This is a genomic window from Flavobacterium defluvii (assembly GCF_900129555.1).
Lineage (GTDB): Bacteria > Bacteroidota > Bacteroidia > Flavobacteriales > Flavobacteriaceae > Flavobacterium > Flavobacterium defluvii.
Window position 1 is genome coordinate 576,715 of sequence record NZ_FQWC01000001.1, and the last position, 115,343, is coordinate 692,057.

Consider the following 115,343-nt stretch of genomic DNA (forward strand, 5'->3'; position numbering starts at 1 on the left):
TTTGGTCATACCCGCTTGCATTTTCCTGCGGAGTCTGCATGTATCTTTCTGTGTAAACACTGTCATAAAATCTCCAGTTCGTAACCGGCGCAACAGCAATTGCCATTTTAAATACATCGTTCCCCTGGAAGATACAGTTAGATGCCATAAAACCTCCATAACTCCATCCGAAAATTCCAATTCTTGAAGCATCAACATACGGATAAGATCCAATTACTTTTGCCGCATCGATCTGATCTTCAACTTCATATTTTCCTAATTCTTTCTGAGTTACTTTTTTGAAATCGGCACCTTTAAAGCCAGTTCCTCTTCCGTCAACACAAGCTACAATATAACCTTGCTGAGTAAGAGATAAAAACCAGTAATCGTCGCTGTTATTCCAGTCGTTGTTTACTTGTTGAGATCCAGGACCTGAATATTGGTACATGAAAACAGGATACTTTTTAGAAGGATCAAAATCTTTTGGCTTTAAAATCCAAGCATTCAATTCGTTTCCTTTAGGAGTTTTTAAAACAAAGAATTCTTTTGCAGGAAGGTTATACGCTTTTAATTTATCAGCAAGAGCCTGATTATTTTCGATAACCTGAATTTCTTTTCCTGTTTTAGCCTCATTTAAAGTATAAGTCGTAGGTACTAAATTACTTGAGAAAGTAGTGATAAAATATTGGAAATTCGGGCTGAAAGTAGCCGCACTAGTTCCAACTTTTGTTGTTAAACGAGTTTTGTTTTTTCCGTCTAAACCAATTCTGTAAACATCTCTGTTGATAGAACCATTTTCTGTAGACTGGTAGAAAATAGTTTTTGTTTTTTCGTCGAAACCGTAGTAAGAAACCACTTCCCAGTTTCCTTTTGTAACCTGATTTTTAAGTTTTCCGGTTTTATCATATACATAAATATGATTGAAACCGTCTTTTTCGCTTGTCCAGATAAAACTGTTATCTTTTAAGAAAGTTAAATTATCTGTAACATCAACGTAAGCTTTATCTTTTTCATTCAAAACCACTTTTGCAGCAGCAGTTGTTCCGTCAATAAACAACAAATCAAGATTATCCTGGTGACGGTTTAAAACCTGTGCAGATAATGTATTGTTGTCATTTGTCCATTGCATTCTTGCAATATAGAAATCATTATAATTTCCTAAATCAACTTTTTTAGAAGTATTTCCGGCTGCATCATATATGTGTAATGAAACTTCTGAATTTTTTTCTCCGGCTTTAGGATATTTAAACGTTTCGATTGTTGGATACAAATCCTTTTTGAAGATTGACATCGAAAACTCAGGAACCTGGCTTTCATCAAAACGAATATAAGCTAATTTTTTACTGTCTTTACTCCAGTCAAACGCGCGTACAAAAGCAAATTCTTCTTCGTAAACCCAGTCTGTAATACCGTTAATAACAGCATTTTTCTTTCCGTCTGTAGTAACCGGAGTTGATTTTTTTGAAGCTACGTCGTAAACATATAAATTGTTTTCTTTAGCGTAAGCGATTTTAGTACCGTCAGGAGAAAAAGTTGGCTCCTGAATTTGAAAATCAACAAGTTTAGTTAAAGATTTAGAAGCAATATCGTATAAAAAATAATCTGCTGTAAAAGAGTGACGGAAAATTTGATTTGAATTACAAGCAATTAAGATCTTTTTTTCTGCAGCATCAAAGGTATAGCTGTCAATTCCGTCTGAAAGTTCTTTGTGGTTTTTAGTATCAATAAGGTTCGATACTTTTTTTAGGGTTGCAAAATCATATAAATCGATCTGCATCGTCCGGCTGGCCTGATCAACATTTAAAACAGTATATTGATTTGTGTTTTTCAAGGATTGCAATTCGTCCATTCCTTTTGCCCGAAATGCTCCACCATAAATATTTTCGACCGTTATTTTTTGCTGCCCAAAAACCGATGCAACTATAAATAAAAGTACTACAGTAATTTTACTTGTATTCATTATAATTATTTTAAATATAAAAAGAGCCCAATTTTAGTAAAAAAAATAAACATAATACACATTTTAAGTGTTAAATGTTAAAAAAAATAACGATTGCGTATTTTCAAATTTGAAATACATAGTAAACAAAACTCTTAAAATAGTATCTTTGCCGCAACATTATTATTTAATATATTGAGAATGAACAACGCTGTTGCCGGATTTTCTAAATTATCCAAAAAAGAAAAAATTAACTGGATCGCCAACGAATATTTTTCGACTCCCGAAGAGGCTTTAAATATTATAAGAAATTACTGGAATTCAGACGAAAAGCTTCAACAGCTTCATGATGAATTTATTGAGAATACGATTACCAATTTATATATTCCGCTTGGAGTTGCGCCTAATTTTTTAATTAATGGAAAGTACAAAACGATTCCAATGGCAATTGAAGAAAGTTCAGTTGTTGCTGCAGCTTCAAAAGCAGCAAAATTCTGGGCTACTCGCGGAGGCTTTAAAACTACAATAATTGATACCGAAAAAATTGGTCAGGTACATTTTAATTTTAATGGCGATGCCGAAAAACTACACTCCTTTTTTGAGCAGATAAAACCAAAATTTTTCTCTGATACGCAAAGCATTACTAAAAACATGCAGGAACGAGGCGGCGGTTTTTTGGATATTCATTTAAAAGATAAACGAAATTTACTTGAAAATTACTTCCAGCTTCATGCTACTTTTGAAACCAAAGACAGTATGGGCGCTAATTTTATCAATTCGTGTTTAGAGCAGTTTGCATCAACTTTAAAAGAGGAATTCCAAAATTCTGATTTGTTTTCTGAAAAAGATACGCTGACAGTAATTATGAGCATTTTATCTAATTATGTCCCAAATTGCCTGGTAAGAGCCGAAGTTTCTTGTCCAATTGAAGATCTAGCCGAAAAACATATTCCAAATCCGCAGGAATTTGCCGAACGTTTTGTTCAGGCTGTTCAAATTGCCGAAATTGAACCTTTTAGAGCTGTAACTCATAATAAGGGAATCATGAATGGTGTTGATGCCGTGGTATTAGCAACAGGAAATGATTTTAGAGCAATCGAAGCCGGAGTTCACGCTTATGCATCTAAAAACGGACAATATGCAAGTTTATCTCATGCTAAAATAGAAAACGGAATTTTTACATTCTGGCTTGAAATACCTCTAGCATTAGGAACCGTTGGCGGATTAACTTCTTTGCATCCGTTAGTGAAATTATGTTTGGAAATGCTCGAAAAACCTTCTGCCAAAGAGTTGATGGAAATTACGGCCGTTGCTGGTTTGGCACAAAATTTTGCCGCACTACGTTCTTTAACTACAACCGGAATCCAGGAAGGACACATGAAAATGCACTTAAACAATATCATCAATCAATTTGAAGCAACTGATGAAGAACGTCATTTGATTAAATCTCATTTTAAGAAAAACACAGTTTCACACAGTGCTGTAGTTGAATTCATAGAAAATTTAAGAAAATAATTAGAAGCTAATCCCGCTATCCGTTGCAATCTTTTCCTTTTTAAAGAAAAAAGTAAAAGGATTTCCACTACTATCGGGGCTAAAAAAGTACGTATGTCAACAACCTTTTACAGTAACGGAAAACTATTCATCTCTGGAGAATATTTAGTTTTAGATGGCGCAGATGCCTTTGCATTACCAACAAAATTTGGTCAAAATTTAGTTGTTGAAGATGGCGAAAACCAGATAATTGAATGGAAGAGTTTTGACTATGATAACAAACTTTGGTTTGAAAATACTATTTCATTTGATGAGATAATAGATTTTAAAGATTCTCAAATCGAATCTGTAAAAACAACTTTAATCAAGATACTTCACGAAGCTTATATTTTAAATCCGGATTTTATTGAAAAATCTAATGGATATAAAATCACAACAAACCTTACTTTTCCGAGAAATTGGGGATTAGGAACTTCATCGACTTTGATTAATAATATCGCACAATGGACGAAGATTAATGCTTTTACGCTTCTTAAAAACAGTTTTGGCGGAAGCGGTTACGATATTGCCTGTGCGCAAAACAACACTCCTATTATATATCGAATAGAAAATAATTTTGTTGAGCCTGTTATTTTCAATCCTGATTTTACAAAAAATATTTTCTTTGTTTATCTCAATAAAAAGCAAAATAGCAAAGCCGCTATACATGCTTATAATAGGCACAAAGATCAAAATTTAGCTAAAAGCGTTGACGAAAACAATACAATTACCAAAGCAATTTTAAATGCTAAAACTTTAAACGATTTTGCACGTGCAGTTGAAAAACACGAAATTCATTTAAGCAATATACTGGAAATACAAACCATCAAAGAAATTGCTTTTCCTGATTTTAATGGTACAGTTAAGAGTTTAGGTGCTTGGGGAGGAGATTTTGTAATGGTCATTTCAAAAGAAAATCCGAAGGATTATTTTGTATCAAGGGGCTACGATACAATTCTTTCTTATGATGAAATGATATTACAAGAGTAGTAGGTTTTCTTCAAAAATAAATTAAAAATTTACTTTTTGTTCGCTAAGGTGTTCTGCTTCCAGACGCCGTACCTTTTCGTTTTCCTGTTCGTTAGATTCGATAAGTGTGTTGTGCAGACGCTCGGCCATTTTTTCTATACTGTTTGTAATAGAGTCATAAACGAGTTCCATTCTGCGATGTTTTTCTTCTTTTACAGCTTTCAAAACATCTTCTACGAAAAACTTATCGTATTTTTCAGCAACTGAATCTCGGGTGTTAGTAAGCCTGATAACATAATCGTTACTTAATATGGTAACCTTAAAATGCTGCTCTTCGTTACTTAAATAATATTTACCACCCAATTCATCTACATTGATATCAGTACTGCTAACTTTTAAAAGTTCCGTAATAATTCCAAAAATATGATTTTCAATTTTAGAATATACTCTGGGCTTTCTTCTTAAAAAATTAAACATATTAAACATCAAATGCCGGATTATTAAAGTATTTGTCTATCATTTTCTTACCTCTTTTATTTAACATTTGTTTGTTAAAAACTCTTTTTAATTAAAACAAAAACACCAACAAATTAACTGCAATAATTTTAAAATCACAAATTTTTTAAGTTATATTTCCATTATTCCCACATAGTTAAGAAAAATACATACAATATTTACTACAAAAAATTTTCACACACAATTAAACAAAGAAAACCCGAAACATTCAATTGAACGTTTCGGGTTTCAGTATAATTTATTTTACTAAAAACTAGTAATTGAATTGTAATCTGTTGTCTTCAATTTTAGCATTGTTTTTCAACGCTGGTAAAATTCTGCTTGCATCAGATGCACTTTGAGCTTTTACTTTAGCAACATATTCAGCGTGATTTGCAATTGCAGGCGCTTTTATAGTGCTAACATTTTTTACTACGTAAACTCCCGTATTTCCTTCAATTGGAGCAGAAATTTTGTTTGCAGCTAAAGCAAATGCATTACCCACAACTTTTGGCTCTTGTCCAACTCCACCTGGTAAAACAGGATTGTCAAGTGTTACGTTTGTTGCCTGCTGTACAGTTACACCAGCACTTTTTGCAATAGCTTCAAGGCTAGAACCTGTCATTTTAGCTTTTAAGATTTCCGCTTTTTTCTTGTTTTTCAAGATTGGCTCAACGTAAGGTCTTGCCATTGTTACAGAAACTAAACCAGATTTGTTTTCACTTTTGTATTGTGCAATTACGTGACCAATATTAGCCAATTCAAAACGTTTTACGTCTCCAATACTTGTTTCTTTATCAAATGCCCATCTGATGATATTTCTTTGGTTTCCTAATGGACCAAATTGCTCATCCATAGCTTTTGCAGAAATTGGAGCCGCAACCTTTAAACCTAATTCTTTTGCAGCAGCAGCAAAATCTTTATCCGCAGCAGCCTGTTCAAATTTAGTTGCTAATGTAAATACTTTATCAGAAGTAGCTTCAGAAGGCTCAATTTTTTGAGCAATTGTAGCTAAACGGATTCCGTCTTGTTTGTCAGTAATTTTGATAATGTGAAATCCGAAAGGAGTTTCTACTAAACCAACTTTACCAATACCATTATTGAATACAAAATCATTGAATGGTTTTACCATTTGGCCTTGACCAAAATACCCTAAATCACCACCTTGTTGTGCAGATGAATCATCAGAAGCTGTAAAAGCCAACATCATGAAACTATCAGGATTAGCCTGAACCTGAGCTAAAATTTCTTCAGCTTTAGCTTTAGCTTCTTCTTTGGTTCTTTTTTCTTTTGGTGATGGAGTTTGAGATCCTTCATAAGCAATAAGGATATGACTTGCTTTTGCATTAACCCCAGCTTTAAATCCTAAAGATTTAGAAATTGCATAATATTTTCCGTAAACGTAAGGTCCGTAAATTGCTCCGGCTGGCAGACTGAATAATTTATCAGCATCTACAGCTGGTAAAGCATTTTTAGGAACATAAGTTGAGTCATAAGGAACATCAGAATTTGCATTTACAAATTCAGCAATGTTTGCAGCATTTTTAAATCCTGGCAATGTATCGTTTTTACCAGTTTTTGCATTGTATTCTACTCTACCATTTAATAGAGAAGTAATTTTAGCTTTAATATCAGCTTCATCTTCTTTAGAAGCTTTATCTTCTACTAAAACGTATTGAATTTCACGAGTTTCATCCGCTTTGAATTTTTTCTCGTTTTTCTTCATATAATCTACGATATCTGAATCAGAAATTTTTACTTCACTGTCTTTGATAGAAGAATATAAAGCTCCAGCATAAGCAAAGTTTACTTTGTTAGCTTCCATTTCATACTTCAACTTTCCTTCACTAGCAGTTGTATAAAGTCCAGATTTTACTAAAGTATTATAGATTTGAAATTTTGCGTTTAATTCAGCATCTTTTTCTTTTGCTGTAATATATTGAGCTGCTTCTGGATTTGCTTTCACATAATCTTTAAATTTTGCTACGTCAAACATTCCAGCTGCGTTTTTAAATGCAGGGTTGTTACCAATATTAGGATCTGATTTTAAAACTTCAATTAAGTGTTTTTCACCAACTCTCAATCCTAATTTATCAAACTGAGTTGATAATAATGCGATTGAAACTTCTTGATCCCAAACTCTGTTTGCAGCTTCAGTGGAAGTAATTCCTTGACCACTTTTTTCAAGATTACTAACTTTAACTCTAAAGTCTTCAAATGAAATATCTTTTCCATCGATGCTTCCTACATCTTTTGAACTTTGACCAAATGTTCCTCTATTAAATAGATCTTGTATTATAAATGCAAATAATGCAAGTGCAATAACTCCTATCAATAAAGCGGAACGCTGTCTAATTTTTGCTAAAACTGCCATTTTATTATCGTTAATTTTATATTCAGTTTGCGAAAATACAATTATCTAGTTAATAACAATACAACTAGCGTTTTATTTTACACAATTTTTTTTAATTCTTTAAAATTTTACTCTTTTATAGTCAGTTTGACTAACTCAATTTTGTTGTTTGACGCCTGTTCTATAACGAAATGATACTTGTCAATTACAATTTTTTCGCCTTTTTGTGGAATTTCTTTCGTAGAATTAACTATAAAACCCCCCAATGTTCCGTATGAATCGTCTTCCGGAATCATCAATTTATATTCTTCGTTTAAATATTCAACTTCTAACCTTGTAGAAAACAAATACTTTCCTTCTCCCAGCTCCTGTTCGATCAGCTCTTCGTCTAAATCGTGTTCGTCTTCAATTTCGCCAAAAAGTTCTTCAACTATATCTTCAATAGTTATTATTCCTGATGTTCCTCCATATTCATCTAAAACTACGGCTACATTTTTTCTCTTTTTAATTAAGATATTTAAAGCGTCTTTTATCAATATTGTTTCCGGAACGAATTCTACAGTCATTAAGACCGATTTTATAGTCTGCGGTTTTTTAAACAAATCAAATGAATGCACATACCCTACAATATCATCAAGAGAGTTTTGACTTACAACGATTTTAGAATATCCTGTTTCTATAAAAAGCTCTTTAAGATCTGAAACTGTATCGAATAAATCTATTGATACAAGCTCTATACGCGGCGTCATTATGTCGCGGGCTTTAACGCCTGAGAACTCTAACGCATTTTGAAAAATCTGAATTTCGGAATCGACTTCTTCGTCATCTTCAACCGAATTCATTTGCTCTGTAATATAATTTCCGAGTTCGATTTTACTGAAATAAAGCTGTACATGATCTCCTTCTGTTTTAAAGAATTTCTTTAGAACAAGATCTGAAATCCAGATAAAAAATGTAGAGATATAATAAAATAACCGATAGAAAAGATATGCCGGAACTGCAAAAACTTTGATTAATGAATTGGCATAAATTTGAAAAAATACTTTTGGGAAAAATTCAGCTGTAATTAAAACTATAAATGTTGAAATTAAGGTTTGAACCAAAACAGTTGTTAAATCTGAGAATTGAAATCCAAAATCAATTATCCATTTCAAAACAACCTCTCCCATATAAAACCCATAAATTACCAGTGCTACATTGTTGCCAATAAGCATTGAAGCAATAAATTTTGAAGGATTTTCGGTAAGTTTAGTTAATATTTGAGACAAAAAATTATCTTGTTTTTTCTCAATTCCAAGATAAATTTTGTTTGAGGAAATAAATGCTATTTCCATTCCCGAGAAAAAGGCAGATAGTATTAAACACAATATTATAATACTAATCTCCATTTTTATTGTTTTTTATTTCGGTCGTCGAATTTCTTGACAAATCTTCTTCTAAAGAAAAACATAAATATTGCCATTCCTGCAATTACAAAACTCAACGGATAAGCTTCATTGTTTTCACTTAGTTTTATTGCTCCGTCATAAATAAAGTAAACAGCAAATAATATGTAAACGTATTGTGTATATTTTAAGTAACCCATAATTTATATTTTATCGTCATCTGATTCAATTTCACCGCTTATTCGCTGCGAATTAATCACTTTGAAATCTTTGCTAAAATCAATTCCCTGTCCAAAAGAAACTCCTTTAGCATCTGTAAGTTTAAATTTTCTTTCTGTATAAAACCATTCATTTTTCTGGTCAAAATACAATTGTTCTGTTTCCAGAACCTGACCTGCTTCTGATGTAATTCTAACTTTTCCCTGCAGATCAATTATACCTGTTGTTTTATACGAAACAGCATAATTTGCTTTTATAAAAGTACGCTTTTGTTTTTTATCGTAAAGCGTAACATCTATTCCTTTAGGAAATTCTGTAAAAGGGAAATCAAGATTCGAATAATCGAGCATTTTCGGACTTATTAAAACGCCTGTTATTCTGCCTGAGTCTGTGTATTTTATATTTACGGTATCGGCATCACTACCCGGAACGAATTCTGAGAAGTTAATTTTTTGAACTTCTTTAAAATTACTTTCGCACCCAAAAAACAGTGTCACAGCAAAAACTGTGACAACGTTTATAATATATCTTTTTGGTAAATTCATTTGCCAAAAGTAGTAAATTGTGATGAGCTTAAAAAACCTTGCAAATGTATGCTTAGTTAAATTTACTTTTCACAAACCATCTGTCGTTAAATGAGAAGCTTAAACTAAAGTTCGTGTAGTTTTCTTTAACCAAACCTGCAGAAGTTGTTCCTCTTTTTCCAAACTCAATTCCAAAATTTACATTTGAAAAAGTTCCCGTAATTGGAAGTCCGGCTCCTAATGACATTCCAACATCATTAATATCCTGATTATTAACCACCAAACCAAGTTTTTCATATTTTAAACCTGCTCTATAAGTAATTCTGCTAAAGTAACTTGCAAACGAACTATAATTTGGAATATAGTAACCTCCAATAGCGTATTTGTTGTATTTTTCGTATTTAACATTTGGGCTTGAATTATAGTAATTAGCAAGTTCGCCTGCTCCCTGAAATGCAAGAGTTGTACCAACCAGCCATTTTCTGGCTTCTCCAATACCAACACCAAAAGTTACTTTATTTGGAAGTTTTAAATCTGTATCTACAGGATCTGCATTAACAGGATCTGGATCGCCATCTACTTCTATCGTTCTTTTACTAACTGAATTTAAAGTACTTCCAAAAGTGTAGCTTAAACTAGTGTACATGTTTAATTTTTTAGAAACTTTAGTTTGATACATGGTCCCAATATTAAAATTAACTCCTGATAATTCTGATGAGTTTATTTCTCTACTGGCATTTTGAACACCTGTTACACCTTCAATTGTAGTAGTTGTGATTTTTCCAAAGTTATATTGTAAATCTGCTCCAATATTCCACTTTGGTGTAATTTTATATCCTAAACCAAAAAATACTTTGTTAACGCCGCCTTTTCCTTCAAGCTGGCTGCTAATAGCACCTTGGTCAGTATTTATATCTGAAATTTTATATCCTACAGAAGAAAGCGGTACTAAACCAAATCCAACTCCAAATTTTCCCATTGGAATTCCCAATGCTAAATAATCAAAAGTAGATCTTTGTGCTTTTGAAGATTCTGAACTGCTCTTTATATTATTAACTGCAAAAGTTCCTCCAACTGAAAATGTCGTTTGACCAAGACTGGCATAACTTGCCGGATTTTCAATATTCAGGTGAATACTATCCTGTTCAACTGCAACTCCTGCCATAGAACGGTTTTCAAGAGTTCCTTTAAATCTTGTATCTCCAATTCCGTAAAAAGAATATGGCGAAGAAGTACCTTGCTGAGCAAATGAAACGAACGAGATAAGCAAACAAGCACTTATTATAATTTTTTTAATCATTGTCGATTTTATATTGAAATGTTTGGTTCAAACTTTCCAGAAGGAAATTTGAATTGGCAAATATGGTATTTTTTAATCGTTTAGCCAAAAATTCTGCATCACCTCCCGTTAAAATTATTATAAAATTTGAAAAGTTTGCCCGATATTCATCGATAAAACCGTCAATCTCATAGATGAATCCGTTAACAACTCCAGAATGAATGGCCTGTGCTGTTGAGTTTCCTATATAAGAATTAGGAGCTTCTAAATTCAGCAAAGGCAGTCTGGCTGTGAAATTATGCAGCGATTCATACCTCAAACGAAGTCCCGGAGAAATTGCTCCGCCCAGATAATTGTCATTTTCGTCGATGAAATCGTAGGTTATGCAAGTTCCGGCATCAATAACTAATCTGTTTTGTTTCGGAAATTTGAGTGTCGCACCTGCCGCCAAAATCATACGGTCGATTCCTAACGTTTTTGGCGTTGCGTATTTATTATGGAAAGGAAAAATATCTTCGTGAGAAAAAAAATGAACGTTCAGCTGATTTTCAAAATTCATGAAAGATTGTTTTTCGACAGATCCAACCGAAGAAACGATCAAATCTGAGCAATTTTGAAACTTTTCTAAAATTTTTTTAATTTTTTCTTCAAGTTCTTTTTTCTCAAAAATAAAATTTTCAAGAACATTACTTCCCTCAAAGACAGCTGCTTTAATTCGAGTATTACCAACATCAACTGTTAAAACCATTTTTATTTTTTTACCATTGCGAAGATACGAATTGATTTTTTTAAAAAAATGTTTTGCATAAACGGAAAATGATTCTATCTTTGCACCCGCAATACGCACAAGACGGTACCTTAGCTCAGATGGTAGAGCAATGGACTGAAAATCCATGTGTCCCTGGTTCGATCCCTGGAGGTACCACCAAAACCCGAATAGAAATATTCGGGTTTTTTGTTTTTTATGCTTTCCTTTTTCTACAGCTAACAGTGCTAAAAATTTACACAAATGTTCGCAAAGTTATAATTTAAGCTTTGCGTTTTTATGTTTTTCTTTGTTGCTAAAACCTTCTCTTCTTCTCTCTTTGTAAACTTTTGATTACCAAAAAACAAAAAGTTAATAACTAACATGATTTTGTTAAAAAAGTATCAACTGAATAAAAAAATATCTATTATATTCGTAAAATCGTATTTAAAATTTTTATTTACTAACAAAAACACGGAGCGTTTTTATGGGTAAAACTTCTACTAAAGGTATTTGGAAAGTAATTTCTGCCTCTTCTATGGGAACTATGATTGAATGGTACGATTTCTATATTTTTGGAAGTTTGGCCGTGGTAATTTCAACTAAATTTTTTCCCAGTGACAATCCTACAGCAGCATTTTTATCTACTTTGGCCACTTTTGCAGCCGGTTTTGTTGTAAGGCCTTTTGGCGCTTTGTTCTTCGGAAGACTTGGAGATATTATTGGCCGAAAATATACTTTTATGGCCACTCTGTTATTAATGGGCGGCTCTACCTTTTTAATAGGATGCATTCCGAGTTACGAAACCATTGGATTTCTTGCTCCTTTATTAGTTTTAATTTTACGTTTGCTGCAAGGTTTAGCACTTGGAGGAGAATACGGCGGCGCAGCTACTTATGTCGCTGAGCATGCTCCTGTTGGCCAAAAAGGATATTGGACGTCATGGATTCAAACTACTGCAACTGTTGGTTTATTTATTTCTTTGATGGTTATTCTGGCTACTAAAAGTGTTCTTTCTAGTGAATCTTTTGATTCCTGGGGATGGCGTGTCCCTTTTTGGGTTTCTATTGTTATGGTTGGTATTTCATACTTGATTAGAAAAAACATGGACGAATCGCCTGTTTTTGCAAAAGCCAAAAAAGAAGGAACAACAAGTACAAACCCGTTAAAGGAAAGTTTTGGAAACCGATATAATCTAAAATTTGTTTTGCTGGCTTTATTTGGTGCTACGATGGGACAAGGTGTTGTTTGGTATACAGGGCAATTCTACGCCATGAGCTTTATGAAAACGGTTATGAATATTGATTCTTCGCAGGTTGACAGTTTACTTGGAATTGCGCTTTTGTTAGGAACTCCATTTTTTATTGTTTTTGGATGGCTGAGCGATAAAGTCGGAAGAAAATACATTATGATGCTTGGAATGCTGCTTGCTATTTTATTCTACAGACCTATATATAAGATGATGTACAACACGACCGATGTTAATTACAAAACCGAAATTGTAGATGCAACAACACAAAGCGTTGAAAAATTAAAGAATAATGACATAATTACCTCAATTTCAAAAACCTATACCGACGGAACTACGTATGTAGAAAAGAAGACAGATTTTGCTAATAAGAAGAAATCTCAAAGTAGTGTTATTATAAATATCAATTCTGGCGACGAATGGACACTTATTTTTTTAGTTTTCATTCAGGTACTATTTGTTACAATGGTTTATGGGCCAATTGCAGCATTTTTAGTGGAGATGTTTCCAACTAAAATAAGATATACTTCGATGTCACTTCCTTATCATGTAGGAAATGGAATTTTTGGAGGTTTGCTGCCAGCAATTTCAACTTATTTTGTAACACATGCAAAAGCAGCCGGAAAAAGTGATTTTTATCTTGACGGACTTTGGTATCCTATTATAATTGCTTCAATCTGTTTTGTGATTGGAATGGTATACGTAGATAATAAAAACAAAATTAATCATCTTTAAAATTTAAAAACATGAACAAAATCAAACAAGCTCTAGGCGTTTTATGGGTTATTTTAGCAATTGCAGCCACTTACTTTTGTGTTTTTGAATTTGGATTGCCTAAATTATTATCAGATCAGCAAGATGATTTAGTGTTTGGTATTATTATTCTTTTTATTCTTACGCCTCTAATTGTTTTGGGATTAGGAACTTTTGGCTATTTTGCCGTAATTGGAGAGTATAACAACAAAAAGAAATAAACAAAAACAATAAACAACTAAACCGAAAAGGGCTGTCTATTTTTCAATAGAACAGCCCTTTTTCATTACTAACCAAACCAAATTTTAATGTTCGAGAAATATTTTCACATTTATTTTTTGATAAATTTCATTACCTGAGTTTTATTGTTTTCATCAGAAGCTTTTACGATATACAAACCAGTTTGTAATTCACTTACGCCAAATTGAAAATCAGTATTTCCGTTAGAATTAAAGCTTTTTACCAATTGCCCTGAAATTGAATAAACCTGAACTTTTGTAAAAGCATTATTTAAAGTAAAATAATTTGAAACCGGATTTGGGTACAAACTCACTGAACTTCCTTTTTCAAAATCATCGATAGCAAGATTTGCCGTTTTGTTACCATAAATTCTATATTCTCCAGCTGGTAAATTTATTGCTGCATTTACATCAGTAACATTTATTGTTGTGTTGTCCATTAAATTGTACCAAGTTCCTGTGTATGGAAAACCAGTTGCTACATTTTGTGCCGAAGTATCAAAATTGGCTAAAATTACAACGTCTTTTAACTGAGTTGAAGACAAACTCGCATTTGTAATTTTTATATTTACTGTCAATGAGTTTGCATTTGTCATTGTTGCAGTTCCCAAAAATACCGGCTCTACAGTTTTAAGTGTAATCATTTTTGCCCAATCGTTGTAGATTTTATTTCTATTTGAATCTCCTAACCAATTGTTAACCCATTGCGGCTGTGGTTTTGTATCTAATTTACAATCTCCAGAAATTGTTGCAGAAGCATCATTTACCGTTCCGTCGTTACAAGTATAAATAGATTTTTCCCAACCTAATTCGCCAAAATGCCAAATCATTTTTGGCCCCGGAACCAGTAAAGAAACGGCTCCAATTGCAGACATTCTTGACAAAGCTGTGTTTAATGTTTTTACATTATATGCTCCGTTTGAAGCTCCGTATTGAATATTTTTATACATCAATCTTTCTTCATCATGACTTTCTGCATAACCCATTAAACGATTTGCTGTAAAACCACGATTTGAACTCAACATTCTTGAAATGTTACTGCTTGAAGCATATCCCATTGACAATTGATTGTATTGGTCTGTCATTTTTCCCCACATCATGATACCTTTGCTTGGTGTTTCGGCAATCCTGTAATTTGCCCATTGTTGTTCTTCAGTATCAGTTCCTAAATGCTCGAAAATTGTATAATGAGTTGGATCTAAACTCCAGGAATAATCCGCATATTTCTTTAAAATATCAACTCTGTCTTGCTGATATCCATTTGTACAAGATTCATCAGATGCAGTACAAGCCTGTGTAAATCCTTTGGTTAAATCCCAACGGAAACCATCAATTTTATACTCCTGAATCCATTGCTTAATTACTCTTTCTACATAGTATTGTGTTTTTAGAGATTGATGATTAAAATCTTCTCCAACACTATAAGTATGTTTTGCAACGGTATTAAAATAAGGATTTTCGGCCGTTGGAGATCCAAAACCATCTCCATCAGGATCGTTCATCCACATTCTAACCATTGGATTTCTTCCAAAAGCGTGATTTAACGCAACATCAAGAATAACCGCAATTCCGTTTTGGTGAAAAACATCGATTAATTCTTTTAACTTGTCTGACGACCCATAAAACTTATCCAAAGCCATATGAAACGAAGTATTGTAGCCCCAGCTTTCATTGCCTTCAAATTCCATTACTGGCATTAATTCGATCGCATTTATTTTAAGATTTTTAAAATAATCGATCTTATCTATCAAACTTTGATAGTTACGAGCAGCGTCAAAATCGCGAACTAAAACTTCGTAAACTACCAGTTTTTCTTTTGCTGGTTTTACAAAGTTTGTTACCTGCCAATTATAAGGAGTTTGTCCGGTTTTTAAAACTGTAACTTCAAATTGTTGTCCTGCAGGATACGCAGGAATATTTGGATAAGAAGCCGCAGGAATTCCAGAATCATCATAAGGAGATAAAACCAAAGTCGAATATGGATCGGCAGTTTTTACCAATGAAGGAGAATTAGCAAGAGGAGTTGTATCTACAACCCAATATTGATAGGTATTGTTTACACCAGAAACCAAGCCTGTTATTTCTAACCAAAACTTACCAGATGTCGGATCTTTTTTCATGGCATACGCCGAAGTTGGCTGCCAGTTATTGAAGCTTCCCGCAACGTAAACGAAGTCTTTTAAAGGTGCATCTAAAACCAAAGTTGCTTTTGTAGCATCTGCTGAATTGTAATTAATTCCATCAACCAAACCTGTTGGCATAGCTTCTGATACTGTATTCGGGTTTACTACAACTGAGAATTTTTTTGAAATCGTCGTTGCTCCCTGAACTGCAATTAATTCATAACTCTGATTGCTAGTTACACCAGAAGCTGTAAAAGAATAGCTTGATGTACTTGAATTTGTATTAATAACAACTCCATTTGCTTTTAAAGAATAACTTGCGGCTCCGTTTGTATTTGTTGCCGTAATATTAAAGTTAGATCCTGATGAAATAATTGTTGCGCTATTTTCAACAGGAGAAGTTAATGTTACCTGAAAAGATCCTACTTCAACTAAAATATCCTGAGATTTTTTATCGCCAGTTCCGTTTTTAGCTTTAATTAAAAATCCAATTCTTCCAATTCCTGTTGTATTGTAATAAGTTGTTGGAACAATTGTTTTTGTATAAGTATCTGTAGCAGAATTATAGGTAAACTTGCTCGCTTCTGTTGAGTTTTCCCAAGAACCATTATCAGGAGTACCTTTTTGTGTTGTGTCATTAGTGTCAAAAGCCCACGCCCACATATAAAGAGAATGATCTGTAACTCCCCATGTAGCTTCATTAATACTGCTTCCATTAATTGTAATAGTTATAGAAGTAGTCTCTTCAAAAGATCCAGGGCTAACAGAATAAGTAACCGTTTGCTGCTGTGCAAATGAAAACACAGACAACAAAAGGAAAAATAAGAGTAAAGTTTTTTTCATAATAATTCGGTTAGTTAATTATTAAAAAAGGGCTATCTTAAGATAGCCCCTCTTCTGATTATCGAAATACTAGTTTTTCGTAATAGTATAAGTTTTAGCTGTAAAGTCGATAACGATTGTATAGTTTCCTGCTGTTGGAATCGGAATGTTAGCACCTCCAGCATCTAAAGTTAAATCATTACCATCATCTCCATAATTAGTTGTCCATGAATCATCTAATCTAAATTTAATTTCACCCGCTACTAATGGCCCAACATAAGAGTATTTTTTAGTAGTCAAATCATAATCTAAATTAGTATCTGCATCCCAACCTCCAGGAGTTGCAGAACCAATAATACCCCAATTTGGCCAAGCTGGGTAAGGCGTTACATTGATAGTATAAGAATTTGAAACCTGGCTTAAAGAAGTTCCAGATCCTACAGATGATTTAATACGTACATCAATACTAGAAGCTACAAAAGGAGCAAAACCAGCATTTAAACAAGCTGAATTTAAATCTGCAACTGTAAAAGTTTTGAATTTATCAGTTGTTGTTGCAACTACTACAGGATTGGCAAAACTAGTTCCTGCCTTTGCCATTTCTATACTATAATTTACAATAGTCTGCGTTCCGTTATATTGTGCATAATCCCAAACAAAAGTTGTTGCTTCATTTGAAGCATTAGTATTTTGAAGTACAATACTAAAATCAGACTTTGGAGTTAATAAAACTGGGGCCGTTGCTGGTTCGATTACTGGTCTGTCTTCTACATCGTCAGCATTACATGATACCGCTAGTACACCAACGAATGCGATTAAAATTTTATATATATTTTTCATTTTTATTATTTTTATAAGGTTAGTTAGTATCCTGGATTTTGTTTTAGAGTTGGGTTAGCCTGAATTGTTTTTGTTGGGATTGGCATCAAATCTTTGTAAGAATCAGTAGCCGATCCTCCTTGAGTACCGCCTTTCCATTGCCAGATTTTAGATCCTCCAGTAAATTTTCCAAAACGAATCAAATCTGTTCTTCTGTGGCATTCCCAAAACAATTCTCTTCCTCTTTCATTTAGAATAAAATCAAGTGTCAAATCTGAAGCTGTGATGGTTGTCGCTCCTGCTCTAGTTCTAATTTGGTTAATATACCCTACTGAAGCTGGGATGTTTCCGGCTGCCGCTCCTCTAACTGTAGCTTCAGCATACATTAAATATACATCAGATAATCTGTACATAGGAAAATCTGTGTCAGGAATATCATTTCTTTGAGCTGCAGTTCCATCAGAGTTTACGTTAGTGTATTTAGTAGATGCATAACCATCTGTAAAAATGTCAACTCTTGCAATATCTAAATTTTGACCATTTGTGTAAAAAGTACCTCTTTTATCTCCTGTTGCTGTAACATCTGGGAAAAGAGCCACAAACTCTTTACGTACTCTAATTCCTGCCCAGCCACCATTCATTCCCTGAGCAGAAGCATCCATACTTCCACCAATAGAAGCGTGAAGAATAAAACTCATTCCTCCTCCAGTAGCTCTAATAGCATTTCCATCACTTACAACTGGAAAAATAAATTCATTTTGAGCACCATTTCTATTATTATCTGCAGAAAATAAATTTTTATATGGAATATTAGCAAAAGTATATCCAGAATTATCAATGATATCTTTACATACAGTTGCTGCTTCATTATTTCTATCAGTTCCTGTGTATACTTTTGAGTTTAAGTAAATTTGTGCTAATAAAAATTTAGCCGCTGTTTTATCTACTCTTCCATATTCATTTGTTTTAGAAGCTGCCAGACTACTATCTAAATCTTTTAATTCTGATTCTATAAAAGCAAAAACTTCAGCTCTTGATCTTTGTTCCGGATAAAAGAATCCAACTGGGTCATTTTCAGTAGTAATTGGCACATTTCCGAACAAATCCATCAAATTATAGTATGAAAAAGCTCTTAAAAAACGAGCCTCAGCTCTGAAAGTAGCTATTTGAGCTTTTAAATTAGCATCAACACCTCTTGCAGTTAACTTCTCATCTGTAGTTTGTCTTAAAAACTCATTTGCAACACTGATTTCATAAAATGCTCTTGAAAATGTTCCATACAAAAATTCATTATTTGGTGACCATCCTTGAGTATTTAATGAGGGTAAATTTCCATCAGCCCATGCAATAATCGCTTCATCAGTTGGGAATTCCTGAGTTACAAAAAGCAAACGCAAATAACTGCTAAAATCTCCTCCAATACCTGAAATATCTGCAGAACCATCTCCATCATTTCCTCCTACATACAATCCTGCATATAATTTTGCTAATACTTGTTTATATGATGCCGGATCTTTGTAAAAAGTCTCAGAAAGAAATTCATCATCGTCTTTTGGCGTCACGTTTAAATCGTCAGTACACGAAGTAAGCGTCATATTTAATCCTAAAACAAATAGGAAGAAATAAGATATATATTTAAATGATATTTTCATTTTGTTTATTTTTTAAATTTTATCTATCAGTTACTTTTAAAAATTAGCATTTACACCAAATATAAAAGTTCGAGCTCGTGGATAAACATTATTGTCGATTCCGTTAAATTTCTCCGGATCTAGACCATCATATTTTGTTAGTACAAAAACATTTTGTACTCCAGCTGTAAATCTTAAAGAAGCAGCTTTTAATAAAGTTTTGTCAAAAGTATATCCAAGGGTAACATTATCTAATTTTATAAAAGAAGCATCTTTTACAAAATAGTTTGATAAATAATTGTTGTTAGTTACAAATCCTGTATTGTTATAATCAGAACTAATGTTTCCTAAGTCTGTTTGTCTTCTCAATCCAGCTAATAAATATCCTTTGTCTGAACTTACGTTATCATAGATATAATTTCCTAAACTTGCTCTCCAGTTCATTGCAAAATCAAATTTTTTGTAATTCAACGTAGAGAATAATCCAAAAGTATAATCTGGTGCTGGTTTATGAAATTTGTAACGATCTCCATCATCAATTTTTCCATCTCCATTTCTATCAGCATAAGCTCCTTCAATAGGTTTTTTGTTTGCATCATATAATTGCTCATAAACAAAGAATGAATTAGGAGCATATCCTACTGAATTAATTAAAATTTTATTACCAGAACCTCCAGCAATATTATCTCCTACAATATATCCCGTAAAACCTGGTACCGTAGTTCCTAAGTTAGATATTTCCTGGTGAATATAAGTTGTATTAAAAGCAACATTCCAAGTCAGGTTGTCATTTTTAACAATATCTGATTGAATACTAAATTCAACTCCTTTTGTTTCAAGACTACCAATATTACTAAATCCTTGGTTTCTTAAATTTGCTCCATCAGGAACCAAAACATCCGCTAATAAATCGCTTGATTTTTTATCAAAATAGTTTACTGTACCTGTTATTCTATCATTAAAAAAACCGAAATCAAGACCTACGTTGGTTTCTGCTAATTCTTCCCACTTGATATTTTTATTATATCCTTCTGGTCTAGCAGTTGCATAGACTGTGTTTCCAAAAATATATTGAGAATTGATAGTTCCTAAAGTTACTCTTGGTAAAAAGTCATATGCAGAAGAAATGTCTTGTTGTCCAGTAGTACCGTATCCTACTCTTAATTTTAAGCTAGAAAGAGTTGAATTACCTTTTAAGAATTCTTCCTGAGCAATATTCCATGCAAAAGCTGCTCCTCCAAAATTACCCCATCTGTTATCTTCAGAAAAACGAGAAGTTCCATCTCGTCTATAATTTAAAGTCAATAAATAACGGCTATCATAGTTTAAAGTTAAACGTCCAAAGTATGATTGTAAGTTAACATCTGCATCTGTAATAACATCTTCTTTTGGATTTGGCTGTCTAACTTCTCCAGACTCATACTTTTCCTTTTGAAACAACTGATAGTTATAACCTGCTGTAGCATCAATCTTAAATTTCCCTAAATCTTTAGTATAATTAAAGTAAGTATTTAAGTTTTTGTTTTGAAGATCATCTGTGTATGAATTGTAGTTTCCTAAATTCACCCAGTTTCCAGAGTTAAAAGCATTTGGTTGGTATCCTAAAATACTTTGTGTACTTTGCTCATTATAACCGTTGCTATTAAATTTATCAATACCAGCTTCAGCAATAATTCTTAAATCTTCGAAGAAATGAAATTTATAATCTAATCTAATGTTACCCCACTTTCTTGTAGAAGTAGCTCTTTTATCTTCTTGATTCAATCTTGCTACAGGGTTTCTTGCCGGCAATAATGGTACATTTCCATTCGCTTCCAACCATTCAAAATATCCTCCATAACGAGAACCAGATTGATAAACAGGTTGTGTAGGATCAAAAGCAAGTGCGCTTCCAATTACAGCTCCCTCATCCTGAAATTGATTTTTTGCGAATGCTAAATTCCCACTAATATCAATTTTTAAGTGATTGTCAAACAAAACTGGGTTTAACGATATCGATGTCGTTGTTCTTTCAAAAGAAGTATTCCTTAAGATTCCAGGATTATCAACATTTCCAACAGATAATCTAACCGGTAATTTATCAAATAAAGCCCCGCTTACAGAAATATTATTATTTGTTGTTAGTGCTGTATGAAAGATTTCATCTTGCCAATCTGTATTTGCTGTTCCTAATATTGCTTTTTGTTGTGCAGTACCATTTGCATTTACGACAGCACGAAATTGATCTGCATTTAAAACATCTACTTTATTGGCAACTGTATTGATACCAACTTGTGAGCTAAAATTAACTTTCACTCCACCTTTTGCTCCTTTTTTAGTAGTAATTACAATCACTCCATTTGCAGCTCTTGATCCATAAATTGCAGCTGCAGATGCATCTTTAAGAACTGTAAAAGACTCAATATCATTAGGATCGATCGTTGATAAAATACTTGTAGCCCCACTTGGCACGGCATTGCTTAAAGGTAAACCATCCAAAATGATTAAAGGATCATTAGAAGCACTTAAAGAAGATCCTCCACGAATTCTAATATCAGCTTTTGCTCCAGGAGCCCCTCCACCAACTACGTTTACACCAGAGATACGACCGCTGATTAAACTTTCAGGAGTTACGTTGATACCTTTATTAAATTCTTTAGCAGAAATTTGAGATACAGATCCTGTTGCGTCTTTTTTCTTAACAGTTCCGTAACCTACCTGAACAACAACTTCCTTAAGCTGGTTAGTATCTTCTTCTAAAGAAACGTTTAGAGTTTTTTGTCCAGTGTACTCAATCGTTTGCGTTTTGTAACCAATAAAAGAAACTACAATTTTGTTTCCGCTTTTAACATTTGACAGCTGATAATTTCCATCAAATCCCGTAGATGCACCATTTGGAGCTCCTTGTACATTTACATTTACTCCCGGTATTGGCTGACCTGTTGCTTTATCTACAACAGTCCCGCTTAGCGTGTTTTGAGCTAACACAGTAAACGGCAACAATAGGAATAAAAATAACAACTTTTTGTAAATTGTTTTCATACTTTTTGTTTAAATTAGTTTGAGTTTGTGATTGTTAGTTAAGTTTTTAATTTTACTTCGAATTTCAAAATTATGAATTTATTAACATGCTCGACCAGACACAATTTTTATTGCTTTACGAAAACGTGGTAGTGTTGAAAACTTTCTATATTTTGTAATCTTTTAGCGTTAAAATTGTCAATTATAAAAATTTCAGATACCTTTATTATTAATTAGATTTTTTTCAATCCTCGCCATGAAACGCAAAATAACCTTAAAACAGATTGCAAAGGAACTTGACGTATCTATTTCAACTGTCTCAAAATCATTAAGAAACAGCCTTGAAATTGGAGAAGAAACACGTTTAAAAGTTCAGGCTTTTGCAAAGTTTTACAACTATAAACCCAACAACATTGCCCTTAGTTTAAAAAACCGAAAAACCAAAAGTATCGGCATTATCATTCCGGAAATTGTACATTATTTTTTCTCTACTGTAATCAACGGAATTGAGCAGGTTGCCAACGAACATGGCTATAGCGTAGTGATCTGTTTATCTGATGATTCCTTTGATAAAGAAGTCCTAAATATGGAAATGTTAGCCAACGGAAGCATCGATGGTTTTATCATGTCTCTCTCCAAAGAAACTCAGTTTAAAGGCGATTTTCACCACATTACGGAAGTTATTAATCAGGGAATGCCCGTTGTTATGTTTGATCGTGTTACCAATGATATATTATGTGATAAAGTTATTATTGATGATAAAGCTGCTGCCTATGAAGCTGTTCAGAGTTTAATTGACAGCGGACGAAAAAAAATCGCCCTCGTAACAACTGTCGATTATGTAAGTGTTGGTAAACTAAGAACCGATGGTTATGAAAAAGCACTTTTAGATAACGGAATTCCGTTCAACGAAGATTTAATAATAAAAATTGAAGACGTAGATACCTGCGAAATTACGATAAGTCAGCTTTTGCATGATCGAGCTTTCGATGCTGTTTTTGCTGTAAATGAGCTTTTTGCAGTAACAATTATCAAAACGGCATCAAAAATGGGATTAAAAGTTCCTGAAGATTTAGCCGTAATTGCTTTTACAGACGGAATTATCTCAAAATACTCCACACCAAGCATTACAACAGTAAGTCAGAGTGGTGAAAAAATGGGAAATAAAGCGGCTAAAATGCTTATTGAAAGACTTGAAGCCGAACACGATGATGACGAAGAAGAAAATGAAAACTACACAACAGAAGTCATCGAAACTCATCTTATAAAAAGAGAATCCACTGACTAAAATTCTTAAAATCAACACCTTCTAAAGCCATAAAAAACATTTATGGCTTTTTTATTAGCATAAATAAAAAAATAATTAATACTTTTACGCCCGTCAAGGCTTTTAGTTTTACTTCGAAAAGAACAAAGTTTTGATAAGCAAAGCGCTTATCGTATAATTTTCAAATTACGATAATGGAAAAGCGTAAATTAAGTTTCTGGGAAATCTGGAATATGAGTTTCGGTTTCTTAGGAATACAATTTGGTTTTGCACTGCAAAACGCAAATACCTCTAGAATTTTTGAAACCCTTGGTGCAGAAATTGACAAAATTCCAATTTTATGGATTGCAGCGCCTGTTTCAGGTTTAATAATTCAACCCGTTATTGGTTATTTTAGTGACAGAACCTGGACTCGTTTAGGAAGACGACGCCCGTATTTTTTAATTGGAGCGATTTTGTCTTCAATTGCATTATTTATTATGCCCAACTCTCCTACTTTATGGATTGCAGCCGGAACATTGTGGATAATGGATGCGTCAATAAATGTTTCTATGGAACCGTTTCGAGCTTTTGTTGGTGATAATTTACCAGACGAACAGCGTGCATTAGGTTTTGTTATGCAGAGTTTCTTCATTGGTACAGGTGCTGTTGTAGGTTCTGTTTTGCCATATCTCTTTACAAATGTTTTCGATGTTAGTAATGTTGCTCCAAAAGGAATTATTCCCGATGCAGTAAAATGGTCTTTTTATATTGGCGGAATTGTTTTCCTGCTTTCTGTTTTATGGACCGTTTTTAAAACTACAGAATATACTCCCGAAGAACTTCATGCATTTGAAGCCAACAGCAAAAAAGATTTAGAACAAAATTCTCCAAATTCTGAAACAGAAACAGGTGTTACTACCAAAAAACAATTGACTTTAGGGATTGTATTTGCAGCAATTGGCGGATTAATTTCTTTTTTAATTTTCGAAAATAACCTTGCAAAAGAACTTTATATTCTATTTGTAGGATTGATTTTCATGGGTGTTTTATTTATGATCGCTTCGCAGCTGAGAAATAAAAAAGTTCAAAATGGTTTTACTATAATTATGACCGATTTGCTGAACATGCCCAAAACAATGCAAAAATTAGCCTGGGTTCAGTTTTTCTCTTGGTTTGCGCTTTTCTCAATGTGGATTTATACAACACAAGCCGTTACACAGCACATTTTTGGTACAACAGATACCACTTCAAAAGTATATAATGATGCTGCCGACTGGGTTTCAGTATTATTTACAGTTTATAACGGAATTGCAGCTGCAGTTGCTTTTTTACTACCAATTATTGCAAAAAAAGTAGGCGTTAGAGCAACACACTTACTTGCATTATGTGCCGGAGGTGTTGGTTTAATTTCAATTTATTTTATTGGTGATAAACAAATGCTGATTCTTCCAATGTTAGGAGTTGGTATCGCTTGGGCAAGTATTTTATCTATGCCGTATGCTATGCTTTCTGGTGCTTTGCCAGCTGCAAAAATGGGCTATTATATGGGAGTTTTCAACTTTTTCGTAGTAATACCACAGATCGTAGCCGCTACAATATTAGGATTTGTAATTAAACAATTCTGTAATAATGAACCTATTTACGCTTTAATCATTGGGGGTGTGTCGATGATATTTGCAGGATTACTAACACTTAGAGTAAATAGCAGAACTAAAATTGAAATTCATGAATAATAAAAAAGCATTCATATTTGACCTTGACGGAGTAATCGTCGATACCGCTAAATACCACTTTTTGGCTTGGCAAAAAATCGCCAAATCATTAAATATAAATTTTACACATGAAGACAACGAACTTTTAAAAGGCGTTAGTCGCGTTCGTTCTCTGGATATTATACTTGGATTAGGAAATGTTGAGGCTTCACAAGAAGACAAAGACAAATGGTTAATTCAAAAAAATGAAGATTACCTATCTTATTTAGTTGACATGGATGAAAGTGAGGTTCTTCCTGGGGTTTTAAAAGTCCTAAAACTATTAAAAGATAAAAAACAAGGAATTGCATTAGGCTCAGCCAGTAAAAATGCAAGACCAATTTTAGAAAAAACAGGCGTTCTGTCTTACTTCGATGTTATTGTTGACGGAAATGATGTCAGTAATGCAAAACCAGACCCTGAAGTATTCTTAAAAGCGGCTCAATTATTAAATATTGATCCAAAAAATTCAATCGTATTTGAAGATTCTGTTGCCGGAATTCAGGCAGCAAATATTGCAGAAATGGTAAGTGTGGGAATTGGTGAGGAAACAATTTTACATGAAGCTGATTACATTTTTAAAGATTTCACTTTTATAGATGAAGACTTTATCGAATCATTAATCAAAAAATAAAATCAATCAATCATAATCAATCAACCACCAAGAACACAAAAGCAATATTGCATTTAGGTTCTTAAAACTTAAACAAATGAATCAAGATTATATTAAACCAGACAATTGGTCTATCATTGAAGAAGGATTTGATGCCGAAAGAGTCAAATCGTCTGAAAGTCTTTTTAGTATCGGTAACGGTGCTATGGGACAACGCGCCAATTTTGAAGAAACATATTCAGCAGAAACTTTTCAGGGAAGTTACATTGCTGGAATTTATTATCCGGACAAAACAAAAGTGGGCTGGTGGAAAAACGGTTATCCGAAATATTTTGCCAAAGTACTTAACGCTCCAAACTGGATTGGAATTGACATTGAAATCAACGAAGAAAATCTGGATCTAAATACGTGTACCGAAGTTAGAAACTTTCGTAGAGAATTGAATATGAAAGAAGGTTGGTACAACCGTTCTTTTGAAGCGGTTCTAAAAAACGGAACTGAAATCGCTGTAAACGTTCGTCGTTTTCTTTCGTTAGATTTGGACGAAGCCGGAATCATTAAATACGATATTACGCCTTTAAACAAAGATGCAAAAATCGTTTACAAACCTTACGTTGATGCTGGTGTAACCAATGAAGATGCTAACTGGGAAGAAAAATTCTGGGAACCGCTTGAAGTTAAAAAAGGTACAAACGAAGCTTTTGTAACCGCTCAAACTTTCAAAACGCATTTTAAAGTTACGACTTTCATGCACAATACGATTTTGGCAAACGGAGAAAATATCAATGTTTCACCATCAACAATCGATTCAACTATAGATAAAGTTCAATACACTTACGGAACTATTATTGCAAAAGGACAAACCTCATCAATTCAAAAAATTGGAGGTTATACTGTTTCTTTAAACCACGAAAATACTTTGGCTGGAGCCGAAAAAGTAATTAGATCTGCTGTAAATTTAGGATATGATGCTTTGCTTCAAAGCCAAATTGACGCCTGGGCAAAAATCTGGGAAATGTCAGATATTACAATTGAAGGCGATGTAAAAGCACAACAAGGAATTCGTTTCAACATTTTCCAATTAAATCAAACCTATTCTGGAAAAGATTCTCGTTTAAACATTGGGCCAAAAGGTTTCACCGGAGAAAAATACGGCGGATCAACTTATTGGGACACTGAGGCTTATTGCATTCCATTTTACATGGCAACGAAAGATCAGCAGGTGGCGAGAAACTTGTTGACATATCGTTACAATCAATTAGACAAAGCGATTGAAAATGCTAAAGACAATTTAGGTTTCAAAAACGGTGCTGCTTTGTATCCGATGGTGACCATGAATGGTGAAGAATGCCACAACGAATGGGAAATCACACACGAAGAAATTCATAGAAACGGAGCGATTGCTTTTGCGATTTATAACTATAACCGTTATACGGGAGATTACTCTTATATTCCCGAAAAAGGTTTAGAGGTTTTAATCGGAATTGCGCGTTTCTGGCATCAAAGAGCTTCTTTTTCAAAAGATAAAAATCAGTATGTAATTCTTGGAGTTACAGGGCCAAACGAATACGAAAACAACATCAACAATAATTTCTACACTAATTATATTGCAAAATGGTGTATTGATTTTGCCGCAGATCAAATCAATAAAGTGGCGTTGGAATATCCGGCAGATCACAAACGTGTTTTAGAAAAAGTAAGCCTTTCGGCGAATGAAATTCAGGAATGGAAAAAAGTTGCCGATAATATGTATTTCCCAGTTTCTGAGGAACTTGGGATTTATTTACAACAAGATGGTTTCTTAGATAAAGAATTAGTTCCTGTAAAAGATTTAGATAAATCACAGCGTCCAATCAACCAAAAATGGTCTTGGGATCGCGTGTTGCGTTCGCCATACATTAAACAAGCCGACGTATTACAAGGTTTTTATTTCTTCGAAGATCATTTTTCAAAAGAAGAATTGAAACGCAATTTCGAGTTTTACGAATCGTTTACAGTTCACGAAAGTTCGCTTTCGCCTTGCGTTCACTCGATTCAAGCTGCTGCCTTAGATAAAATGGACATGGCATATACCTTTTACTTAAGAACTTCTCGTTTGGATTTAGACGATTATAATAAAGAAGTTGAAGAAGGTTGTCATATCACGTCAATGGCGGGCACTTGGATGAGTATTGTAGAAGGTTTTGGAGGAATGCGTGTTAAAAATGATCAGCTTCATTTTTCACCAAAAATTCCGAAAGAATGGAAAGGTTATACATTCAAAATCAATTTCAGAAATCAAATTTTGAAAGTATCTGTAAATCATGACGAAACAACTTTTACTGTAGATGGTGACCAAGATTTAACAATTATCGTTAACGGAAATCCTGTAATTGCAAGTAAATTTGTACAAATAAATTAAATTACAATAAACTCGGGGCTAATTAATAAAAAAAACATAAACACATAGAAACATAGATTTAGAGTGCTCAAAAAGGCGTTTCACTTATTTAAAATAAACATAGTTAGCTATGTGAAAGAAACAAGTTTCTCTTTATCTTCTTTTTTATAAATAAAATCTATGTTTCTATGTGTTAAAAAATAATTACGCCCATCAATACATTACTACAAACTAAAAATCTAAAAAACATGAAAAACTTATTTTTCGCAAGTTTAATTTTGTTTGCGTTCAGCACCGTTGCAAAAGCGCAGCAATTAAAATCACCCGAAGGAAAGTTCGTAATGGAATTTTCTCTTCAAAACGATGGAACTCCAACTTACAATTTAAAATACAAAAACAAAGAAGTTGTAAAAACCAGTAAATTAGGTCTTGAACTTAAAGATGATAAAAAATCTTTATTGAACGACTTTACGGTTGTTGACACTAAAACTTCAACTTTTGACGAAACTTGGAAACCAGTTTGGGGAGAAGTAGATCACATTAGAAATCATTATAATGAATTGGCAGTTACTTTAAACCAAAAAAGTACCGACAGACAAATCGTAATCCGTTTCCGTTTATTCGACGACGGTTTAGGTTTTAGATATGAATTCCCAGCACAAAAGAATCTTACTTATTTCGTAATTAAAGAAGAAAGATCTCAATTTGCCATGACTGGAGATCATACAGCTTTCTGGATTCCTGGAGATTATGATACTCAGGAATACGATTATACAAAATCAAAATTATCTGAAATTAGAGGTTTATCTCAAAAAGCATATACAGCAAACGTTTCTCAAAAATCTTTTTCACCAACAGGAGTTCAGACTTCCTTGATGTTAAAAACAGCTGACGGAATCTACATCAACTTGCACGAAGCGGCTTTGATTGATTATTCTTGTATGCACTTGAATTTAGATGATAAAAATTTAGTTTTCGAATCTTGGTTAACTCCAGATGCAAAAGGAGACAAAGGTCATATGCAGGCGCCAAATCACTCTCCTTGGAGAACGATTATGGTAAGCGATGATGCTAGAGAAATCCTAGCTTCAAAAATGACGTATAACTTAAACGATCCATCAAAAATTGACGATACTTCTTGGATTAAACCAGTAAAATATGTTGGTGTTTGGTGGGAAATGATTACAGGAAAAAGCTCTTGGTCATATACTAACGATTTCCCAACAGTTCAATTGGGAGTTTCTGACTTTTCAAAAGCAAAACCAAACGGAACTCACGGAGCAAACAATGCTAACGTAAAAAAATACATTGATTTTGCTGCTGCAAATGGTTTCGATGCTGTTTTGGTTGAAGGATGGAACGAAGGCTGGGAAGACTGGTTTGGCCACTCAAAAGATTATGTTTTTGATTTCTTGACGCCTTACCCGGATTTTGATGTAAAAGGGCTGCACGAATATGCAAAATCTAAAGGTGTAAAAATCATCATGCACCACGAAACTTCTGGTTCTGTTCGCAACTACGAGCGTCACATGGATGCAGCTTACAAATTCATGAAAGACAACGGATACGATGCTGTAAAAAGCGGTTACGTAGGTGATATTTTGCCAAGAGGCGAAAATCATTACAGCCAATGGATTGTAAACCACTATCAATACGCTATCGAAAAAGCAGCTGATTACAAAATTATGGTGAACGCTCACGAAGCGGTTCGTCCAACAGGAATCGCAAGAACATACCCGAACTTAATTGGAAACGAAGCGGCAAGAGGAACTGAATACCAAGCTTTTGGAGGTTCTAAACCAAATCACGTAACGGTTTTACCATTTACACGTTTAATCGGTGGCCCAATGGATTACACCCCGGGAATTTTCGAAATGGATATCAGCAAAATGAATCCTGATAACAAATCGCATGTAAACAGTACAATTGCAAACCAATTGGCATTATACGTTACAATGTACAGTCCGTTACAAATGGCTGCAGATACTCCGGAGAATTATAACCGTTTTCCAGATGCGTTTCAATTTATCAAAGATGTGGCTGTTGACTGGTCAGAAAGTAAATATATCGAGGCTGAACCTGGAGATTTTATCACAGTTGCCCGTAAAGCAAAAGGTACAAATAACTGGTTCATCGGAAATGTAAACGGAGAAACACCACGTACATCAAACATCGATTTCAGTTTCCTTGAAAAAGGTAAAAAATACACAGCAACAATTTATGCTGATGCAAAAGATGCACATTACAAAACAAATCCGCAAGCTTACACCATCAAGAAAATTGCTGTAACAAGCAAATCAAAATTATCGCAGCTTTCTGCTCCAGGCGGAGGATATGCAATAAGCGTTATTGAAACCAAATAACACCCTAAAAAGACAAGTAATCGTCCCCAGGATTGCTTGTCTTTTTTTTAATCAACATCTTTTTGTCACATCGAGCGGAGTCGAGATGCCGCAAAGGTTCTCGACTCCACTCGAACTGACAATGAAGAATAATTTCTTATTACTATGAAAAACCAAAAAACATCATTTATCTATAAATTAGCCTTAATAATTTTATTATTTTCCGCTTCCGCGAAAGCGCAAATCCAAAAAACAGAACCGCCATTTTGGTATGCAGGAATGAAAAATTCAGAACTGCAGATTATGTTCTACGGAAAAAACATTTCACAATACGAAGCTTCAGTTTCAAACAATGTTGTGATTAAAAATGTAGAAAAAACAGAAAATCCTAACTACCTTTTCGTAACAATCGATACAAAAGACGTAAAAGCTTCTGAATTAGTTTTCTCTTTCAAAAACAAAAATAAAGTGGCTTTTACTCAGAAATATGCTCTTAAAGAAAGAAGAGCCAATTCTGCCGAAAGAAAAAGTTACGATGCATCGGATTTGATTTACTTAATCATGCCGGATCGTTTTGCTAACGGAAATCCTAAAAACGACAGCGACCCCGTTTTAACTGAAAAAGTAAACCGTGCAGAACCAGGCGGACGTCACGGCGGTGATATCGAAGGAATCATCAAAAATCTAGATTATATTTCGTCTCTTGGTGCAACGACAATTTGGAGTACGCCTTTATGCGAAGACAACGACAAACAGCATTCGTATCATACGTACGGACAATCTGATGTTTACAAAATCGATCCTCGTTACGGAACAAATGACGATTACGCTCGTCTTTCTGCAGAAATGCACAAAAAAAACATGAAACTGGTTATGGATTATGTTACCAATCATTGGGGAATTACGCATTGGATGGTGAAAGATTTGCCAACAAAATCATGGCTTAATCAATTTGAAAACTACACACAAACGCACCACAGACGTGAAGTAATAACCGATATTCATGCTTCAAAAATTGATCAGGAAGTTTGTATTGATGGATGGTTCGTTCCTTCAATGCCGGATTTAAATCTTAGAAATCCGTTAGTAGCAAAATACTTAACGCAAAACGCTATTTGGTGGATTGAGTTTGCAAATCTTGATGGATTCCGAGTAGACACTTATAATTACTCTGATAAAACTGCGATGGCAAATTGGGCAAAAGCAATTACAGATGAATATCCAAACTTTAATATTGTGGGTGAAATCTGGATGCACAATCAGGCGAATTTAGCTTTTTGGCAGAAAGACAGTAAAATTGGTGCAATTGAAAACTACAATTCGAACCTTCCAAGTGTAATGGATTTTACACTTCAAAGTCAGATTACTTCTGCTTTCAGTGAAGATGAGCCAAACTGGGACAGCGGATTGATTAAATTCTACAACAATTTTGCAATGGATTTTCTATATCCAAACACGAATAACATTTTGGTCTTCGCCGAAAATCACGATACAGATCGTATGAACGAAAAGTTCAAATATGATTTACCAAAATATAAACTGGCCATGACTTTATTGGCAACTGTTCGTGGAATTCCGCAGATTTATTACGGTTCAGAAATCGGAATGGGCGGTGATAAAGGTAAAGGCGGAGATGCCGATATTCGTCAGGATTTCCCAGGCGGATGGGCTGGAGATAAAAACAACGCTTTTACAAAAGAAGGAAGAACTGCTCAACAAGCAGCTTTCTTTGATTTCTCTTCAAAATTATTCAACTGGAGAAAAACAAACGAAGCGGTTCATTTCGGAAAAATGACACATTATATTCCGGAGAATAATACATATGTATATTTCAGATACACAGATGCTAAAACCGTTATGATAGTTTTCAATAACAATGCAAAAGAGCAAGTTGTAAAAACAAATCGTTTCAAAGAAAACATCAAAAACTTTAAAACAGGTAAAGATGTTATCACAGGTAAAACATTTGATTTAGCTACTGAAATCACATTAGAACCAAAATCGGCCTTGGTTTTAGAATTGGAATAATATCAAACACAAAGTTTTTCCGCCACGAATTCACGAATTATTTTTTGACAATCTTTAAGAATAAAATCCGTGAATTCGTGGCTATTTTTTAGCACAAAGTATTTCACGAATTATTTTTGACAATCTTTGAGAATAAAATCCGTGAATTCGTGGCTATTTTTTAGCACAAAGTATTTCACGAATTATTTTTTTAACAATCTTTAAGAATAAAATTCGTGAATTCGTGGCTATTTTTTTTCAACACAATCCATCCTAAAATATTCTAAAATAATGAAAAAATACACTTTCCTTTTTTTATCTTTAGTATTCATAATTACGGGTTGTTCTGGCTCAAAATCAGTTACAATGAATAATACTTCAAAAACACCTTTCGTTTGGGAAGGAGCAAATGTTTATTTTTTACTTACAGATCGTTTTTATAACGGAGACACTTCCAACGACGTCAACTTTAACCGAACCAAAACTCCCGGAAAACTACGCGGATTTGAAGGCGGAGACATCATCGGAATCACTAAAAAAATCGAATCAGGTTATTTTGAAAAATTAGGAATCAATGCCATTTGGCTTACGCCGATTGTCGAACAAATTCACGATGGGGTTGATGAAGGAACCGGATTGAGTTACGGTTTTCACGGTTATTGGGCAAAAGACTGGACGGCTTTAGATCCAAACTTCGGAACCAAAGAAGACTTAGCAAATCTCGTTAAAAAAGCACACGAAAAAGGTATCAGAATAATTCTTGACGGAGTTATCAATCATACAGGACCTGTAACACCAGAAGATCCTGTTTGGCCTGCAGATTGGGTTAGAACTGGTGTTGTCTGCGATTACAAATCTTTCGAAAATACAACCATGTGTACGTTGGTTGACAATCTTCCAGATGTTAGAACAGAAAGTACACAAGAAGTCCAACTTCCTCCTTTCTTAATCGAAAAATGGAAAAAAGAAGGTCGTTATGAAAAAGAAATAGCGTCATTGGATGAATTTTTTAAAAGAACAAATTACCCAAGAACGCCTAAATATTACATCATAAAATGGCTTACCGATTATATTCTGGAATTCGGAATTGACGGTTACCGCGCCGATACCGTAAAACATACCGAAGAAAGCGTTTGGGCCGATTTCAAAAAAGAATGTGAGTACGCTTTTGAAACTTGGAAAAAGCATCATCCCTTGCAGGTTTTAGACCAAAATCCGTTTTACACGATTGCCGAAGTCTACGGTTACGGAATCAGCGGTGGGCAGGATTATGATTTTGGAGATCGAAAAGTCAATTATTTCCAGAATGGTTTCAACAGCATGATCAATTTTGAGTTTAAATGGAATGCAGCACAAAATGATTATGAAGGTTTATTTTCGAAATATTCAAATGCTTTAAACAATGATCTAAAAGGATATTCTGTCCTTAATTATATGTCTTCGCATGATGATGGGCAGCCTTTTGATGCCAATCGAACCAAAAGCATTGAAACAGCCAATAAACTATTGCTTTCTCCAGGAATGTCTCAGGTTTATTATGGAGATGAATCTGCTCGTTCCTTGGTTGTTGAAGGCACTCAGGGCGATGCGACCTTACGTTCAAACATGAATTGGGGCGATATTCAGAACAATCCTGAAACACAGAAAATACTTTTACACTGGCAGAAATTAGGTCAGTTTAGACGAAATCATCCTGCTGTTGGAGCTGGTGTTCATAAACTGATTAATCCGTATCCTTATACTTTTTCCAGAATTTTTACAAAAGGCTCTTTTACAGATAAAGTAGTTATGGGAGTAGATTTACCAAAAGGCAGAAAGGAACTTCCTGTTGGCGATATCTTCCCAAACGGAACAAAACTAAAAGATGCTTACTCCAATCAAGAAGTTGAAGTTATCGATGGAAAAGTGATTATAGACAATGATTTTGATATTGTTTTACTCGAACTGATCTAAAGGTTTAACCGCAAAGGTCGCAAGGGAAAATCGCAAGGTTCGCAAAGATTATAAAAAACTTTGCGAACCTTGCGTAAAACTTTGCGACCTTTGCGGTTAAGAAAAAAACTGTAGAATGCTAAAAATAGCTCACAGAGGCGCCAAAGCCTACGAACCTGAAAATACTTTACAAGCTTTCCAAAAAGCATTAGATTTAAATTCAGACGGAATTGAACTCGATGTTCATTTGAGCGCCGACGGACATGTTATCGTAATTCATGATGAAACAATCGACAAAATGACAAACGGAAAAGGCGCTGTTAATTCTTTTAATTTGTCTGCATTAAAGTCATTTTTGATTGAAGGAAAACATCAAATTCCAACTTTACGGGAAGTTTTTGATTTAGTTGACAAAAAGTGTTTCATCAATATTGAATTAAAAAGTAGAGACACATTGCAGTACGTTTATGAATTGATCAAAGAATATATCTCACAAAAAAACTGGAATTACGAACATTTCATTGTTTCAAGTTTTGACTGGACTGCGCTGCAGGAAATTCACAATCAAAATCCAAAAATCCTAATTGGCGTTTTAACCGAAACCGATCTTCATTTAGCTTTGGCTTTCGCCGAAACCATACAAGCAAAAGCAATTCACCCCTATTATCATTTATTAAATCCTGAAAATGTTCAGGAAATACAAAAAAAAGGATTTCTGGTTCTGCCATGGACAGTAAACATGGAAGAAGACATTCAAAAAATAAAAAGTTATAAAGTAGACGGAATTATCTCTGATTTTCCAGATAAAATATAAAACTAAAATAGCCACAAATTCACGAATTTTTACTCTTAAAGATTATCAAAAAAATAATTCGTGTAATTCGTGGCAACCAAAAAAAATATGATCAAAAATTTCGACATAATCATTGTTGGCGGAGGTGCTGCAGGTTTCTTTACCGCAATTAATATTGCAGAGAAAAACCCAAAGCTGAAAATTGTTATTTTAGAAAGAGGAAAAGAAGTTCTTTCTAAAGTCCGCGTTTCCGGAGGCGGACGATGCAACGTTACACACGCCTGTTTTGAACCCAACGAATTGGTAAAATTTTATCCTCGCGGCGAAAAAGAACTTCGCGGCCCATTTCATCAGTTTTGTTCCGGCGATACAATTGAATGGTTTGAGAAACATGGCGTAGAATTGAAAATCGAAGAAGACGGGAGAATGTTTCCAGTTTCCAATTCTTCACAAACTATTATCGACTGTTTCTTAAAAGCAACCGAAAAATTAGGCATAAAAGTGCTAACTGGTCAAAGTGTGCAATCTATTTTTAAAAAAGAAAATCATTGGAAAATTGATACACAAACTGACAATTATGCTGCCGAAAAATTAGTAATGGCAACAGGAAGCAATCCAAAAATCTGGGAAATGCTACAAGAACAGGGACATGCAATTGTAAGTCCTGTCCCTTCCCTATTTACTTTCAATATCAAAGATTCCCGAATTAAAGAATTACCAGGAGTTGCAGCACAAGTTACCGTAAATGTAAAAGATACAAAACTGGAGTCTACAGGACCTTTATTAATCACACATTGGGGAATGAGCGGCCCGGCAATCCTGAAACTTTCGGCTTGGGGCGCACGCATTTTGCATGACAAAAATTATCAGTTTACGATTTTTGTGAATTGGTTAAATGATGTAGATTTTGAAGATGCCGAAAAAATACTGAAAGATTTAAAACAAGAACACGCAAAAAAAGCAGTTTCTAAAAAATCGCCTTTTGACTTCCCAAACCGTTTATGGGAAAGCTTGGTTTTAGCTTCAGGAATTGATGCGGAAACCAAATGGGCAGATTTATCTAAGAATCAATTGCAAAACCTGACTTCACAATTAACAAAAGCTGAATTTAAAGTAAACGGAAAAAGCACTTTTAAAGAAGAATTTGTAACGGCTGGCGGAATCGATTTAAAAGAAATCAATTTCAAAACCATGGAAAGCAAAATTCACGAAAACCTTTATTTTGCTGGCGAAATTGTAAACATAGACGCTATTACCGGTGGCTTTAATTTTCAGAATGCCTGGACAAGCGGGTTTATTTTGGCTAATTTTATTTAAAAAATCCATGAATTCTTCATTAAAAAAACAAATTCTTGCCATCGCATCGTTTTCAGAAAAAGAAATCAAAATAATTGATACCTTTTTTGAATATGAAAAGTTTACAGCAAAAGAATTTCTTTCTTCAATGGGAAGAATAAGCAGTAAAATCTTTTTTATTGTTGAAGGTTTGGCTCGTGTTTATTATTTAAAAGACGGAAAAGAAATCACGACTTATCTAAGCTGTGATGAAGGTTTTATTGCTTCGTATTCCAGTTTTATAAACCAATCTGTTTCTTTTGAAAATATTCAGTGTATTGAAGACTGCGAAGTCCTTTCTATCTCTTTTGAAAAAATGCAGTTTTTGTATAACGAAATTCCAAATTGGGAACGTGTTGGAAGAATTTTAGCAGAGCAAAATTACCTTTGTATGGCCGATCGTGTTTTAAAATTACAAATGATTCCTGCAAAAGAAAAATACGAGACTTTTTTAGCATCGGCTCCAGCCAAAATAATTCAGCGAACACCTTTAATTTATATCGCTTCATTTCTCGGAATTACGGCAGAATCCTTAAGCAGAATTCGTCAAAACATTTCTTAACATTTATCAAGTGTATTGAAAAACCGAATTCGAATCTTTGTCAAAATAAAATTCAAGAAATGAAAAATATTGCCAAAGACGTTTACCAAATTCCCTTATTTCCAAGAAATGCCATTAATTGTTATGTAATTGAAGATGTTTTAATTGATGCCGGAATTCGAAGTTCAGCAAATACAATTTTAAAAGCAATTAAAGACAAAACCGTCAACAAACACGCCTTAACTCACGCTCACGCTGATCATCAAGGAAGCAGTAAAATAATCTGTGAAAGACTGAATATTCCGCTTTTATGCAGTGAACATGAAAAAGAATTTGCTGAAAATGGAAACGTAATCACAGAATACCCAAATCCGAATCATATCATTTCGAAATTTCAGAAAAACTTTTGGGCAGGAAAAGGACACCCTGTTACTGAAACTTTAAAAGAAGGCCATCAAATTGGCGGTTTTACAGTTATTGAAACGCCGGGTCATTCAAGCGGACATTTATCTTTTTTCAGAGAAAAAGACGGTGTATTAATTGTTGGCGATGTCATGACCAATATGAATTTATTGACTACAAAAGTTGGGCTTCATGAACCACCCAGTCTATTTACTGCTGACAAACAAACCAATAAAAAATCAATTCTAAAACTGGCTTCATTAAAACCAAAAATTCTTTGTTTTGGTCATGGTCCGGTTTTATTGGATAATGGCGAATTGGAAGAGTTCATTGGGAAGTTTTAATTAAACCTAAAATTATTTAATTCAGCCACCAAATACTAGCATTCAGAATCGCTGCAAAACCAACCCAAATTAAATACGGAACCAGTAAATAACCTGAGATTTTATTAATTCTGATAAATTTTAAATACGTTTCGTAAATCATCAGCCATAAAAGAATGATTTCTATTAACGCCAAAAGCGGATTTTTTAATCCGAAGAATAAATAAGACCAAATAGCATTTAGCGTTAATTGAATTAAAAAGAAAAGAAGTGCTGTTTTTACTTTTTCGGTTTGTTCTTTTATTTTATCCCAAACTAATGCTGCAGCAATTGCCATAAAAATATAAAGCATAGTCCAAACCGGCATAAAAACCCAATTTGGGGGATTAAAAAATGGTTTTACAATTGTTGGATACCAGCTTTCTACACTTGGTCTGGTTACAGTACTTGCAGAATATCCTACTGCTAAACAAATAATTAATGCTATAGTGATTTTTACGAACTTGTTCATTTTGTCAAATTTTGTATTCAAAAATAGTCAAAAGAAAAGTTTAAACCATATAAGTAATGTAAGTTCATTTTAGAACCTGCTTATAATTTCTTATATAACTTATATGGTGGAAAAATGAAAAAGTTATCTTTGCCAAAATTTATAATTCATGTTTACAGCAGCTGATTTTATTCCAAATAAATATACTTCAACAATCGAGAACGGAAACTTTGAGTGGAGCGCTCCCAGCAATATTGCATTAGTAAAGTATTGGGGGAAAAAAGACAATCAAATTCCGGCAAATCCTTCTGTAAGTTTCACTTTAAACAATTGTAAAACGATTACAAAGTTGGGGTTTGAAAAAAGAGCAGACCAAAATTCTTTTTCTTTTGATTTACTTTTTGAAGGAAAACCAAAAGAAGATTTCAAACCAAAAATTCAGAAGTTTTTAGAAAGAGTTGAAATTTATCTGCCATTTTTAAAAGAGTATCATTTTACGATTGATACGCAGAATACATTTCCGCATAGTTCCGGAATTGCTTCTTCGGCTTCTGGAATGGCAGCACTGGCGATGAATTTCATGAGTTTAGAACGAAAACTAAACCCGGAAATGACTAACGAATATTTCTATCAAAAAGCTTCTTTTCTTGCTCGTTTAGGTTCAGGAAGTGCATGCCGAAGTGTAAAAGGAAATGTTGTTGTTTGGGGAAATCAAGTCAATATTGAAGGAAGTTCGGATTTATTCGGGGTTGAATATCCGTATGGAATTCATGAAAATTTCAAGAATTATCAGGATACTATTTTATTGGTTGATAAAGGCGAAAAACAAGTTTCGAGTACAGTTGGACATGATTTAATGCATAATCATCCGTATGCTGAAAGACGTTTTGCGCAAGCCCATGAAAATTTAGATAATTTAATTTCCATTTTTGAAAGCGGGAATTTGGAAGAATTCATCAAAGTTGTAGAAAGTGAAGCATTGACATTACATGCGATGATGATGACATCAATGCCGTATTTTATTTTGATGAAACCAAATACGCTGCAAATCATAAATGCGATCTGGAAATTTAGAAATGAAACTCAAATTCCGGTATGTTTTACGCTTGATGCCGGTGCAAATGTGCATGTGCTTTATCCCGAAAACGTTAGCGAAAAAGTATTACAATTTATTCAGGACGAATTAGTTGTATTTTGTCAGAATCGTCAGTACATTTGCGACAAAATTGGAAGTGGCGCGATAGCATTATAATTTTGCGTATCTTTATATTTTCAATACATATTTTAAAGTCCGAACATGAATATTGCAACTAAAGATTTTGTAAAAAAAGAAATTGTAGATGCTAAAAATGATATGATTAAATGGTTTGTTGGTGTATTCTTTGCCTTGGCCATGATGATTATCGGATTATACATTAAAGGTTAAGAATCAACAGATAAGACCCAAATAAAAAAAAATAAAATAAATCATGAAAGGACCTTTATTTTACTCAAAAATATTACTCTTTGGAGAATACGGAATTATCCGCGACTCTAAAGGACTTTCTATTCCTTATAATTTTTACAACGGTGCATTAAAGAAATCTGAAGAACCTTCGGCTGAAGCTATTGCATCAAACAAAAGTTTACAAAGTTTTGCAGCTTATCTTGAAGTTTTGCAGACTCAACAGCCTGATTTGGTTACTTTCGATTTAACATCTCTAAAAAACGATGTTGAAACCGGAATGTATTTCGATTCTAGTATTCCGCAGGGGTACGGTGTTGGAAGCAGCGGTGCGCTTGTTGCGGCGATTTATGATAAATATGCTACAAACAAAATCACGGTTTTAGAGAATTTAACCCGCGAAAAACTTTTACAATTAAAAAATATATTTTCTCATATGGAGAGTTTTTTCCACGGAAAAAGTTCTGGTTTAGATCCGCTGAACAGCTATTTGAGTATCCCGATTTTAATTAATTCTAAAGATAATATTGAAGCAACAGGAATTCCTACTCAGAGTTTTGACGGAAAAGGTGCTGTTTTCTTATTAGATTCTGGAATTGTTGGCGAAACTGCACCAATGGTTAGCATTTTTATGGAAAACTTAAAAGACAAAGGTTTTCGCGCGATGCTTAAAAACCAATTTGTTAAATATACTGATGCCTGTGTAGAAAACTTTTTGCATGGCGACATGAAATCTTTATTTACCAACACTAAAAAGCTTTCAAAAGTAGTTTTAAATCATTTTAAACCTATGATTCCGGAGCAATTTCACGGAATCTGGCAGCACGGAATTGACACAAACGATTATTATTTAAAACTTTGCGGTTCTGGCGGAGGCGGCTATATTCTTGGTTTTACTGAAGATTTAGAACGTGCCAAAGTTTCTTTAAAAGACTACAAACTGGAAGTTGTTTATCAGTTTTAAAAATCTTAAAAGCCTAAATTATTTGAGTAGATTTTCATAAGTTTCATCCTAAAAAGTTAATTATTATGAAAAGTATTTTGAAAATAATTAAAGCAACTTTTTTAGGAGGAATTCTGTTTTTAGCACCTTTGGCGGTATTGCTCATTATTCTGGAAAAGGGATACAGAATAATTCAAAAAGTCACTCTTCCGCTTGTAAATAATCTGCCAAGAGTTCATGTCTTGGGAATTGCGCTTCAGGAACTTGTTGGAACCATCATTTTAATTCTTATTTGTTTTACAGCAGGTTTACTGGCAAGAACAGATAAGGCAAAAAAACTGATTCAGAAATTAGAAGACGGCATTTTAAGTTTTGTTCCAGGATATTCATTTATGAAAAACATGAATGAAAACATTATGGGACTTGAATCTAAGCAAGATTTAAAAGTAATTTTGGTTCCTACTGATGCCGGCTGGCAATTTGCATTTTTAATAGAACAAATCGACGAAAACAATTTTACAGTTTTTGTTCCAGATGCGCCAAATCCCTGGAGTGGTTCTGTTTGTTTTGTTGAAAAGAAAGACATCAAAGAAATTGAAATCTCTCAAAAAGAAGCTTTGGCCTGCATTAGAAAATTAGGTTTTGGTTCTAAAGAATTGTTAAAAAACAAACTCTAAATTTCAGATTTAAAAAATAACTTTTACCTTCAAATCTAATTTAATCTACAACCTATAATTTATGTTAAGCAGACAGCAGAAACTTTTAGTAATGAAAATTGTTAGTTTGTTTTCTGTGGTCCGCGGTTACAATATTCCGATTATTGTTCTGGCGCAGTATTTATCGGCAATTTTTATTCTGGCACCAGAAAAAAGAGCTTTGGATATTCTTTTGGACTTTTATTTGTTTTTGATTGTTTCTGCATCGGCAATTACAATTGCATCGGGTTATATTATCAATAATTTTTACGATAGTCAGAAAGACTTAATAAATCGTCCGAACAAATCTATGCTGGATCGTTTGGTAAGCCAAAAAACAAAATTGACGGTTTATTTCAGTTTAAATTTTCTGGCGGTTTTAATGGCTTCGATTGTTTCCTGGAGAGCATTTTTGTTTTTTTCGGGTTATATTTTCCTGATTTGGTTTTATTCTCATAAAATAAAGAAATATCCAATTGTTGGAAATTTGACTGCGGCATTCATGGCTGTAATTCCTTTTTTTGCGATTTTATTATATTTCTATAATTCGATTTCGTTTGAAGAAATTGAGAATCACAGAAGTCATTTTGCAGTGATTTCGGCACATGCCGTGTTTTTGTTTTTACTGCTTTTAATTCGTGAAATGATAAAAGATCTGGAGAATTTAAAGGGTGATCTGGCCAATGATTATCACACTATTCCCATTACGTACAACGAAAGGGTTTCTAAGCAAATCATTACGGCCTTGACTTTTTTAACTGTAATTCCGGTTTATATTTTGGTAAATATTTATGACGTTGGTTATATGGATATTTACTTTTATGTATGTTTTATTGTTTTACTTTTTTTCCTGCTTTATTTATGGAAATCAAACTCAAAAGAACAGTTTTTGTTACTGCATAATGTTTTGAAGTTTCTGATAGTTTCGGGTGTTTTTTGCATTGTTTTGATTAATCCGAGTGTTTTGTGGCACGGGAGACAATTGATTTCCAATTATTAGATTTGAACCACTTATTTTGCTGGTTAAACGGTTTTTTTCTGGTTTTGATTTTTCGCAAAAATAATATCCTAATATTTAAAAGAGGCCAATTGTTTGAATTTTAGCCCCGATTGCAGTGGAAATCCTTTTATTTTTTTCTTTAAGAAAATAAAAGATTGAAACGGAAAGCGGGAACCATGCCCGAAAAAATGCTAATTGCGATGCTTCAAATAATATTAAAACCGAAAGCTATTAATCTAAGAACATTGAACTTAAGATTTATTAGCAGGAAAAAACTATCTTTGCACAAATTACAGAATTTATGAACAATAAGGAAGGCAATAATAAAAGAGGCGGATCGAGACCAAATAGTTCAAGATCAAACTCAAGCAAGCCAAAACCTCCTATGCCTAAGCGTGCGCAAGGGCCAAAAAAAGTGAAACCTGAAGTGAAGGCAGCGCAGGAAGCAGCGGCGGAAAAATTTAGAAAACAAAATCAGCCGGCAAAGAGACAAAAGGCTTCTGACGAAATTCGTTTGAACAAATATATCTCAAATTCCGGAGTTTGTTCGCGCCGTGATGCCGATATATATATTCAGTCTGGAAACGTGAAAGTAAATGGAGTTCCGGTTACTGAAATGGGGTATTTAGTAAAATTAAATGATGTTGTTAATTTTGACGGCGTTGTTTTGACTCCCGAAAAGAAAGAATACATTTTATTAAACAAACCTAAAAACTTTACAACTGCTCTTGACGAAGGTCAGGAATATCGTAACGTTCTGGAACTTGTACGTGGCGCTACAAATGCAAAACTTGCTCCGGTTGGAAGAATGGATAAAAATACAACTGGCTTACTATTGTTTACAAACGATACTGATATGGTACGTAAGTTTAGTTTACCGAATCAGAAATCGTCTAAAATATATCAGGTTTCTTTAGATAAAAACTTAAAATTTGAGGATTTAGAAAAAATCAGCAAAGGCTTAATTCTTGACGGACACCGTGTGTTTGTTGAAGAAGTAAGCTATATTGAAAAAGAAGCAAAAAGTGAAGTTGGACTTAAATTAAAAACATCTAACGTAAAGGTGGTTCGTTCTATTTTTGAACACTTTGATTATGATGTTCTTCGTATTGACCGCGTTTCTTTTGCTGGTTTAACTAAGAAGAATCTTCCTAGAGGAAACTGGCGCTTTTTGACAGATCAGGAAATTATCAATTTGAAAAATTCTTAGAAAATTTTTCAAATTAATCAAATACATTAAAATCCTGTTTTCTTTTGTAAAATGGGATTTTTTTTATTCAGAAACTGAAAAAGTTGTGTCCGAAAAGTGTAAAGATTGATCTTCCGATGTTTTGATTTTTATCTTCAACGGTTTCGTAAGATGAAAATCCTAAGATGATTTTAATTCCGGGCTGAATGCTGTTTAAAATATCTCTTTTTTGTTCTTCCAGCAGTAATTTTAAACTGTCAAGTAACTGGATATTATTTTTAAGATAAGAGATTACGAGTAATGCAGAGAAGTTAAGTATTTCGCGAGCAGTTTCGCTTTTGATGCCGACTTCGTTTGAAATCATTTCAGAAATTCTTCCTTTTTTATTGGTAAAGATTTCCTTTAACAGTACGTTTCCTTCTAAGCGATAACAGTCGTCGACTGATAAAATTCTGCCGGAAGTAAAATCGACTTCCTGATAAAAATTAGAATTATCTTCAATTAGAGAGACTATTTCCTTATAAAAGCCTGACTCTTCGGCCTTATTATAGAGACCCATTAAAACTGTACCGATCGAAACATCAATTCCTTTGATTAGGAGTGCATCATTTTCAAAATAAAATTTGTTTAGTTTTGAAACAACGTTTGAAGAAATAAAACGTCTAAGCTCAATTTGTAGGTTTGGGGTCATACTCATAACTTATTAGATAATAATTTATACTTATTCAAAATAATCGATAAAGTGGGGCTTTTTATCGTTAATCAGGATAAAAATATAAAATATTTTAACATATCCAAAAAATAAGTTAAGAATTTACACTTAATATTATAACCACTTTAACACTTAGAAACTCTAAATGCCAGTAAATATAACCCTTTCGTAATCAAAGCAAAGTGAATTATTTTTCTTCAAAAACTTCAAATTTTTCTTAAAAAAAATAAAAAATAAGAAAAAAGCTAAGTATTTGTTATATAATTAAAATAATATGTTTCGATATTCCCATGTTGTGTGAATAAAAATTCCAAGATAAACAATACAAAACATAAAGTTTATAAAACTTGATGCTAAGAACCCTAAAAGGGAACCTGTTGCGGCTTTAAATGCTCTTTTGTGGTTTGTAGAATCAAAAATTAGCTCTCCTATAAACGCTCCAACAAATGGACCTATGATTACTCCAAACGGTATTGGTGCCAAAATTCCAACGATTAAACCAATGTTGGTTCCCCAGACTCCATAGGAACTTCCGCCAAATTTTTTGGTTCCTTTTGCGGGAATAATATAATCTAAAACTGTAATGATTATGGTTATCAAAAGTGATATTCCTAAAACCCAGTAATTATTATCTACTGCTTTTGTTAAATATAATAGCAATAAACCAATCCAACTGCATGAAAGTCCCGGTAAAACAGGCAGAAAACTCCCTAGCATTCCTATAATCATGCATATAAAACCTAATGTAAATAATAGTAAATCCATATGTTTTTGTAATTTTGTACTTACAATTTTATAAATATATTTAATTTAAGATGCGAAGCTTTTTTCACTTGGTTGTTTTTTTATTCCTGATTTCTTCTATCAGCTTCTCTGCTTGTGCACAAAGCAAAAAACTTTCTGTTGACGATCAATTGCTGCAAGACAGTCTTTATACCAGCAGCAAGAAAAAAATAATGAATTTCTCAATGAAAGAATTTGATACGCTTTTCTTTGAATTTTTTAGTCGTAAAAATGATCCTAATACTCTTTTAACTAAAACCGAATTTTACAATTATACGGTACAGATTGCTGCATTTTCTGATCGTCTGGCAAAATTATACCCTGACCAAAAAGAAGTTGCGGCTCAAAACAAGGAACACTGGCTTTCTGAAAGTTATGAAGATTATTTAGAATACAAAGCTTCTCAAAAAAAATAGTTGTATTTTTATACTTTAAATCACTTTTATTCAATTCAACATCAAAGCCTTGAAGCATTTTTTTATTTTTTTAGCTTTTATTTTTTTTAATTCTTGTCAATATATTGAGAAGCAGGTTCCGTCTGAAAAAGAATTGCTTCAAAAAGAGCTAAAATCTATAAACTGGAAGGAAGTTGATGAATATCCAACTGTTGCTGATTGTGAAACTATTACTGAAAAAAAACAGCGTCAGAAATGTTTTTTTGATGTTATTTCTAAGCTTATTCAGGAGAAATTAGATGTCGATAGTTTGTCTATTTTGTATCCGGATCTTGATACGATACAAGTAAAAGTAACTGTTTTTCCTAATTCGAAAATGAAGTTTGAACCAGATTTCCAAAAAGATTCTGTTGCTTACGATACCATTCGAATAGACAGTATTCTTCGTGCTCGTTTGGTCAATTTTCCTAAAGTAAATCCTGCAATAAAACGAGGACTTCCGGTAAAAACCCAATTTATTCTACCCGTTATTATTAAAGAAAAAGACAAAAAGTAATTTTTTACGGGTAATTATTTTTTAAACTGACGGTCTTTCCATTCATAAGAACCAAACAAACTGTACAAAGCCACAACTGAACTGAAAAAAGGATAAAATAAACTGCTCAGTAAAAGACTTTTAATTCTGTTTTCAGTTAAAAATTGATTCGTAATAGAAAGCAAAATAAAGTCCACAACGAATTTAAAAAAGGCATACAAAACCCAAATTGGATAACTTAAAGTTCCAAAAAGAAATAGAATAAACGTAATTACAAAACTCAAATTTCCGAAGAAAACAATTATCCCCAGAAACTTTCCAAAATTACTTTTGTACGAACTTGTTTTTGCCGCCCAGCGTACTCTTTGATGAAAAAGAGCTTTCCAAGTTTCTGTTGGTTTTGTAATAATAACGGCTTCTTTAGCTTTTAAATAATGAACTTCTTTTGGGAATTTTTCAATGGCTTTTTGCAATAAAAAAACATCGTCGCCGCTTGCAATTTTATCATTTCCATCAAAACCATTTAGGGTTTCAAAAAGTGATTTTGTGTAAGCAAAATTGGCTCCGTTGCACATGAAACCTTTGTTGAGACCAAAACTTCCAATTGTTGCGCCTTGCAGACTGATTAGATCTAATTGTTGAAAATGATCTAAAAAAGAATTTCCACAATTATACGTCACCGCTCCGGCAAGCATAGAAACTTTATTCTCCTGTATATAATTATCAAAAGTTAAAAGCCAGTTTTTGGGAACAATACAATCGGCATCTGTTGTAATTACCCAATTGGTTTTTACATGATTCATTGCCGTAGTTATCGCATCTTTTTTTGGTGAATTTGAAAGACGAATATTATCTATAATTGATAATTGATAATTAACAATTGATGATTGAAATTTTTCATTTGAAGAATCATCAACTAAAATTACTTCGAATAAATCTGTCGGGTAATTTAAGTTTGAAAAACTGTTTAAAAGCTTCGGAAGATTTTCTTCCTCGTTTCGGAAAGGCACTATTATCGTAAAACTTGTCTTTGGACTTAAACTTTTATTTTGATATTTTTTTACTTTGAAAAACCCCTGTATAAGCGAACCAATGGTTATCGCATAAATGATTAATATTTCAAATAAACCAAAAATCATTCTGCAGTTTTGGTTTTAAAATTCAACACAAAATAACTTCCTAAAACTACTGGCAATACTACATTCAAAAACCACATTAAAGTGCTTATGAAAATTACAATCCATTCGTTTACACCAAGAATTCCGAAGAAATAAATAGCTACACTTCCTTTTACAGCAAAATCTAAAAACTGAAAAGTGGGTAAAGATGAAGCTAAAAAGTAAACTGAAGTTATCGCTGCTATTAAAGTTAAATAAGGCAGATCTACATCAAACCCCAGAAATAAAAAGTAATATTGATGTGAGAAAACTAAATATCTTAAAATCCCTAAAATAATATTTCTTTGATGAATGGGTTTTGGAATTTCATTGATTTTATGAATTAGTTTTTCAATCGAATATCCTTTTACCTTAATCTTTTTGATTGAAAAAAGTATAATCAGAATTAATAAAAAACCGCCAAATAAGATTAAAACTGTTTTGGTTGTAATTACATTAAATTGTGCGTTGAAATAGAGCAATCCGAAAATTCCAAAAATGATCGTCAAAATCATCTGGATTCCGTTGCAGATTAAGTTCAGGAAAACTACTCTTTTGGCTTCCGTTTTTGGATAATATAACGCTTTTCCTGCATACTCTCCTACTCCGTTTGGTGTAAAAATCCCTGCTGTTAAAGCTGCTAAAACCTGTTTTGTGGCTTCGTAAACTGAAATTTGGTGTATTACTTTGGCAAGATTCTGCCATTTTAAAATCTCAAAATAACGATTTAAAACACTCAAAAGCAATATAAACGAGATCCCTAAAACCGACTGGTTTTTACGAAATAATACAATAAATTTCTGCCAGTCCAGTTTATCGTTATTCGCCAGCTGATTATAGATAAAATAAAATGCGCCGCCAACAATTAAAAGTTTGGCTAGAAGAACGAGGAATTGCTTAGCTTTGTGAGGAATTGAAATCATGCCGCAAAAGTAACACAAAGTATTGTAATAATGCTATTCCACAAAGATTCGCAAAGTAATCACAAAGATGCACAGAGAAATTTTGTGAATCTCTGTGTAATCTTAGTGTAACTTGGCGTAATAACTTAAAAATTGACAAAAGAACGCATCATATTAGGTATTGACCCCGGAACGACAATCATGGGTTTTGGATTAATTAGAGTCATCAATAAAAAAATGGAATTTCTGCAATTGAATGAATTGCAGCTTTCCAAATATGATAATCATTACCAAAAACTAAAAATCATTTTTGAGCGAACTATCGAATTAATCGAAACACATTGTCCTGATGAAATTGCGATTGAAGCTCCTTTCTTTGGCAAAAACGTTCAGTCGATGCTAAAATTAGGACGCGCACAAGGTGTTGCAATGGCAGCAGGACTTTCAAGAGGTATCCCGATTACTGAATACGAACCAAAAAAAATAAAAATGGCAATTACCGGAAACGGAAACGCCAGCAAAGAACAAGTTGCTAAAATGCTGCAACAGCTTTTAGGTTTAAAAGAATTACCCAAAAATCTGGATTCAACAGATGGTTTGGCCGCAGCAGTTTGTCATCATTTCAATTCTGGAAAAGTTATCGCTGGAAAAAGCTATTCTGGCTGGGATGCTTTTGTAAAACAAAATGAGGATAAGATTCGAAAATAATTATATTTGTCGTAATTAATCCAAAACCCCAACTTTCCAATGACAAAATTTAAAGTTATTGCGTTCGTTCTATTTACGGCGCTTATTTCATCATGTTCTTCTAATGACGGTAGTGATGATAATTCATCTTCAGAAACTTATTTCAATTTTACTTACGACAGTAAAGCACAAAAAATAAAAACATGGGAGGCGCAAAAACAAGGCGATCTCATAGAAGTTATGGGAACATCTGAAGAAGGAATCGCAATTGATTTTAAATTTAATGCCTATGGAAATCTTTATCAAGCCAGTACAAATCCTGTAACAAATAATAATATTCCATGGCTGCAGGCTTCAGAAAATTTTACTTCTAATACTTTTACCTTTACGTTAGAAAACCTAAATACCACAAATAAAACAGTTCAGGTAAAATTTTCAGGAAAAGTATATGAAGATGGTTACGATTACGAATCAAACTTTGTTAACGTAAGCGGTTCATTTAAAGTTTCTTATAAAGAAATTACTCCACAAATTGAAGGTCTTGGTACTTCTGCTAAAATTGATGGAAAAGACTGGCATGGTTTATCATTTGACGGTACAATCGAAAATCAGGAAACAAAAATAATTTATGTTGAAAACGACGGTGAGTATACAATTGGTATTGCTTTCCCTGATTATGATGCAAAAACAGGAACTTACAATTTTACAAGCAACAACAATGCTTATAGAATTACTTTTCAAAAATACGATACAGCAACTCACCAAAACATTAATTATAATGTATCGGGTACTGTTACATTCACAACCCTGAATGACATTTTAGCCGCTGGAACATTTAGCTTAACAGCTACGAATCCGGAGACGAATGCAAAAATTACTATTTCGAATGGTACTTTCAAAGAAAGCGCATCATTCTAATAAAAAAAATATAATTTATCACTAATTACTATTGAATATTGAAGAGCAAGATTTAACTTGCTCTTTTTTTATTATGTCAGGTATCTACATTCATATTCCTTTTTGCAAACAGGCTTGCCATTACTGCGACTTTCATTTTTCTACTTCAATGAAAAAGAAAGACGAAATGGTTTTGGTTTTAGCCAAAGAAATTGGCATGCGAAAAAATGAGCTTCTAGACTCAGCTCGAAGTGACAATGAGATTGTAGAAACTATATATTTTGGCGGAGGAACTCCTTCGGTTTTATCAAATGACGAAATAAACTTTTTAATTTCTGAAGTTTATAAGAACTATAAAGTTGCAGCAAATCCTGAAATTACACTTGAAGCCAATCCAGATGATTTATCTGCTGAGCGAATTTTCGAATTATCTAAAAGTCCGATAAACAGATTAAGCATCGGAATTCAGTCTTTTTATGAAGAAGATTTGAAGATGATGAATCGCGCTCATAATTCGGCGGAAGCCAAAAAATGCCTGGAAGAAGCAACTAAATATTTCGATAATATTTCGCTGGATTTAATTTACGGAATTCCGGGAATGAGCGACGAAATGTGGAGAAATAATGTCCAAACGGCTTTAGATTTTGGCATTCCGCATATTTCGAGTTATGCTTTGACGGTTGAGCCAAAAACAGCTTTGAGCAAATTAATTCAAACCGGAAAAATTGCTGAACCTCAGGATGAAGTGGCTTCCAATCATTTTATGATTTTGGTTGAAATGCTTCAAAAAAATGGTTTCATTCATTACGAACTATCCAATTTTGGAAAAGAAAATTATTTCTCTAAAAACAATTCGGCTTACTGGCTGGGCAAAAAATATATCGGAATCGGCCCTTCGGCTCATAGTTATGATGGTGAAAAAAGAGGTTGGAATATTGCAAATAATTCTCTGTATTTAAAAGCAATTCAAAACGACGAACTTCCAATTGAAACTGAGATTTTAACCATTTCAGACCGTTATAACGAATATATTATGACGGGATTAAGAACCATTTGGGGCGTTTCTCTAGAAAGAATTGAAAAGGAATTTGGCTTGGAATATTTGAATTATCTGAAAAAACAATCTCAGAAATTCCTGAACGACAATTTGCTTTCAATTGAAAATAACATTCTAAAACCAACTCCAAAAGGAAAATTTTTAACAGATGGAATTGCAAGTGATCTGTTTTATTTAAATTTGGAAGAATAAAAATTAGACGCTGATTAAACGGATGCAGGCAACGCTGATAAATCCGTAGAAATCCGCGTTAGAATATCCGTAAAATCCGTGTTCCAAATGATTGCAATTCTTGACAATAAATATCAAATCGATTTATCAAAACCCATTGATATTTCTATTCCTTTAACAAATACAGACGAAAACCCAATTGCCTGGTATATCGAAAAACCAGTTATTGAACCCGTAGTTTTTGGAGATTGGATTGGGAAAGTTTCGGAAGGAAAATCATCTACGAATTTTAATAATATTTTCTTCAACCCGCATGGGCATGGAACGCACACGGAATGTTTGGGGCATATTACGAATGATTTTTATAGTATTAATCAATCACTTAAACAGTTTTTCTTTACAGCAAAATTGATTACGGTTGAGCCTGAGAAAATTGGAGACGATTTTGTGATTACTAAAGAAAGCATTTCGACTTCGCTCAATGTGACAAACGAGGCTTTAATAATTCGAACAATTCCTAATTCAAAAGATAAAAGATCAAGAAAATATTCGAATACAAATCCGCCTTATTTGTCTGAAGACGCTGCAATTTTCATCCGCGAAAGCGAAATTCAGCATTTACTGATTGATTTGCCAAGTGTTGACAAAGAACATGATGAAGGAAAATTATTGGCTCATAAAGCTTTTTGGAATGTGAAAGACACGCATAATCTAAATTCTGACGCAAGATTAAACGCCACAATTACAGAAATGATTTATGTTCCTGAAGAAATTGAAGACGGAAATTATATTCTAAATCTTCAAATCGCTTCATTCGAAAACGACGCAAGTCCATCAAAACCAATATTATATAAAATTTCAGATTTTAGATTGTAGATTTTAGATTACTCTACTGCAAAAAATCTAAAATCTGAACTATAAAATCTAAAATTAAAATGATTACTGTCTCTACAGATAAAACAAAACTCGACGTTCCGTTTATACAGAACTTTTTAAAAGACATTTATTGGGCAGCCGGACGAACTATCGACGAAGTTCAGCGCACAATTGATGCTTCGGTTTGTTTTGGAATTTATTTGGATGACAAACAAATTGGTTTTGCACGCGTCATAACTGATTATGTCGTTTTTGCTTATTTAATGGATGTTTTTATTGATGAAAAACACCGTGGAAAAGGCTATTCATCCATTTTAATCGAAACAATGATGAATGATCCTCAATTGCAAGAAGTAAAAATCTGGCGACTGGCGACAACTGATGCACACTTTTTATACGAAAAATTCGGATTTACAAAACTGAATCATCCTGAAAAGATGATGGAAAAAATAATCAAATGAAAACAGTCATAAAACTCGAAGAAACAGCTTTATTTATTCTCGGAATATTTCTTTTTAACCGCTTAAATTTTGAATGGTGGTGGTTTTTGGTTTTGATTTTAGCTCCTGATTTCTCTATGATTGGGTATATTTTCGGAAATAAAATTGGTGCTTTTGCCTACAATATCTTCCATCACAAAGGAATTGCGCTTTTAATTTATGGTTTAGGATATTATTTAAGGATCGAAAGTATTGAGTTAGCCGGAATTATTTTATTTTCACATTCGGCAATGGATCGTATTTTTGGTTACGGTCTTAAATATGAAAAAGGTTTTAAATACACACATTTAGGTGAAATTGGAAAATAAACTGTTATGAATTTAGAAACGTTTTACGAATATTGTCTGTCGAAAAAAGGGGTCAGCGAACATTTTCCTTTTGATGAAGATACTCTGGTTTTTAAAGTAGGCGGAAAAATGTTTGCTTTGTCTTCTTTATCTCAATGGGAAAAGAACGAGCAGTCTGTCAATTTAAAATGCGATCCGGACCGTGCGCAAGAACTACGAGCAGAGTATGATGAGATTAAACCCGGATATCATATGAGTAAAGTGCACTGGAATACGGTGGCTTTGAATGGAAATTTACCCGTAAAATTTGTCAAAGAATTGATAGATCATTCGTATGAATTGGTTTTCAAAAGTTTGACAAAGAAAATTCAAAATGAAATTACTCAATTAGAAAATTAGGCATTACATTTGTAGCGTCAGTAAAAAACTCAGCGACTTAGCAGCTTAGTAACTTAGAACTTAAAAAAATGAAAGAACAATTTAAAAAATTTCTGAACGAAGAACAAGATCCAAAAGCGATTGAAAAAATCACTTCGAAACTTAACGATTTATTGATGAAAGGCGAAGAAGTTGGATACATCGCTGTGCAAAAAAAACCTGCAATTACTGTTTTTCCAGATAGTATTGTATTGACAAACAAGCGTATCATTATCTGTAAACCTAAAAATTTAGGTCTTTCTATGGATTTTACAGATTATACATGGGATGATATTGCAAGTACTTTTGTAAAAGAAAACATTTTAGGTTCTGAATTTTCATTTGGTACTAAAACAGATTTAGCAATTTCAATTGACTATATTCCGAAAATTCAGGCTAGAAAAATTTATACTTACGCTAAAGAACAATTGGATTTATTAAAAAATCCGGTTTCTAACACTGCACCTGTTCAGGAAACTGCAGAACCAGTTTTTGAAGAAGAAGCTGAAGAAATTGAAGAAGTAGAAACGGAAGAAGTAACAAGTTTTGCAGAGATTTTACCAGCTGCGCCAGTTACTGAAACTTACGAACCGCTTCCGACTCAGCCAGCTGGAGAACGTAAATTAAGTGATTTATCTAAAGAAGAACTTTTTGATAAATTACAGAATTACAAAAAACTTCTTGATAATGGTTTAATTATGCAGGGAGAATATGATGCTTATAAAAAAGAGATTTTAAGTTATATGTAAAATTAGCCTTAAAGTCAAAAGTCGAAAGTCCAAAAGCCTTATGACTTTGTCTAAAATAAAAAAAGCCAGAAATAGAAATTCTATTTCTGGCTTTTGTTTTGAGTCTGAATTTCGACTTTATGACTTTCGACTTTCCAACTTTCGACTTATAAAGTCGCCTTCTGTTTATCTAAAAAGTTATGCGATTGTAGTTCCAGTAACTCTTTTGCATTTTTTCTTTGCAAATCATACAATCCTTTATCTTCGGCAATATCAGCGTAAACTTTATCGTGCATTTCGGCGCTGGTTTTCACTAATAAATCGCGTTGGTATTTATTTTGTGCCAAAGTTGCTTTCATTGCTGTTTCGGCTTCTTCTTGTTTAAAGTCGAATTCACCTTTTGGAGCTAATAATTTAGCAATAATTGGCGATGTTTCGATTGCTAAAAACAGCAGCATTATAAAGAATGACGGCAACCACGGCAATTTATTCAATGCATTTATACGCGCCATTAATCCGTCGAAACCTTCTATGATTGGCTGTGTCTGCGAAACTTTTTTATCTAAATCGGCCTGAAGCTGTACTCCCGCTTTTTCTTTTTCGGCGATTTTAGCTTCGTTTGTTTTTTTCAGAGTTTCGTATTCTTTAAGAGCTGCGTCGTGTTTTTCGCGCTTTTCTTTATAAACCGGACCTTTTCCTAGTTTTTTAGTTCCTGCAGTTCCTTCAGCTTCTGTAATATAAGTAGAATAAAGAGCATTTACTTCTTTCTCTTTCTTTACAATATCTGCTTTTAGCGCCGCAATTTCAGCTTTATTTTTATCTAAATCGGTTTTGAAATACGTTCCAATTTGCTTTTTATTGGCCAATTCCATTTCATTTTTCTCTTTCAATAAAACGGTATTGATTTCTTTTTCGAAAATTTTAATTTCTAGAGGTTTCGAAATTACAATCGCAATAATAATTGCTAATGCAATACGCGGAGTCGCCTGCAGGAATTCATCCATAAAACGATCTCTCTTTTTAATTGTTGAAACGATAAATCGGTCTAAATTAAAAATCAATAAACTCCATACAAACCCAAAAATTAAGGCCGGATAAATAGAATCAAAAACGGTGAAAAGTGCATAGGCACTGGCTAAAAATGCCATTACAGCAGTAAAAAAAACGGTGGCGCCAATACCAACATATTTGGTTTGTTCCCCTTCTGAACATCCTTCTAAAATATCTCGGTCGGCACCGGAACAAAGGATAAAAAATTGTTTTAACATGATTGATGATTTTTGATTAATGATGATACGGCAAATTTAGCGCCAAATTTTCAATTACAATCAAATATTGATTTGTTTTTAACTGCAAATCAGTTATTTGAGATTTGAATGTTAGTTAAATATTAATAAGAATAAGGAATAACTGACGAATCATAACACTATGTTAATTTTTTTAAAGGGTTTTAGTAATACAAAGAGTCTAGTTTCGCAAAAAATCAAACTACCCCGCAATGAAAAAATTCTATTTATTATTAACATTCCTATTTTTAGCCGTTTCCGGTTATGCCCAAAAAGCCATAATTTCTGGAAAAGTGCTTGATGTAGACGACAAACTTCCTCTACCTGGAGCTATGATTCAGATTGTTGGAGAAAACAAATACACGGTTTCTGACTACAACGGCCGTTTTGAATTATTAAATATTAACGCCGGAACTTACAAAGTTGAAGTAAAATATATTGGATATACTTCTATTACTCACGAAATTACGGTTGAGCAAGGAAAAAACAATGTTCTGGATTTTGCTCTTAAAGCTTCTGAAAATGAATTGAAAGAGGTTATTGTTGGAGACATCTTAAAAGGTCAGGCCAAAGCGCTGAATCAGCAAAAAAACAATAAAAATATCGGAAACGTAATTTCGTCTGATCAAATGGGTCGTTTTCCTGATGCCAATGTTGGAGACGCTTTAAAACGTGTTCCGGGTATTACCATGCAAAACGATCAGGGTGAAGCTCGTAATATTATTATAAGAGGTCTGGCACCGTCTTTAAACTCTGTTACTTTAAATGGTGATCGTATTCCATCAGCAGAAGGAGATAACAGAAATGTACAAATGGACTTGATTCCGTCTGATATGATTTCTACAATCGAAGTTAACAAAACGCTTACTTCAGATATGGATGCTGATGCAATTGGAGGTTCTGTAAACTTAATTACAAGAGCAACTCCAAACGGAGAAAGAATCTCTGCAACGATTGCTGGAGGTTATTTACCAATTCGCGAACACGCAAGTTATACTGCAGGTTTTGTATACGGAAATCGTTTTTTTGATAACAAATTAGGCGCTGTTTTCAGCGGTTCTTATAATAATGTAGATTACGGATCTGATAATATCGAAAACGAATGGGTTAAAGATGATTTCGGAAATGAATATTTACAGGCTTCAGAAATTAGAAAATATGATGTACAGCGTATTCGCCGCAGCGGATCTGTTGCTTTAGATTATAAATTTGACGAAAACAATACCATTTTTGCGAATGCAATTTACAATTGGAGAGACGATAGAGAAAACCGTTTCAGAACTACTTATGATGATATCGAACCTATTTACAATGGTGAAGAAATCACAGGTTTTGAAGGTCGTGTAAAACGTCAGACAAAAGGTGGTGTAGACAACAGCAGAAACAAAAACAGAAGATTAGAAGACCAAAGAGTTCAGAATTATTCGCTTCGAGGAGAACATTTAATCAATTCTACTTTAGACTTAGACTGGTCGGCAAACTATGCAAAAGCAAGAGAATACCGTCCGGGCGAGCGTTATATCGAATACCGTCAGAAAGGTTTAGAAATGTTTGAAGATTTATCAAATCCAAGATTTCCTTTAATGACAACTGTTGGAGAATCTGTTGACGAATTTAAATTTGATTCGGTTACTGAAAACACAGATGAAACCAGCGAAAGTGAATTTGGTGCAAAAGTAAATATCCGTTTTCCTTTCTCTGTAATTGCTGGAGAAAAAGGAAGATTAAGAACTGGTTTAAGACTTCGTTTGAAAGAAAAAGAAAGAAATAATATGTTCTATTCTTATGAACCGGTTAATGATGGAATGGAATTATTATCTGAAGTTCCAAACAGTTATTATGACGGGAAAGGATTTAATCCGGGAAGTAAATATGTTCCGGGAACTTTTGCTTCGGCGGCTTTCTTAGGAAGTTTAGATTTAAACAATGCTGCTTTATTTGATAAAGAAGCTGATCCTGCAGAATATTTAGCAGTAAATTATAATGCTAAAGAGCGTATTTATGCCGCTTATGTAAGATGGGATCAGGATTTTAATGATAAACTTTCGATGGTTTTAGGTTTTCGTATGGAAAATACGCATATCGATTATACCGGAAACAGGGTTTTGGATGAAGAAGAATTAGAAAGTAAAATCAACAATACAAACTCTTATACTAATTTATTGCCAAGTATTTCTTTTCAATATAATGCCACAAAAAGTTTAGTTTTAAGAGCTGCTGCTACAACAGCTTTGGCAAGACCAAATTATTATGCTTTGGCTCCTTACGTAAACAATATTGCTGCAGATAAAGAAATTACAGCCGGAAATCCCGGTCTTGATGCAACATATTCATACAATTATGATTTCATGGCCGAGAATTATTTCAAATCTGTTGGTTTAATTTCCGGAGGTGTTTTCTACAAAAGATTAAATGATTTCATTTACAATTACAGCGACAATCAATATACTACTGAAAAATTTGCTGCCGATTTTCCAAATCAGATAAACCCAATTCCGGTTGGTGAAAACTGGTCTTTTTTACAATCAAGAAACGGCGACACAGTTGATGTTTACGGATTTGAAGTTGCATTGCAGCGTCAGCTGGATTTTCTTCCGGGTCAGTTCTTAAAAGGTTTTGCGGTTTATTTAAACTATACGTACACAAAATCTAAAGCAAAAGGAATTGCAGATGAAGACGGAAACGAAAGAAACGACATCAGCCTTCCGGGAACAACGCCGCACATGTTTAACGGATCTTTATCTTGGGAAAACAAACGTTTTTCTGCCAGAATCTCAACCAACTTTACATCTGATTATTTAGATGAATTGGGTTCAGAATCATATAAAGACAGTTATTATGATAAGCAGTTTTTCTTAGATGCAAATGCTTCTTATAAAATTACGCCAAAACTTCGCTTTTTTGCAGAAGCAAATAACTTAACAAACCAGCCGTTACGCTATTATCAAGGAGTTGCTGCACACACGAAACAAGCTGAATATTATCAGCCTCGTTATAATTTCGGATTGAAATTAGACTTGTAAAATCAATTATAAAAACGACTAAATTAGACAGAACTTAGCGGTTCTGTCTAATTCATTTCAATAAAATATCACAATGAAAAATAAATCGATACTTGCTTTTTTGCTTTTATCCCTTTCATTTACAGCTTGTAAAGACGATAAATTAGCGCCCGTTTCTCCAAATGCCGTAAAACCAACAACCGTTACCGAAGCGCTGCCTCACGATACAGACGATCCATCAATCTGGATAAATCCAACAGATGCTTCAAAAAGTATTATTGTGGGAACAGATAAAGATACTGATGGGGGTTTGTATGCTTTTGATTTGAATGGAAAAATCCTGAAAAAGTCAATTCCGCTAAAACGTCCTAACAATGTTGATATTGCTTACGGACTAATGATCAACGGAAAAAAAGTAGATATTGCGGTTACTACAGAACGCGAGAGCAATAAAATTAGAATTTTCAGTTTACCTGATTTACAGCCGATTGATAATGGCGGAATTCCTGTTTTTGAAGGAGAAACAGAACGTGACCCTATGGGAGTTGCATTATACACTCGCCCAAGCGACGGAAAGATTTTTGCTATTGTAGGAAGAAAAACAGGACCTTCGGGAAGTTATTTATGGCAATATGAACTTTCCGGAAACGGAAAATTTGCTGTTGCAAAAGTGGTTCGTAAATTCGGAACGTATAGCGGCAAAAAAGAAATCGAAGCCATTGCAGTAGATAACGAATTAGGTTTTGTTTACTATTGCGACGAACAAGCTGGTATTAGAAAATACAAAGCTGATCCGGCTTTAAACGATAACAAAGAACTGGCTTTCTTCGGTCAGAAAGATTTTAAAGCAGATCATGAAGGAATTGCTATTTACAAAAAAACAGATTCTACCGGATATATTTTAGTATCAAACCAGCAGGCTAATTCTTTTATGGTTTACCCGAGAGAAGGTGCAAACGGAAATCCAAACAATCATCCATTATTGGCTGAAGTTCCAACTTCTACAATTGAGTGCGATGGTGCCGATGTTACAAGCGTAAATTTAGGTCCAAAATACAAAAACGGACTTTTCGTAGCGATGAGCAACGGAATGACTTTTCATTATTACACTTGGGATTTGATTCAAAAACGAATTGATGAAACTAAGAAATAGTTCTTTTTGTTTCAGGTTTCAAGTTTCAAGTTTTAGCGAGACTTAAATCTAGTGTCACACTGAGCGAAGCCGAAGTGCTTTGCGAGGGCTTCGACTTCGCTCAGTCTCATAACTGTTTCACTCAACCACAAACTTGAAACTAAAAAAAGCTGTTCAGTCACGGTTTTCAGTCGCAGTACCCGTGTTAGTGTTTATTTTTTTTTACTGCGATTGGAAACTAAAAAAAGCTGTTCATAATGAACAGCTTTTTTATTTTGAATTAAATAATTCCTTTTATTCTGTAATTGGTGCTCCTGCTAAAATTTCAGCATTGGCAAACTCTTCAAATTTGGCAAAATTAGCTTTGAATTTCTGAGCTAATTCCAGCGCTTTTTTATCATATAAATCTTTGTCTTCCCAAGTATTTCTAGGATTTAAAATTTCGCTTGGAACATTCGGGCAAGATTGTGGTTTTGCAATTCCGAATACTTTGTGGTTTACGTACTCTACATTATCCAGTTCTCCGTTTAATGCAGCAGTAATCATAGCACGAGTATATTTAAGTTTCATACGGCTTCCTGTTCCGTATGCACCGCCTGTCCATCCAGTATTGATTAACCAAACTTTTACATCCGCATCTTTCATTTTTTTGCTTAACATTTCAGCATATTTTGTTGGATGCAAAGGCATGAAAGGCGCTCCAAAACAAGCAGAAAAATTAGGCTGTGGTTCTGTAACTCCGGCTTCTGTTCCGGCAACTTTTGCTGTATATCCTGAAATAAAATGGTAAGCAGCCTGTCCAGGAGTTAATCTTGAAATTGGAGGCAGGATTCCGAAAGAATCTGCTGTAAGGAAAAATATATTTTTTGGGTTATGTCCAATAGAACCCGGCTGAATATTATCAATATGTGTTATTGGGTAACTTACACGTGTGTTTTGAGTAATTGATACATCATCATAATCAACTTCTTTAGTTCCCGGTTTGAAAACCACATTTTCTAAAAGCGCACCTTTTTTAATAGCTCTAAAAATATCCGGTTCATTTTCTTCAGTTAAGTTGATTACTTTCGCATAGCATCCGCCTTCGAAATTAAAAACTGTATTTTCAGAAGTCCATCCGTGTTCATCGTCACCGATTAATTTACGTTCAGGATCAGCAGAAAGAGTTGTTTTTCCTGTTCCGGATAACCCGAAGAAAATAGCTGTATCGCCATTTTTACCAACATTGGCACTACAATGCATTGGTAATGTATTTTCGAAAACAGGCAAAATGAAGTTTAAAGCAGAGAAAATTCCTTTTTTCATTTCTCCTGTATAACCAGTTCCGCCAATTAAAGCTATTTTTTTTGTAAAATCAAGAATAGCAAAGTTTGACTGACGTGTTCCGTCTACAGCAGGATCTGCCATAAAACTTGGAGCGCAAACTACTGTCCACTCTGGTTTAAAGTTTGCTAGTTCAGACTCTTCCGGTCTTAAGAACATATTGTAGCAAAACAAGTTAGACCATGCTGTTTCTGTAACAACGCGAACGTTTAGTCTGTAATTTGGATCTGAACAAACATAAGAATCACGAACAAAAACTTCTTTGTCTGATAAAAACTTGGTTACCTTATTATATAATTTCTCAAAAGCTTCTGGTGTAAACGGGATATTTACATTTCCCCACCATACTTTATCTTCTGTGATACTGTCTTTTACAATAAAACGATCTTGTGGAGAACGCCCTGTAAACTCACCTGTATTAATCGCCAAAGCACCTGTAGAGGCCTCAACACCTTGTCCTGACTGCACAGTTATGGCATGCAGCTCATCTGCTGATAACTGGTAACGAACCGTTGCATTTTCTATTCCTAATTCTTTTAACGAAATCGATTGCGCGAAAAGTGTGTTATTGTCCATAAATTTAATGTTGTGTTGTATATTATTTTTTGGTGCAACAAAATATAATTTTACTTAATACTGAACGTAAAGCCCAAGTTTGCAAATTGTTATATTTTTTTATCAAAGAAGATAAAAGCAATAAAAATTCACATAAGTAACCTTATATGTTAATTATGAGACAAAATTAAAGATTAATTTTTACAAAGAATTTTTTTTTCTGGATTTTATGATTTTTTCCTCAAAATAGTAAGAAATAATACCAACCAGCCAATAATTAATAAGAAACCACCCAAAGGTGTTGCGAATACGATAATTTTAGAATCAAAAACTGTAAGACTTTTTGTAGCTAAAATATAGATCGATCCGCTAAATAGAACAACACCGGCAACAACTAAATTATAGATCGTTTTTACAGTTTTTTCGGCGATGTCTTTTCTGGTAGAAAGAAAAAGTAAAAAGAGAGCATGGTACATTTGATAACGAACACCAACTTCAAAAGTATTTAACTCTTCAACAGATAAATATTTCTTTAGCAAATGCGCTCCAAAAGCACCAAAAATAATAGCCAACATACCTATAAAGGCACCCGTTAAAACAATTCTTCTTTTCATATTTTCTAAACTTTTAATTTAAAACAAAAATACTTCATAACTATCAATATTCATTTTAGTTTTTGAAATATTTCAATCTCAAAATTGATTTTTTTAGCCCATTTACGAATTAAATAAATATCATTTTTGAAATTAAATTTGTTATATTTATAACATTTTAATATGTTTGTGTTAAATATTAGAATTATGAGAAGCGTTTTAATAATTGGAGCAGGCAGATCGGCATCTTCGTTGATTCGTTATTTACTTGCCAAATCAGAAACCGAAAACCTGCACCTTGTGGTTGCCGATTTATCTTTGGCACTGGCCGAAAAAAAAACGCAGAAACATCCCAACGCAACACCTATTGCTTTAGATATTTTTAATACCGAAGAAAGACGTGCAGCTATTGAAAAAGCTTCAATCGTTATTTCGATGCTTCCGGCACATTTACATATTGAAGTAGCAAAAGATTGTATTCAGTTTAAAAAACATCTTGTTACGGCATCTTATATAAGTGATGCGATGCAGAGTCTTGATGAAGAAGTTAAAAAAAACAATCTGATTTTCATGAACGAAATTGGTCTCGATCCCGGTATCGACCACATGAGCGCCATGAAAGTTATTGACGAAATCAGATCAAAAGGCGGCAATATGCTTTTGTTTGAATCTTTCTGCGGCGGTTTAGTCGCTCCTGAATCTGACAATAATTTATGGAATTATAAATTTACCTGGGCACCGCGAAATGTGGTTTTGGCCGGACAAGGCGGCGCAGCGAAGTTTATTCAGGAAGGAACTTACAAATATATTCCGTACAGCGCATTATTTCGCCGCACAGAATTCTTAGAAGTTGAGGGTTACGGAAAGTTTGAAGCCTATTCCAACCGAGATTCGCTTAAATACAGATCAATTTACGGACTTGACGATGTCCTGACATTATATAGAGGAACAATTCGAAGAGTTGGTTTTTCGAAAGCCTGGAATATGTTCGTGCAACTCGGAATGACAGATGATAGTTATGTTATCGAAGATTCTGAAAACATGAGTTATCGCCAATTTATGAATTCATTTCTGCCTTATCACCCAACCGATTCTGTAGAAATAAAAACGCGTTTTATTCTTAAAATCGATCAGGATGATATTATGTGGGATAAACTTTTAGAACTGGATTTATTTAACCCAAACAAAAAAATAAATCTGCCAAATGCAACTCCTGCTCAAATTTTAGAAAAAATCTTAACCGACAGCTGGGCTTTAGAACCAGATGATAAAGATATGATCGTGATGTATCACAAATTTGGTTACGAACTAAATGGCGAGAAAAAACAAATCGATTCAAAAATGGTCTGTATTGGCGACGATCAGACTTATACGGCAATGGCAAAAACAGTCGGACTTCCGGTTGCAATTGCGACGTTGCTCATTTTAAACGGAAAAATTACTACTCCAGGCGTGCAGCTTCCTATTAAAAAAGAAGTTTACGAACCAATATTAAAAGAATTAGAAGAGTACGGTGTTATTTTTAATGAACAGACTGTACCCTATTTTGGATACAATCCGGATTTATTTTAATCTGGATTTCATTTTTATTTTTAGAATTTTTTTTAGTTTATTTTTCCGCTTTCAGAAAATCTGGAAGCGGATTTTTTTGTGTTTAGGTTCAGAGTGAAAGAGGTTCAAAGGGACAAAGACTTTTCCTCTTAAACTTTTAATAAAAAAACTTTGCCTCTTTGAACCTCTGCACCTTTGCTTCTTAAAAAAATTACTTTTTTTCAAAATAAATACGTTTTTCTTTCTCTTCGTTTGTGTCGATATATATTCGAAAAATCACAAGGCCTTTTACTCTTTTTCCATTGCGAGAAGCTGAATTCCATTTTGGTGAAAGCTGAATAACACGCAAAGCTTCTTCATCTAGTCCGAAACCAAGATTATTTAAAAGTTTGATATCCGATAAAGAGCCGTCTTTTTCTACTATAAACTGTACAGGAATTTCTCCTTTAACTTTTTTTCTAACGGCTTTATTAGGAATTTTAAAATTGTCTTTTACAAAATCACGAAACTTATAAATACTTCCCGGAAAATCTGCAGCAATTTCTACAGACACAAAAATATCATCTGTAGATCCATCTTCTTGTTTTACTTTAAGATCCTGAGCCATGCTTTTAGTATTCACAAAAAGCAGTATCATCAATACAAAACCCTGATTAAGTATTCCTTTCATATTCTTGTTTTTGATGAACAAATATAATTTTTTAATTAAAATTGTTCTGATATTCTCTTGACAAAAAAAATCCGCTCATTTCTGAACGGATTTATATTGAGATTAACTTTGTCAAAGTTTAAAACTTTGACAAAGTTCTGCATTTAAAAACTTTGCGACCTTGCTCCCGGTAACTATAGGGATTGCGAGCAAAAATCATAGCGAACTTTGCGCAAACCTTAGTGCCTTTGCGGTTAAAAAACTACTTAGAAAGCTCCACAAAATACTTGTAAAACAACGGAATAGTTTCAATACCTTTCAAGTAATTAAAAATTCCGAAATGTTCATTTGGTGAGTGAATTGCATCGCTATCCAAACCAAATCCCATCAAAATCGTTTTGCTCTTTAATTCTTTCTCAAACAAAGCCACAATTGGAATACTTCCGCCAGAACGAACCGGAATTGCAGGAACTCCAAACGTTTCTGTATATGCTTTGTTGGCAGCCTGATATCCAATGCTGTCAATTGGCGTAACATAACCCTGACCACCGTGATGAGGCGTTACTTTTACCGTAACTCCGGCTGGGGCAATGCTTGTAAAATGTTTTGTAAAAAGTTCTGTAATTTCATGCCAGTCTTGATTTGGAACCAAACGCATTGAGATTTTAGCATAAGCTTTACTCGCAATAACCGTTTTAGCTCCTTCGCCAGTATAACCGCCCCAGATTCCGTTTACGTCTAAAGTCGGACGGATTGAGTTGCGTTCGTTGGTTACATATCCTTTTTCACCGTAAACATCGGCAATGTTTAAAGCATTTTTATATTTTTCTAAGCTAAAAGGCGCTTTTGCCATTTCTGCTCTTTCTTCTGCAGATAATTCCTGAACTTTATCGTAGAATCCCGGAATTGTAATATGATTGTCTTCGTCGTGAAGAGAAGCGATCATTTTTGCCAAAATATTAATTGGGTTCGCTACTGCTCCACCGTACAATCCCGAATGTAAATCGCGGTTTGGTCCTGTAATTTCTACCTCAACATAACTCAAACCTCTTAAACCTGTCGTAATTGATGGTTGTTGGTTCGAAATCATTCCGGTATCTGAAATTAAAATAACGTCGTTTTTCAGTTTTTCCTGATTACGTTCTACAAACCATGCCAAACTTGCCGAACCAACTTCTTCTTCTCCTTCAATCATGAATTTTACGTTACAAGGCAAAACATTGTTTTGTACCATATATTCCAGCGCTTTTACGTGCATGTACATCTGACCTTTGTCGTCACAAGCGCCACGCGCGAAAATCGCTCCTTCTGGGTGAATGTCTGTATTTTTAATAACGGGTTCAAATGGTGGTGAAGTCCATAATTCTAATGGATCCGGCGGTTGAACATCGTAGTGTCCGTAAACTAAAACCGTTGGAAGATTTGGGTCGATTATTTTTTCTCCGTAGATAATTGGGTAACCCGGAGTGTCACAAGTTTCGACATAATCGCACCCTGCTTTTGATAAACTTTCTTTTACAGCCTCTGCTGTGTCAATAACATCTTGAGAATATGCAGTGTCGGCACTTACCGACGGAATCTTTAATAATTCGATCAATTCATTGATAAACCGATCTTTATGTTGTTGAACGTAGGACTTAATATTTTCCATTTAAATTATTTTTATAGAAAACCAAAAGTACAAAAAAGAGAATTAATATTTTTTTTGAAATTTTTCTTTGAATATTCGAAAGTATGCTTATCTTTGCACCCACAATTACCGCGGATATGGCGAAATTGGTAGACGTGCCAGACTTAGGATCTGGTGCCGCAAGGCGTGTAGGTTCGAGTCCTATTATCCGCACTAAAAAAAGCTTCTGAAGATTTTTCAGAAGCTTTTTTGTTTTACTGCATTCTACTTTTTGTTATTAAAGTTGTTGATAAGCAATTTACTACAGTATTATTCCAATGATTTCTATTTTTATTTTTGAGATCAAACTTCACTTTTCAAGATTAAAAAGTCGTTGACATGAAAAAAATCTTTTTTATATTTTTATTTACTACACTCTATTCTTGCCTAGAAGGGACTTCTACATTTACTTCACCAAAAGTAACTTTTTCTAGTAAATACATTATAATTGAAAATAGGAGTAATTACAATCTCTATAACGTCGAAATTAAATTCGCCAATAAATATAATCTAGCATATGCATCTCAACAAAAAAAATCAAAAATTAAATTCAAGTATAATGACATCATACCTTCTTCTGCATATCGCGAATTGATCAAAAATAAGTATGAAATGAATTATCAAGATTACGAAGGCAATAATTATCAAGTAATTAGAAAAAAAATAATTTATCAAGACATTGAAAAAATAGATAACATTTCTTTTTTAGACAAATTAAACACCGTACTTTCCTCTTCTTCAGGAATTACAATTCTATTAGCTTTATTAGCTGCTTTCGTTGCTTTACAACAGGTCAAATCAAATGTAATTTCTTCATCAAGAATTAAATGGATCGAGGAATTTAAAAACGATGTTTCAGAATATACCACAGCGGTCAGACAATTAATTCACAATTATGGTTTACATATAAAATATCGTGACGAAAATGAAGATCCAAAAATCAAAAATTATGATGAATACATTAAATACCATTACAAAGCATCTATTCATGAATCAAATTTAAGAATGAACTTAAACCTTGATGAACAAAAATATAAAGAGATAAAGACTACCCTTAATAAAATAACTGAGTGTATAGACAACGTTAATCCAAAATTAGATATAGACAAACACTATAAAGAAACTGCACTACTATTAAATCAATTAAGACATCAAAGTCAAATGGCTTTAAAAACTGAATGGAAGAAATCTCAAAAAATGTTTTATTTTAATTGGTTTTACAATAAATAAATATCAATTATTATTTTTTTATTGCGAAGATGGATTGAAATCCATCCCTACAATATAATTTGTTCCTTCGGAACGCTATATAAAATTCCGAAGGAATGATTTATTTTGTAGCTAGGGATTTCAATCCCTTGAAGACAAAGTAACCACAAAGATTGTCAATATTCGAAATCACAAACAACACGCAAAGCCCATTTTATTTTCATTCAATCTCGAAATAAGGATCTAAAATTTCTGCCAATTCATTCAGCCAATAAAAACCTTGCTCTAAGTTTTCTTTTTGAGCGTAGGCAGATCCTCTTTCATCATCTCTCATAACAATTAAAGCAATTGCATAATTTAATTGCCGTATAGCTTTTGCAAAATCTTTAGCATCAATAACGTTATTAAAAAAATCTAAGAGTCTTTTTTCTGTTTCTTCCGAAAGATTATTTGTAGCCATTGTCTTATTTTTTATTTGAAACAAATATAATAATTTGTAGGCATGTATGCTATCTGTGGCGAAATAAATCTTTCCACTTTTGAAATATGAATATTTCAGAAGAAACTTATATTGTTAATCTTGGCATTCACATTAGACAATTACGTGAAAAGAAAGACTTATCACAGCAAGGTTTAGCTGATGATTCTGGTATGACTAAATCTCAAATAGCAAGGATAGAAACTGCTAAAATTAACACTACAGTAAAAACCCTTGTAAAAATTGCCAAGGCTTTAGACATTGAACCAAAAGAATTGTTTGATTTTACTTCAAAATAAACCTTTAAAAACATTGAAAACAATCAAGAATCTTGATATTCTACAAAAGTTCGCTATCGCAATTCCTGTTTTATTCTTTTTGAGTTGCATAGTAAAACATTATCTGGAGAATTTCAGAGGCACTTTGATATATGCATACGGGAGTACTATTACATTCTTCCTGAGTTTATTTTTGGTGCTTCTTTCTTTAGTTAATTCTGTTTTAATTCTTATTGATTTAAATACAAAACCAATTCCAAAATTCGTTTGGTTCTTATTGAGTATGTCTATTTTTTTCTTATTTGCCGGATTAATAATTACAATAGGATTCGATATTGCATAACTCTATTTTGAATATAGATTTCGGCTAAAGCCTTTTACTTTTAAGCATAAAAAACCTCCAGCTGAAGCAGGAGGCAATTAAATTTATGCTCATTTAGTTGAATGAACTTATATTTCTTATATGGTTTAAAATTTTATTTTTTACCCAAAAGCTCTAGAATCTTATCCACATTTACTTCACTATAATCATTAATATAAAAATCGCATGGCGGAAGCTGTTCTTTTGTATGCGTACTCAAAACGCCTACGACTTTCATTCCGGCATTTAATCCTGCTGTAATTCCCGAAAAAGAATCTTCAAAAACCACACAATCAGAAGGAGAAACTCCAACACGTTCCGCCGATTTTAAATATACTTCAGGATTTGGTTTATGAAACGTTACGTCTTCTGATGACATCATCGAATCCATTTTTTCGCCAAGTTTCAGGAAATTGGCAATTAAATCCAAGTTCGCACGCGGTGCCGATGTTGCAACAGCTGTTTTGAATCCACGAGATTTTAATTCGTTTAAAAAATCCATATAATGCGGAATCGTTTCGACTTTGTCTTTGTAAATCTCTCTAAACATTCCTTCTTTTTCGTCTTCTAATTTTAGAAGTTCTTCTCCCGCAATCGGACGTTTGAAGAAATGCGTCATGATATAACTATTGTGTTTTCCGTACATATGTTCTTCAAATTCTTCCTGCGTATACGGAATATTATATTTATCAAAAAACTTTTCAAAAGCGACTACATGATGCGGATTGGTATGCGAAATCACGCCATCCATATCAAAAATTACACATTGCTGTTTCATTTTATATTTTTGTTTTTTTAACGACTGCAAGATAGGGTAATAAAGGGTTATTTCACAGAGATTCGCGGAGGTTTTTCGCGGAGATTCGCAGAGTTTTTTAATCTCGCAAAGTCACGAAGACGCAATTTTTTTGATTTTAAGTTGAATTGCCTCCAGCTTTAGCTGGAGGTATAATAAGATATTTCCAAAGGCTTTAGCCAAACTCGCTTTTTTTTGGCTAAAGCCCGCTTACCAACACTTTAATAAACTCCAGCTAAAGCTGGAGTCAATTCAAAAAACATTTCTAATTGGTTGCCTTGAAATAAAAAACTTTGCACCTTCGTGACTTTGCGAGATTAATTCATCAACCAATCCAAATCTTACTTTTCATCAAAGTCACAGTTTGTCTCAAATGCTGATTGCATGCAATAAGAATTATCAAAACCAATAAACCATAACCTACAATGGTATAAATCTCCATATCGGCCAATAATGTCGATTGTTTGGTAATGCTTCCGAAAATCTTTTTCATGGCTAAAACATTGGCATTATCTGCCGAATATCCTTTAGCAATGAAACTCTGTGTGGTGCTGGCGATGGTTTGCTGTGCTTCGGGATTTTCGCCCGTTACGAATTGGCTTAATTTAAAAAAGTGCTTTTTGTTTAAAAATACAGTTGCATTCTGCATGACGCAAAACCCAATCGTACTTCCCCAGAAACGTCCTGAAACGCCGACAATTCCCGAAGAAACCGCCATATTTGCAGGAACCGAAGAAGTAGTAAATAAAATCAACGGAACAAATAACAATCCAACTCCGATGCCCTGCAAAAAGTACGGAACAATAATATCTGATAAAGCCACATCGGGCACAAAAAGAAACGTAAACCAAAAATGATATAAGGCAATCAGCGAAAAACCAATCAGGAAAATAATTTTGGTAGAAACCGATTTCATGAGGAAATAAGCTGCCAAAATCAATCCGATTACATTTCCGAGTCCGTTAATGTACTGCACGCCCGCAACACGCGACGGATCCCAATTCCAAATCGAATACATAGCCGAATGGCAAAGACTCAACGTTGCTCTGCTGATATAAAACAAGAAGAACAATAAAAACCCAATTCTCAGATTGGCGTATTTAAAAACTTCAAAATCAAAAGTGGGTCTTTTAACCAAAAGCTCTTTGAAGATGAACAAACCTCCCGTAATGAGCGCCATGATAAGCATTAAAACCATTTGAGAAGATTCGAACCAATATTTTTTCTCGGCATACACAAAAAAGTAGGCACCGCAAAGAATAGCTGTTAAAACCAAAAAATAGCTCATCCAGTCGATTTGATACAACGGAATTTTCTTTGTGATTCGGTGCCCACGAAAAGTAACCAAGATTAAAAAGACATTTAAAACCTGTAGTCCGCCAGAAACATACAGCATGTATTTCCAATCGTAATGATCCAGAAACCAAACCGCAATATTCATAATAAAAGGCGTTGACAACAGTAGAGAACCATAATAAAAGGAAAAACCAATTATAATGGCGTTTTTAGAATCAAACTGCTCAATAAGCAATTGCCTGATGGTAATGGCAGGAAGCGCCATTAAGATTCCTTCGGCAACTCTCAACAATAAAAAAACCGCAAAATTATCGACATAACCCGACGCCACAATCGTAACTCCAATTAAGGAATAAACGCCCATGAGGTAATTTTTGGCAGGAAAAAAACTCGAAAATCGGCTTTCTATGAGAATTGTAGCCAGCAGAGTTCCATACGTTACGCACATCGCGTACTGCAAATCTTCGGGCTCAATGTCCAGAAAACTTGCCGCATATGTTACGTTTGACGTATAAACTCCCAATAAAATCATGGAATGCAAAAGACAAACAAACAAAATCGTAATGATTGCCCATTTTGGAACCCATGATTTAAAAATACTTTTATCTTCCATTTTTAGTGTGCTGCGATCACAGTAATATTCATTCCCGCTCTTAAAAAGTCGGCTTGTTTGTCGCTGTCTTTCAACTGAATTCTAACCGGAATTCTTTGTTCGATTTTTACGAAGTTACCCGTTGCATTATCTGGAGGAAGCAATGAAAATCTTGCCCCGCTCGCTGGCGATAAAGAGGCAATTGTACCGACAAAAGTTTTATCGCTCAAAGCATCGGCTTTTATTTCAACATCTTGTCCAACGGTTAAATATTGCAATTGCGTTTCTTTAAAATTGGCCGTAATCCATTTTTCTTTACTTACAATTGATAATAAAGACTGACCTTCTTTTACTAATTGTCCTGGCTGTAAAGTTCGTTTTCCAACCCAGCCGTCATAAGGCGCTGTAATTATGGTGTACGAAAGAAATAAAGCAGCATTATCTGCAACAGCTTGTTTGGATGCAATATTGGTTTGCGTTGTTGGCACATTTGCTTCGGCAACAGAAGTGCTTAAAGCTGATGAATGGATTCTATTTTTCATTTCCTGAAAATGCGCCTGAGCCGATTCGTAATCAGCCCTTACTTTCTCTAATTGCTGAGAAGTAGCCGCTTCTTCGCTTACCAAGGCTTTGTACCTTTCGTATTCTAATTTAGTTTTCCAAAGATTCGATTTGGCAGCTTCTAACTGCGCTTCGTTAATCGCTGTTGCACTTGCCGTATTTATGGCATTTTTCTGCGCCACAACGCTGCTTTGCTGTGCGTTTTGAACATCGGCAAGAGCCACATTCAATTTTGATTTATATTCACGATTGTCAATTACAACCAAAGTATCTCCTTTATGCACAAACTGATTTTCGTTAAAACGAACTTCCTGCACATAACCCGTAATACGCGACATAATTGGCGTTACATATTGTTCGACTTGCGCGTCGTTGGTTTCTTCGTGATTTCTGTTGAACACATAAAACCAAATTCCTAAAATAACACCGCTTATTACCAGCGTACACGCAATAATCGTTATTAGAATATGAAACGTTTTATTTCTTCTAGTTTCATTTTTAATCTTAACCATAAACTTTATATTTTTAATTATTCTCCCCCGGATTGAAATCCGGCGCTACAATATGAATCGTTCCTTCGGAACTGAAAATCTATATCTATACTCTTTACTCTATTCTCTTGCTTCTTGCCTCTTTCTTCTACCAAGTCTAAAATTCTAGCTCTGCGGCATCATTCCCGCCGTATGAAGCAGTTCATAATGTTTTAAAACCGCATCTAATCGGGTTGAAATTTTGTTGTATTTCGCCTGAAGCAAAGCATTATCGGCATCGACCATTTCGGTAATTAACACCAATTGGTTTAAGTATTTCAGCTTTACGATTCTATAGTTTTCTTCAGCTAAATCCAAAGCTTTATCAACGACCACAAACTTTTCAAGGATTTCCTGATATTGTGTGTGTTCTTTATACAGCTTATCCTGAATTTCCTCTTTTACAATTTCATTCTGCATTTCCTGCCATTTAATTTTGGTATTGGCCTGCTCCATTTTGGTCTTGTTTTTATATAAAGACGAAAGGTCAAAAGTGGCTTCGATCCCTACTTGTCCTAAAGTGTACAAATACGGATTTGGCGGAAAGAATTTATAGTTTGGATAATAAAAACCGTAATTCCCAAAGAAATGAACGCTCGGAAGATAATTTCCTTTAACGAGTTTCAGTTCGGTTTTGCTGATGTTTAATTCCTGGCTTGCAATACGCATTTCTTCGTTCTGCAAAGCTTTCGTCATATAAAAATCATACGGATCTAAACCATTCATTTCGTCAAGACTAGACGTCGTATCGATTGCAATTTCTTCGTTTTCCGGAATCTGGATCAGCGTTTTCAGATCGTGAAGCGCAATTTTTATGTTTTTGGAATTTGTAAGCGCGTTTAATTCACGATCCGAAAGCTGTAACTCGGCACGAATAACTTCGTTTTTCGTAACCGTTCCATGTTTTTGAAGCGATTGTACTTCTTTCAATCGGCTTTTTTCTTCTTTGATGTTTTCTTCAAATATTTTCTGAAGTTCCATCATTTTATAAATCGCCAGATAGTTTGCCACCACTTCAAGCACGATATCATTTTCGGCCTTTTCGGATTTTATTTTAGCGATTTCGCTTTCCTGATTGGCAATTTTGATGCCATTATTAATCTTATTTCCAGCATAAATTGGCATTTTAAAAGTCGAATTGACTTCATAAATTTCAGGAATTGCCGGAGTAACTTCTTTGTCTTTCAAAAACCCGCTTCCTTTGAATTCGGTAATATTCGTAATTCTGGAATACATGCCGTTTAGCTGTACGTCCGGCAATCGAAGTTCTTTTCTTTCTTTAATGTTTTGCTCTGCGAGCGTAACCTCCAATTGAGATCTAAGGATTTTTTTGTTGTTTTCTTTGGCCAGTTTCAAAGCTTCTTGTAATGAAACCGTGTGGACTTCCTGCGCTTGTAAGCCATTGAATACTAAAATCATTAGGATTAACAGCAGGATTCTGGGAAAACAATCGTCTGTAGAATTTGTTGTTTTAAGGAACATAAATACATTAATATTTGATGCTGCAAAGTTCCTTCATTTTTCTCGTGACTGATAATTCTAAAAAGCCAAGAACATATTCATTTCGGACAAACGTTAAAATTCCATTTCTCGAAAACGTTATATTAAAACACTGAAAAACAATTTATTACAAAATATATTTTGATTGTGATTATTTTTTGATTTCTCTCGCAGATTTGGCAGATTGTGCAGATTTTTACTTTAATTCTTTAATTATCTGCTTGATCTGCCAAATCTGCGAGAGAAAAAACAAATCATTTTCTTTCCAAAATCTCTTCACCATTTAAGTAATCAGAAGGTCTTTGGCCTAAAATCTTAAAGAAAGTGTTACTGAAAGTTGGAACACTATTGTAACCAACTTCTTCGGCTACCTCTTTTACTGAAAGTTTTCTTTCCAATAAAAGTTCGATAGCTTTTAAAATTCTTCTAATCGTATAATATTGAATAAAAGACATATTGAGATCTTTTTGAAACAAGCGATACAAAGAGCGTTCGCTGAAACCAAATTCATGCGCTACATCAGCAAACAGAATTGTTTCTCCAAGATTGTTTTCAATATGGCGCAGAATTTTTCCAAGACGTTTGTCCTTCGGCTGTGGCAATTCTAAAGGTAAATTATTAGTGCAAATTTGTGGAAGAATTGCTTTTATCGCTTTGGCAATAGTAAAATTTGGAGTTCCTTTTTTAAGATCTCCATTCCATCTATTGGTAAAAAGCATCATTTGCAACAACAAATTGTTTACTGGATAAATTCCTTCTACCTTATAAAAGTCATCTTCTTCTTTTTCAATAGGAAAATACAGATTTCGCATCGTAACACTTTCCGATTTCGGTTCTATGCTATGCTCCACTCCACTCGGAATCCAGATAAAATGCCTTGCTGGTAAAAAATAGGTTTTAGTTTCTGTAGTTACAAAAACAACATCTCCTTCTGCATATAAAAGTTGTGCTTTTTGGTGTCTGTGTGGCGGAATAAATAACTCACCCATCAAATCGTGGTGGCAGTAAATGCTCTTTTTATCAGCATCTACTTTTTTGATGTAGTATTTATCGAGTTTTTGACCGGAATGTTCCATTGGTTTTTAGTACAGCACTTTTTGTGATATTAAAGATAAGAAGAAATTAAATTCTAATATGAAATTCCAAAATTGGATTGTATAGATTTTACCGCAAAGGCGCAAGGAAAAAGCGCTAAGTTCGCAAAGCCTTATCACAAAGCTTTGCGAACTTTGCGTTTATAAGCGTAACCATAAATAAAATCCTTGCGTTCTTTGCGGTTAAGCAAAAAAAAAGCCTTTCCGTTAAGAAAGGCTTTTAACAACTTCGTCTCGTTCTTGAAAACGAGAGGACTCGAACCCGTCTCGTCCTTAGACGAGATGACAGACATGTATCCTAACCAACTCATACCTTTCTTATTTATGATCTTGAATTAAAGCTTCTATTGACTTTCTATTTAACTTTTTCAATCTCAATTCTTCAATCAAAGCTTCTTTTTTAGTTTCAAATACTTTCGAATAAACCTAATCCCACGGTCCTTTATTTGAAGTATACCTACTTCTATTTTCATTATGATATAATAATCTTTGGGCAACATCTTCACTAAACCCTTTGTAATAAATATCAAAAGTTTTAGAATAAATTATGTAAACGTAAAACATCAATAAAAACTTAATGGTAAAAAAAAATGCCTATCGTAATGATAGGCATTTTTAACAACTTAGGCGGTCTGGACGGGACTCGAACCCGCGACCCCATGCGTGACAGGCATGTATTCTAACCAACTGAACTACCAAACCCTGCGTTATTGCGAGTGCAAAAATACAACAGATCTTCGATTTCACAAGCTTTTTAACGAATAAAAATCAAGAAATTTTTAATTGATTAAATTCCAATATTTTAAAATTTCATTTTCAAATCAAAAAACAAGAACTTTCTTTCTTTTTTACCACAAGCACTCAAGGCAAAAGCACAAAGGTCGCAAAGCTTTAAAAAAACCTTGCGACCTTTGTGTAAATCTTAGCTCCGGATAGCTATCGGGATTGCAGTTAAAAACAAAAACCAAAAGTGTCTTAAATCAAAAAAGCCATCCACAAAAGTGGAAAGCTTTTCATTGGTCTAACTACTAAACCAGCTGCGAGTTACAAAGTCGCAGCAAAACAACACAACTAATCTTAGATACCGTTTTTGGGCAAAAAAGCCTTTCCGTTAAGAAAGGCTTTTCCCAATATTGCGGTCTGGACGGGACTCGAACCCGCGACCCCATGCGTGACAGGCATGTATTCTAACCAACTGAACTACCAAACCTCTGCGTTATTGCGGTTGCAAAGATATAACAGAATTTCGTTTCTGCAAGTGTTTTTATAAAAAAAGTGAAATATTTTTTCAAAACCTTATCCAAAGTTTTGTTTTTCAACTAAATATGTAGTCAATATTTTTTCAAAATTATCACCTACATTTACTGGAACGTACTTAATTTGGTTCTTTGCGCAAGTTAAAGCCAGGTTTTTAAAATAAGCTGTCGCTCTTTTTTCATATTCCATTTTAACATTATCAGCAAAAATCGAAACTTCTTCTCCTGATTCTAAGTCGATAAACTTTCTTGGCGCGTTGTCAAAATCAAATTTCAATTCGGTTTCATTATCAACAACATGAAATAAAACTACTTTGTGTTTGTTGTGTTTTAAATGCTGTAAGGCGTTAAAAAGCTTTTCATCATCTTCAGTCTGAAACATATCGGTAAACAGAATAATCATCGAACGGCGGTGCATTTTTTCTGCAATCTGATGAAGATAAGTAATAGTGTCAGTCGTTTTTTTAACTTTTGGCTGAACCAGCAATTCTTCCAGTTTATTCAAAAGCATTCTGTGGTGACGATCGCTTCCTTTTTCCGGAGCGTAATATTCGTATTTGTCTGAGAAAACGCTTAAACCAACGGCATCGCGCTGTTTCTTTAAAATATTCATTAAAACCGCCGAAGCCAAGACTGCAAATCCAATCTTCTTTTCATAAAATGGCTGATTCGATTTTAGTTCAGGATAATGCATTGATGATGAATTATCGACAATCAAATGACAGCGTAAATTGGTTTCTTCCTCAAAACGTTTCGTGTACAAACGATCGGTTTTGGCAAATAATTTCCAATCGATATGTTTAGTGCTTTCGCCTGCGTTATACACTTTATGTTCGGCAAATTCAGCCGAAAATCCATGAAACGGGCTTTTGTGCATTCCGGATATAAAACCTTCTACAACCTGATTAGCCAGCATTTCGAGGTGCTGAAAACTTGAAACTTTCTCTATTTCCGATTCGATTTTCATTCGGTTTCTTTTTTAATATTTTGTGCTTTATAAAGCAAATCTGTTGCCTGAAATAATTTCCTTTTTAAAATAGAACTAAAATTAGGGTTTTCTTTTAAGAATCGCTGTACTTCATCAAAGGCAAATTTAGAGGAATATTTTCCAACGGTATTATCGAGCCAGTCTTTCGGGAAAAAAATATCTCCCGTACGCTGGATTTCAGCAACCAAATCTAATGAAAATCTGATATACTTTTGCGCACTTTCCTGACGAAGAGGATGATGAATATTCGCCAATCCAACCTCAACCCAAGATTCTTTTTCTCGGTTTTTTTCGTCTTTTAAAGACTCCATAAAAGCATTTCTAATGGATTCGTCTTTTGATAATGACGGAAGCAGAAATTCAAAACGTTTTTGTTTATCGGGATTTGTGATTGTTGTTCTGGTTTTCTCCAAAATTTCATCGGCTTTTTCATGTTTAAAAATGGCCAGATTCATCGCCATATTGGTAAAATCGTCTTCGTTTAATTTCAAATTCGGGATTACAATTTCTTTATTCCAGATTTGATATAATTTGGCTTTCGCCGAAGATGAATAACCCGTTGAACTGAACAAACCAAATAAAGTCTTTTTGATATTTGCAGATAAATTTGTCTGAAGACGCGAGTATAAAGTAAAACTTAACAAATTCTGAACTCTGTCCTGCTGTTTTTGGGTTAAAAACCTCCAATAAACTGTATTTAGATTATTCGATACAATTCGCAAAACCAATTCATTTTCTTCAAACTGAATTCCTTTAAAAAAACAATTAAATGCTTCATCTGGAGAAACATTTCCAATGAGCATATTTTCGTAAAGATTACTATAAGCAGATGCTCTGGCTGTATCATCTTTTAAAGTAGAAATGTAATCTAAATTATTGCCGTCAAGCGGAAAAACACCATATCCAAAACCATTGTAATTGTAAATAATCGTGTTTGGTTTTTCAAGTCCGGCGGCTTCTTTTAAAATACTGTTTTTGTCTTTGATGTTTACGTTTAAAACCTTCACATTATCATCATAAACCAAACCAATCTGAAAAACCTGAGGCCAGATATTATTGGATTTATCTTCGGCTTTCTGTTGAATTTCAAACTTTTTAATTTGACTTTTAGAATTATATTCTATTTTATCTGTAAAAATGGCTCTTCCTGATTTATTGACCCAGACTTCACTCCATTTTTTCATATCGAGCGGCGTTTCAGCATTAAGAATTTCTACGAGATTATTCCAGTCGGCATTGTCGTTGGCGTATTTTTTAATGTATTTTTCGATTCCTTTTTGAAAAGCTTCTTTTCCCATTGAAGCTTCGAGCTGACGCATCATTATTGGCGCTTTATTGTAAATAATTGCTCCGTAAAGTGATCCGGCATCTTTTAAATTTTCTAAATGCTGTTTTATCGGATGTGTGCCCAAAGATCGGTCTTCCGCGAAAGCGCTGCCATAATGCGCTGTAAAAAACTGAAGATTATGATTGACTTTTGGGAAAATTGGATTCATAATTTTATCGGCCATGAAATTGGCAAAAACTTCTTTCATCCAGACATCGTCAAACCATTTCATTGTTACCAAATCGCCAAACCACATGTGTGATGTCTCGTGTGCAATGAGTTTAGCTCGATTTAATTTCTCACTGTCTGTTGCGCTGTTGTCCAGAAATAAAGTTGATTCTCTGTATTGAATAGCACCTACGTGTTCCATTCCACCATATTGAAAAACCGGAATTGCTGCGAAATCCAGTTTTTGAAACGGAAATTTATAATTGGTATATTTTTCAAGAAAATCTAAAGATTGCTGATGGAGTTCAAAAATCGTATCGGTACTTGTTTTTATTTTTTCAGGATTATTTTCGCGATATAACATCGTCATTTCTAAACCTGGTTTTTGTGTAACACTTTTAAATTTTCCGGCAACAAAAGAGAATAAGTATGTACTCATTTTGTTTGATTCTTCAAAAGTATAATTCGTAAAATCACCTTTTTCAGTTTTGGATTTCACATCGGCTCCAGCCAAAACTTCCCAATCATTTGGCACGGAAAGACTTAATTTATAAGATGCTTTTATATCCGGCTGATCAAAACATGGAAATAAAGTACTCGCGCGATCCGGAACTAAAAGTGTATAGAGAAAATCATCGTTTCTATTTAAAGATAAATTGCCTGCGATGAAGGAAATTGAAATGGTATTTTTTCCTGAAATTAAATCAGAGGAAGCAATTACAATGTGTCCTTTTTCATGAACAATTTGAATACTTTTTTCGTTTACTTCAATTGATTGTATGTTCGAAGATTTCTCTTTAAAATCTAAAAGTAAAGGCTGACTCAAATCAGACAGATTCAAATTTATATTTAAATGAGAATTGATGTTTTCCTCTTTTTGATTTGGGATTTCAAAAGACAATTCATATTGAAGACCTGAAATTTGTTTTTTACGGAAATGAGCTAATTCTTCTGAAACTCCATTTTCCAAAAATGCACTTTCTTTTTCTTTTGACTGAGAAAAGACATTCGGAATCAATATAATAAAACAAAGAAAAATGTGTAGGATTTTCATTTTTTAAAAGATATGAGATTCGTTAAAAATAAAAAAAGGTTTGACGACTGCCAAACCTTTTTACAAACTCACTAATTAAACTATCCAAAAATAAAATTATTCAGTTTGTTGGAAATCAAAACTTAAATCTCCTGCATTGTAATTTGAAGAAACATTGGTTGGGAAAGTTTGTGATGTTCCGCTTATCCATCTATATTCATTAAATGTAATATTTCCGGCAACAATTGGGTAAACAGTATTGGTTAGATCTGCTTTGTTCTTTTTATACCAATCGTTAGAATTCATTGTAATCATGTATTTTTTGTCTTTTTCAAGAGCCAAAACACTGATTTCTTTAGTAACCTGAACATCTGCTGTGGCAACATTTACAGTCTCAGAACGCAATACTGTTTTTGTTGTATAGTCCCAAATCGTTACACGCACTGCAGAGTTTGTCGCAGGCAGTTTTAACGTAATGGCTTTAATATTTCCTTTTACAGTTGGTGTAAAAGCCAATCCGAATTCGTAATCTCCAGAGTTTACAAAATTACTAACAGTATTAAATCCGGTTTGAGTATAATAAACCGCAAGCGGGTTTTCTGTTTCAAATTTTGGAGAATTGTCTTTATCGTCATCATTACTGCTGCAAGAAACGGTTAAAATTGATGCTGATAAAATGGCAAAAAGTATTTTAAAAGTTTTCATAATATCTTATTTGGTTGAATAAATTTTAATTTTCAATAATTACGGCTGAATATTTAAACGTGCACAAACTTCTTCGTAGCTCATTTTAGAATAATCTAATTTTGCAGCTTTTGCTGTCGCCTGAACTCCGCCAGGAATCAAAATATAACGCCAGTTAAGTGAAGTTGGAAGGTTTACCGTAGTTCCATCTGCAGCGTGTTTAAATCTGAAAAGCTTAATTTTTTGTACGCTTGTGATTGCTGTAATTGTATTAACAGACCCTCCTGCTGTTGATGTATAAGGCAGTGTGTAAACACCTGATCCAAAAGACATATAAACCAATACAGTTCCTTTGGCCACAATATCTGCTGATAATTCAGGAGCATTAATAGTCGTAGATAATCCAGAAGTACCATCAATAGTTTCTGCAGTTGCTGCAGGAGCTGTCATCCAGGCGCTGTAAATAACATTTGCTGTTCCTGTTGCTCCCGCTGGTCCTGTTGCACCTGGTGCGCCATCTACTCCGTCAATGCCGTCTTTTCCGTCATCGCTGCTACATGAAATTGTAAAAATTGCTAGTAAAAAAATCGAAAAAAAGGTTTTAGAAAATTTCATAATAATTTTAGTTTTAAATTGGTCAAATGATTCTTATTTAATTCAATAACATTATTTTTGTAGAAATCCTAAAGCTGTCAGGGATAGTTATATTCAGCTCATGAATTAATTACGAGACAAATTTGCGTCAATAAAACCTGGGCAAAAACAGCGAATAGACAAACAACATTTTAAATAGACAGACGACATAAATATAGTTTGAATGATGAAAAAATACACTTGTATTATTGTTGATGACGACGAAATTGACAGACTTACCGTGTTGTCTTTTGCTAAAAAATTCCCGATTCTGGATATTTTAGGTGTTTTTGATTCTGCCGAAGATGCGCTTCCCTTTATCGAAGAAAAAAAAGTAGATATTTTATTTCTGGATATTGATATGCCGGATTTAAACGGTATCGAATTCAGAAAACAAGCTCTGGAAATTCCGGTTTGTGTTTTTATTACGGCGCATCCCGAACATGCCGTTGAAAGTTTTCAGATTGAAACGCTGGATTTTATTGTAAAACCTTTAAAACTGGATCGTTTCACCCAAACCGTAAACCGTATTGAAGAGTTTATGGAAATCAAGCTCAAAGCCTCTCTTTTTGAAGCCAGCATTGGCGGTGATACTATTTATATAAAAGAAGGCCATGATCAGACTAAAGTCAAACTTCACGAAATTTTATACCTTGAAGCCTTAAAAGATTATACTTTAATTATTACCGATAAAAAAAGACATTGCGTTTTGTCGAGCATTGGAAATCTTTTAAAAGAAGATCATTTTCAATCGTTTATCAGAATTCACAGAAGTTATGCGGTTCAGAAACAGTTTATTCAGAAGATGAACTCAACGGAAATCATTTTAAATAATAATGTAACCATTCCGGTTGGAAGAAGTTACAAAGAAAACTTAAACCTGATTTAGATGAAGAAAGTCTGTTTTTTGTTTTTACTCGTCAGTATTTCTGTTTTTGCGCAGCAGGAACCTAATTTGGCAAGACTTAAAACAAGAAACGAAAAACTTAAAGCGTGGCTGAAATATACCAATGAAATTTTAGATTTAGAAGATTATCCAAAACTGCTAGTTGTTTCACAAAAAGGCATTGAACTTTCCGGAGATCATCTGGCTTACAAGTCAAGGTTTTATTTTTTAAAAGGAAATGCATACGAATTCAACAATAATCAAAGCAGAAAAGCCGCAGACAATTATGAACTTGCCTTGAAATATGCTCAAAAGGTAAAACATCTTAAAAACGAAACCTCGGCTTTAATGCGCCTTAATTATGCCTATTATGCTCTTAATGAAATTTCAAAAAGAAAACAATTAATAGCCTATATCAAACAAGTACTTGATACTACCAAAAATACTTATACACAGGCCGTTTTAAATGGAAGTTTAGGTGAATATTATCTTGACTATTCTGAATATGAGAATTTTATTAATTATCAATTAAAAGCGATTAATTATAAAAAATTGCTCGTAAAAAGCGTGGCAAATACTGAAAATATTGGCGTTTCGTATTGTCAGATTGCAAGTGCTTATGTCAAAATGAAGCAATTTGATAAAGCAATTGAATATCTCAATGAAGCTAAGCCTTATATTAAAACCTCTCCTTATATAAGTGCGTTTTCATGCAATTATTATATGCAGTGTTTTGCTGCGCAGAAAAAAACCGACAGCGTAAAAAAGTATTATAAGTTAATTTATACTTATCCAACTATAAAAGATTCTTTGTTTCTTAATTTGAGTTTTGCCAACCAAAGCATGTCTAAGTTTTATGCCGATAAAGGTCAGACGAATACAGCTTATTATTATGCTAAAAAAGCGGTTTTGTTTGGGCAAAAATCTACGGATGAAGAAATCCTGATGGAGGCCAACACCATTATGGGAAGGGTTTTATATGAAAAAAGAGATTATAAAAATGCTATTGAAACGCTGAAAAAAGCCTCTGTAAAAGCACTTACGTACGATAAAGAATTCTATGTTACGATAAATAAAAAACTATCGCAAAGTTATGCCGCACTTGGACTTTGGGAAGAAGCATTTCATTATAACGAAATCTATAGCAAATATAATGACGAAATGATGCAGGAATCTGCAAAACAAAATATTGCCAATGCCGAAGCTCGTTATCAGAATAAAACCAAACAGCAGAAAATTAAAAATCTTTCTACCGAGAACACGATAAAAAACATTCAGATTGAGGAAGCAAAAAAACAGCGTATTTATTTAATTTCAGGATTAGCTTTGGTTGGAATTATTGGATTATTATTGTTTAGGCAAAATCAAAACAGAAAAAAAACAAACCAAAAATTGCAGCTTTTAAATCAGGAACTGGATGAAGCCAATAAAATTAAAGCGAGGTTTTTCAGTATTTTAAATCACGATTTAAGAAGTCCAATTTCAAATTTGATTCACTTTTTACATCTTCAAAAAGAAAATCCTGAATTAATAGACGAAGAAACTGCGGCCAGAATGCAGACCAAAATCATTTCGGGAGCAGAGAATTTATTATCTTCTATGGAAGATATTCTGCTTTGGAGTAAAGGCCAAATGGAAAACTTCAAACCTCATTTTAAAGAAATTCCAGTTGAAGAAATATTTCAGGATACTCAAAAACATTTTTCAGGAATTGAAAACATCGAAATTTCATTTGAAAATCCAGAAAATCTAATTCTAAATACAGATGAAAATTATCTAAAAACCATCATCCGAAATTTAACGGGAAATGCTATAAAAGCACTTGAAAAAAGACAAAATCCCAAAATAATCTGGAAAGCCTGGCTGGAAAACAATCAAACCTTTCTTTCCATAACCGATAATGGCGCCGGAGGAAATCAGGAAAAATTCAAAGCCCTTTACGACGATTCGGAAGTCATCGGTATCAAAACCGGATTAGGACTGCATTTAATTCGTGATTTGGCAAACGCTATTAATTGTAAAATAGAAGTTTGTTCAAAACCAGATTTCGGAACGACTTTTACTATTGTTTTTACACACATAGAGACATAGTTTTTCTTTGTATATAGACGTTTCACTTGTTTTTAATACACATAGCTCCATGTTTTGTTTAAACAAAATGAAATGCCTTTTATTGAGTTTACAAAAACTATGTCTCTATGTGTTTAGAAAAAACGGTGCTTTCTCCAAATAAAAAAGGCCTGAAAAAATCAGGCCTTTTTTATATAAATCATAATCTTACGATTACAACAAAGCGTCTAAGCTGTCAGCGTAGGCTTGTTTCGGAGCAACTCCTACTTGTTTTCCTACTACTTCACCATTTTGAAACACCAAAACGGTTGGTATGTTACGCACACCATATTTAGCAGCAAATTCCTGGTTAGCATCTACATCTACTTTACCAACCACAACTTTACCTGCATATTCTTCGCTTAATTGGTCAATGATTGGACCAACCATTCTACAAGGACCGCACCATGCTGCCCAAAAATCTACCATTACTGGTTTATCTGATTTTAAAACTACTTCGTCAAAAGTAGCATCTGTTATTGCTAATGCCATAATTATTTTTCTTTAAAGTTATTCTCAGCTCATATCTCGGGGAGACTTTTTAAATACTTTCAGAACTGAGGTACAAAGTTAGAAATTAAAAACAAATCATACACCATTCCCAAATTAGTTTTGATTATAAATGCATCGTCAATTATTATACTATTTCCATGTGCTTTATTTACAAGCTCTAATCATGCTGTAAAAGAAAACCGTTTTTTATTCTTACCTTTAATCATCCTGAAAATCCACAACATGAAGGAAACTTTACTTCAAATAAAAACATTTTTCCAGTCGGTTCATTTTAAAAAATATGCCAGACGTTTTGGTATTTTTATTCTGATACTAATTGGATTGCTTTTATTAGCCTGTGGAGGGTTATCGATTTACTTCAATCAGAATAAAACCGAAATTATTGCTAAAATCAATACCAAGATTAATGAAAACATAAAAGGAAAGTTTCATATTGGCGATTTTCAGTATAAGTTTTTAACCGGTTTTCCCAATTTTACTTTGGCTTTAAAAGGTGTTGAACTCAAAGACAACAAATGGAATACGCACCATCATACTTTACTAAAAGCGCAGGAAATCGAAGCTCGTTTAAACGTTTGGAGTTTACTCCAAAAAGAAGTCAACATTCATAAAATCCTGATTAACGACGCCGATATTTACATTTATAAAACCAAAGACGGCTACACAAACTCAAATATTTTTAAAGCGAAAAAGAAAAAATCTCCCGAAAACAAATCAAAACCAGAAACTACAATTGACGAAATCGACCTCAGCGATGTTCATATTATTATAGATAATCAGCTTGGAAATAAATTATTTGATTTTGATGTTCACAGCTTAAAATCAAAAGTCGATTACGACGAAGACGACTGGAATACCGATTTGTTTATCAATACTCAAATAAACAGCTTAGCTTTTAATACCGTTCACGGAAGTTTTGCCAAAGAAAAAGAACTCAAAGGAACTTTGTCTGTTACATATCACGCCGACAAACAAAAGATTGATGTTTCGACCAAAAACTTAAAAATTGGTTCTGATTCCTTTGATATTGTGGCTTATTTCCATGTTGGCAAAAGCAATTCTCTTTTCGGAATCAATATTAATACGCGCATTTTATGGAGCAATGCTTCTCATTTATTATCCGGAAATATTAGTTCAAAACTGAATCGGTTTGATTTGAAAAAACCAATCGATGTAAACTGCGACCTAAAAGGTGATTTGAATGTGCACGATGATCCTAAAATTGTGGTTCAGGCTGTAGCCAAAAACAACAAACTCACGATTCCTGATGGACAAATTGATAAATGCAATTTCAGAGGAATTTTTACGAATAATTTTAAACCAAAAGACGGATTTAACGATCCAAATTCGGCTGTAATTTTAACCCGATTTTCGGGAGAATATGAAAATATTCCGCTTTCCATTCCGCAAGTTGTTATCAGCAATCTCGAAAAACCAATCGCAACCGGAAACGTAAGTTCTGATTTTGATATCGAAAGATTAAACGAAGTAAGCAACGAAAAGTGGATTCATTTTGAAGAAGGTCATGCAAAAGCCAACTTAAAATTTCAGTTTGATATTGTCGATTTGTACATTAACAAACCCAGATTTATCGGAAATATTGATGTCGACAATGCTTCGTTTCATTATATTCCTAAAAATGTTCATGCCGTAAAAACCAATATTCATCTCGATTTTACCGAGAAAGCTTTACTCATTAAACAAATCGCTTACAAACATAAAAAGAATACAATTTTTGTAGAAGGAAAAATTGATAATTTCCTAAACCTATATTACGACGTTCCCGAAAAAATGATTGTAAACTGGAAAATTTATTGTCCAAATATTGATTTGAAACAATTTCTAGGTGTTTTGGCTTCTTCTCAAAAAAAGAAAACCGTACTTAAAAACAATAAAAGAACAACGATTTCTAATCATCTGCGAAATGTGATCGATAAATGTGTTGTAGTTATTGATATTAAAGCAGACAAAATCAATTACAATAAACTGACAGCAACAAATACAAAAGCAACAATTTCAATGCTGGATTCTAAATTGGTCATAAAAAATGGTTCGCTCCAAACTTCTGGCGGAAGCATAACTTTTAACAGCGAAGTTTTACCAAACGGAAAAAACTATGCTTTCAGTTCAAACGCACAGGTAAACCGAGTTGATATTGCCAGTTTTTTAAGATCGTTCAACAACTTCGGAATCACATCTTTTAATCCAAATAACATAAAAGGAAGATTAACCAGCACTGCAAACGTAAGCGGATTTATCAACAGCCGAGGTGAATTAATCACCAATTCAATGCACGGGAAACTCAATTTCAAAGTCAATCAAGGTGCATTGCTCAATTTTGAGCCGATTGTAAAAGTGGGCAAATTTGCTTTTCCTTTTCGTGATGTTAAAAATATAACTTTCAGCGATTTATCCGGAAACCTCAACATGCGCGGAGAGCAAATTGACGTGAATAATTTAACCATAAGTTCAAGCGTCCTAAACATCGATGTTGACGGAATTTATTCTTTCGGCCGAGGAACCAATCTCGCCCTGACAATTCCACTAAGAAATTCTAAAAATGACGCCAAACTAGCCAGCAAAGCCGAACGTGATGCGGTTCGTGAACGTGGTTTTGTGCTGCATTTACTTGCTGTTGATGATGGTGGAAAAATGAAGATTAAGTGGGGGAAGAAGGAGAAGTAAAGTTCTTCCTTTTGTCATTCCGAGGAACGAAGGAATCTCACTAGAGAATCGACAAAGATTGACAATTTTCTATGCAGAAACAACTCATTATCTTTTTCTTAATTACAAATTCAATTGTTTTCAAAAGTAATTTTAGAATATTTATATTTACTGAAAACAAATTATAAATGCCACAACCAAAATCCAAACCTAGACTTTGGACACGAGACGAATTAATCGTTGCCTTAAATCTATATTTGACAATCGAATATGGAAAAGTACATGATCAAAACCCAGATGTAATTAAATTGGGCAGTCTTATAAATAGAAGTCCCGGTTCAATATCTATGAGACTAAGTAATTTTGCTAGTGTGGATCCATTTCACCAACAAAGAGGTGTTAAAGGTTTAAAAAATGGAATGAATCAAGTAAAACCTATTTGGGATGAATTTCACAACAATAGAGAAGAATTATTATTTCAAAGTGAAGAAATTCTTGCAACAAAAGAAAATACATCTATTAATGATAAATATGAACCTATTCTTTTTGACTTAAAAGATTTACAAGGAGAAACAGTTATACGTGAAATAAAAACTAGAGTAAATCAATGTCTTTTTAGAAAAATGGTTCTTAACAATTATTCTAATAAATGTGCTATTACAGGAATTGATATTCCTGAATTATTACATGCTAGTCATATAGTTCCATGGTCCAAAAACGAAAATGAAAGATTAAATATAGAAAACGGTATTTGCCTTTCTGTACTTTATGACAAAGCCTTTGATAGAGGTTTGATTGGAATAAATACAAATCATGAAATAATATTTTCTGATACACTTAAAAAGAAAAAAGAAACAGAATTCTATAACAGATATTTTAATTTGATTGAAAATCAAAAGATATCATCTGCCAAAATCCTTCCAGGAAAAGCATTTCTCCAGTATCATTTAGACACGATTTTTAACAAATAAATAATTTTTAGAAAAAAAGCCACTTCATCAGTGGCTTTTCATATTTTCTTAATTCTCAACCTCAAAATAAGGGTTCAAAATCTCGGCTAACTCATTCAGCCAGAAATAACCTTGTTCAACTGATTTTGGATCGATTTGCAGGGTTTCGCATTCTCGCATTAGAGACATAGCAAGAAGATAATTTACTTTTCGAATTGCTTTTGCGAAACTTTTAGGATCTGTCGCCTGATTGAAAAATTCATTTAACCGCAATTCGGTTTCTTTCGAAAGGGTGTTTACACTCATCTATTTGAAGTTTAGGGAATATAAAACCCATACGGGTTAGCTGTCCTACGCCTTCAAATACGCGTTGCAGTTGTTTCCAATACCGCCAGCATACCGCATGGGCAAGAAGATTTTTTGTGTTTATAATTTGAAGTTTAGGACTGCAAAGATATCAAAAAATCTGAGCCGATAATTTGAATTTCTTACAAATTAGTTTGTTTGCTGATACAGCATTTGCAGCGCGATTTACCTTTCTCAGAAATTAAAATTTAACCCTAAAAATTTCATAATGTTTCCTTAACTCGCTTGGCTTTTCCTTCTAAAAGAAATAGATTTGAGAAACAATCATTAAATAGAATCCGTTATGAAAATTCAAATCAATACCGATAAAAACATCGAAGGACACCAAAGATTAGAAAATTATTTCTCTGAAGAATTAGAAAAAGGCTTAGCGCGTTTTGAAGATAAAATCACAAGAATCGAAGTACATTTTGGAGATGAAAACGGCGAGAAATTCAGCCTAAATGATAAAAAATGTGTTCTTGAAGTTCGTACCGCAAAATTACAGCCAATCACTGTAACAGAACACGCTGAAACTCTTGAAAAAGCTTTTAACGGTGCTTTGAGTAAAGCTAAAAAAACACTTACTACAACTTTCGAAAAATTGAAAGCACACTAAAAATATATAGATTAAGTTTTTTTAAACCATATAAGTTATATAAGATAATTTATATGGTTTAATTTTTTTATGATTTTGGCAGAGGTGCTCCAACAGCGATATCACAGCGATGTCCCGGTTGTCCGTGTGGCGGATTCATTCCTTCTGCAACTGTTTTGTTGGCATCTGTACTTAATAAAGCAGGAACCGGATTTGATGAAGGCGCAGGAACGGTAACATTCTGTGTCATTGTTCCGCTTTGTGGTGTTGAAGCTGTTGTTGTAGTTTTGGCAACCGGAGAATTTAAAGGCGCTCCAACCGGAATATCACATCTGTGTCCCGGCTGTCCGTGCGACGGATTCATTCCTTTTCCAACTTTTACCGGCGCAGCAACTGTAGTGGTAACCACATTTTTTTGATTCGGATTTACTTGTACTGTTTGTCCCGGTTGCGCCTGAACTTGCTGTACTTGTTGAACCTGCTGTGTTGGTGCAGAATTCAAAGGTGCTCCAACAGCAATATCGCAGCGGTGTCCCGGTTGTCCGTGAGCCGGATTTAATCCCTTATTATCACTTAAAACTGTATTTGGGTTTGCTGCTGAAGTCTGAGTCTGCTGCTGCACTATTGAAGGTTTTTTTGTAGTATCTTTTGCCAGTCCAAGTCTTACCAATTCAGATGTTGCTGTGGTTTCTTGCGGCTCTAATTCTTTTTTGCAGGAAACAAAAAATAACGAGGTTATAATGAGTGAACTTAGTAGGATTTTTGGATTCATAATTTGGGATATTTAAAAAGCTCTCAAATATACTCGTTTTTTGAGATTAAACCATAATAAGTTATTTAAGATAATTTAAGTTTCGGGTCTTGCAATACTGTAAAGTTTTTTGCACGCAGATTTCGCAGATTAGGCAGATTTTTTAAAATTTACCTGCGTTTAATCTGTTTAGATCTGTAAAATCCGTGTGCCATCAAAAAATCCTTATCTTTAAACTCAAATACAATCTCTCATGAAAAAAACACTTTTACTGTTATTATTCGTCGCTTCTTTTGCAAATGCTCAAACCGACAAAGACAAAATCAATCAAACGCTTGATGCTTGGCACAAAGCCGCTGCCGAAGTAAAATTTGATGCTTATTTTTCTGCTTTGGCAGATGATGCTATTTATATTGGAACTGACGCAACCGAAAACTGGACTAAAAAAGAATTTTCAGTTTGGGCAAAACCATTTTTCGACAAAGGAACAACCTGGAATTTTAAAGCCTTAGAACGTAATATCTTTTTTGACAAATCTGGAAAAACAGCCTGGTTTGATGAATTGCTGGATACGCAAATGAAAATCTGCCGCGGTTCAGGAGTTTTGGTAAAAGTTGGTAAAGAATGGAAAATTCAGCATTATGTTTTATCAATGACCATTCCGAATGATGAGGTTGATGCAGTAACAAAGCTAAAAGCCCCAATTGAAGACGCTTTGATTGCGAAGCTTCAAAAAAAATAAACATTTTTCAACTTTATTCTTATATACATAACTTTTTAAACACTTTACTAGTTAAAATATTAAATTAATTATAATGTAATTGACAAAATTGGGCGTAATTTAGGGTGTCAAAATAAAATAGTATCAAAAAAACAGGGTGTATTTTATAAATTTATTTAAAATAAAAATGCACCCGCTATTTTAACAGCCCTTAAAATCAGAATATTTAATTTTTTTTAACTTTGACCCCAAAAAAAATAGGGTTCAATTAAGTATTTGAAAAATGAAAATAGAAAAACGCTGGATTATTTCCTTCATTATGATAAGTGTTGTTTGTACTATTGGTGCATTTTGGCCAACAGTAACAGAAAATAATTATGTTTTATCAGAATTTGGAACTACAGATCACATTGTACCAGCAGATGTTGCCTGGATGCTTACTTCAAGTTGTTTAGTATTAATTATGACACCGGGATTATCGTTTTTTTACGGCGGAATGGTGGGCCGTAAAAACGTAATTTCTACCATGTTGCAAAGTTTTATCTGTTTAGGTGTTGTTACACTTTTATGGGTTGTGGTCGCTTTTAGTCTGGCGTTTGGCGAACCGGTTGGCTTTGGTTCAGGAGATCATTTTTATAGTTTTTTCGGAAATCCAACAACTTTTGCTTTTATGGATTATGTGGGCGTTTTGCCTCATAAACAATTGGCAAGTACGATTCCGTTTATGCTTTTTGCTTTATTTCAAATGAAATTTGCGATTATCTGTCCGGCAATTATTACGGGTTCGTTTGCAGAGCGTGTTCGTTTTATCTCTTATTTAGTTTTCATTAGTTTATTTACCATTTTTATATATGCTCCATTATGTCACGCGGTTTGGTATCCAACGGGTGTTTTAGGAAGTTATTTTGGAGTTAAAGATTTCGCCGGAGGAACTGTTGTCCATATGAGTTCTGGTTTTGCAGCTCTGGCGGGAGTTTTAGTTTTAGGGAAAAGAAAAAACAGTCAGCATATTCCAACAAACATTCCGTTTGTGTTATTAGGAACAGGAATGTTATGGTTCGGATGGTTTGGTTTCAACGCCGGATCTGCACTTGCTGCTAACGGAACTGCTGCAATGGCTTTTGCAACAACCACAACTTCATCGGCAGCAGCCATGTTAACGTGGATTTTCTTTGATAGAATGAACGGAAGAAAAGTTTCTGCTCTTGGTGCCTGCATTGGTGCCGTTGTTGGTTTAGTAGCTATTACGCCAGCCGCGGGATTTGTTTCTGTACCGGAAAGTATGTTTTTTGGATTTGTAACCGCTTTGGTTTCAAATTCAGCTGTAAACTGCCGCTTCTCTAAAAGATTCGATGATACGCTTGACGTTTTTGCCTGCCACGGTGTTGGAGGAATTATGGGAATGATTTTAACAGCGATTTTTGCTCATGGCGAAGATGCAAGTTTACTACACGGAGGCTGGAACGTTTTTGGTCACCACATGATGGCATTGGTTCTAGTTTCTATATTTACTTTTTTTGGAGCTTATTTCTTATTTAAAGTAACCAATTTCATTATTCCGCTTCGTGTTTCTGAAGAATCAGAACATATCGGATTGGATTTATCGCAGCACGATGAAACGCTTGATCCAAAATTAAAACCAATTACTGAACCACATTACGGTTAAGAATATTTTTTTTTCGCCACGAATTCACGAATGATTTTAAAAATACAATTCGTGGATTCGTGGCAAACAATTTAAAACATATAGTCCCTACGGGACATTTCATCAAATCAACATTTTTTTCTACCGATCTTTAACTCCTAACGGAGCATATCTCGTAGAGATTAAATATCGGTAAAATCAATATCGCTCACTTTGAAGTTGTCCCGTAGGGACTATACAGATTATTTATGTAAAAAAAATCTTTTTAATCTGTGATCCCGATAGCTATCGGGAGTGGCTAAAAATTAAAACCCTGTTTACACCCCGTTGATTCGTTTATATTCCTTAATTTTGCCGAAAATTTTTGTAAAAGTGGGAAGTAAAAATAAACTAAAAAGATTCAGAGAAAACGAAACATTTCAAAACGTTTTTCAACCAACAAGAGAAGAAGTTGTAGGCGATTTAATGCCTTTAAAAGGGAAATGGAATTCGGATTTCTTTAAAAATGATAATCCTCTGGTTTTAGAATTAGGATGCGGGAAAGGTGAATACTCAGTTGGATTAGCAGAAAAATATCCCAACAAAAATTTTATCGGTATTGATATTAAAGGCGCACGTTTCTGGCGTGGTGCAAAGACTGCTGTCGAAAACGGACTTCATAATGTTGCTTTCGTACGTACTCAAATCGAATTAATCAATCACATTTTTGCCGAAGGCGAAGTAGATGAAATCTGGATTACTTTTCCGGATCCGCAGATTAAATATAAGAGAACAAAACACAGAATGACAAATTCTGAGTTCCTGAAGTTGTACAAAAAAATCCTTAAAAAAGACGGTGTCGTAAACCTTAAAACCGACAGCGAATTTATGCACGGTTATACGCTTGGGCTTCTTCATGGAGAAGGACACGAGGTATTATACGCTAATCATAATGTTTACAAAAATGAAGGAAGTCCGGAAGTTGTAACTTCGATCCAGACATTTTATGAAAAACAATATTTAGAAATTAACAAGGCAATTACGTATATTCGTTTCAAAATTAAAGACTAATTTAATTTTGAAACGAATCTTTTAACCGATTAACTTACTGAATGGTATACCTTACTCCTATTCTTTCAGGTTTTATTGCCGCCGCAATTGGGATTATTCCTCCGGGATTAATCAACATGACAGCAGCCAAAATAAATTTGAAAGAAGGAAAAAAGAACGCTTTATGGTTTGTTATTGGAGCGGTTTTGGTCATCTTTTTTCAGGTGTATGTTGCAGTTTTATTTGCACGTGTCATAGATAATCGGCCAGATGTTGTAACACTTTTACGTGAAGTTGGGTTTGTTATTTTTTCGATTCTAACCATTTATTTTTTGTTTATTGCCAAAGAACCAAAAACCAAAAAGAAATCGAAAATTAAAAAGAGCAGTAAAAAAAGCCGTTTCTTTCTTGGAATGCTGCTTTCGGTATTAAACTTTTTTCCAATTCCGTATTATGTTGTAGTGAGTGTCACTCTGGCTTCATACAATCTTTTTGTATTTGAAAACACTATTATTTTCGCGTTTGTTTTAGGTTCGGTTCTGGGATCATTTGTTGTCTTATACAGCTATATTGCTTTCTTCGGAAAGATTGAAAAGAAAACGGATTACTTAATGCGAAACATGAATACTATTATTGGAAGTATTACGGGTTTAGTTGCCGTTGTGACGCTTTTTAATATTTTGAATTATTATTTCGGGTAAAATTTTATAGGCCACAGATTATACGGATTAAAATGATTTTTACTTTGTGGTTAGATATTTTTCACGGATTTATTTAGCAGATCTAAAAGGGTTTTAAAAAATAATCTGTTTAAATCTGCAAAATCTGCGGGAAACTTAAATTTTAAGACAAAGCAAAAAAATCATTTTAATCCGTTAAATCTGTGGCAAAAAAACTAATGTATGGCTGAGGAAAATTTTTTCGAAAGAGTGTATGTAATTGCCAGACAAATTCCGTTTGGGAGAGTCACTTCTTATGGCGCAATCGCAAAGGCTTTAGGTACGGCACGTTCGGCACGAATGGTGGGCTGGGCAATGAATGCCTGTCATAATATGGACGATGTTCCGGCGCACAGAGTCGTAAACCAAAAAGGACTTTTGACAGGAAAACATCATTTTGACGGAACAAATTTAATGCAGCAGCTTCTGGAAAATGAAGGTATTAAAGTGGTAAACAATCAAATCGTCGATTTTGAAAAACACTTTTGGAAGCCTGAAGTTCAATACTAAAATTTTCACCATATAAGTTATATAAGTTCATTTAGCTTTGATTCACTTTGTCATTTAGTCTCGCAAAGTCGCGAAGTCGCAAAGCTTTTTTTATTTTCTTTGCGAGAGATCTATACGTAATCCTTAATATGAACTTATATAACTTATATGGTTCAAAAAACTAGATCAGGCAGATCACAAAACTCGTTTTATCTTCATCAGTTTGGTAGCTTAAATAGCCGCCGTGTGCTTCGATGATGTTTTTAGAAAGCGTTAAACCAATTCCGGCGCCGTCTTTTCTTGTAGTGAAAAAAGGAAGAAATACTTTGTCCTGAATTTCAGGAGCGATTCCTTTTCCGTTGTCAGCGATTGTGATAAAAAAACGATTGTTTTCTGTATAACTTGAAACATACATTTTCTTTTCGCTTTTTTCTTTTAAGGCATACACACTGTTGGTTATCAAATTGATAATCACTTGTTCCATTTGATTTTTGTCAATCATAATTGAACGTGAACTGTGAATATCATTTATTAATTCTATATTTTCTGCTTTCAAAATCGGACTCATAATTCGGAGGCAGTCTTCGAATAAAGCGTTAATTGGCGTCATTTGTTTGGTTGGCGTTGGCAGCATGGCCAGTTTTCTGTAATTTTCGACAAAAACCTGCAAATGATCGCTTCTATTTATTATGGTCGAAATACTGCTTTTAATATCATCAAAATCATCTTCTACTAAATTTTCCTGATCAACAATGTGCAGTAAATTCTGCGAAAGCGCACGAATTGGTGTTAACGAATTCATTAATTCATGCGAAATAATCTTCATCAAATTAATCCACGCTTCTTTTTCTTTTTTCTCAATAACACGCTGAATACTATCTAATAAAATAATAAAATATTCTTTGTTATAACTTTGAGTATGCGATGTTTGCAGCATAAAAGTCTGCAAATCCTGTTCTTCTATTTTTATTGAAATTGCCGATTTTAACTCGCTGAATTCTGTTTTTTCAATTTCACTGCAAAGTGATGGCAGGTAATTTTTAAGATATTTCCAATGACTGACTTTTGGAACTTTAAATAAATCTGAAAAGCAGTCGTTCATTAAAAAAATGTTCCAGTCTTCGTTATCTTTTTCCAGAATTAAAGCCGCTGTATCAATATTGTTTAAAAGCGAACGATAAATCATTTCTTTTGACGTTTGTTCCTGCTGCCGAATTTTTAAATTTTCATATAAAAGATACAGGCTTTTGAAATTGTCTTTTTTATTCTCTTCGGGAAAATTGGTCGAAAAATCATTTTGAAGAATTGAAAGCAAAGTTCTGTCGTAAAACTGCAGTTGGTTTTTGACATAAAAATACATTTCGGCCAAGAACAAAAAAACGAAAAACCCAACCAAAAGCGCGTTGTAATAAAACGTTTTGTAAATAAGAAAAACGCAGCAGAAAAAGAGTATCATTACAAACAAAACTCTAATAAACAAAGCATTATAAAATTTCCAGTTTTTCATTTAGTTTTAATTTTAGCCACAGATTACACAGATTAAAATGATTTTAATTTTTGTCTTTAAAATTAATTTTTCACGCAGATTAAGCAGATAAAAAAATCCTTTTAATCTGTGTAATCTGTGGCAAAAAAAAAATCTTGCTTCTTGGCTCTTGCTTCTTTCTCTAATTCTTCAAATCGTATTTTTCTATTCTTCTGTATAAAGCAGCTCTGGACAAACCCAATTCTTCGGCGGTTTTAGAGATATTTCCGTGATGTTTAAAAAGTGCTTTTTCGATGGCTGTTTTTTCCATTTCAGATAATGGATTATCATCGTTTTCCTGAATATCTTCAAAATCCAGAATATCTAAATCAGTTACCGAAATAGTATTGTTTTCAGCTAAAATAACGGCACGTTCAATCTTGTTTTCCATTTCGCGCACATTTCCTTTCCACGGATATCTTTCTAAATACGGCGCAGCGTTTTCTTCGAAATGCCAGTTTTCCTGATTGTATTTTTCGGCAATATTTTCAAGAATAAAATTTGCCATTGGCACAATATCATCTTTTCGTTCACGCAGAGAAGGCAGGTTTATTTCCATTGTATTGATTCTGTAAAGCAAATCTTCCCGAAAAGTTTTGCTTTTTACCTCAGCTTTGATATCATTATTGGTTGCCGAAATTATTCTCACGTTTAAAGGTCTTGGCTTGCTTTCGCCCAAACGCGTAACGGTTTTAGTCTGCAGAACGTGCAATAATTTTGATTGTAAATGAAGCGGAATATTTCCTATTTCATCCAAAAAAATGGTTCCGTTCTGCGCCATTTCAAATCTACCAGGCGTATCGGTTTTGGCATCTGTAAAAGCGCCTTTTGCGTATCCAAAAAGTTCGCTTTCAAATAAATTATCACTTAAAGATCCTAAATCGACATGAATAAAAGGCTCGTTTTTTCGCGCGGAGTTTTGTTGAATAAACTCCGCAAAAACATATTTTCCGGTTCCGTTTTCACCTAAAATTAAAACGTTTGCATCGGTTCTGGCTACTTTTTCGGCAATTGCGTAGGCTTGTTTTATTTTGGGAGATGTGCCTACAAAATAACGTTTCTCTGTTTTTTCAATAACTGGTTTTTTGCTGTTTTTTCGGCTTTCGGCGACAGCCTTATCAATTGTTTCCAGTAATTTTTCGTTGTGCCAGGGTTTTAAAACATAATCAAAAGCACCCATTTTTATTCCTTCAACTGCTGTATCAATTTTCCCGAAAGCGGTCATTAAAATCACAATTGTGTTTGGCGAAAGTATTTTTATTTCTTTCAGCCAATGAATTCCTTCGCGTCCGTCTTCAAAACCAATTCGGTAATTCATGTCCAGTAAAACGACATTTATTTCGTTTTCATTCAAAATTGAAATGATTTTTTTTGGGCTGTTTGTCGTAAAAATCGTTTCAAAATGTTTTTTGAGAATCATTTTTGCCGAAAAAAGAATTTCTTCCTGATCGTCAACGATTAATATTTGGGCTTGCTTTTTTCTCATGCTGCAATTTTTTGTTCGATTTTGAACGGTCAACTGTTCATTATCGGACACTCTGTTTTTGGATAGTTTTTAAAGTCTCTTTAAAATCAATACTTTACAAAAAATAAATTTTATGGCACAGTATTTACCTATTGGTTATCAGTAAATTATTTAAAAAATGGACAAGGTAATTCCTCGTAAAAATAGAAAATTTAGATATCTCACAATAGCAATTGGAGTTTTTTTAGCTGTGGCTGTAATCGTGTTTTTTTCTTTTAATTCAAAAAGAAGTTTAAATGTAAAAGCCGAAGAAATTTCTATTCATAAAGTTGAAAAAGCTTTTTTTGAAGATTTTGTTGTTTTTCAGGCAAAAGTCGAACCACTGAACGTAATGCTTGTAAACGTTACAGAAGGAGGATCTGTAAAAGAGATTTTTGTAGAAAACGGTGCAATGGTTACAAAAGGCCAGTCGCTGGCGCGTTTGTATAACCCAAATACTGAACTGAATTATCTAACTCAGGAAACGGCAATTATTGAACAGATTAATAATTTGAATACGGGGAAACTGAACATTAGAAATCAGGAATTGAATTTGACCAAAGATTTGGTTTTAATCGAACATGATTATAATGATGCCAAAAGATTATACGATTTGAATGCGAAATTGTTTGCCAAAGATGTGATTTCAAAAAACGACTGGAATACTTTTAAGGAAAGCCTTCGTTTTCAGGAAGAACGTAAAAAAACAATTCAGCAGAGCATTCAAAAAGAAAAACAATCGAATCAGCTTCAGATTTCGCAAATAAACCGCTCGATTCAAACTATGGAAAAAAGCCTTGAGATTTTACGAAATAATAAAAAGAACTTTTTGATTACGGCTCCTGAAACGGGAAGATTAACTTCATTTGAAGCTGTGTTAGGACAAACATTTCAGGCGGGTCAAAGCATTGGAAAAATTGATTCGAAAAGAGGTTACAAATTATCTGCCGATGTTGATGAGTTTTATCTGGAAAAAATTCATGAAGGCTTAAAAGGTCAGGTAGAATTTAAAGGAAAAACTCTTGAAGTTGTGGTTACCAAAGTTATTCCTGAAGTTAAAAACGGACATTTTATTGTAGAATTGGCTTTTGCGTCTAAAGAATATATTGCTTTGCAAGACGGTTTAAGTTTTGGAGTGAAGCTTATTTTATCTGAGAAAAATAAAATTCTGGTGGTACAAAAAGGAAGCTTTAATCAGGAAACTGCCGGAAAATGGATTTTTGTAGTAAAAGGAAATAAAGCCGAGAGACGAAATATAAAATTAGGCCGCGAAAATCCTTCGTATTACGAAGTTTTGGAAGGGCTTAAAGAAGGTGAATCTGTGATAATTTCATCTTACTCTGATTATAAAGATATTGAAGAACTTTCGATTCAGTCGCAGTAAGCAGTCGCAGTGTTCAGTCGCAGTTCACAGCTTACATTTTACAATTCACAACTTACAATTCACAACTTACAATTCACAATTATAAAAAGGTTTCAATCATCAATCAAAAAACGTATTTAATAACTAATCCTTAAAATTATGATTACGATACAAAATTTAACCAAAGTATTTAGAACCGAAGAAGTTGAAACTGCAGCTTTAAGCGGAATTAATTTAGAAATTAAAAAAGGGGATTTCCTGACTATTATGGGACCTTCCGGCTGTGGGAAATCGACTTTGTTGAATATAATCGGACTTTTGGACAGCGCTTCTGATGGAAGTTACAAATTGCTGGACCAGGAAATGATTGGTTTAAAAGAAAAAGGCAGAGCGGCTGTTCGTAAAGAAAATATCGGTTTTATTTTCCAGAATTTCAACTTAATCGACGAGCTTTCTGTTTATGATAATATCGAACTGCCTTTGCTTTACAATAACGTAAAAGCATCTGACCGAAAACAAAAAATTGAAGCTATTGCTGAGAAATTAAATATTTCACACCGATTGAAACATTTTCCGCAGCAGCTTTCGGGTGGTCAGCAGCAAAGAGTTGCCGTGGCAAGAGCTTTGGTTAATGATCCTAAAATTATTCTGGCCGATGAGCCAACAGGAAATCTGGACAGTAAAAATGGTAATGAAGTAATGGAACTTTTGACTGATTTACATGCCAAAGGCGCTACAATTTTGATGGTTACCCACTCTGATTATGATGCTTCTTTTTCGCAAAGAACGATTCATATGAAAGACGGAGTTATATTCTCTGAAAAACTAAATCAGAGAAATGTAGATGTTTTTATGGACGCTAAATAATTACAAAATGATAGACTTTGTTGTTACTGCAATCATGGTTCTGGCAGAATTTGTTTGCAAAATTTTTAATCTTCTTTTTTAAGGCAAAACCGGCCTTTTGACCAAAATAACTAACATAATTATAAAACGTATACCATGATTTTTAACTGGTTTAAAATATTTGTTTATCATTTAAAGCAAAGCAAATTGTTTTCGCTTTTAAATGTTTTAGGATTAAGTATTGGGGTTGCCAGCGTGATTTTTGCTATTTTATACTGGAATAATGAGCACGCTTATGACCAATGGAATCCTAAAAAAGAAAATGTATATCAGGTTCTAAATATAATAGGTTCAACCGGCGATACCTGGGCGACAAGTTCAATTCCGTTTGGGCAGACTTGTAAAGCTACAATTCCTGAAATCGAGCAAATTTGCTTTATGAACGACTGGTACAATGAAGCTGTTGTAAAATATCAGAATAAAAAAGTAATCGATAAAAAGATCACGATATCTGATAATAACTTTTTTGATTTCTTTCCTTTTCCAATTATTAAAGGAGCCAAAAAAGATATTTTAAAAGAAAAAAACAGTGTAGCAATTGCCGAAGAACAGGCAAAACTGCTTTTTAATGATGAAGACCCAATAGGAAAATCGATTATATACAACGATAAGTCATACATTGTAAAATCTGTTTATCGCATTGTAAAACCTTCTTCTTTTGAACCTAATTACGTTTTTGGCGATATTATTCGCGAGGGCGATATTAATAACTGGGGAAATTTCAGCTATGGTTTAATGATTAAAATTAAAAAAGGAGCTGATCTGGCGGTAGTTTCAAAGAAAATACATAACGTAAATTATGTAAACAGAACTTTGAAAGATGCCAAAGAAAGCGGCCAGACTCCTGAACAATACATTAAAGAAAATGGCGAAATAAAAGTTGTTCTTGACCAGCTTAAAACTTTGCGTCTTCATGGTACAAAAACTACGGGATCTGCTTCCCCTGAAGGAAAAGGTAACTTACAGCTTATTTACATTATGGCTGGTTTATCGATCCTGATTTTGGTTTTATCATTGGTAAACTATATTAATCTGGCAACGGCATCTGCTATTAAACGTGCCAAAGAAGTTGGAGTTCGCAAAATTGTAGGTGCTTCAAAAAACCAAATTATTGCACAGTTTATTTTCGAAACGGCTATAATTGTAACGCTGTCCATTTTGTTTGCCCTGGCAATTGTTGAACTTTCTTTACCGTATTACAATACATTTTTAAGAAAAACCCTGACTATGAATGGCGGTGAATTTTACCTGCAGCTTATTTTGATTTTTGGATTAGTAATCATTCTTGCTGGTATATTCCCTGCCATTTATATCTCAAACTTTGAAACTTTAAAAGTTTTAAAAGGGAATTTCTCCAGAAGTAAAAGCGGTATCTGGATTCGAAATTCGATGCTTATTTTTCAATTCGGAATTGCGGCTTTCTTTATCATTGGAGCTCTAATTGTAAATTCTCAGGTTGATTATATGATGAATAAAGATCTTGGTTTTAGCGGAAATCAGGTTATCAGGATTCCGTTTAATTATCAGGATTATGCTAAAAAAGGCGATAAATACCAGCTTACCAAACAAGAAATTCTTAAAATTCCGGGAGTTGAGGAGGTTTCTACTTTCGCAGGAACTTTTGGAAACAGTACAAATTCCAGCTCTGGTTTTACACACAATGGTGTTTTTGTTCAGCCAAGAAATGTCGAAATGGATTTTGACTTTTTGAAAATGATGAAAATTAAAATTGTTGAAGGCCGCGATTTGTCTCCAAAATTTGCTTCAGATACGATTGACAACTGGCTGATAAATGAAACGCTGGCTAAAACTTTGGGTCTTAAAAATCCAATTAATACGGTCATAACTTCGGGCTGGGGCGGCGAAAAAGGCATTATGAAATTTAAGGTTGTGGGCGTTGTAAAGGATTTTCACATTACCGGACTTCAAAATAAAGTTCCGCCAATGGTTTTCATCAACATGAAAACTTTAAAATGGAATAATTTTCAAAATGTGTATGTAAAAGTTTCTCCAAATAATTTATCTGAAACATTAGATAAACTAAAAGTATATTGGGAGAAAAACGTTAATCCGGATTATCCTTTCTTTTATGAGTTTGTAAATAAAGGTTTTGCGAGAACTTATGAGGAACAAGTCAAACAAAAAGATTTGTTTTTTATCCTGAATCTGGTTGTAATTACGATTGCTATTTTCGGATTGTTTGCTTTGGCATCATTTTCGATGGAAAGAAGACTGAAAGAAATTGCAATTAGAAAAACCCTTGGTGCAGAAACAGATGTTTTACTAAAAGAATTATCAAAACAATATATTCTTTTCTGCTTTATGGGATTTGGAATTGGTATTGTTCCGGCTTATATTTTATTGCAGAAATGGCTGGAGGATTTCGCTTTTAGAATCAATATTTCGCCAGTTCCGTTTACCGTTGCACTTATTTCGCTGGTAATGCTTACTCTGCTGATTGTTTTGGCAAAAGCGTATCAGGTTACTAAAATAGATGTTTTAAAATATTTAAAATACGAATAAACTTGTAGACCATTTTTTTAAAGAATCCCCGTCAGGATGTGAGAATCCTGACGGGGATTTCGTTTTATTTAAGTGCAACAGCATCAGAATAAAGCAATTTATCTAAACGTGGATCGCGGTCATAAACATCAGGATAAAAACCAATTTCGCCATCATCGTTTACCCAGGCCGTAAAATATCCTATATAAATTGGTATTTTCTTTTTGAGCATGCAGGTAGTTTCTTTTTCACCGCTCATGGCTTGATTAATTTTATCTACCGGCCAGTCTGGATTGTCTTTTAAAATTTCTAATGCCAGTTGTTTTGCATCTTTTACATTAATGCAGCCATGGCTGAAAATACGTTTTTCAAAATCAAATAAACTTTTTGCAGGTGTGTCGTGCAGGTAAATATCATTTGGGTTTGGAAACATAAATTTGACTAATCCTAAAGAATTATTTGGTCCGGGTTTTTGTCTCACATTTCCTCCGTTCCATTCCATGTTGTGATCTGCGAGGTAATTTTTGTCTTCGGCCATTTTGAGTTTTAATTCATTTTTTATGATACTTGCCGGAACGTACCAATAAGGACTGAAAACAATTCGGTCGATATTACCGCTAAAAATTACCGTTTCGGTCATTCGTGTTCCCACAAAAACATCCGAAACCAAATCGTATTTTCCGTTTTTTACATACACAAGTCTAAACGACGGAATATTTACCATTACATATTCATCGGCTTTTGCCAGTTTCGTCGGAATCCATCTACAGCGTTCCATATTCAGCATAATAGTTCGGATTCTATTGCCTATTGGCTCGTTCATCTGATCGATTTGTTCTTTTGTAAAAGTATAATTCAGTTTAAGTCCGTAACGCTTTTTGTATTTCAAAACAGCGTCCATCATTTCCTGATCATAATATTTACTTTTAGAATCTTCTTTTAAATCGCCAACCACAAACAAACGTTCCCTAATCTGCTGGATCACTTTTCCGCTGTCTAAAGGCTTTAGTTCTTTAAAATTGGCTTCGTCAATTTCAATTTTTTTCCAAAGTCCGTTTTTTTCAATATTGCGGTATCTCTGTAATACATTTTGAAGTTTATAATATTGGCTAAAGAGAAGATTTTCGTCTTTATTCAATCGGCTTGGATCTCCCATTAACGAATCTAAAATTCTATCGTACGAAATGGTCTTTGTAGGCAAAAACCATCCAATTTTTTTTAATGTTTCGGGATCGACACCAGAGTAAACATTACTTGCATAAAAGACATACATATTAGAAAGCAGCAGTTCTGTATCTATCTGCGGAAGTTTATTCGAAACGTTTTCATTAAAAACATCATCAACCAAATCCATATAAGGCATTTCGGCATTAATGCCCTGCTCTTCCAACAGGCTTACTTTATGATACAGTAAAGCACCAAATTCGCTTACACTTTTATCATCATACCAAATCGTCTTATATTCTTTCTTTTTATAAAGCTCTTCAACATCTTTTTGGTAATTTTTGAGTTTGGGATATTTTTTATAAAAGCTATTTATCGAAGCTCCGTCTACTGTTCCTAAAACAATATTTTTTTTGGATTTAAAGACGTTTTTTAATTCTTTAATATCATTCTTGGATTTAAAAGCAATGCTTGTCGGATTAAAAGAAAACATTAAAAAACTACAAGCAATAATTACAATAAGAGAAGTAAAATTTCGCATATTTTTAAGGTTTAAATTTTTAAACAAAAAATTATTTTAAAAAATATCGAAAACTCATAAAGAAGCTCCAAAAATAAGTTTTCATACTTTTTTGTACAATTGGAAATCTTTGATTTGAGGTACTCAAATTTAATCAAGATAATCGAGAATTCTTATTTTTTATGCAGTAAATTTCATACGAATTTTTGCAGGTGAAATCATCAAAAATAAGTTTCGGGTATCTTATTCTCATTTCAATGCTTTAAAAAAATCGATATTCATCATTTTGACTAATCTCTATATCAATAAATACAATTTAAAAGGGTTTAAATCCGAACTTAATCTGTTATCTTTGCAGTCTGAAATCAGTTTAAATTAACATAGAAGTTTCAAACCGATTTCTTTCCATACATAATAGCACAATAAAATGAAATTAGATAGAAAAGAAATTCTAAAGGCTTTAGAAACAATCACTATAGCCGGAGAAGGCAAAAATATGGTCGAAAGTGGTGCGGTTGCTAACGTAATTACTTTTGGAGATGAAGTTGTTGTTGACTTAGTATTGCACACGCCGGCGATGCATATCAAAAAAAGAGCTGAGGATGATATTAAAAAAACGATTCACGAATTAATATCTGCCGATGCAAAAATTAAAGTAAATATTAAAGTTGAAACTCCTGAAAAAGCCGAAATTAAAGGTCGTGCAATTCCGGGAATTAAAAATATTATTGCAGTAGCTTCTGGAAAAGGAGGAGTTGGAAAATCAACAGTAACTGCAAATCTTGCCGTTACGTTGGCAAAAATGGGCTTTAAAGTCGGCGTTTTGGATGCTGACGTTTACGGTCCTTCTATGCCGATTATGTTTGATGTTGAAAACGAAAAACCGGTTTCTATTACAGTTGACGGAAAATCAAAAATGAAACCAATTGAAAGCTACGAAATTAAGATGCTTTCTATTGGATTTTTTACAGCACCAAGCCAGGCCGTGATCTGGAGAGGCCCAATGGCGGCAAAAGCTTTAAACCAAATGATTTTTGATGCAGACTGGGGAGAATTGGATTTCATGCTTCTTGATTTACCTCCGGGAACTGGAGATATTCACCTTTCTATCATGCAGTCATTACCAATTACAGGAGCTGTAGTGGTAAGTACTCCACAAGCTGTGGCTCTTGCCGATGCTAAAAAAGGGGTTTCGATGTTTATGCAGGATAACATTAATGTTCCTGTTTTGGGAATTATCGAAAACATGGCTTACTTTACACCAGAAGAACTCCCAAATAATAAATATTATATCTTTGGACAAGAAGGAGCAAAAAACCTTGCAGAAGACTTAAATGTTCCATTTTTAGGAGAAGTTCCAATTGTACAGTCTATTCGTGAAGCAGGCGATTACGGGCGTCCGGCAGCTTTGCAGACAGCATCGCCAATTGAAGCTGTATTTGAAGAAATCACGAGAAACGTCGTTCAGGAAACTGTAAATAGAAATGAAAGTCTTCCGGCTACTGAAGCTATTAAAATTACAACAATGGCTGGCTGTTCTGCAGTGAAAAAAAATTAGGATAATTGAGATAATGGGATAATGAGATAATTTTTTAAATTTTCTAATTGACGCATTTTCTAATTGACACATTAAATATTATGACAACAGAAGAATTAACAAATAATGTTTTATTGGCTTTAGACGAGATTAGGCCATTCTTAAAGTCTGACGGCGGAGATATTTCGCTAATTTCTATAGATGATGATAAACATGTAAAAGTTCGTCTTGAAGGTGCATGCATAAGCTGCAGCGTTAACCAGATGACACTTAAAGCAGGAGTTGAAACGACTATAAAAAAATATGCACCACAAATTGAAACTGTGGTAAATATAATGTAACAAAAAGTAGTCTTGATCCTCTTATTTTGATTTGTCTGAATTAACAAGAATAATAGGCCTTTAAGTAATAACTTTTGCAAAAATTCAATAAAACTACTGTAAATTTGTAGTTTTTTGAGGATTTCATAAAAAACAACATAAAGATTTAAGAGTTTTAGTTAACTATTTGTTACATTTTTAACTTAAATTTGTGACATAACCCTTAATCTTAATTTTATGAAGAAGTTTTACACTCTATTTTTACTATTGTTTTTTGCGTCAGGCATTTATGCGCAAATTAAAACAGTCGTTGTTGACAAAGCATGGATAAGTGAAGCGGAAGAATGGTCGGATTTTACCTATTCGGGAAAAATTGTATTTTCGATTAACCCGAATGATGCACCTGGAACTTTAAGTATTGGAAATTATGATTTCCTTTATGATTTTGTTGACGGAAAAGGAAAATTTGCAAACAAAGCAACCTATAGTTCTGCTCAGTTTTTAAATCCAAGAAAAGTTTCTGTAACAACAGATAAACAAGGAGTTTTAAATTCTACTTACGAAGGTACATTAACATTTCAATCTGATAGAGATTATTATTCAGTCGTTGCAGTAATTACAATTCTTGAAAAAAATGATTTTGTTTTGGGCGTAAAGATGCGTCTTAAAGAAAGTAACGGTAAAGAGTACGCATTTAGCACTAAACCAAGCTAGTTTATAAATACAGGATTTTTTCACGTTATAAAATCCTGCCAATAAATCCCCATAATAAATGGATGTATTAATAAAAATTAAAGATCGAGAAGGAGTTATACACGAATTACAGGCTCCGACTGATATGGCAATGAATATAATGGAGTTATGCAAAGCATACGAACTTCCTGTTGAAGGAACCTGCGGAGGAATGGCAATGTGCGCTTCCTGCCAGTGTTATGTTCTAAATGATGTTGCATTACCAGAAATGGGAGATGAAGAAGAAGCTATGCTTTCGGAAGCGTTTTATGTTAAATCTAACAGCCGTTTAGGTTGTCAGATCCCAATTACTGAAGAATTAGAAGGACTGGAATTAGAACTGGCTCCGGAATATTAAAAAATAGAAAAGCGAGAATCAAATGATTCTCGCTTTTCTATTTTCTGTTCTTTTTAATCTTTCTTCTGCATCTTCAAAATCTTCATCATGATCAATACAGAATGAAACAAAATCTTTAGTTTTTGGAATACTATGATAAACTTCTGAAGTTCTAAATTCTAACAAACATTCACAAAATAATTCCATTAATTCTTCTACAAAAATATTCCACGATTTGTAATCGTCTTCTGGAAGATCATTGTATATTTTATTTAACTCTTCTTCTGATAAAATATCGATAGAATCGAAACATTGATATTTCCAATCTCCAGTATTATATCTTAAATCATTAATAGCCTCATCAGTTTTATAATTTTCAGAAAATCTTCCATTTTGATAATGATTAAGAGTTTTATCGAAATCCTCCATTGTATTGAAACACAAATTAACTTCTGCGTATTCTGCATTGCAATCGTAAGCGAATGCATAGAATTCTAGGTTTAGATTATTATCTAAAAAATCTTTTACTCCTTTAATAGTAAAACTAATAAGCTGTTGTTTTAATTTTTGCTTATCCATATATTTTTTCTTATTATTTAATTAAGTCCCCTAAATCAAACTCTCTTAATAACTCATCCAAATATTTGCCTCTACTGCTTGATTCTCTTTGATATGGCGCAAATAAACTTGTTGATTTATTGAATTCTTCATTAAGTTCTTGCAATTCTATTTTTTCATCTTCTGTCAAAGAATTAGATTTCTTTTCAATGAAATTTAAAATTCTTTTTATTGCGATTTCTTTATCGATAATGGCGTTTTCATTATTATTTAAAGTGCAAATTCCGTACACGCCTTTCAAGAAATAATTCCACTCTTCTTCTAATGCATTTTCTATTTTTTCATTGTCGATATTTCCATTTTCATCAAAAACATTTCCGTATGCAAAGGTTTTGTGAGCGTGGTTTTTAAGAGTTGACAACAAATTTTCTTTAAAATTTCTTTTGAATTTTTCAGGATTAAGATTCTCAACATTATCTTTAATAAGCTGTAAAATACTTGGGTGAAAATACCTTCTTTCAATACTAACTTTATGACTATCATTTAAAGAAGAACTGATTGTTATATCTGAATTTATAACATAAGAAGGCTCTGGGACAAGTTTATTTTCGATTAATTCATTCAACTTGTCTGAAGAGATATTTGCCATTTTAGTTATTTCTTCAAACACTATGTAATTTTCTACGATGTATTTTAGATTTTTATCCATTTTTACTTTTTGATTTAAATCAAATTAAGGTTTTATTTCCACTTCCAATCTAACTCTGAAATAAAATCGATTCTTCTTTTTTCGGCAATTTCTTTTAAAAGATTTCTCAATGCCGAAATGTCTTCAACATGTTTTTTAGGAATTATAAAATTCTCATCTGTTACAAATGTGATAAAAAAATAATCTTCAATTTCGCTAATACTTTGAAATCCAACAAACTTAAGTTTTGTATCGATTATTGAGGTTGAAGTCAAAATATGATCTTCTTCAAATTTAATATTTGTTATTATTCCGCATTTCTTTAAATAAACAGAATCTACATATTTTTTTAAACGAATTCTTGAAAACTATTTTAAATAACGAGTGGAAACAAAACAATAAACAATTATTGCTATTAGAAATGCATAAATAAAGAATTGATCTTTAGTTATTAAAAATAAAAATAGTGCCAGTATAATTAATAATACTATAATAGCAATATTGTTATTTTTTCTTTCTTTCTTAAAAAATTCACTGTTTGAAACAATATATAATTGCTGTTGCAAATAATCGTTTTCTGTTAGGCTTTAGTTTAGTTCCATAAAAAAATAATATTTCTGAAATGCAAAACTAATTTGATACTAAAACTGAAACAACCATTACAAGTCTTAAAACTATCATATTAAGTCATTTTAAATACCCTATTCTATTATTAAAAAATCTTTTAGCGGTTATTCAAAACATCTATTCGAAATATTTTTGCAAAAAATTTGAGCGTTTTAAACAACTCATTTTTATAATCAAAAATATTTTAAAATGAAAAAAATCCAAAATTACATTAGCATTACATTGGTAGCTTTCATGTTATTTTCATGCAATAAAAACGAATGGACACCTGAAAAAGAAGCCGATTTTAAAAAACAGTTTACAGAAACTGCAAAAACTAAAGGAAAAGGAATCTTCTCAGATGAACAAGCCATTTATATTGCTGATTGTGTTTTTGAAAAAATTAAACGCAATGATTTAAAACCAGATGATATTAAAAAACCTGGAGTTGTAATCTCCGTAAGACAAATGGGAACTCAATGTGCACAGGAAGCCCTATCTAAATTCAATTCGGAACAAAATACTTGGAATCCTAAAACCGAAGAAACATACAAAACTATTTTAAAAAGCACCTTTACAAAAAGCGGTGTAAGCGATAAAGAGGCAACTTTTCTTGCCGATTGTGCCATTACTAAAATGAAAGCACAAAATATTAGCCCTGCAGATTTACAAAATCCAAAAAATGGAGATTTAGTTCAAAAAATTGGAGTGAGTTGTGGAAAGGAATTAGTTAAGAACAAGTAATTGTAAAACTTAATACAATCAAAAAAACCGTAATTACCTCACTGCAATTACGGTTTCTTCTTTATAACAATTTTCTTTAATCTCTAATTATACCAAACCAGCCTGAATTAAATATTCTGCGATTTGGATTGTGTTAGTTGCAGCGCCTTTTCTTAAGTTATCGGCAACAATCCACATGTTTAAAGTGTTTGGCTGGCTTTCGTCACGACGGATTCTTCCAACAAAAACTTCATTTTTACCTTCTGCATACAATGGCATTGGGTAAGTAAATGTATCTAAGTTATCCTGCACCACTACTCCATCAGTATTGTGTAGAATTTCACGAACTTCGTTTACATCAAAATCATTTGTAAACTCAACGTTTACCGCTTCGCTGTGTCCGCCTACAACTGGCACACGAACTGCAGTAGCTGTAACTCTGATCGTGTTATCACCAAGAATTTTTTGAGTTTCACGAACTAATTTCATTTCTTCTTTAGTGTATCCGTTTTCTTCGAAACTATCGCAATGTGGAATTGCATTTCTGTGAATTGGATATTTGTAAGCCATATCACCCTGAATTCCTGCATATTCGTTTTCTAATTGTTTCACTGCTTTTACACCAGTTCCTGTGATAGACTGATAAGTCGAAACAATAATTCTTTTGATGTTGTATTTTTTATGCAAAGGCGCCAAAGTCATTACCATTTGAATAGTAGAACAGTTTGGGTTTGCAATAATTTTATCTTCTTTTGTTAATACAGAAGCATTGATTTCAGGAACTACTAATTTTTTAGTTGGGTCCATTCTCCATGCTGATGAATTGTCGATTACAGTTGTTCCGGCAGCAGCAAATTTTGGAGCCCATTCTAAAGATGTATCACCTCCTGCAGAGAAAACAGCAATATCAGCTTTCATATCTACAGCAGTTTGCAATCCTACAACTTTATATTTGGTTCCTTTGTATTCGATTTCTTTTCCTACTGATCTTTCAGACGCAACAGGAATTAATTCTGTAACAGGAAAATTTCTTTCTGCTAAAACTTTAAGCATTACTTCGCCAACCATTCCGGTAGCACCTACAACTGCAATTCTCATTATTTATATTTTTAAATATCTATTATTCTAATTTTACTCTGCAAAAATAGTTATAATAAAACTGAAAACAAGGCGCTTCACAAAAAATAACAAAATGTTATAAATTAAACAATATGTAAAAAAACCGCCTCAATCAAAAGCGGTTTAGTTAGACTTAGTGTAGCGGTATTATATTTTATTGTTTATTTTTTAAAATATCTCTAATTTGGGTAAGCAGTTCTTCCTGAGTTGGTGCTGCTGGTTGATTTGGAGCTGGTTCTTCTTTCTTTTTAAGACTGTTTAATGCTTTAATTATCAAAAACAAAACAAAGGCAACAATAATAAAGTTAATTACTGCCGAAAGAAACAGACCATATTTAACTCCACCAAAAGCCGTCAAATCTTCTATTTTTGACAGATGTGCTGCATCTAAAGCAGGTTTTAATACTAAAGGAGTAATAACATCTTCAATAAATGAACTTACAATTTTACCAAAAGCTGCTCCAATAATTACTGCAACCGCAAGATCAACTACGTTGCCTTTCATTGCAAATGCCTTAAATTCTGAAAAAAATCCCATATCTGATTTGTTTATGTTTATAATAAGTGAATATCGAAAATACGCAATTTTCCTGATAATTCCTTAAAACTACCTAAAAAATACCCTTTTCACGCGTTGCGAAATACTCGTCATGATTTCATACGGAATGGTTCTTAAAGCTTCAGCCATTTCGATAACGGTTGGGCTTTCGCCGAAAATAATTACCGAATCGCCTTCTTTGCAGTCAATATGACTTACGTCAACCATCAGCATGTCCATACAAACGCTTCCTACTATGTAGGCTTTTTGATTTTGAATGGTTACAAATCCAACCTGATTTCCCCATAATCTCGAAATACCGTCAGCATAACCAATTGGAATTGTGGCAATTTTGGTTTCTTTTTCGGCCATAAAACGGCGTCCGTAACCTACGCTGTCGCCAGCAGGAATGGTGCGGACTTGCGAAATAATCGATTTCAGAGTTCCTACATTTTCCAGATATTTTTGTTCTGAAGGATCATTAGAAACTCCGTATAAACCAATTCCTAAACGAACCATATTATATTGTGCACTCGGAAAATTGCTGATTCCGGAAGTATTCAAAATATGACGAATTGGGTTTATGTTTAATTCCGTCATTAATTTTGACGATAATTTTTCGAATAAATTAATCTGTTTGATAACGAAATCATAATGATTCATATCGTCGCTTGTTGCCAAATGCGATAAAATACTCTGAACTTTTACCGTTGAATTTCCTTTTAAAGTGGCAATTAATTCATTGATCGTATTGTCTTCAAAACCTAAACGATGCATTCCTGTATCGAGTTTTATATGAATAGGAAAATCTTTCAGATTCTTTTCTCTCGCAATTTTTAAAAAAGCATTTAACCCTTTTATGCTGTAAATTTCAGGCTCCAGTTTGTATTGAATTATCGAAGGAAAACTGGTCGATTCCGGATTCAAAACCATAATAGGCAATTTAATTCCGCCATTTTTCAGCGAAATTCCTTCATCGGCGAAAGCCACACCTAAATAATTTACTTTATTGTGCTCGAGTAATTTTGCAATTTCGAGTCCGCCGTTTCCATAACCAAAAGCCTTAACCATAACCATGATTTTCACATCGTCGGCTAATTTTGATTTGAAATAATTTAAGTTGTGATTTATAGCGTCAAGATTGATTTCGAGAACGGTTTCATGCGTTTTTTCTTCAAGCAGCGAAACGATTTCTTCAAACTGAAATGATCTTGCCCCTTTTATTAAAATCGTTTCGTTATTGAAATTCAGACTTTCGATTGCGTCAATAAATTCAGCTGTGTTTTGAAACATCGTACTGTTTGGAAATTTATCTGCAAAAGATGAAATTGTGTTTCCAATTCCAATAATTCTATTAATTTTATTATCTGAAATTAACTGAGCAACTTTTGAATACAACTCTTCATTCGAAAATCCGCTTTGAAAAATATCCGATAAAATAACCGTTTTAGAAGCGTTCTTTTTTTGGCTTTCCAAGAAGTCTAAAGCAATTTTCAATGATTGAAAATCGGAACTGTAACTATCGTCAATTAAACTGCAATTATGGATTCCGTTTTTAACTTCCAGACGCATTTCGACCGGATAAAGTAATTTTACGCGATTTTGAATCACTTCGAAATCATAATTAAAACGCAGTAAAACCAGTAAACATGAAATGGTATTTTCTATAGAAGCAGAATCGCTAAACGGAATTTCAAGATTGAAAACTTCGTTTTTATATTGATATTTTATTGTTGTTGAATCGTTTTTGGTTTCTTTATTCAGAATAAAAACATCGGCAGAAGCATCGATAAAACTCCATGAAAATAAAGTTCTGTTTTCTAGTTTATATTCGGCAGAAAAATCCAAAAGACATTTATCTACCAATTCATTTTTCTGATAAATAATTACGTTTGACTTTTTGAAAAGCAATAATTTTTCTTTGATTTTCTGTTCCGGATTTTCAAAACCTTCATCGTGCGCAGAACCAATACTGGTTAAAACACCAATATTAGGTTTAATGATTTTTTCGAGATTAACCATTTCGTTTACCGTCGAAATTCCGGCTTCGAAAATTCCTAAATTATGTTTTTCGTTTATAGCAATAACCGAAAGCGGAACACCAACCTGAGAATTGTAACTTTTTGGGCTTCGGATAATATTATAATCCGGGCTTAAAAGAAAATTGAGCCATTCTTTTACGATGGTTTTTCCGTTACTTCCCGTTAAACCAATTATAGGAAAATCGAATAAATCACGGTAATAACCTGCGAGTTCCTGAAGTGCTTTGAGTGTATTTTTTACAACCAAAAAATTAGCTTTTCCTTTTACATTTTCGGGAATATACTGAACGACAAAATTCTGAACACCTTTTTCTATAAGCTCTGAGATATACAAATGAGCATCATTATTCACGCCGGAAAGGGCAATAAACAATGTTTGAGATCCGTTTTGTAAAGAACGGCTGTCGATCGAAATATGATCAACGAAAATATCAGATTCTGCACCTATCCATTCGGCGTTAAAAACCGGAATAAGGCTTTTTAAATTTATGCTCATTTAGAAATTTCTTTTTGTCAAATTTAAAACATTAAAGATACAAAAGAGTTGTGATTTTCTTAAAAAATTGGACAGTCTGCGATCCTTATTTATATTTCATTTATATTTGTTGAATACCACAAAATAAAGCGTTTTGAAAAAAATACTTCCATTATTCTCCTATATCCTGCATCCGATTTTTATATCGATGTATGCCACATTATTTTACCTTTATTGTAAGGATGATATTTTTACAACTCAGGAAAAATACTTCGTTTTATTTCAGATCTTAGTAATTACAGTTATAGTCCCAATATTATTTTTTATGCTTTTACGTTCAACGGGACATGTAAAATCAGTAATGCTTCCTGAGATTGCGCAGCGTAGAATTCCGCTTATTTTACAATGTTTTTTATATATTTTATTAGTAAAAAGAAGTATAGTAATTACGCGTTATCCTGAGCTTCATTTCTTTTTTCTTGGCGCACTGTTTAGTACAATTTTAGCTTTAGTTTGTTCGCTTTTCAAAATTAAAGCGAGCCTTCATATGACCGCCATTACAGGAATTACAATTTTTGCCATCGGATTAAATATTCATTTACAAATGCATAATCCGTACTGGGGAGCACTTTTAATTTTATTATCGGGAATTGTAGCTTCATCCAGATTAGAAATGGATGCACATACGCCAAAAGAAATTTTAATTGGTCTGTTAATTGGCGTTTTACCGCAGGTTTTATTTTTGTATTTGTGGCTATAAAATATAGAAAATCAATCCTGCATTCAGCGTTTTCATGGTAACTTTTTCTCCGCTTGAAGTTGTTACACCGTCTTTAAACAAAGGGCTTAAACCGTAATATAAATAAAGATTCCATGTGTTGTAACCTGCAGAAAGATAAGGTCCGTATTGAAATTTATTGATTGCATCATTGTTATTTATTCGATACGTATTTTCGCCATCGTCTAAAATAGAAGTATTTGAGAATATATAACTTAGTTTTAGACCCGCATAAATCCTCCAAAACTTTGTGCTTTCGTATGTAGAATTTCTCCATCTAAATTCTATCGGAAGATCGACAGAATATTGCCTGTATCGATTTGAAGAAATTTCTCCGGCATCTGCAACATTGTAAACCAATGCGCCATTTACATCTTTTGAAATCGCAAAATTTTGATAGTAATTTTGATAACTCAACCCTAAACCTGCAGCAATAGAAACGGTTCGGGTTTTATTAACCGGCATATCCCGAAGAATACCACCTGAAAGTCCAAGTGAAAATTTATTCTGCTTGAACTTTTGAGGAATGTCTGTAAACATATTATAAGTTACAGAAAAATAAAATTGATCTTCTCTATATAAAGAATCTATTTTAACTATAGGTTTTATTTCTGGTTTTGCATCTTGCTGTGCAAAAACATTAAAAAATGAAGCTAAAAACAAACAGCTAAAAAGTAATCGCATAGATTTTTTGAATTTAAAAAGAGGTTCTGGAAAATAAACGTTTGATTGATTCAATTTATTTTACTTACAAATATAGTATAATGCTAGTTCAGGATAAGATTAGAAAGTAATTATTCTATTTTTGATTGAGAAAATATTCCTTTGCTGAACTTTTTTCAAAGAATCTGCATTAGAATTCAAAAAATGAATTTGTATTTGCATGATCTTTTATACCTTTGTCTCTGATGAAGAAAAAGCAGCTCATATTAAGTTTCTCTTTTGCTGTTACAGTATTGTTCTCAATATTGTTTCAGTCGATACACAGTTATGAGCATATTGTAAAACAGCTTTCAGAGAAACAATGTCATCATGATTATAATGACCCGAGTGGAGAAATAACGCATCAGCATCATAATTATGACGTTTGTTTTGTATGTAATTTTGCTTTTGGAAGTTACATTGCACCAGAAAGTTTTTCTTTTCAGTTTCATTCTTTCGACAGCGAAATCCCTTATTTCTTTCCGCTTTCAGAAAAGATTTATTCTGTTTCAACAACTTCATATTTATTACGAGGCCCCCCAGCTTTTATAGTTTCTTAATTTCGAATACTCGAAATAATCTTACCACTTTCTTTTTAAATATAAATTCAAAACAACATTGAGTTTCCTAATCCTATTTTATTAATTAGGATCAGAATACTTTTCTGTTAAAGTTAATTTTTCATTTAAAAGAAGAAATTCAATTTAACTATAGCAAAATTTTCAAATGAAAAAATTCATAATTGCCCTTATTTTAGGGTTTTCGGGCATGCTTTCTGCTCAAAATTCGGTTTCAGGAACTGTAACAGATAACCAAAACCAGCCATTACCGGGTGTTTCTGTTTATGCTCCGGAATTACACAAAGGAACAACAACTGATGCAAACGGAAAATACGAATTAAATAATCTTCCAAACGGAAATCTGCGTCTGTCTTTTTCTTATGTTGGATATGCTACTCAAAATAAAACAATCGCCAAACTTGTAAAACAAAATACAATTGATGTTACGCTCGAAGAATCGATTTTAGAAATGGATGAAGTTGTGGTTTCTACGCCTTTTAACAAATTACAATCGCAAAACGTAATGAAGATCGAGCATGAAAGCATTAAAACTTTGCAACAAAAAGGAACTTCGACTTTAATCGAAGGTTTG

General features: G+C 33.5%; 104 protein-coding genes and 4 tRNA genes (2 of these 108 only partly in view). 60 read left to right on the plus strand and 48 right to left on the minus strand.

Features of this window, described 5'->3' with window-relative positions; genetic code table 11:
• Window positions 1-1,939 carry the 5' portion of a S9 family peptidase gene (locus BUC29_RS02510; RefSeq protein WP_073413040.1) on the minus strand. 233 nt of this gene lie to the left of the window's left edge, so the window shows 1,939 of its 2,172 coding nt (coding positions 1-1,939); the start codon lies at window positions 1,937-1,939; its stop codon lies off the left edge, out of view.
• Between the two features lie 180 nt (window positions 1,940-2,119).
• On the opposite strand from BUC29_RS02510, the gene BUC29_RS02515 reads away from it, so the two are divergent.
• Together BUC29_RS02515 and BUC29_RS02520 are read left to right on the plus strand one after the other, a co-directional pair.
• Window positions 2,120-3,433, plus strand: coding sequence for a hydroxymethylglutaryl-CoA reductase, degradative (locus BUC29_RS02515; RefSeq protein WP_073413042.1), 1,314 nt, complete (start codon window positions 2,120-2,122; stop codon window positions 3,431-3,433).
• Window positions 3,434-3,526: 93 nt separating this feature from the next.
• Window positions 3,527-4,441: a GYDIA family GHMP kinase gene (locus tag BUC29_RS02520; RefSeq protein ID WP_073413044.1), complete on the plus strand. Its 915-nt coding sequence runs from the start codon at window positions 3,527-3,529 to the stop codon at window positions 4,439-4,441.
• A 21-nt stretch (window positions 4,442-4,462) separates the two neighbouring features.
• On the opposite strand, the gene BUC29_RS02525 is transcribed toward BUC29_RS02520, so the two are convergent.
• From BUC29_RS02525 to BUC29_RS02555, 7 genes are all read right to left on the minus strand, one after another.
• Window positions 4,463-4,897, minus strand: a complete 435-nt coding sequence (locus BUC29_RS02525; protein WP_244160748.1) for a hypothetical protein — start codon at window positions 4,895-4,897, stop codon at window positions 4,463-4,465.
• Window positions 4,898-5,189: 292 nt separating this feature from the next.
• Window positions 5,190-7,289, minus strand: a complete 2,100-nt coding sequence (locus tag BUC29_RS02530) for a peptidylprolyl isomerase (protein WP_073413047.1) — start codon at window positions 7,287-7,289, stop codon at window positions 5,190-5,192.
• Window positions 7,290-7,396: 107 nt separating this feature from the next.
• Window positions 7,397-8,656: a hemolysin family protein gene (locus BUC29_RS02535; protein ID WP_073413049.1), complete on the minus strand. Its 1,260-nt coding sequence runs from the start codon at window positions 8,654-8,656 to the stop codon at window positions 7,397-7,399.
• A gap of 2 nt (window positions 8,657-8,658) precedes the next feature.
• Entirely contained in the window at window positions 8,659-8,853 is a 195-nt protein-coding gene (locus BUC29_RS02540; protein ID WP_073413051.1) for a hypothetical protein, read from the minus strand.
• 3 nt (window positions 8,854-8,856) lie between these two features.
• Window positions 8,857-9,417, minus strand: coding sequence for an LPS export ABC transporter periplasmic protein LptC (lptC, locus tag BUC29_RS02545; RefSeq protein WP_073413053.1), 561 nt, complete (start codon window positions 9,415-9,417; stop codon window positions 8,857-8,859).
• 52 nt (window positions 9,418-9,469) lie between these two features.
• The gene (locus tag BUC29_RS02550) at window positions 9,470-10,696 is read right to left on the minus strand and encodes a BamG family beta-barrel-assembly machinery protein (protein ID WP_073413055.1); all 1,227 of its coding nucleotides are present in this window, start codon (window positions 10,694-10,696) and stop codon (window positions 9,470-9,472) included.
• Window positions 10,689-11,423: a type III pantothenate kinase gene (locus tag BUC29_RS02555; RefSeq protein WP_073413591.1), complete on the minus strand. Its 735-nt coding sequence runs from the start codon at window positions 11,421-11,423 to the stop codon at window positions 10,689-10,691. The genes BUC29_RS02550 and BUC29_RS02555 overlap by 8 nt, the downstream gene beginning before the upstream one ends.
• 104 nt (window positions 11,424-11,527) lie before the next feature.
• Here BUC29_RS02555 and BUC29_RS02560 point away from each other — a divergent pair.
• The 3 genes from BUC29_RS02560 to BUC29_RS02570 all read left to right on the plus strand — a co-directional run bounded on the left by BUC29_RS02560 (window position 11,528) and on the right by BUC29_RS02570 (window position 13,643).
• A tRNA-Phe gene (locus tag BUC29_RS02560) sits at window positions 11,528-11,603 on the plus strand.
• Between the two features lie 304 nt (window positions 11,604-11,907).
• On the plus strand, window positions 11,908-13,404 hold the full coding sequence (locus tag BUC29_RS02565; RefSeq protein WP_073413057.1) for an MFS transporter: 1,497 nt from the start codon (window positions 11,908-11,910) through the stop codon (window positions 13,402-13,404).
• A gap of 11 nt (window positions 13,405-13,415) precedes the next feature.
• Complete coding sequence (locus tag BUC29_RS02570) at window positions 13,416-13,643, plus strand: DUF6814 family protein (protein WP_073413059.1); 228 nt, start codon at window positions 13,416-13,418, stop codon at window positions 13,641-13,643.
• Window positions 13,644-13,753: 110 nt separating this feature from the next.
• Here BUC29_RS02570 and BUC29_RS02575 read toward each other — a convergent pair whose 3' ends face one another.
• The 4 genes from BUC29_RS02575 to BUC29_RS02590 all read right to left on the minus strand — a co-directional run bounded on the left by BUC29_RS02575 (window position 13,754) and on the right by BUC29_RS02590 (window position 22,077).
• Complete coding sequence (locus BUC29_RS02575; protein ID WP_073413061.1) at window positions 13,754-16,627, minus strand: alpha-amylase family glycosyl hydrolase; 2,874 nt, start codon at window positions 16,625-16,627, stop codon at window positions 13,754-13,756.
• Between the two features lie 69 nt (window positions 16,628-16,696).
• Window positions 16,697-17,446, minus strand: coding sequence for a SusE domain-containing protein (locus tag BUC29_RS02580; RefSeq protein WP_073413063.1), 750 nt, complete (start codon window positions 17,444-17,446; stop codon window positions 16,697-16,699).
• Window positions 17,447-17,469: 23 nt separating this feature from the next.
• On the minus strand, window positions 17,470-19,077 hold the full coding sequence (locus BUC29_RS02585; protein WP_073413065.1) for a RagB/SusD family nutrient uptake outer membrane protein: 1,608 nt from the start codon (window positions 19,075-19,077) through the stop codon (window positions 17,470-17,472).
• A gap of 36 nt (window positions 19,078-19,113) precedes the next feature.
• Window positions 19,114-22,077: a SusC/RagA family TonB-linked outer membrane protein gene (locus BUC29_RS02590; RefSeq protein WP_073413067.1), complete on the minus strand. Its 2,964-nt coding sequence runs from the start codon at window positions 22,075-22,077 to the stop codon at window positions 19,114-19,116.
• A 235-nt stretch (window positions 22,078-22,312) separates the two neighbouring features.
• Here BUC29_RS02590 and BUC29_RS02595 point away from each other — a divergent pair, with 235 nt between their 5' ends.
• The 11 genes from BUC29_RS02595 to BUC29_RS02645 all read left to right on the plus strand — a co-directional run bounded on the left by BUC29_RS02595 (window position 22,313) and on the right by BUC29_RS02645 (window position 37,745).
• The gene (locus tag BUC29_RS02595) at window positions 22,313-23,344 is read left to right on the plus strand and encodes a LacI family DNA-binding transcriptional regulator (protein ID WP_073413069.1); all 1,032 of its coding nucleotides are present in this window, start codon (window positions 22,313-22,315) and stop codon (window positions 23,342-23,344) included.
• Window positions 23,345-23,517: 173 nt separating this feature from the next.
• Window positions 23,518-25,038, plus strand: coding sequence for an MFS transporter (locus tag BUC29_RS02600; RefSeq protein ID WP_073413071.1), 1,521 nt, complete (start codon window positions 23,518-23,520; stop codon window positions 25,036-25,038).
• Window positions 25,031-25,690: a beta-phosphoglucomutase gene (gene pgmB, locus BUC29_RS02605; protein ID WP_073413073.1), complete on the plus strand. Its 660-nt coding sequence runs from the start codon at window positions 25,031-25,033 to the stop codon at window positions 25,688-25,690. Before BUC29_RS02600 ends, pgmB begins: the two co-directional genes overlap by 8 nt.
• A gap of 76 nt (window positions 25,691-25,766) precedes the next feature.
• Window positions 25,767-28,070 carry a glycoside hydrolase family 65 protein gene (locus BUC29_RS02610; RefSeq protein ID WP_073413075.1) on the plus strand — a complete coding sequence of 768 codons (2,304 nt, stop codon included), beginning with the start codon at window positions 25,767-25,769 and terminating at the stop codon, window positions 28,068-28,070.
• Window positions 28,071-28,297: 227 nt separating this feature from the next.
• On the plus strand, window positions 28,298-30,412 hold the full coding sequence (locus tag BUC29_RS02615; protein ID WP_073413077.1) for a glycoside hydrolase family 97 protein: 2,115 nt from the start codon (window positions 28,298-28,300) through the stop codon (window positions 30,410-30,412).
• 144 nt (window positions 30,413-30,556) lie between these two features.
• On the plus strand, window positions 30,557-32,419 hold the full coding sequence (locus tag BUC29_RS02620; RefSeq protein WP_073413079.1) for a glycoside hydrolase family 13 protein: 1,863 nt from the start codon (window positions 30,557-30,559) through the stop codon (window positions 32,417-32,419).
• 270 nt (window positions 32,420-32,689) lie between these two features.
• Window positions 32,690-34,351, plus strand: a complete 1,662-nt coding sequence (locus tag BUC29_RS02625; protein WP_073413081.1) for an alpha-amylase family glycosyl hydrolase — start codon at window positions 32,690-32,692, stop codon at window positions 34,349-34,351.
• Window positions 34,352-34,466: 115 nt separating this feature from the next.
• Window positions 34,467-35,144, plus strand: a complete 678-nt coding sequence (locus BUC29_RS02630) for a glycerophosphodiester phosphodiesterase (RefSeq protein WP_073413083.1) — start codon at window positions 34,467-34,469, stop codon at window positions 35,142-35,144.
• A gap of 87 nt (window positions 35,145-35,231) precedes the next feature.
• Window positions 35,232-36,440: a BaiN/RdsA family NAD(P)/FAD-dependent oxidoreductase gene (locus BUC29_RS02635; RefSeq protein WP_073413593.1), complete on the plus strand. Its 1,209-nt coding sequence runs from the start codon at window positions 35,232-35,234 to the stop codon at window positions 36,438-36,440.
• A gap of 7 nt (window positions 36,441-36,447) precedes the next feature.
• The gene (locus BUC29_RS02640) at window positions 36,448-37,020 is read left to right on the plus strand and encodes a Crp/Fnr family transcriptional regulator (RefSeq protein ID WP_073413594.1); all 573 of its coding nucleotides are present in this window, start codon (window positions 36,448-36,450) and stop codon (window positions 37,018-37,020) included.
• Window positions 37,021-37,079: 59 nt separating this feature from the next.
• Window positions 37,080-37,745 carry an MBL fold metallo-hydrolase gene (locus BUC29_RS02645; protein WP_073413085.1) on the plus strand — a complete coding sequence of 222 codons (666 nt, stop codon included), beginning with the start codon at window positions 37,080-37,082 and terminating at the stop codon, window positions 37,743-37,745.
• A gap of 16 nt (window positions 37,746-37,761) precedes the next feature.
• On the opposite strand, the gene BUC29_RS02650 is transcribed toward BUC29_RS02645, so the two are convergent.
• Entirely contained in the window at window positions 37,762-38,235 is a 474-nt protein-coding gene (locus BUC29_RS02650) for a TspO/MBR family protein (protein ID WP_073413087.1), read from the minus strand.
• 148 nt (window positions 38,236-38,383) lie between these two features.
• On the opposite strand from BUC29_RS02650, the gene BUC29_RS02655 reads away from it, so the two are divergent.
• From BUC29_RS02655 to BUC29_RS02675, 6 genes are all read left to right on the plus strand, one after another.
• Entirely contained in the window at window positions 38,384-39,466 is a 1,083-nt protein-coding gene (locus BUC29_RS02655; RefSeq protein ID WP_073413089.1) for a diphosphomevalonate decarboxylase, read from the plus strand.
• A 45-nt stretch (window positions 39,467-39,511) separates the two neighbouring features.
• A complete protein-coding gene (locus BUC29_RS21755) occupies window positions 39,512-39,640 on the plus strand; it encodes a hypothetical protein (RefSeq protein WP_262489290.1) in 129 nt (42 codons plus the stop codon).
• Between the two features lie 43 nt (window positions 39,641-39,683).
• Window positions 39,684-40,622 carry a mevalonate kinase family protein gene (locus BUC29_RS02660; protein WP_073413091.1) on the plus strand — a complete coding sequence of 313 codons (939 nt, stop codon included), beginning with the start codon at window positions 39,684-39,686 and terminating at the stop codon, window positions 40,620-40,622.
• A 65-nt stretch (window positions 40,623-40,687) separates the two neighbouring features.
• Window positions 40,688-41,278, plus strand: a complete 591-nt coding sequence (locus BUC29_RS02665) for a DUF502 domain-containing protein (protein WP_073413093.1) — start codon at window positions 40,688-40,690, stop codon at window positions 41,276-41,278.
• A 61-nt stretch (window positions 41,279-41,339) separates the two neighbouring features.
• The gene (locus tag BUC29_RS02670) at window positions 41,340-42,296 is read left to right on the plus strand and encodes a geranylgeranylglycerol-phosphate geranylgeranyltransferase (RefSeq protein ID WP_073413095.1); all 957 of its coding nucleotides are present in this window, start codon (window positions 41,340-41,342) and stop codon (window positions 42,294-42,296) included.
• Window positions 42,297-42,597: 301 nt separating this feature from the next.
• Window positions 42,598-43,506, plus strand: coding sequence for a pseudouridine synthase (locus BUC29_RS02675; RefSeq protein WP_073413097.1), 909 nt, complete (start codon window positions 42,598-42,600; stop codon window positions 43,504-43,506).
• Between the two features lie 67 nt (window positions 43,507-43,573).
• Here BUC29_RS02675 and BUC29_RS02680 read toward each other — a convergent pair whose 3' ends face one another.
• Together BUC29_RS02680 and BUC29_RS02685 are read right to left on the minus strand one after the other, a co-directional pair.
• On the minus strand, window positions 43,574-44,176 hold the full coding sequence (locus BUC29_RS02680) for a DUF937 domain-containing protein (RefSeq protein WP_073413099.1): 603 nt from the start codon (window positions 44,174-44,176) through the stop codon (window positions 43,574-43,576).
• Window positions 44,177-44,461: 285 nt separating this feature from the next.
• A complete protein-coding gene (locus BUC29_RS02685; RefSeq protein ID WP_073413101.1) occupies window positions 44,462-44,962 on the minus strand; it encodes a DUF456 domain-containing protein in 501 nt (166 codons plus the stop codon).
• Window positions 44,963-45,012: 50 nt separating this feature from the next.
• On the opposite strand from BUC29_RS02685, the gene BUC29_RS02690 reads away from it, so the two are divergent.
• Complete coding sequence (locus BUC29_RS02690; protein WP_073413103.1) at window positions 45,013-45,396, plus strand: hypothetical protein; 384 nt, start codon at window positions 45,013-45,015, stop codon at window positions 45,394-45,396.
• A 49-nt stretch (window positions 45,397-45,445) separates the two neighbouring features.
• On the plus strand, window positions 45,446-45,931 hold the full coding sequence (locus BUC29_RS02695) for a hypothetical protein (RefSeq protein ID WP_073413105.1): 486 nt from the start codon (window positions 45,446-45,448) through the stop codon (window positions 45,929-45,931).
• Between the two features lie 14 nt (window positions 45,932-45,945).
• On the opposite strand, the gene BUC29_RS02700 is transcribed toward BUC29_RS02695, so the two are convergent.
• Both BUC29_RS02700 and BUC29_RS02705 read right to left on the minus strand, forming a co-directional pair.
• Window positions 45,946-47,049, minus strand: a complete 1,104-nt coding sequence (locus BUC29_RS02700; RefSeq protein WP_073413107.1) for a glycosyltransferase family 2 protein — start codon at window positions 47,047-47,049, stop codon at window positions 45,946-45,948.
• A complete protein-coding gene (locus BUC29_RS02705; RefSeq protein WP_073413109.1) occupies window positions 47,046-47,990 on the minus strand; it encodes a lysylphosphatidylglycerol synthase domain-containing protein in 945 nt (314 codons plus the stop codon). The genes BUC29_RS02700 and BUC29_RS02705 overlap by 4 nt, the downstream gene beginning before the upstream one ends.
• Before the next feature lie 132 nt (window positions 47,991-48,122).
• Here BUC29_RS02705 and ruvC point away from each other — a divergent pair, with 132 nt between their 5' ends.
• The 8 genes from ruvC (at window position 48,123) to BUC29_RS02745 (ending at window position 53,610) form a co-directional block, all read left to right on the plus strand.
• Window positions 48,123-48,677, plus strand: a complete 555-nt coding sequence (gene ruvC / locus BUC29_RS02710; RefSeq protein WP_073413111.1) for a crossover junction endodeoxyribonuclease RuvC — start codon at window positions 48,123-48,125, stop codon at window positions 48,675-48,677.
• Window positions 48,678-48,716: 39 nt separating this feature from the next.
• Window positions 48,717-49,574: a hypothetical protein gene (locus tag BUC29_RS02715; RefSeq protein ID WP_073413112.1), complete on the plus strand. Its 858-nt coding sequence runs from the start codon at window positions 48,717-48,719 to the stop codon at window positions 49,572-49,574.
• A gap of 73 nt (window positions 49,575-49,647) precedes the next feature.
• The gene (hemW, locus tag BUC29_RS02720; RefSeq protein ID WP_073413114.1) at window positions 49,648-50,802 is read left to right on the plus strand and encodes a radical SAM family heme chaperone HemW; all 1,155 of its coding nucleotides are present in this window, start codon (window positions 49,648-49,650) and stop codon (window positions 50,800-50,802) included.
• A gap of 87 nt (window positions 50,803-50,889) precedes the next feature.
• On the plus strand, window positions 50,890-51,657 hold the full coding sequence (locus BUC29_RS02725; protein ID WP_073413116.1) for a cyclase family protein: 768 nt from the start codon (window positions 50,890-50,892) through the stop codon (window positions 51,655-51,657).
• A 59-nt stretch (window positions 51,658-51,716) separates the two neighbouring features.
• The gene (locus BUC29_RS02730; protein WP_073413118.1) at window positions 51,717-52,118 is read left to right on the plus strand and encodes a GNAT family N-acetyltransferase; all 402 of its coding nucleotides are present in this window, start codon (window positions 51,717-51,719) and stop codon (window positions 52,116-52,118) included.
• Complete coding sequence (locus tag BUC29_RS02735) at window positions 52,115-52,465, plus strand: DUF4260 domain-containing protein (RefSeq protein WP_073413120.1); 351 nt, start codon at window positions 52,115-52,117, stop codon at window positions 52,463-52,465. The genes BUC29_RS02730 and BUC29_RS02735 overlap by 4 nt, the downstream gene beginning before the upstream one ends.
• Before the next feature lie 6 nt (window positions 52,466-52,471).
• Complete coding sequence (locus BUC29_RS02740; protein ID WP_073413122.1) at window positions 52,472-52,843, plus strand: MmcQ/YjbR family DNA-binding protein; 372 nt, start codon at window positions 52,472-52,474, stop codon at window positions 52,841-52,843.
• Window positions 52,844-52,911: 68 nt separating this feature from the next.
• Window positions 52,912-53,610, plus strand: a complete 699-nt coding sequence (locus BUC29_RS02745) for a PH domain-containing protein (RefSeq protein WP_073413124.1) — start codon at window positions 52,912-52,914, stop codon at window positions 53,608-53,610.
• A gap of 146 nt (window positions 53,611-53,756) precedes the next feature.
• Here BUC29_RS02745 and BUC29_RS02750 read toward each other — a convergent pair whose 3' ends face one another.
• Window positions 53,757-54,857 (minus strand): DUF4407 domain-containing protein, encoded by a 1,101-nt coding sequence (locus BUC29_RS02750; protein ID WP_073413126.1) that lies wholly within the window; start codon window positions 54,855-54,857, stop codon window positions 53,757-53,759.
• Between the two features lie 230 nt (window positions 54,858-55,087).
• Between BUC29_RS02750 and BUC29_RS02755 the strand changes: the two genes are divergently transcribed.
• Together BUC29_RS02755 and BUC29_RS02760 are read left to right on the plus strand one after the other, a co-directional pair.
• Complete coding sequence (locus BUC29_RS02755) at window positions 55,088-57,898, plus strand: TonB-dependent receptor (protein ID WP_073413128.1); 2,811 nt, start codon at window positions 55,088-55,090, stop codon at window positions 57,896-57,898.
• Between the two features lie 73 nt (window positions 57,899-57,971).
• On the plus strand, window positions 57,972-59,030 hold the full coding sequence (locus BUC29_RS02760) for a phytase (protein ID WP_073413129.1): 1,059 nt from the start codon (window positions 57,972-57,974) through the stop codon (window positions 59,028-59,030).
• Between the two features lie 273 nt (window positions 59,031-59,303).
• On the opposite strand, the gene pckA is transcribed toward BUC29_RS02760, so the two are convergent.
• Together pckA and BUC29_RS02770 are read right to left on the minus strand one after the other, a co-directional pair.
• On the minus strand, window positions 59,304-60,908 hold the full coding sequence (gene pckA, locus BUC29_RS02765; protein WP_073413131.1) for a phosphoenolpyruvate carboxykinase (ATP): 1,605 nt from the start codon (window positions 60,906-60,908) through the stop codon (window positions 59,304-59,306).
• A gap of 206 nt (window positions 60,909-61,114) precedes the next feature.
• A complete protein-coding gene (locus BUC29_RS02770; RefSeq protein ID WP_073413133.1) occupies window positions 61,115-61,501 on the minus strand; it encodes a DUF423 domain-containing protein in 387 nt (128 codons plus the stop codon).
• 186 nt (window positions 61,502-61,687) lie between these two features.
• Between BUC29_RS02770 and BUC29_RS02775 the strand changes: the two genes are divergently transcribed.
• Complete coding sequence (locus BUC29_RS02775) at window positions 61,688-63,052, plus strand: saccharopine dehydrogenase family protein (protein WP_073413596.1); 1,365 nt, start codon at window positions 61,688-61,690, stop codon at window positions 63,050-63,052.
• Window positions 63,053-63,242: 190 nt separating this feature from the next.
• On the opposite strand, the gene BUC29_RS02780 is transcribed toward BUC29_RS02775, so the two are convergent.
• Together BUC29_RS02780 and BUC29_RS02785 are read right to left on the minus strand one after the other, a co-directional pair.
• Window positions 63,243-63,701, minus strand: a complete 459-nt coding sequence (locus BUC29_RS02780) for an energy transducer TonB (protein ID WP_073413135.1) — start codon at window positions 63,699-63,701, stop codon at window positions 63,243-63,245.
• A gap of 241 nt (window positions 63,702-63,942) precedes the next feature.
• Complete coding sequence (locus BUC29_RS02785) at window positions 63,943-65,331, minus strand: dipeptidase (protein ID WP_073413137.1); 1,389 nt, start codon at window positions 65,329-65,331, stop codon at window positions 63,943-63,945.
• 110 nt (window positions 65,332-65,441) lie between these two features.
• Here BUC29_RS02785 and BUC29_RS02790 point away from each other — a divergent pair.
• Both BUC29_RS02790 and BUC29_RS02795 read left to right on the plus strand, forming a co-directional pair.
• Window positions 65,442-65,523, plus strand: a tRNA-Leu gene (locus BUC29_RS02790).
• 165 nt (window positions 65,524-65,688) lie between these two features.
• The gene (locus tag BUC29_RS02795) at window positions 65,689-66,579 is read left to right on the plus strand and encodes a hypothetical protein (protein ID WP_073413139.1); all 891 of its coding nucleotides are present in this window, start codon (window positions 65,689-65,691) and stop codon (window positions 66,577-66,579) included.
• Between the two features lie 199 nt (window positions 66,580-66,778).
• On the opposite strand, the gene BUC29_RS02800 is transcribed toward BUC29_RS02795, so the two are convergent.
• On the minus strand, window positions 66,779-67,018 hold the full coding sequence (locus BUC29_RS02800; RefSeq protein ID WP_073413141.1) for a hypothetical protein: 240 nt from the start codon (window positions 67,016-67,018) through the stop codon (window positions 66,779-66,781).
• A gap of 86 nt (window positions 67,019-67,104) precedes the next feature.
• Here BUC29_RS02800 and BUC29_RS02805 point away from each other — a divergent pair, with 86 nt between their 5' ends.
• Both BUC29_RS02805 and BUC29_RS02810 read left to right on the plus strand, forming a co-directional pair.
• Window positions 67,105-67,335, plus strand: a complete 231-nt coding sequence (locus BUC29_RS02805; RefSeq protein WP_073413143.1) for a helix-turn-helix domain-containing protein — start codon at window positions 67,105-67,107, stop codon at window positions 67,333-67,335.
• A gap of 13 nt (window positions 67,336-67,348) precedes the next feature.
• A complete protein-coding gene (locus BUC29_RS02810; protein WP_139260385.1) occupies window positions 67,349-67,657 on the plus strand; it encodes a hypothetical protein in 309 nt (102 codons plus the stop codon).
• A gap of 133 nt (window positions 67,658-67,790) precedes the next feature.
• Here BUC29_RS02810 and BUC29_RS02815 read toward each other — a convergent pair whose 3' ends face one another.
• From BUC29_RS02815 to BUC29_RS02870, 12 genes are all read right to left on the minus strand, one after another.
• Window positions 67,791-68,453: an HAD family hydrolase gene (locus BUC29_RS02815; RefSeq protein ID WP_073413147.1), complete on the minus strand. Its 663-nt coding sequence runs from the start codon at window positions 68,451-68,453 to the stop codon at window positions 67,791-67,793.
• A 343-nt stretch (window positions 68,454-68,796) separates the two neighbouring features.
• Window positions 68,797-70,380 carry an MFS transporter gene (locus tag BUC29_RS02820; protein WP_073413149.1) on the minus strand — a complete coding sequence of 528 codons (1,584 nt, stop codon included), beginning with the start codon at window positions 70,378-70,380 and terminating at the stop codon, window positions 68,797-68,799.
• A 2-nt stretch (window positions 70,381-70,382) separates the two neighbouring features.
• On the minus strand, window positions 70,383-71,432 hold the full coding sequence (locus BUC29_RS02825; RefSeq protein ID WP_073413151.1) for an HlyD family secretion protein: 1,050 nt from the start codon (window positions 71,430-71,432) through the stop codon (window positions 70,383-70,385).
• A gap of 144 nt (window positions 71,433-71,576) precedes the next feature.
• On the minus strand, window positions 71,577-72,869 hold the full coding sequence (locus BUC29_RS02830) for a TolC family protein (protein ID WP_244160750.1): 1,293 nt from the start codon (window positions 72,867-72,869) through the stop codon (window positions 71,577-71,579).
• A gap of 335 nt (window positions 72,870-73,204) precedes the next feature.
• A complete protein-coding gene (locus tag BUC29_RS02835) occupies window positions 73,205-74,026 on the minus strand; it encodes a helix-turn-helix transcriptional regulator (RefSeq protein WP_073413155.1) in 822 nt (273 codons plus the stop codon).
• A 444-nt stretch (window positions 74,027-74,470) separates the two neighbouring features.
• Window positions 74,471-74,608: a GIY-YIG nuclease family protein gene (locus BUC29_RS21805; protein WP_084538573.1), complete on the minus strand. Its 138-nt coding sequence runs from the start codon at window positions 74,606-74,608 to the stop codon at window positions 74,471-74,473.
• A 64-nt stretch (window positions 74,609-74,672) separates the two neighbouring features.
• Window positions 74,673-74,746, minus strand: a tRNA-Asp gene (locus BUC29_RS02845).
• Between the two features lie 434 nt (window positions 74,747-75,180).
• Window positions 75,181-75,254: transfer RNA gene (locus BUC29_RS02850), tRNA-Asp, on the minus strand.
• 86 nt (window positions 75,255-75,340) lie between these two features.
• The gene (locus BUC29_RS02855) at window positions 75,341-76,267 is read right to left on the minus strand and encodes a DUF58 domain-containing protein (protein ID WP_073413157.1); all 927 of its coding nucleotides are present in this window, start codon (window positions 76,265-76,267) and stop codon (window positions 75,341-75,343) included.
• Window positions 76,264-78,837: a M1 family aminopeptidase gene (locus tag BUC29_RS02860; RefSeq protein WP_073413159.1), complete on the minus strand. Its 2,574-nt coding sequence runs from the start codon at window positions 78,835-78,837 to the stop codon at window positions 76,264-76,266. The genes BUC29_RS02855 and BUC29_RS02860 overlap by 4 nt, the downstream gene beginning before the upstream one ends.
• Window positions 78,838-78,933: 96 nt before the next feature.
• Window positions 78,934-79,521, minus strand: coding sequence for a DUF4082 domain-containing protein (locus tag BUC29_RS02865; RefSeq protein ID WP_073413161.1), 588 nt, complete (start codon window positions 79,519-79,521; stop codon window positions 78,934-78,936).
• Window positions 79,522-79,560: 39 nt separating this feature from the next.
• Window positions 79,561-80,115 (minus strand): hypothetical protein, encoded by a 555-nt coding sequence (locus BUC29_RS02870; protein ID WP_073413162.1) that lies wholly within the window; start codon window positions 80,113-80,115, stop codon window positions 79,561-79,563.
• Window positions 80,116-80,317: 202 nt separating this feature from the next.
• On the opposite strand from BUC29_RS02870, the gene BUC29_RS02875 reads away from it, so the two are divergent.
• The gene (locus BUC29_RS02875; RefSeq protein WP_073413164.1) at window positions 80,318-81,022 is read left to right on the plus strand and encodes a LytR/AlgR family response regulator transcription factor; all 705 of its coding nucleotides are present in this window, start codon (window positions 80,318-80,320) and stop codon (window positions 81,020-81,022) included.
• Window positions 81,023-83,110 carry an ATP-binding protein gene (locus BUC29_RS02880; protein ID WP_073413166.1) on the plus strand — a complete coding sequence of 696 codons (2,088 nt, stop codon included), beginning with the start codon at window positions 81,023-81,025 and terminating at the stop codon, window positions 83,108-83,110.
• Between the two features lie 192 nt (window positions 83,111-83,302).
• On the opposite strand, the gene trxA is transcribed toward BUC29_RS02880, so the two are convergent.
• A complete protein-coding gene (gene trxA / locus BUC29_RS02885) occupies window positions 83,303-83,620 on the minus strand; it encodes a thioredoxin (protein ID WP_008466289.1) in 318 nt (105 codons plus the stop codon).
• Window positions 83,621-83,863: 243 nt separating this feature from the next.
• Here trxA and BUC29_RS02890 point away from each other — a divergent pair, with 243 nt between their 5' ends.
• Window positions 83,864-86,326, plus strand: coding sequence for an AsmA family protein (locus BUC29_RS02890; RefSeq protein WP_073413168.1), 2,463 nt, complete (start codon window positions 83,864-83,866; stop codon window positions 86,324-86,326).
• 167 nt (window positions 86,327-86,493) lie between these two features.
• Window positions 86,494-87,276: an HNH endonuclease gene (locus BUC29_RS02895; protein ID WP_073413170.1), complete on the plus strand. Its 783-nt coding sequence runs from the start codon at window positions 86,494-86,496 to the stop codon at window positions 87,274-87,276.
• A 48-nt stretch (window positions 87,277-87,324) separates the two neighbouring features.
• Here the strand turns inward: BUC29_RS02895 and BUC29_RS02900 are convergent, their stop codons facing one another.
• Window positions 87,325-87,561, minus strand: coding sequence for a hypothetical protein (locus BUC29_RS02900; protein WP_073413172.1), 237 nt, complete (start codon window positions 87,559-87,561; stop codon window positions 87,325-87,327).
• A gap of 343 nt (window positions 87,562-87,904) precedes the next feature.
• On the opposite strand from BUC29_RS02900, the gene BUC29_RS02905 reads away from it, so the two are divergent.
• Entirely contained in the window at window positions 87,905-88,219 is a 315-nt protein-coding gene (locus BUC29_RS02905; protein ID WP_073413174.1) for an HPF/RaiA family ribosome-associated protein, read from the plus strand.
• 67 nt (window positions 88,220-88,286) lie between these two features.
• Here the strand turns inward: BUC29_RS02905 and BUC29_RS02910 are convergent, their stop codons facing one another.
• Complete coding sequence (locus BUC29_RS02910; protein ID WP_073413176.1) at window positions 88,287-88,970, minus strand: hypothetical protein; 684 nt, start codon at window positions 88,968-88,970, stop codon at window positions 88,287-88,289.
• Window positions 88,971-89,202: 232 nt separating this feature from the next.
• On the opposite strand from BUC29_RS02910, the gene BUC29_RS02915 reads away from it, so the two are divergent.
• From BUC29_RS02915 to BUC29_RS02935, 5 genes are all read left to right on the plus strand, one after another.
• Window positions 89,203-89,691 carry a nuclear transport factor 2 family protein gene (locus tag BUC29_RS02915; protein WP_073413178.1) on the plus strand — a complete coding sequence of 163 codons (489 nt, stop codon included), beginning with the start codon at window positions 89,203-89,205 and terminating at the stop codon, window positions 89,689-89,691.
• Between the two features lie 262 nt (window positions 89,692-89,953).
• A complete protein-coding gene (locus BUC29_RS02920) occupies window positions 89,954-91,336 on the plus strand; it encodes an ammonium transporter (RefSeq protein ID WP_073413180.1) in 1,383 nt (460 codons plus the stop codon).
• A gap of 351 nt (window positions 91,337-91,687) precedes the next feature.
• Window positions 91,688-92,365, plus strand: a complete 678-nt coding sequence (gene trmB / locus BUC29_RS02925; protein WP_073408106.1) for a tRNA (guanosine(46)-N7)-methyltransferase TrmB — start codon at window positions 91,688-91,690, stop codon at window positions 92,363-92,365.
• Window positions 92,366-92,406: 41 nt separating this feature from the next.
• Window positions 92,407-93,045, plus strand: a complete 639-nt coding sequence (locus BUC29_RS02930; protein WP_073413182.1) for a LysE family transporter — start codon at window positions 92,407-92,409, stop codon at window positions 93,043-93,045.
• 201 nt (window positions 93,046-93,246) lie between these two features.
• On the plus strand, window positions 93,247-93,573 hold the full coding sequence (locus BUC29_RS02935) for an MGMT family protein (RefSeq protein WP_053469923.1): 327 nt from the start codon (window positions 93,247-93,249) through the stop codon (window positions 93,571-93,573).
• A 160-nt stretch (window positions 93,574-93,733) separates the two neighbouring features.
• Here the strand turns inward: BUC29_RS02935 and BUC29_RS02940 are convergent, their stop codons facing one another.
• A complete protein-coding gene (locus BUC29_RS02940; RefSeq protein ID WP_073413184.1) occupies window positions 93,734-95,059 on the minus strand; it encodes a sensor histidine kinase in 1,326 nt (441 codons plus the stop codon).
• A 160-nt stretch (window positions 95,060-95,219) separates the two neighbouring features.
• Window positions 95,220-96,563 (minus strand): sigma-54-dependent transcriptional regulator, encoded by a 1,344-nt coding sequence (locus BUC29_RS02945; RefSeq protein ID WP_073413186.1) that lies wholly within the window; start codon window positions 96,561-96,563, stop codon window positions 95,220-95,222.
• A gap of 157 nt (window positions 96,564-96,720) precedes the next feature.
• On the opposite strand from BUC29_RS02945, the gene BUC29_RS02950 reads away from it, so the two are divergent.
• The 3 genes from BUC29_RS02950 (at window position 96,721) to BUC29_RS02960 (ending at window position 101,373) form a co-directional block, all read left to right on the plus strand.
• Window positions 96,721-97,965 carry an efflux RND transporter periplasmic adaptor subunit gene (locus BUC29_RS02950; RefSeq protein WP_073413188.1) on the plus strand — a complete coding sequence of 415 codons (1,245 nt, stop codon included), beginning with the start codon at window positions 96,721-96,723 and terminating at the stop codon, window positions 97,963-97,965.
• A gap of 138 nt (window positions 97,966-98,103) precedes the next feature.
• Window positions 98,104-98,811 carry an ABC transporter ATP-binding protein gene (locus tag BUC29_RS02955; protein ID WP_073413190.1) on the plus strand — a complete coding sequence of 236 codons (708 nt, stop codon included), beginning with the start codon at window positions 98,104-98,106 and terminating at the stop codon, window positions 98,809-98,811.
• Between the two features lie 135 nt (window positions 98,812-98,946).
• Window positions 98,947-101,373 carry an ABC transporter permease gene (locus BUC29_RS02960; protein ID WP_073413192.1) on the plus strand — a complete coding sequence of 809 codons (2,427 nt, stop codon included), beginning with the start codon at window positions 98,947-98,949 and terminating at the stop codon, window positions 101,371-101,373.
• A gap of 64 nt (window positions 101,374-101,437) precedes the next feature.
• Here the strand turns inward: BUC29_RS02960 and BUC29_RS02965 are convergent, their stop codons facing one another.
• Window positions 101,438-103,057, minus strand: a complete 1,620-nt coding sequence (locus BUC29_RS02965) for a L,D-transpeptidase family protein (RefSeq protein WP_073413194.1) — start codon at window positions 103,055-103,057, stop codon at window positions 101,438-101,440.
• 406 nt (window positions 103,058-103,463) lie between these two features.
• On the opposite strand from BUC29_RS02965, the gene BUC29_RS02970 reads away from it, so the two are divergent.
• The 4 genes from BUC29_RS02970 (at window position 103,464) to BUC29_RS02985 (ending at window position 105,983) form a co-directional block, all read left to right on the plus strand.
• Entirely contained in the window at window positions 103,464-104,594 is a 1,131-nt protein-coding gene (locus tag BUC29_RS02970; protein ID WP_073413196.1) for an Mrp/NBP35 family ATP-binding protein, read from the plus strand.
• Window positions 104,595-104,674: 80 nt separating this feature from the next.
• Complete coding sequence (locus tag BUC29_RS02975; protein ID WP_053469915.1) at window positions 104,675-104,914, plus strand: NifU family protein; 240 nt, start codon at window positions 104,675-104,677, stop codon at window positions 104,912-104,914.
• A gap of 216 nt (window positions 104,915-105,130) precedes the next feature.
• On the plus strand, window positions 105,131-105,607 hold the full coding sequence (locus BUC29_RS02980; RefSeq protein WP_073413198.1) for a hypothetical protein: 477 nt from the start codon (window positions 105,131-105,133) through the stop codon (window positions 105,605-105,607).
• A 58-nt stretch (window positions 105,608-105,665) separates the two neighbouring features.
• A complete protein-coding gene (locus BUC29_RS02985) occupies window positions 105,666-105,983 on the plus strand; it encodes a 2Fe-2S iron-sulfur cluster-binding family protein (RefSeq protein ID WP_012023404.1) in 318 nt (105 codons plus the stop codon).
• Between the two features lie 18 nt (window positions 105,984-106,001).
• Here the strand turns inward: BUC29_RS02985 and BUC29_RS02990 are convergent, their stop codons facing one another.
• From BUC29_RS02990 to BUC29_RS03000, 3 genes are read right to left on the minus strand one after another with little or no spacing between them, the layout of a single operon-like run.
• Window positions 106,002-106,541: a DUF4303 domain-containing protein gene (locus BUC29_RS02990; RefSeq protein WP_073413200.1), complete on the minus strand. Its 540-nt coding sequence runs from the start codon at window positions 106,539-106,541 to the stop codon at window positions 106,002-106,004.
• A gap of 13 nt (window positions 106,542-106,554) precedes the next feature.
• Window positions 106,555-107,229, minus strand: a complete 675-nt coding sequence (locus tag BUC29_RS02995) for a DUF6058 family natural product biosynthesis protein (protein WP_073413202.1) — start codon at window positions 107,227-107,229, stop codon at window positions 106,555-106,557.
• A 32-nt stretch (window positions 107,230-107,261) separates the two neighbouring features.
• A complete protein-coding gene (locus BUC29_RS03000; protein ID WP_317043473.1) occupies window positions 107,262-107,567 on the minus strand; it encodes a YcxB family protein in 306 nt (101 codons plus the stop codon).
• 457 nt (window positions 107,568-108,024) lie between these two features.
• On the opposite strand from BUC29_RS03000, the gene BUC29_RS03005 reads away from it, so the two are divergent.
• Window positions 108,025-108,558, plus strand: a complete 534-nt coding sequence (locus BUC29_RS03005) for a hypothetical protein (protein WP_073413206.1) — start codon at window positions 108,025-108,027, stop codon at window positions 108,556-108,558.
• An 87-nt stretch (window positions 108,559-108,645) separates the two neighbouring features.
• On the opposite strand, the gene BUC29_RS03010 is transcribed toward BUC29_RS03005, so the two are convergent.
• From BUC29_RS03010 to BUC29_RS03020, 3 genes are all read right to left on the minus strand, one after another.
• Window positions 108,646-109,635: an aspartate-semialdehyde dehydrogenase gene (locus BUC29_RS03010; protein ID WP_073413208.1), complete on the minus strand. Its 990-nt coding sequence runs from the start codon at window positions 109,633-109,635 to the stop codon at window positions 108,646-108,648.
• 175 nt (window positions 109,636-109,810) lie between these two features.
• Window positions 109,811-110,194 (minus strand): large conductance mechanosensitive channel protein MscL, encoded by a 384-nt coding sequence (gene mscL / locus BUC29_RS03015; protein WP_073413210.1) that lies wholly within the window; start codon window positions 110,192-110,194, stop codon window positions 109,811-109,813.
• A 69-nt stretch (window positions 110,195-110,263) separates the two neighbouring features.
• Window positions 110,264-112,732, minus strand: a complete 2,469-nt coding sequence (locus BUC29_RS03020; RefSeq protein ID WP_073413212.1) for a bifunctional UDP-N-acetylmuramoyl-tripeptide:D-alanyl-D-alanine ligase/alanine racemase — start codon at window positions 112,730-112,732, stop codon at window positions 110,264-110,266.
• A 133-nt stretch (window positions 112,733-112,865) separates the two neighbouring features.
• On the opposite strand from BUC29_RS03020, the gene BUC29_RS03025 reads away from it, so the two are divergent.
• Window positions 112,866-113,471: a hypothetical protein gene (locus BUC29_RS03025; protein WP_073413214.1), complete on the plus strand. Its 606-nt coding sequence runs from the start codon at window positions 112,866-112,868 to the stop codon at window positions 113,469-113,471.
• Here the strand turns inward: BUC29_RS03025 and BUC29_RS03030 are convergent.
• Window positions 113,466-114,173, minus strand: a complete 708-nt coding sequence (locus BUC29_RS03030) for a porin family protein (protein WP_073413598.1) — start codon at window positions 114,171-114,173, stop codon at window positions 113,466-113,468. The two genes, BUC29_RS03025 and BUC29_RS03030, sit on opposite strands and share 6 nt — an antisense overlap.
• Before the next feature lie 224 nt (window positions 114,174-114,397).
• Between BUC29_RS03030 and BUC29_RS03035 the strand changes: the two genes are divergently transcribed.
• Both BUC29_RS03035 and BUC29_RS03040 read left to right on the plus strand, forming a co-directional pair.
• On the plus strand, window positions 114,398-114,751 hold the full coding sequence (locus BUC29_RS03035) for a hypothetical protein (RefSeq protein ID WP_073413216.1): 354 nt from the start codon (window positions 114,398-114,400) through the stop codon (window positions 114,749-114,751).
• A gap of 166 nt (window positions 114,752-114,917) precedes the next feature.
• Window positions 114,918-115,343, plus strand: partial view of a TonB-dependent receptor gene (locus BUC29_RS03040; protein WP_073413218.1) — the 5' portion only. The gene runs 1,782 nt beyond the window's last position; only the first 426 of its 2,208 coding nucleotides appear in the window; it begins with the start codon at window positions 114,918-114,920; the stop codon falls past the right edge of the window.

Excerpts from the sequence above, each read along its gene's own strand:
- BUC29_RS02735 (WP_073413120.1), top strand. The coding sequence starts at position 52,115 with ATGAAAACAGTCATAAAACTCGAAGAAACAGCTTTATTTATTCTCGGA.
- BUC29_RS02985 (WP_012023404.1), top strand. The coding sequence starts at position 105,666 with ATGGATGTATTAATAAAAATTAAAGATCGAGAAGGAGTTATACACGAA.
- BUC29_RS21805 (WP_084538573.1), bottom strand. The coding sequence starts at position 74,608 with ATGTTTTACGTTTACATAATTTATTCTAAAACTTTTGATATTTATTAC.
- mscL (WP_073413210.1), bottom strand. The coding sequence starts at position 110,194 with ATGGGATTTTTTTCAGAATTTAAGGCATTTGCAATGAAAGGCAACGTA.
- BUC29_RS02740 (WP_073413122.1), top strand. The coding sequence starts at position 52,472 with ATGAATTTAGAAACGTTTTACGAATATTGTCTGTCGAAAAAAGGGGTC.
- BUC29_RS02630 (WP_073413083.1), top strand. The coding sequence starts at position 34,467 with ATGCTAAAAATAGCTCACAGAGGCGCCAAAGCCTACGAACCTGAAAAT.
- BUC29_RS02805 (WP_073413143.1), top strand. The coding sequence starts at position 67,105 with ATGAATATTTCAGAAGAAACTTATATTGTTAATCTTGGCATTCACATT.
- BUC29_RS21755 (WP_262489290.1), top strand. The coding sequence starts at position 39,512 with ATGAATATTGCAACTAAAGATTTTGTAAAAAAAGAAATTGTAGATGCT.
- BUC29_RS02600 (WP_073413071.1), top strand. The coding sequence starts at position 23,518 with ATGGAAAAGCGTAAATTAAGTTTCTGGGAAATCTGGAATATGAGTTTC.
- BUC29_RS02615 (WP_073413077.1), top strand. The coding sequence starts at position 28,298 with ATGAAAAACTTATTTTTCGCAAGTTTAATTTTGTTTGCGTTCAGCACC.
- BUC29_RS02685 (WP_073413101.1), bottom strand. The coding sequence starts at position 44,962 with ATGGATTTACTATTATTTACATTAGGTTTTATATGCATGATTATAGGA.
- BUC29_RS02795 (WP_073413139.1), top strand. The coding sequence starts at position 65,689 with ATGAAAAAAATCTTTTTTATATTTTTATTTACTACACTCTATTCTTGC.
- BUC29_RS02590 (WP_073413067.1), bottom strand. The coding sequence starts at position 22,077 with ATGAAAACAATTTACAAAAAGTTGTTATTTTTATTCCTATTGTTGCCG.
- BUC29_RS02955 (WP_073413190.1), top strand. The coding sequence starts at position 98,104 with ATGATTACGATACAAAATTTAACCAAAGTATTTAGAACCGAAGAAGTT.
- BUC29_RS02815 (WP_073413147.1), bottom strand. The coding sequence starts at position 68,453 with ATGAAACAGCAATGTGTAATTTTTGATATGGATGGCGTGATTTCGCAT.
- BUC29_RS02825 (WP_073413151.1), bottom strand. The coding sequence starts at position 71,432 with ATGGTTAAGATTAAAAATGAAACTAGAAGAAATAAAACGTTTCATATT.
- BUC29_RS02990 (WP_073413200.1), bottom strand. The coding sequence starts at position 106,541 with ATGGATAAGCAAAAATTAAAACAACAGCTTATTAGTTTTACTATTAAA.
- BUC29_RS02945 (WP_073413186.1), bottom strand. The coding sequence starts at position 96,563 with ATGAGAAAAAAGCAAGCCCAAATATTAATCGTTGACGATCAGGAAGAA.
- BUC29_RS02585 (WP_073413065.1), bottom strand. The coding sequence starts at position 19,077 with ATGAAAATATCATTTAAATATATATCTTATTTCTTCCTATTTGTTTTA.
- BUC29_RS02975 (WP_053469915.1), top strand. The coding sequence starts at position 104,675 with ATGACAACAGAAGAATTAACAAATAATGTTTTATTGGCTTTAGACGAG.
- BUC29_RS02875 (WP_073413164.1), top strand. The coding sequence starts at position 80,318 with ATGATGAAAAAATACACTTGTATTATTGTTGATGACGACGAAATTGAC.
- BUC29_RS02890 (WP_073413168.1), top strand. The coding sequence starts at position 83,864 with ATGAAGGAAACTTTACTTCAAATAAAAACATTTTTCCAGTCGGTTCAT.
- BUC29_RS02625 (WP_073413081.1), top strand. The coding sequence starts at position 32,690 with ATGAAAAAATACACTTTCCTTTTTTTATCTTTAGTATTCATAATTACG.
- BUC29_RS02660 (WP_073413091.1), top strand. The coding sequence starts at position 39,684 with ATGAAAGGACCTTTATTTTACTCAAAAATATTACTCTTTGGAGAATAC.
- BUC29_RS03020 (WP_073413212.1), bottom strand. The coding sequence starts at position 112,732 with ATGAGCATAAATTTAAAAAGCCTTATTCCGGTTTTTAACGCCGAATGG.
- BUC29_RS02855 (WP_073413157.1), bottom strand. The coding sequence starts at position 76,267 with ATGAAAATCGAATCGGAAATAGAGAAAGTTTCAAGTTTTCAGCACCTC.
- BUC29_RS02995 (WP_073413202.1), bottom strand. The coding sequence starts at position 107,229 with ATGGATAAAAATCTAAAATACATCGTAGAAAATTACATAGTGTTTGAA.
- BUC29_RS02515 (WP_073413042.1), top strand. The coding sequence starts at position 2,120 with ATGAACAACGCTGTTGCCGGATTTTCTAAATTATCCAAAAAAGAAAAA.
- BUC29_RS02750 (WP_073413126.1), bottom strand. The coding sequence starts at position 54,857 with ATGTTAAAACAATTTTTTATCCTTTGTTCCGGTGCCGACCGAGATATT.
- BUC29_RS02900 (WP_073413172.1), bottom strand. The coding sequence starts at position 87,561 with ATGAGTGTAAACACCCTTTCGAAAGAAACCGAATTGCGGTTAAATGAA.
- BUC29_RS02920 (WP_073413180.1), top strand. The coding sequence starts at position 89,954 with ATGAAAATAGAAAAACGCTGGATTATTTCCTTCATTATGATAAGTGTT.
- BUC29_RS02915 (WP_073413178.1), top strand. The coding sequence starts at position 89,203 with ATGAAAAAAACACTTTTACTGTTATTATTCGTCGCTTCTTTTGCAAAT.
- BUC29_RS02700 (WP_073413107.1), bottom strand. The coding sequence starts at position 47,049 with ATGATTTTTGGTTTATTTGAAATATTAATCATTTATGCGATAACCATT.
- BUC29_RS02725 (WP_073413116.1), top strand. The coding sequence starts at position 50,890 with ATGATTGCAATTCTTGACAATAAATATCAAATCGATTTATCAAAACCC.
- BUC29_RS02715 (WP_073413112.1), top strand. The coding sequence starts at position 48,717 with ATGACAAAATTTAAAGTTATTGCGTTCGTTCTATTTACGGCGCTTATT.
- BUC29_RS03030 (WP_073413598.1), bottom strand. The coding sequence starts at position 114,173 with ATGCGATTACTTTTTAGCTGTTTGTTTTTAGCTTCATTTTTTAATGTT.
- BUC29_RS02635 (WP_073413593.1), top strand. The coding sequence starts at position 35,232 with ATGATCAAAAATTTCGACATAATCATTGTTGGCGGAGGTGCTGCAGGT.
- BUC29_RS02555 (WP_073413591.1), bottom strand. The coding sequence starts at position 11,423 with ATGGTTTTAACAGTTGATGTTGGTAATACTCGAATTAAAGCAGCTGTC.
- BUC29_RS02820 (WP_073413149.1), bottom strand. The coding sequence starts at position 70,380 with ATGGAAGATAAAAGTATTTTTAAATCATGGGTTCCAAAATGGGCAATC.
- BUC29_RS02595 (WP_073413069.1), top strand. The coding sequence starts at position 22,313 with ATGAAACGCAAAATAACCTTAAAACAGATTGCAAAGGAACTTGACGTA.
- BUC29_RS02980 (WP_073413198.1), top strand. The coding sequence starts at position 105,131 with ATGAAGAAGTTTTACACTCTATTTTTACTATTGTTTTTTGCGTCAGGC.
- BUC29_RS02645 (WP_073413085.1), top strand. The coding sequence starts at position 37,080 with ATGAAAAATATTGCCAAAGACGTTTACCAAATTCCCTTATTTCCAAGA.
- BUC29_RS02910 (WP_073413176.1), bottom strand. The coding sequence starts at position 88,970 with ATGAATCCAAAAATCCTACTAAGTTCACTCATTATAACCTCGTTATTT.
- pckA (WP_073413131.1), bottom strand. The coding sequence starts at position 60,908 with ATGGACAATAACACACTTTTCGCGCAATCGATTTCGTTAAAAGAATTA.
- BUC29_RS02895 (WP_073413170.1), top strand. The coding sequence starts at position 86,494 with ATGCCACAACCAAAATCCAAACCTAGACTTTGGACACGAGACGAATTA.
- BUC29_RS02565 (WP_073413057.1), top strand. The coding sequence starts at position 11,908 with ATGGGTAAAACTTCTACTAAAGGTATTTGGAAAGTAATTTCTGCCTCT.
- BUC29_RS02870 (WP_073413162.1), bottom strand. The coding sequence starts at position 80,115 with ATGAAATTTTCTAAAACCTTTTTTTCGATTTTTTTACTAGCAATTTTT.
- BUC29_RS02575 (WP_073413061.1), bottom strand. The coding sequence starts at position 16,627 with ATGAAAAAAACTTTACTCTTATTTTTCCTTTTGTTGTCTGTGTTTTCA.
- BUC29_RS02755 (WP_073413128.1), top strand. The coding sequence starts at position 55,088 with ATGAAAAAATTCTATTTATTATTAACATTCCTATTTTTAGCCGTTTCC.
- BUC29_RS02675 (WP_073413097.1), top strand. The coding sequence starts at position 42,598 with ATGAACAATAAGGAAGGCAATAATAAAAGAGGCGGATCGAGACCAAAT.
- BUC29_RS02550 (WP_073413055.1), bottom strand. The coding sequence starts at position 10,696 with ATGATTAAAAAAATTATAATAAGTGCTTGTTTGCTTATCTCGTTCGTT.
- BUC29_RS03035 (WP_073413216.1), top strand. The coding sequence starts at position 114,398 with ATGAAGAAAAAGCAGCTCATATTAAGTTTCTCTTTTGCTGTTACAGTA.
- lptC (WP_073413053.1), bottom strand. The coding sequence starts at position 9,417 with ATGAATTTACCAAAAAGATATATTATAAACGTTGTCACAGTTTTTGCT.
- BUC29_RS03005 (WP_073413206.1), top strand. The coding sequence starts at position 108,025 with ATGAAAAAAATCCAAAATTACATTAGCATTACATTGGTAGCTTTCATG.
- BUC29_RS02580 (WP_073413063.1), bottom strand. The coding sequence starts at position 17,446 with ATGAAAAATATATATAAAATTTTAATCGCATTCGTTGGTGTACTAGCG.
- BUC29_RS02860 (WP_073413159.1), bottom strand. The coding sequence starts at position 78,837 with ATGAAAATCCTACACATTTTTCTTTGTTTTATTATATTGATTCCGAAT.
- BUC29_RS02665 (WP_073413093.1), top strand. The coding sequence starts at position 40,688 with ATGAAAAGTATTTTGAAAATAATTAAAGCAACTTTTTTAGGAGGAATT.
- pgmB (WP_073413073.1), top strand. The coding sequence starts at position 25,031 with ATGAATAATAAAAAAGCATTCATATTTGACCTTGACGGAGTAATCGTC.
- BUC29_RS02760 (WP_073413129.1), top strand. The coding sequence starts at position 57,972 with ATGAAAAATAAATCGATACTTGCTTTTTTGCTTTTATCCCTTTCATTT.
- BUC29_RS02730 (WP_073413118.1), top strand. The coding sequence starts at position 51,717 with ATGATTACTGTCTCTACAGATAAAACAAAACTCGACGTTCCGTTTATA.
- BUC29_RS02655 (WP_073413089.1), top strand. The coding sequence starts at position 38,384 with ATGTTTACAGCAGCTGATTTTATTCCAAATAAATATACTTCAACAATC.
- BUC29_RS02650 (WP_073413087.1), bottom strand. The coding sequence starts at position 38,235 with ATGAACAAGTTCGTAAAAATCACTATAGCATTAATTATTTGTTTAGCA.
- BUC29_RS02680 (WP_073413099.1), bottom strand. The coding sequence starts at position 44,176 with ATGACCCCAAACCTACAAATTGAGCTTAGACGTTTTATTTCTTCAAAC.
- BUC29_RS02830 (WP_244160750.1), bottom strand. The coding sequence starts at position 72,869 with ATGATTTTAGTATTCAATGGCTTACAAGCGCAGGAAGTCCACACGGTT.
- BUC29_RS02930 (WP_073413182.1), top strand. The coding sequence starts at position 92,407 with ATGGTATACCTTACTCCTATTCTTTCAGGTTTTATTGCCGCCGCAATT.
- BUC29_RS02960 (WP_073413192.1), top strand. The coding sequence starts at position 98,947 with ATGATTTTTAACTGGTTTAAAATATTTGTTTATCATTTAAAGCAAAGC.
- BUC29_RS02770 (WP_073413133.1), bottom strand. The coding sequence starts at position 61,501 with ATGAAAAGAAGAATTGTTTTAACGGGTGCCTTTATAGGTATGTTGGCT.
- BUC29_RS02940 (WP_073413184.1), bottom strand. The coding sequence starts at position 95,059 with ATGAAAAACTGGAAATTTTATAATGCTTTGTTTATTAGAGTTTTGTTT.
- BUC29_RS02520 (WP_073413044.1), top strand. The coding sequence starts at position 3,527 with ATGTCAACAACCTTTTACAGTAACGGAAAACTATTCATCTCTGGAGAA.
- trxA (WP_008466289.1), bottom strand. The coding sequence starts at position 83,620 with ATGGCATTAGCAATAACAGATGCTACTTTTGACGAAGTAGTTTTAAAA.
- BUC29_RS02880 (WP_073413166.1), top strand. The coding sequence starts at position 81,023 with ATGAAGAAAGTCTGTTTTTTGTTTTTACTCGTCAGTATTTCTGTTTTT.
- BUC29_RS02745 (WP_073413124.1), top strand. The coding sequence starts at position 52,912 with ATGAAAGAACAATTTAAAAAATTTCTGAACGAAGAACAAGATCCAAAA.
- BUC29_RS02775 (WP_073413596.1), top strand. The coding sequence starts at position 61,688 with ATGAGAAGCGTTTTAATAATTGGAGCAGGCAGATCGGCATCTTCGTTG.
- BUC29_RS02620 (WP_073413079.1), top strand. The coding sequence starts at position 30,557 with ATGAAAAACCAAAAAACATCATTTATCTATAAATTAGCCTTAATAATT.
- BUC29_RS02965 (WP_073413194.1), bottom strand. The coding sequence starts at position 103,057 with ATGCGAAATTTTACTTCTCTTATTGTAATTATTGCTTGTAGTTTTTTA.
- BUC29_RS02935 (WP_053469923.1), top strand. The coding sequence starts at position 93,247 with ATGGCTGAGGAAAATTTTTTCGAAAGAGTGTATGTAATTGCCAGACAA.
- BUC29_RS02780 (WP_073413135.1), bottom strand. The coding sequence starts at position 63,701 with ATGAAAGGAATACTTAATCAGGGTTTTGTATTGATGATACTGCTTTTT.
- BUC29_RS02905 (WP_073413174.1), top strand. The coding sequence starts at position 87,905 with ATGAAAATTCAAATCAATACCGATAAAAACATCGAAGGACACCAAAGA.
- BUC29_RS02865 (WP_073413161.1), bottom strand. The coding sequence starts at position 79,521 with ATGAAAACTTTTAAAATACTTTTTGCCATTTTATCAGCATCAATTTTA.
- BUC29_RS02705 (WP_073413109.1), bottom strand. The coding sequence starts at position 47,990 with ATGATTTCAATTCCTCACAAAGCTAAGCAATTCCTCGTTCTTCTAGCC.
- BUC29_RS02525 (WP_244160748.1), bottom strand. The coding sequence starts at position 4,897 with ATGTTTAATTTTTTAAGAAGAAAGCCCAGAGTATATTCTAAAATTGAA.
- BUC29_RS02610 (WP_073413075.1), top strand. The coding sequence starts at position 25,767 with ATGAATCAAGATTATATTAAACCAGACAATTGGTCTATCATTGAAGAA.
- BUC29_RS02640 (WP_073413594.1), top strand. The coding sequence starts at position 36,448 with ATGAATTCTTCATTAAAAAAACAAATTCTTGCCATCGCATCGTTTTCA.
- BUC29_RS02670 (WP_073413095.1), top strand. The coding sequence starts at position 41,340 with ATGTTAAGCAGACAGCAGAAACTTTTAGTAATGAAAATTGTTAGTTTG.
- BUC29_RS02785 (WP_073413137.1), bottom strand. The coding sequence starts at position 65,331 with ATGGAAAATATTAAGTCCTACGTTCAACAACATAAAGATCGGTTTATC.
- BUC29_RS02835 (WP_073413155.1), bottom strand. The coding sequence starts at position 74,026 with ATGGAACATTCCGGTCAAAAACTCGATAAATACTACATCAAAAAAGTA.
- BUC29_RS02690 (WP_073413103.1), top strand. The coding sequence starts at position 45,013 with ATGCGAAGCTTTTTTCACTTGGTTGTTTTTTTATTCCTGATTTCTTCT.
- BUC29_RS03010 (WP_073413208.1), bottom strand. The coding sequence starts at position 109,635 with ATGAGAATTGCAGTTGTAGGTGCTACCGGAATGGTTGGCGAAGTAATG.
- BUC29_RS02570 (WP_073413059.1), top strand. The coding sequence starts at position 13,416 with ATGAACAAAATCAAACAAGCTCTAGGCGTTTTATGGGTTATTTTAGCA.
- BUC29_RS02800 (WP_073413141.1), bottom strand. The coding sequence starts at position 67,018 with ATGGCTACAAATAATCTTTCGGAAGAAACAGAAAAAAGACTCTTAGAT.
- BUC29_RS02970 (WP_073413196.1), top strand. The coding sequence starts at position 103,464 with ATGAAATTAGATAGAAAAGAAATTCTAAAGGCTTTAGAAACAATCACT.
- BUC29_RS02950 (WP_073413188.1), top strand. The coding sequence starts at position 96,721 with ATGGACAAGGTAATTCCTCGTAAAAATAGAAAATTTAGATATCTCACA.
- BUC29_RS02530 (WP_073413047.1), bottom strand. The coding sequence starts at position 7,289 with ATGGCAGTTTTAGCAAAAATTAGACAGCGTTCCGCTTTATTGATAGGA.
- BUC29_RS02540 (WP_073413051.1), bottom strand. The coding sequence starts at position 8,853 with ATGGGTTACTTAAAATATACACAATACGTTTACATATTATTTGCTGTT.
- hemW (WP_073413114.1), top strand. The coding sequence starts at position 49,648 with ATGTCAGGTATCTACATTCATATTCCTTTTTGCAAACAGGCTTGCCAT.
- BUC29_RS02535 (WP_073413049.1), bottom strand. The coding sequence starts at position 8,656 with ATGGAGATTAGTATTATAATATTGTGTTTAATACTATCTGCCTTTTTC.